Source organism: Burkholderia sp. AcTa6-5 (assembly GCF_017815075.1).
Lineage (GTDB): Bacteria > Pseudomonadota > Gammaproteobacteria > Burkholderiales > Burkholderiaceae > Burkholderia > Burkholderia sola.
Window position 1 is genome coordinate 57,672 of record NZ_JAGIQE010000020.1, and the last position, 85,729, is coordinate 143,400.

Annotated in this window: 70 protein-coding genes and 1 pseudogene (1 of these 71 running past the window's edge); 30 read left to right on the forward strand and 41 right to left on the reverse strand. The window is 67.1% G+C overall.

The features are described from left to right. From J8I33_RS24440 to betC, 3 genes are all read right to left on the reverse strand, one after another. Nucleotides 1–214, reverse strand: the 5' end (the start) of a protein-coding gene (locus tag J8I33_RS24440) for a porin (protein WP_050012308.1). Its footprint begins 926 nt before the window's first position; 214 of the gene's 1,140 nt are visible here — the first part of the coding sequence; the start codon lies at nucleotides 212–214; its stop codon lies beyond the left edge, outside the window. Between the two features lie 259 nt (nucleotides 215–473). Next, the gene (gene choX, locus J8I33_RS24445; RefSeq protein ID WP_089489633.1) at nucleotides 474–1,442 is read right to left on the reverse strand and encodes a choline ABC transporter substrate-binding protein; all 969 of its coding nucleotides are present in this window, start codon (nucleotides 1,440–1,442) and stop codon (nucleotides 474–476) included. 43 nt (nucleotides 1,443–1,485) lie between these two features. After that, the gene (betC, locus tag J8I33_RS24450; RefSeq protein ID WP_209926988.1) at nucleotides 1,486–3,021 is read right to left on the reverse strand and encodes a choline-sulfatase; all 1,536 of its coding nucleotides are present in this window, start codon (nucleotides 3,019–3,021) and stop codon (nucleotides 1,486–1,488) included. Nucleotides 3,022–3,261: 240 nt separating this feature from the next. On the opposite strand from betC, the gene J8I33_RS24455 reads away from it, so the two are divergent. Further along, nucleotides 3,262–4,167, forward strand: a complete 906-nt coding sequence (locus J8I33_RS24455) for a LysR family transcriptional regulator (protein WP_124555535.1) — start codon at nucleotides 3,262–3,264, stop codon at nucleotides 4,165–4,167. 203 nt (nucleotides 4,168–4,370) lie between these two features. Further along, the gene (purU, locus tag J8I33_RS24460; protein WP_050012304.1) at nucleotides 4,371–5,255 is read left to right on the forward strand and encodes a formyltetrahydrofolate deformylase; all 885 of its coding nucleotides are present in this window, start codon (nucleotides 4,371–4,373) and stop codon (nucleotides 5,253–5,255) included. A gap of 163 nt (nucleotides 5,256–5,418) precedes the next feature. On the opposite strand, the gene J8I33_RS24465 is transcribed toward purU, so the two are convergent. From J8I33_RS24465 to J8I33_RS24515, 11 genes are all read right to left on the reverse strand, one after another. Further along, complete coding sequence (locus J8I33_RS24465) at nucleotides 5,419–7,074, reverse strand: APC family permease (protein WP_209939317.1); 1,656 nt, start codon at nucleotides 7,072–7,074, stop codon at nucleotides 5,419–5,421. A gap of 225 nt (nucleotides 7,075–7,299) precedes the next feature. Then, on the reverse strand, nucleotides 7,300–8,163 hold the full coding sequence (locus tag J8I33_RS24470) for a glycine betaine ABC transporter substrate-binding protein (protein WP_050012302.1): 864 nt from the start codon (nucleotides 8,161–8,163) through the stop codon (nucleotides 7,300–7,302). A 134-nt stretch (nucleotides 8,164–8,297) separates the two neighbouring features. Beyond that, entirely contained in the window at nucleotides 8,298–9,446 is a 1,149-nt protein-coding gene (locus J8I33_RS24475) for a hybrid-cluster NAD(P)-dependent oxidoreductase (RefSeq protein WP_050012301.1), read from the reverse strand. A gap of 29 nt (nucleotides 9,447–9,475) precedes the next feature. After that, on the reverse strand, nucleotides 9,476–10,717 hold the full coding sequence (locus tag J8I33_RS24480) for an aromatic ring-hydroxylating dioxygenase subunit alpha (protein ID WP_050012300.1): 1,242 nt from the start codon (nucleotides 10,715–10,717) through the stop codon (nucleotides 9,476–9,478). 53 nt (nucleotides 10,718–10,770) lie between these two features. Next, nucleotides 10,771–11,556 carry a drug:proton antiporter gene (locus J8I33_RS24485; protein WP_089489634.1) on the reverse strand — a complete coding sequence of 262 codons (786 nt, stop codon included), beginning with the start codon at nucleotides 11,554–11,556 and terminating at the stop codon, nucleotides 10,771–10,773. Beyond that, on the reverse strand, nucleotides 11,553–12,722 hold the full coding sequence (locus J8I33_RS24490; protein ID WP_089489635.1) for an electron transfer flavoprotein subunit alpha/FixB family protein: 1,170 nt from the start codon (nucleotides 12,720–12,722) through the stop codon (nucleotides 11,553–11,555). The genes J8I33_RS24485 and J8I33_RS24490 overlap by 4 nt, the downstream gene beginning before the upstream one ends. Nucleotides 12,723–12,726: 4 nt before the next feature. Beyond that, complete coding sequence (locus J8I33_RS24495; protein WP_050012297.1) at nucleotides 12,727–14,652, reverse strand: (Fe-S)-binding protein; 1,926 nt, start codon at nucleotides 14,650–14,652, stop codon at nucleotides 12,727–12,729. 3 nt (nucleotides 14,653–14,655) lie between these two features. After that, nucleotides 14,656–16,719, reverse strand: a complete 2,064-nt coding sequence (locus tag J8I33_RS24500; protein ID WP_209939318.1) for an NADH:flavin oxidoreductase — start codon at nucleotides 16,717–16,719, stop codon at nucleotides 14,656–14,658. A gap of 76 nt (nucleotides 16,720–16,795) precedes the next feature. Continuing rightward, the gene (locus J8I33_RS24505; protein ID WP_050012296.1) at nucleotides 16,796–17,329 is read right to left on the reverse strand and encodes a DUF5943 domain-containing protein; all 534 of its coding nucleotides are present in this window, start codon (nucleotides 17,327–17,329) and stop codon (nucleotides 16,796–16,798) included. A 138-nt stretch (nucleotides 17,330–17,467) separates the two neighbouring features. Next, nucleotides 17,468–18,439, reverse strand: a complete 972-nt coding sequence (locus tag J8I33_RS24510; protein WP_050012295.1) for a dipeptidase — start codon at nucleotides 18,437–18,439, stop codon at nucleotides 17,468–17,470. Nucleotides 18,440–18,481: 42 nt separating this feature from the next. Beyond that, complete coding sequence (locus tag J8I33_RS24515; protein ID WP_050012294.1) at nucleotides 18,482–19,756, reverse strand: serine hydroxymethyltransferase; 1,275 nt, start codon at nucleotides 19,754–19,756, stop codon at nucleotides 18,482–18,484. Between the two features lie 355 nt (nucleotides 19,757–20,111). Between J8I33_RS24515 and J8I33_RS24520 the strand changes: the two genes are divergently transcribed. Next, nucleotides 20,112–21,239 (forward strand): GlxA family transcriptional regulator, encoded by a 1,128-nt coding sequence (locus J8I33_RS24520; protein ID WP_209939319.1) that lies wholly within the window; start codon nucleotides 20,112–20,114, stop codon nucleotides 21,237–21,239. Between the two features lie 45 nt (nucleotides 21,240–21,284). Here J8I33_RS24520 and J8I33_RS24525 read toward each other — a convergent pair whose 3' ends face one another. Then, nucleotides 21,285–23,390 (reverse strand): M60 family metallopeptidase, encoded by a 2,106-nt coding sequence (locus tag J8I33_RS24525; RefSeq protein WP_209939320.1) that lies wholly within the window; start codon nucleotides 23,388–23,390, stop codon nucleotides 21,285–21,287. A 670-nt stretch (nucleotides 23,391–24,060) separates the two neighbouring features. Here J8I33_RS24525 and J8I33_RS24530 point away from each other — a divergent pair. The 9 genes from J8I33_RS24530 (at nucleotide 24,061) to J8I33_RS24570 (ending at nucleotide 35,982) form a co-directional block, all read left to right on the forward strand. Then, nucleotides 24,061–24,951, forward strand: a complete 891-nt coding sequence (locus J8I33_RS24530) for an AraC family transcriptional regulator (RefSeq protein WP_209939321.1) — start codon at nucleotides 24,061–24,063, stop codon at nucleotides 24,949–24,951. A 271-nt stretch (nucleotides 24,952–25,222) separates the two neighbouring features. Beyond that, a complete protein-coding gene (locus tag J8I33_RS24535) occupies nucleotides 25,223–26,254 on the forward strand; it encodes a sugar transferase (RefSeq protein ID WP_209939337.1) in 1,032 nt (343 codons plus the stop codon). 95 nt (nucleotides 26,255–26,349) lie between these two features. Beyond that, nucleotides 26,350–27,435, forward strand: a complete 1,086-nt coding sequence (locus J8I33_RS24540; protein WP_209939338.1) for a polysaccharide biosynthesis/export family protein — start codon at nucleotides 26,350–26,352, stop codon at nucleotides 27,433–27,435. Nucleotides 27,436–27,496: 61 nt separating this feature from the next. Continuing rightward, nucleotides 27,497–29,728, forward strand: coding sequence for a GNVR domain-containing protein (locus tag J8I33_RS24545; RefSeq protein ID WP_209939322.1), 2,232 nt, complete (start codon nucleotides 27,497–27,499; stop codon nucleotides 29,726–29,728). Between the two features lie 1,117 nt (nucleotides 29,729–30,845). Next, complete coding sequence (locus J8I33_RS24550; RefSeq protein ID WP_348636024.1) at nucleotides 30,846–32,195, forward strand: capsular biosynthesis protein; 1,350 nt, start codon at nucleotides 30,846–30,848, stop codon at nucleotides 32,193–32,195. Between the two features lie 4 nt (nucleotides 32,196–32,199). Further along, nucleotides 32,200–32,730, forward strand: a complete 531-nt coding sequence (locus J8I33_RS24555) for a DapH/DapD/GlmU-related protein (RefSeq protein WP_209939323.1) — start codon at nucleotides 32,200–32,202, stop codon at nucleotides 32,728–32,730. Further along, nucleotides 32,727–33,668: a glycosyltransferase family 1 protein gene (locus tag J8I33_RS24560; RefSeq protein WP_209939324.1), complete on the forward strand. Its 942-nt coding sequence runs from the start codon at nucleotides 32,727–32,729 to the stop codon at nucleotides 33,666–33,668. Before J8I33_RS24555 ends, J8I33_RS24560 begins: the two co-directional genes overlap by 4 nt. Beyond that, nucleotides 33,665–34,888 (forward strand): EpsG family protein, encoded by a 1,224-nt coding sequence (locus tag J8I33_RS24565; protein WP_209939325.1) that lies wholly within the window; start codon nucleotides 33,665–33,667, stop codon nucleotides 34,886–34,888. The genes J8I33_RS24560 and J8I33_RS24565 overlap by 4 nt, the downstream gene beginning before the upstream one ends. Continuing rightward, entirely contained in the window at nucleotides 34,885–35,982 is a 1,098-nt protein-coding gene (locus J8I33_RS24570; protein ID WP_209939340.1) for a glycosyltransferase, read from the forward strand. The genes J8I33_RS24565 and J8I33_RS24570 overlap by 4 nt, the downstream gene beginning before the upstream one ends. A gap of 123 nt (nucleotides 35,983–36,105) precedes the next feature. Here the strand turns inward: J8I33_RS24570 and J8I33_RS24575 are convergent, their stop codons facing one another. Continuing rightward, the gene (locus J8I33_RS24575; RefSeq protein WP_209939326.1) at nucleotides 36,106–37,515 is read right to left on the reverse strand and encodes a discoidin domain-containing protein; all 1,410 of its coding nucleotides are present in this window, start codon (nucleotides 37,513–37,515) and stop codon (nucleotides 36,106–36,108) included. Between the two features lie 266 nt (nucleotides 37,516–37,781). Here J8I33_RS24575 and J8I33_RS24580 point away from each other — a divergent pair, with 266 nt between their 5' ends. Continuing rightward, nucleotides 37,782–39,218 carry a PLP-dependent aminotransferase family protein gene (locus J8I33_RS24580; RefSeq protein WP_124594752.1) on the forward strand — a complete coding sequence of 479 codons (1,437 nt, stop codon included), beginning with the start codon at nucleotides 37,782–37,784 and terminating at the stop codon, nucleotides 39,216–39,218. A gap of 188 nt (nucleotides 39,219–39,406) precedes the next feature. Next, nucleotides 39,407–40,165 (forward strand): hypothetical protein, encoded by a 759-nt coding sequence (locus J8I33_RS24585; protein WP_124631566.1) that lies wholly within the window; start codon nucleotides 39,407–39,409, stop codon nucleotides 40,163–40,165. A 130-nt stretch (nucleotides 40,166–40,295) separates the two neighbouring features. Here J8I33_RS24585 and fdhA read toward each other — a convergent pair whose 3' ends face one another. The 8 genes from fdhA to J8I33_RS24625 all read right to left on the reverse strand — a co-directional run bounded on the left by fdhA (nucleotide 40,296) and on the right by J8I33_RS24625 (nucleotide 50,159). Beyond that, entirely contained in the window at nucleotides 40,296–41,492 is a 1,197-nt protein-coding gene (gene fdhA, locus J8I33_RS24590; protein WP_011547090.1) for a formaldehyde dehydrogenase, glutathione-independent, read from the reverse strand. 242 nt (nucleotides 41,493–41,734) lie between these two features. Further along, nucleotides 41,735–42,925, reverse strand: coding sequence for an efflux RND transporter periplasmic adaptor subunit (locus J8I33_RS24595; protein WP_124638872.1), 1,191 nt, complete (start codon nucleotides 42,923–42,925; stop codon nucleotides 41,735–41,737). Beyond that, on the reverse strand, nucleotides 42,925–44,775 hold the full coding sequence (locus J8I33_RS24600; protein WP_209939327.1) for an efflux transporter outer membrane subunit: 1,851 nt from the start codon (nucleotides 44,773–44,775) through the stop codon (nucleotides 42,925–42,927). The genes J8I33_RS24595 and J8I33_RS24600 overlap by 1 nt, the downstream gene beginning before the upstream one ends. Nucleotides 44,776–44,777: 2 nt before the next feature. Further along, a complete protein-coding gene (locus tag J8I33_RS24605; protein ID WP_050012287.1) occupies nucleotides 44,778–45,716 on the reverse strand; it encodes a glycosyltransferase family 2 protein in 939 nt (312 codons plus the stop codon). Between the two features lie 10 nt (nucleotides 45,717–45,726). After that, on the reverse strand, nucleotides 45,727–47,322 hold the full coding sequence (locus J8I33_RS24610) for a DHA2 family efflux MFS transporter permease subunit (RefSeq protein ID WP_050012286.1): 1,596 nt from the start codon (nucleotides 47,320–47,322) through the stop codon (nucleotides 45,727–45,729). Beyond that, nucleotides 47,319–48,602, reverse strand: coding sequence for a glycosyltransferase (locus J8I33_RS24615; protein ID WP_209939328.1), 1,284 nt, complete (start codon nucleotides 48,600–48,602; stop codon nucleotides 47,319–47,321). Before J8I33_RS24615 ends, J8I33_RS24610 begins: the two co-directional genes overlap by 4 nt. Before the next feature lie 17 nt (nucleotides 48,603–48,619). Beyond that, nucleotides 48,620–49,189: an isoprenylcysteine carboxylmethyltransferase family protein gene (locus J8I33_RS24620; RefSeq protein WP_209926974.1), complete on the reverse strand. Its 570-nt coding sequence runs from the start codon at nucleotides 49,187–49,189 to the stop codon at nucleotides 48,620–48,622. Between the two features lie 67 nt (nucleotides 49,190–49,256). After that, nucleotides 49,257–50,159: an alpha/beta hydrolase gene (locus J8I33_RS24625; RefSeq protein ID WP_050012283.1), complete on the reverse strand. Its 903-nt coding sequence runs from the start codon at nucleotides 50,157–50,159 to the stop codon at nucleotides 49,257–49,259. 719 nt (nucleotides 50,160–50,878) lie between these two features. Between J8I33_RS24625 and betI the strand changes: the two genes are divergently transcribed. From betI to betA, 3 genes are read left to right on the forward strand one after another with little or no spacing between them, the layout of a single operon-like run. Beyond that, the gene (gene betI, locus J8I33_RS24630; protein ID WP_050012282.1) at nucleotides 50,879–51,463 is read left to right on the forward strand and encodes a transcriptional regulator BetI; all 585 of its coding nucleotides are present in this window, start codon (nucleotides 50,879–50,881) and stop codon (nucleotides 51,461–51,463) included. A 32-nt stretch (nucleotides 51,464–51,495) separates the two neighbouring features. Then, nucleotides 51,496–52,965: a betaine-aldehyde dehydrogenase gene (gene betB / locus J8I33_RS24635; protein WP_209939329.1), complete on the forward strand. Its 1,470-nt coding sequence runs from the start codon at nucleotides 51,496–51,498 to the stop codon at nucleotides 52,963–52,965. Nucleotides 52,966–52,981: 16 nt separating this feature from the next. Continuing rightward, nucleotides 52,982–54,682 carry a choline dehydrogenase gene (gene betA, locus J8I33_RS24640; RefSeq protein ID WP_209939330.1) on the forward strand — a complete coding sequence of 567 codons (1,701 nt, stop codon included), beginning with the start codon at nucleotides 52,982–52,984 and terminating at the stop codon, nucleotides 54,680–54,682. Nucleotides 54,683–54,756: 74 nt separating this feature from the next. Here betA and J8I33_RS24645 read toward each other — a convergent pair whose 3' ends face one another. The 6 genes from J8I33_RS24645 to J8I33_RS24670 form a co-directional block, all read right to left on the reverse strand. Continuing rightward, on the reverse strand, nucleotides 54,757–55,860 hold the full coding sequence (locus J8I33_RS24645; protein ID WP_124555525.1) for a hypothetical protein: 1,104 nt from the start codon (nucleotides 55,858–55,860) through the stop codon (nucleotides 54,757–54,759). A 240-nt stretch (nucleotides 55,861–56,100) separates the two neighbouring features. Continuing rightward, nucleotides 56,101–56,604 carry a hypothetical protein gene (locus tag J8I33_RS24650; RefSeq protein WP_050012278.1) on the reverse strand — a complete coding sequence of 168 codons (504 nt, stop codon included), beginning with the start codon at nucleotides 56,602–56,604 and terminating at the stop codon, nucleotides 56,101–56,103. Nucleotides 56,605–56,725: 121 nt separating this feature from the next. Next, entirely contained in the window at nucleotides 56,726–57,550 is an 825-nt protein-coding gene (locus tag J8I33_RS24655; protein ID WP_050012277.1) for an OmpW family outer membrane protein, read from the reverse strand. A gap of 73 nt (nucleotides 57,551–57,623) precedes the next feature. After that, nucleotides 57,624–58,877 (reverse strand): DUF2957 domain-containing protein, encoded by a 1,254-nt coding sequence (locus J8I33_RS24660; RefSeq protein ID WP_124555524.1) that lies wholly within the window; start codon nucleotides 58,875–58,877, stop codon nucleotides 57,624–57,626. 71 nt (nucleotides 58,878–58,948) lie between these two features. Continuing rightward, nucleotides 58,949–60,553 (reverse strand): DUF2957 domain-containing protein, encoded by a 1,605-nt coding sequence (locus J8I33_RS24665; protein WP_209939331.1) that lies wholly within the window; start codon nucleotides 60,551–60,553, stop codon nucleotides 58,949–58,951. Nucleotides 60,554–61,208: 655 nt separating this feature from the next. Further along, nucleotides 61,209–61,505 carry a cupin domain-containing protein gene (locus tag J8I33_RS24670; RefSeq protein WP_050012274.1) on the reverse strand — a complete coding sequence of 99 codons (297 nt, stop codon included), beginning with the start codon at nucleotides 61,503–61,505 and terminating at the stop codon, nucleotides 61,209–61,211. 424 nt (nucleotides 61,506–61,929) lie between these two features. Between J8I33_RS24670 and J8I33_RS24675 the strand changes: the two genes are divergently transcribed. From J8I33_RS24675 to J8I33_RS24685, 3 genes are all read left to right on the forward strand, one after another. Then, on the forward strand, nucleotides 61,930–62,874 hold the full coding sequence (locus J8I33_RS24675; protein WP_050012273.1) for an ABC transporter ATP-binding protein: 945 nt from the start codon (nucleotides 61,930–61,932) through the stop codon (nucleotides 62,872–62,874). Nucleotides 62,875–62,877: 3 nt separating this feature from the next. After that, on the forward strand, nucleotides 62,878–63,639 hold the full coding sequence (locus tag J8I33_RS24680; RefSeq protein ID WP_050012272.1) for an ABC transporter permease: 762 nt from the start codon (nucleotides 62,878–62,880) through the stop codon (nucleotides 63,637–63,639). A gap of 161 nt (nucleotides 63,640–63,800) precedes the next feature. Further along, nucleotides 63,801–65,225, forward strand: a complete 1,425-nt coding sequence (locus J8I33_RS24685; protein ID WP_176016353.1) for an MFS transporter — start codon at nucleotides 63,801–63,803, stop codon at nucleotides 65,223–65,225. 191 nt (nucleotides 65,226–65,416) lie between these two features. On the opposite strand, the gene J8I33_RS24690 is transcribed toward J8I33_RS24685, so the two are convergent. Beyond that, on the reverse strand, nucleotides 65,417–65,647 hold the full coding sequence (locus J8I33_RS24690) for a hypothetical protein (RefSeq protein WP_050012270.1): 231 nt from the start codon (nucleotides 65,645–65,647) through the stop codon (nucleotides 65,417–65,419). A gap of 215 nt (nucleotides 65,648–65,862) precedes the next feature. Between J8I33_RS24690 and J8I33_RS24695 the strand changes: the two genes are divergently transcribed. From J8I33_RS24695 to J8I33_RS24705, 4 genes and pseudogenes are all read left to right on the forward strand, one after another. Continuing rightward, complete coding sequence (locus J8I33_RS24695) at nucleotides 65,863–66,294, forward strand: YciI family protein (RefSeq protein WP_124555520.1); 432 nt, start codon at nucleotides 65,863–65,865, stop codon at nucleotides 66,292–66,294. Nucleotides 66,295–66,405: 111 nt separating this feature from the next. After that, nucleotides 66,406–67,212 carry a DinB family protein gene (locus J8I33_RS24700; protein ID WP_089489646.1) on the forward strand — a complete coding sequence of 269 codons (807 nt, stop codon included), beginning with the start codon at nucleotides 66,406–66,408 and terminating at the stop codon, nucleotides 67,210–67,212. Next, nucleotides 67,209–67,319: pseudogene (locus J8I33_RS34600) on the forward strand (alpha/beta hydrolase); the annotation flags it as partial. The gene J8I33_RS24700 and the pseudogene J8I33_RS34600, both read left to right, overlap by 4 nt. A gap of 132 nt (nucleotides 67,320–67,451) precedes the next feature. Then, nucleotides 67,452–68,327: an alpha/beta hydrolase family protein gene (locus J8I33_RS24705; protein ID WP_176016393.1), complete on the forward strand. Its 876-nt coding sequence runs from the start codon at nucleotides 67,452–67,454 to the stop codon at nucleotides 68,325–68,327. Nucleotides 68,328–68,355: 28 nt separating this feature from the next. Here J8I33_RS24705 and J8I33_RS24710 read toward each other — a convergent pair whose 3' ends face one another. Beyond that, nucleotides 68,356–68,586, reverse strand: coding sequence for a hypothetical protein (locus tag J8I33_RS24710; RefSeq protein WP_050012266.1), 231 nt, complete (start codon nucleotides 68,584–68,586; stop codon nucleotides 68,356–68,358). Nucleotides 68,587–68,793: 207 nt separating this feature from the next. Next, a complete protein-coding gene (locus tag J8I33_RS24715; RefSeq protein ID WP_050012265.1) occupies nucleotides 68,794–69,693 on the reverse strand; it encodes a hypothetical protein in 900 nt (299 codons plus the stop codon). Nucleotides 69,694–69,772: 79 nt separating this feature from the next. Here J8I33_RS24715 and J8I33_RS24720 point away from each other — a divergent pair, with 79 nt between their 5' ends. Beyond that, nucleotides 69,773–70,111: a helix-turn-helix transcriptional regulator gene (locus J8I33_RS24720; RefSeq protein WP_050012264.1), complete on the forward strand. Its 339-nt coding sequence runs from the start codon at nucleotides 69,773–69,775 to the stop codon at nucleotides 70,109–70,111. 18 nt (nucleotides 70,112–70,129) lie between these two features. On the opposite strand, the gene J8I33_RS24725 is transcribed toward J8I33_RS24720, so the two are convergent. From J8I33_RS24725 to J8I33_RS24755, 7 genes are all read right to left on the reverse strand, one after another. Further along, a complete protein-coding gene (locus J8I33_RS24725; protein WP_209926963.1) occupies nucleotides 70,130–70,378 on the reverse strand; it encodes a TonB family protein in 249 nt (82 codons plus the stop codon). After that, nucleotides 70,366–71,505 carry a pyrroloquinoline quinone biosynthesis protein PqqE gene (pqqE, locus tag J8I33_RS24730; RefSeq protein WP_209939332.1) on the reverse strand — a complete coding sequence of 380 codons (1,140 nt, stop codon included), beginning with the start codon at nucleotides 71,503–71,505 and terminating at the stop codon, nucleotides 70,366–70,368. Before pqqE ends, J8I33_RS24725 begins: the two co-directional genes overlap by 13 nt. Before the next feature lies 1 nt (nucleotide 71,506). After that, a complete protein-coding gene (gene pqqD, locus J8I33_RS24735; RefSeq protein ID WP_006480620.1) occupies nucleotides 71,507–71,788 on the reverse strand; it encodes a pyrroloquinoline quinone biosynthesis peptide chaperone PqqD in 282 nt (93 codons plus the stop codon). Then, nucleotides 71,785–72,504, reverse strand: coding sequence for a pyrroloquinoline-quinone synthase PqqC (pqqC, locus tag J8I33_RS24740; RefSeq protein ID WP_050012262.1), 720 nt, complete (start codon nucleotides 72,502–72,504; stop codon nucleotides 71,785–71,787). The genes pqqD and pqqC overlap by 4 nt, the downstream gene beginning before the upstream one ends. Before the next feature lie 2 nt (nucleotides 72,505–72,506). After that, nucleotides 72,507–73,430, reverse strand: coding sequence for a pyrroloquinoline quinone biosynthesis protein PqqB (pqqB, locus tag J8I33_RS24745; RefSeq protein WP_209926961.1), 924 nt, complete (start codon nucleotides 73,428–73,430; stop codon nucleotides 72,507–72,509). A gap of 60 nt (nucleotides 73,431–73,490) precedes the next feature. Then, the gene (gene pqqA, locus J8I33_RS24750; RefSeq protein ID WP_006485436.1) at nucleotides 73,491–73,565 is read right to left on the reverse strand and encodes a pyrroloquinoline quinone precursor peptide PqqA; all 75 of its coding nucleotides are present in this window, start codon (nucleotides 73,563–73,565) and stop codon (nucleotides 73,491–73,493) included. 322 nt (nucleotides 73,566–73,887) lie between these two features. Next, complete coding sequence (locus tag J8I33_RS24755) at nucleotides 73,888–75,936, reverse strand: sigma-54-dependent Fis family transcriptional regulator (RefSeq protein ID WP_050012260.1); 2,049 nt, start codon at nucleotides 75,934–75,936, stop codon at nucleotides 73,888–73,890. 351 nt (nucleotides 75,937–76,287) lie between these two features. Here J8I33_RS24755 and J8I33_RS24760 point away from each other — a divergent pair, with 351 nt between their 5' ends. Beyond that, complete coding sequence (locus J8I33_RS24760; protein ID WP_209939333.1) at nucleotides 76,288–77,265, forward strand: alpha/beta fold hydrolase; 978 nt, start codon at nucleotides 76,288–76,290, stop codon at nucleotides 77,263–77,265. A 53-nt stretch (nucleotides 77,266–77,318) separates the two neighbouring features. On the opposite strand, the gene J8I33_RS24765 is transcribed toward J8I33_RS24760, so the two are convergent. Then, entirely contained in the window at nucleotides 77,319–79,649 is a 2,331-nt protein-coding gene (locus J8I33_RS24765; RefSeq protein ID WP_209939334.1) for a TonB-dependent receptor, read from the reverse strand. A gap of 432 nt (nucleotides 79,650–80,081) precedes the next feature. Here J8I33_RS24765 and J8I33_RS24770 point away from each other — a divergent pair, with 432 nt between their 5' ends. From J8I33_RS24770 to J8I33_RS24785, 4 genes are all read left to right on the forward strand, one after another. Beyond that, on the forward strand, nucleotides 80,082–81,803 hold the full coding sequence (locus tag J8I33_RS24770; protein WP_069617477.1) for a methanol/ethanol family PQQ-dependent dehydrogenase: 1,722 nt from the start codon (nucleotides 80,082–80,084) through the stop codon (nucleotides 81,801–81,803). A 91-nt stretch (nucleotides 81,804–81,894) separates the two neighbouring features. Continuing rightward, complete coding sequence (locus tag J8I33_RS24775) at nucleotides 81,895–83,100, forward strand: c-type cytochrome (RefSeq protein ID WP_209939335.1); 1,206 nt, start codon at nucleotides 81,895–81,897, stop codon at nucleotides 83,098–83,100. Nucleotides 83,101–83,203: 103 nt separating this feature from the next. Beyond that, nucleotides 83,204–83,518, forward strand: a complete 315-nt coding sequence (locus J8I33_RS24780) for a high-potential iron-sulfur protein (RefSeq protein ID WP_124594732.1) — start codon at nucleotides 83,204–83,206, stop codon at nucleotides 83,516–83,518. Beyond that, nucleotides 83,502–85,394 (forward strand): sigma-70 family RNA polymerase sigma factor, encoded by a 1,893-nt coding sequence (locus tag J8I33_RS24785; RefSeq protein ID WP_209939336.1) that lies wholly within the window; start codon nucleotides 83,502–83,504, stop codon nucleotides 85,392–85,394. The genes J8I33_RS24780 and J8I33_RS24785 overlap by 17 nt, the downstream gene beginning before the upstream one ends. Nucleotides 85,395–85,729 lie beyond the last annotated feature (335 nt).

Genomic DNA, 85,729 nt, shown 5'->3' on the forward strand with positions numbered 1-85,729 from the left:
CGCCCAGGTCTTCGGTGCCCTTGAGGCCGAAGCGGTTTCCGTAGGCGATGCCGTCGTCGAACTTGACCACGTGCGAGCCGCCCGTGTTGTTCACGTACGTGATGCCCGCGTCGAGAATCCCGTACAGCGTCACGCTGCTCTGCGCATGCCCGATGGCGGGAATACAGGCCGCGCATGCAAGCGCGGCGGCTACGGCGACTTTCTTTTGCTTCATTGTCGACCACCCTCCCTGAACCGTTCGATGGAAAGAACCGTGGCCTGGCGCGTGCCGCAATACGCCGGCTGATTCGAATTCGGTACGTCTGCTGGCTCCGCTATTTCGTTTTCCGCAATAACGCAGCCATTGGCGAAAAATACAAACCCATATTTCCGGTCACCCGTCTGAAGGCGACACTAAATGGTCACGATGCGACGGGTCGGGAAAACACGTAGACGGGCGGCACGGCAAAAACCGGCCGCCAGGAGGAAGGCAATCAGCGGCCGTCGAGGGCCGCGCGCACGGCCGGCAGGCCCGGTGCGCCGGTCGCCGTCGTCACGCCGTCGAGCCAGCCGGCGAGCAGCGCGGGCTCGGCCTTCAGCGCATGCTGCGCCGCGAGCGCGGGCGACGTCTTGTGGTCGAGCATGTCGGCGATCATCCGGTTCTCGACGTCGACGGAGAACGTCATCTGCCGGAACAGCCGCGCGAGGTTCGTGCACTGGCCGGCGAACCCGGCACGCGTGACCGTGTTGACCGTCGCACCGCCGTAGTTCGGTCCAAAGTACGCATCGCCGCCCGACAGATACGTCAGATGAAACTTCGTGTTCATCAGATGCGGTTCCCACGCGAGAAACACGATCCAGCGCTTGTCGCGCACCGCGCGCTCGACCTGCGTGAGCATGCCCGTCTCGCTCGATTCGACGAGCGACCAGTTCGCGGACCCCAGCGCGTGGTCGGACAGCATCCGCTTGATGTTCTGGTTCGCGGGCGCGCCGGGCTCGATCCCGTAGATCTTGCCGCCGAAGCGGTCCGCGTAGCGCGCGAGATCGGCGAACGTGTGCACGCCGGCCGCGGCCACATAGTCGGGCACCGCGAGCGTGAACTTCGCGCCGCTCAGGTTCGCGTGCAGCACGTCGATCGATTTCTCGTCGACGAACGGCTTCACGAGCGGCGCCTGCGCGGGCATCCAGTTGCCGAGGAACACGTCGACCTGCCCTTTCTTCAACCCCTGGTACGTGATCGGCACCGACAGGTTCGCGACGTCCTGCCGGTAGCCGAGCGCCTTCAGCACGACGCCCGCCATCGCGTTCGTCGCGTCGATGTCGGTCCAGCCGGGCGCCGCCATCTTCACGTCGCCGCAGGTCTGCGGATCGGCGGCGGACGCAGGCTGCGTCGCCGCCACGCACGCGGCGGCGGCGAACGCCGCGCCGATCCTTCGGAATGCTGCATTGCGTTGCCGTTTCATGGTTCGCTTCCTCCGTCGTTCTTCAATGATCGCTGCGGGACGTTCAACGCCCGACGCGCGGAAAACGCGCCATCGCTTCGAGCGTATCGAGTTCGATGTGATTGCGCATGTAGCGCTGGCTCGCGTCGGTGAACGGCTGCCAGTCCCACGCGTGGATGCGGCCCTGCGTCGTCGCCGCGTAATGGAAGCGCCGGCGTCGCTGGCTCGCGCGCACCTGCCGGTCGAGTTCGGGCAGGTTCCAGCGCTGCGCGGCCTCCGCGCGGAATGCGGCGAGCACGTCGGCGGCTTCCGGCTGCCCGGCCAGGTTCGTCAGCTCGCGCGGGTCGTCCGACAGGTGGTAGAGCTGGTCGGGATCGGCCGGGCAATGCACGTATTTCCAGTCGCCGCGCCGAATCATCACCACCGGCGCGAGCGCGCCTTCCGCGAGGTATTCGCCGAGCGCGACGTCGTGCGCGGGCGTGCCCTGCAGGTGCGGCACGAGGCTCGCGCCATCGACCGGGTCCGGCCAGCCGCCGGCTGGCGCCGCGCCGGCCAGATCGACGAGCGTCGGCAGCAGGTCGACGTGCGACACGGGCCCGCGCACGCGCGCGGCATCGAAGCGGCCCGGCGCATGCACGATCAGCGGCACGCGGCAGCCGCCCTCGAAAAACGTCATCTTGTACCAGAGCCCGCGCTCGCCGAGCATGTCGCCGTGGTCGGACGTGACGATCACGATCGTATCGTCGGCGAACCCGCATTGCTCGAGCGCGGCCAGCACGCTGCCGAACTGCGTGTCCACGTACGACGTCGCGCCGTAATACGCGCGACGCGCGGCGCGGATCTGCGCGTCGGTCGGCGGCGTGCGGTCGTTTTCGCAGACGAAGCGTAGCCGCTGCGAATGCGGATCGCTTTCGGCCGCATCGAGCCGCACGGCCGGCATGTCGATTTCTTCGTCGCCGTACAGATCCCAGTATTCGCGCGTGATCGCATACGGGTCGTGCGGATGGGTCAACGACACGACCATGCAGAACGGCCGCGCATCGTGCCCGGCCGCGCGTTCGCGCGCGACGTCGTACAGCTTCTGCTTCGCGGCGAACGTCACTTCGTCGTCGAAGTCGAGCTGATTCGTGCGCACGCAGGGGCCCGCATCAAGCACCGAGCTCATGTTGTGATACCAGCTCGGCCGCTCCGTCGGGCTGTCCCAGTTCGGCACCCAGCCGAAATCGGCCGGATAGATGTCGGTCGTGAGTCGCTCCTCGAAGCCGTGCAACTGATCGGGCCCGCAGAAATGCATCTTGCCGGACAGCATCGTCCGGTAGCCGCCCGCGCGCAGGTAATGCGCGAACGTCAGCGTTTGCGCCGGCAATTCGGCGGCGTTATCGTAGGCGCCGATGCCCGACGGCAGCTTGCCGGTCAGCAGCGAGAAGCGCGACGGCGCGCATAGCGGGCTCGCGCAGTACGCGGCGTCGAACACCACGCCTTCGGCGGCGAGCCGGTCGAGCGTCGGCGTGCGGGCGACGCGGTTGCCGTACGCGGGCAGCGCGAACGGCGTGAGCTGGTCGGCCATCAGGATCAGGATGTTGGGTGTCGGGTTCGTCATCGGCGATCGTGGGGAAAGCGGTGTTCGAATGGAACGGCGCGCCGCTTTGGCAGCGAGACGTCCGGCATGACGGAGGCGATCCGCAGAAACCGCCGCGCGCGGGGGCCGCGCTGGCTAGAATCGCGGAATGCGTGGCGCGCTGGCGCATGAAGCGCATCTGCCGCACCGTCCGCTGCACTATCGCCCGCCCGAATTCGCGCGGGTAGGCGTCCGGCCCTTATGGGGCCATTAGAGGGACTTATGTCGAAATCCGAACCGTTACCGTCGATGCAGGCGCTGCGCGCGTTCGAATCGGCCGCCCGGCTCGCGAGCTTCACGGCCGCCGCGCGCGAGCTCGGCTCGACGCAGCCGGCCGTGAGCCAGCAGGTGTTCCAGCTCGAAGCCGAACTCGGCGTGCCGCTGTTCGAACGCAGCCCGCGCGGCGTCACGCTGACGGCCGACGGCCAGTGCCTGTACGAAGCCGTGCGGCTGAGCCTCGACACGCTGCGCGGCGCGACCGCGACGCTGCGTGCGCGCCGCGAGCACGGCGCGCTCACGATCGTCACCGATTTCGGTTTCGCGACCTACTGGCTGATGCCGCGCCTGGCCGGGCTGAAGCACGTGATGCCGGACGTCGACGTGCGCGTCGTCACGTCACAGGATTACGACGCACAGCGCGACCATGGCGACATCGCGATCCTGTTCGGCGACGGCCACTGGCCGTCGTGCACGGCCGCGCGGCTGTTTCCGGAATCCGTCACGCCGGTCTGCTCGCCCGCGTTCCGCGACGCGCACCCGGACGTCGTGCGGGCCGACCATCTGCTCGCACTGCCGCTGCTGCACGTGCAGCCGACGCGCCCCGAGCGCTGGCTGTCGTGGTCGGGCTGGTTCGACGCGCACGGGCTCGAACCGCCGGCCGCCGCGCGCGGCGTGACCTTCAACAGCTATGCGCTCGTGATCCATGCGGCACTGCTCGGCGAAGGCGTCGCGCTCGGCTGGGCGCCGCTCGTCGACGAACTCGTCGCGTCCGGCCAGCTCGTGAAGCTGGTCGACGCGCCCGTCGTCACGTCGCGCGGCTACTTCCTGGTGCGCCCGCCGCAGCGGCCCGAGCCGGACGCGACCCACGTGTTCCGGCGCTGGCTGCTCGACGCGTGCGCGGCGGCCTGACGCGGCGCGCCCGCCCCGTTTCCGTTCCCCCTTCCCCGCTCCCGGGCCCGCGCCCGCTGGCGCGCCGATACCAGCCACACGGCGCGTTGGTTCTATCCGCCCCGGAATCGTCCTGATTTACTTGAGCCTCCCGCTACCCGCGCGGCGCGGCGCTGTCGTGCGCCGTCGCGCGGCCGTGCGCCCCACGCCATCCGAGGAGTCTCATGACCGCCGAGCACCGCCCCGATCAATTCGTCCTGACACTGTCGTGCCCGAGCGCGGCCGGTCAGGTCGCCGCCGTCGTCGGCTTTCTCGATCGCCATCGCTGCTACGTCGATGCGCTGAACGTGTTCGACGACGATCTCAGCAACCGCTTCTTCGTGCGCTGCGTCTTTCATCCGACGGATGAGACGTTGCAGATCGACGCGCTGCGTCAGGAATTCGGGCCGATCGCGGCCGGACTCGGCGGCCGCGACGGCGACATCCAATGGGCGATCCACGACGTCAATGCGCGGCCGAAGGTGCTGATCATGGTGTCGAAGCTCGAGCACTGCCTCGCGGATCTGCTGTTCCGCTGGCGGATGGGCGAGCTGAAGATGGACATCGTCGGCATCGTGTCGAACCACCCCGACTTCGAGCCGCTCGCCGTGCAGCACGGGCTGCCGTTCCGGCACTTCCCGATCACGGCCGACACCAAGGCGCAGCAGGAAGCGCAATGGCTCGACTTCTTCGAATCGAGCGGCGCCGAGCTCGTGATCCTCGCACGCTACATGCAGGTGCTGTCGCAGGAGACGAGCGCGAAGCTCGCGAACCGCGCGATCAACATCCATCACTCGTTCCTGCCCGGCTTCAAGGGCGCGAAGCCGTATCACCAGGCCCATGCGCGCGGCGTGAAGCTGATCGGCGCGACCGCGCACTTCGTCACCGACGATCTCGACGAAGGCCCGATCATCGAGCAGGTCGTCGAGCGCGTCGATCATGCACTGCGACCGGAGCAACTGCTCGCGGTGGGGCGCGACGTCGAAAGCCTCACGCTCGCGCGCGCGGTGAAGGCGTTCATCGAGCGGCGGGTGTTTTTGAATGGCGACCGGACGGTGGTATTTCCGTAAGCGGATCGCAGCTGCGCTCGAACGCGGTGTCAACGAACAAGGCCCGACCGGCGTGTAACCGGTCGGGCCTTTTTTGTCGTCGTGCTGCGCCGGCGCTTCGCGCGATGGCCCCGTGTGCGGTTTCCGAAGCCATCGCGTGCCCCGACACGCACGCATTACCGCGTCACTTCACCCACGCGAAGTAATACGACAACCCGATCGTCAACCCCGCGCCGATCAGCGCCGCATACGGCATCAGGCTCAGCCACAGCGCGCGCTTCGGCACTTTCAGCTCCATGTCGCGCTGCATCTGCGCGGGGAAGCGGCCGCGATCCTGCCAGTAGTGGCGATAGAGGAACACCGGCACGATCAGCAGCATCGCGATCAGCCCGTTGCGCAGCGTGCCTTCGCCTTGCAGGTTCGCACCCGCGCCGACGTAGACGAGGTTCGCGTACCCGCAAATCGCGCCGCCGACGAGCAACCAGGTCGGACAACGGAACGGCCGATCCCAGTTGCCGCGATCCATCCGGTGGATCCAGCCGGACTGAAGATTCAGGAATACGAACAGCATGTAGCAGACGTTCGAAATCGACAGCACCGTCATGTAGTCCGACATCATCAGCAACACGAGGTTGAAGCCGAGGTCGGTCCACATCGCGCGCGTGGGCGAGCCGTGCTCGTTCACGTGCGACAGGTACTTCGGCAGCCAGCCGTCGACCGATGCCTGGTACAGCGTGCGCGACGAGCCCATCATCGACGTCATCACGATCAGCAGGATCGACAGCATCAGCATCACGACGACCGCATTCGCGACCCACGCGCCACCGCCGACGATCTTCGCCATCGCGGCCGCGACGCCGGTGCCGTCGCCGATCGCCGGATCGAGCATCGCCTGCGTGCCGAGCGCGCCCTGGAACGCGAGCGGGACGAGCGTCATCACGACCAGACACAGCGCACCCGACCAGAAGATCGCCTTGGCCGTATCGCGCCGCGGATCGCGGAATTCACGCGTGTAGCAGACGGCCGTCTCGAAACCGTACGACGCCCAGCCGGCCATGAACATCGCGCCGAGCGCCATCGTCACGCCCTGCCCGTTCCACGAGCCGAACGTCGCGGCCGTGAGGTTGCCCTGCGCGTCGTGACCGAGCGGCAGCAGCGGCAGCAGGTTCGACATCGGCACGTCGCCGGTGACGAACGGCACGATGCCGACGATCAAGAGCGGCGTGAGCGACGCAATGCCGAGAATGCGCTGCGTACGTGCAGCCTTCGACGCACCGCTGTGCTGAAGCTTGAACGTGATGAGAAGCAGAATCGTCGCGATGATGAACGTCGCGTTGATTCGCAGGGAGAGACCGGGCTTGATGAACCCGAGATCCGCCACCTTGAGCTGCCAGTGCAGCACCGCCGCATTGGCGGGAAAGAGACTCGTGAGCGCATAGCTCGCCGCGAGGCCGCAGCCGAGCGCAAGCATCGGCGACCACGCGAGCCAGTTGCACCACACGGAAACCGGGGCAATCAGCTTGCTGTAACGGACCCAGCCAATCGCGCCGTACACCGACGCGCCGCCCGATTTATGGGGAAATAGCCCCGATATTTCCGCATAAGTCGCGCTTTGAATCAGCCCCATCGTGATCGCGGCGATCCAGATCGCCCACGCGGGCTGGCCGATCGTCGCGCATACGCCGCCGATCGTGAACAGCACGCCTGCCGGCACGCCGCTCGTCACCCAAAAAGCGTCTTTCCAGGTCAGGCCACGATGCAGCGTGTGGCCCGTCGAATCATGTGAGATCGTTGCCTCGACATCACTGGTGCGATTCGCACGCAGTCCTGCTTGACTCATCCAATTCCTCCTCTCGATCAGAGTTGGCGCTTCAGCGCTTACTCTGGTCCGATGCAAAGCAGATGATTCCGCACAAGGGCCGTAGTGTAACAATTTACGGGCATTTTTGCAGAATCAGCAAAATAAAACCGGGATATGGCCGCATTGCATCCTGATTATTTCGGATTCCTGCGTGCCATTCCCGGCGTGTTTTTATGATGACTCGTACGACGTATGTCGCAATGCTTACTGCGCGCCTTCCGTCCACGCATTCACGCGGTCGGCATGCGCTGCAATCCACGCATCCGCAGCGGCTTCCGGCTTCGAGCCGTTCTGGATCGCCAGCATCACGCTGTCGATTTCACCGGGCTTCCACTGGAATTTCTTCAGGAACGCGACGACCGGCTTCGCCTTGGTTTCGAGCCCCGGATTCACGACGCTGTCGACATGCTCGGCGCCGCCGAACACCTTCTTCGGATCCTCGAGGAAGCGCAGCTTCCACTTCGCGAACATCCAGTGCGGCGCCCAGCCGGTCACGATCACCGGCTTGTTCGCGCCGACCGAACGCGACAACTCGGCCGTCATCGCGCTGCCCGAGCTCGGCATCAGCGTGTAGCTCAGCCCGTAGTTCTTGATCGCTTCGTCGGTCTTGCGCATCACGCCCGCACCGGCATCGATGCCGACGATGCGGCCGCCGAAGCTGGCCTTCTCCGCATTCAGGTCGTCGATGCTCTTCGCCTTCACGTAATCCGGGACGATCAGGCCGATCTTCGCGTCGGGGAAGTTCGCGCCGACGTCGACGACCTTGCTCTTGTATTCGCTCCAGTACGAACCGTGCGTGACCGGCAGCCACGCGGACAGCGTCGCATCGAGGTCGCCGCGCGCGACGCCCTGCCACATGATCCCGGCAGCGACCGGCACGAGCTTCACCTCGTAGCCGAGCTTCTTCTCGATCACGCGGGCCGCGACGTTCGACGTCGCGACGCTGTCGTCCCAGCCTTCGACGTAGCCGATTTTCAGCGTCGGCTTCGTATCGGCGAGCGCCGATGCGCTCAATGCCACCATCGCCGACAGGGTGCCGGTCCAAAACAGTTTTCCGAACAATTTCATGGTCGATCTCCTTGGTCTGCGCACCGTGCGCGTTGTCTCTCTAGGTTCTTCAACCACAAATCCGCGGTATCGTTGTTTTCCGACAGATGCTTGTCCGGACGCGACGCGCCCGGACAGCCGATGACGCGTTTCGACTACTTGTCGATCACGAGATCCGACAGCGGCTTGCTGCAGCACAGCAGCACCATTCCCTGATCGATTTCGCGCTGGCGGATACCGCCGTTGTGTTTCATCTCGACCTGCCCCGACACGAGCTTCACCTTGCAGGTGCCGCACATGCCCTGCGTGCACGATGCGGGCAGCCGCACGCCCGACTGGCGCGCCGCGTCGAGCACGTGCTGCTCCGAGCCGCACGAAATCTCGCGGTTGCTCTTCGCGAAGCTGACCGTGTACTGCTTCGTCGCGGCGTCGCCGCCTTCCGCCGGCGGCACGAGTTCGGCGAGCACTTCATCGCTCGCGGTCTGCGCGAGCGTTTCGAACGAGAAGCTTTCCTCGTGATACTGCTTGCGATCGAAACCGGCTTCGTCGAGCAGGTCGCGCACGGCCTTCATGTACGGCGCGGGGCCGCACGTGAAGATCTCGCGTTCCATGAAATCCGGCGCAATCAGCTTCAGCAGCGGCAGCGTCAGGAAGCCCGTGACGCCCGGCCAGTTGGTGCGTGCGCCGACGCGCTCGACGACGAACGACGTGCGGAAATTCGTGTGGTTCGACGCGATCAGGTCGAGCTCGCGCGCGAAGATGATGTCGTCCGGCGTGCGTGCGCTGTGCACGAACAGGATGTCGCGATCTTCCGCGAGATCATGATGCGCGCGGCTCATCGACATCAGTGGCGTGATGCCCGAGCCGGCCGACAGGAACAGGTACTTGCGTGCCGGATGCCGCGCGCACGTGAATTCGCCGGCCGGGCCGAGCACGCGCACCGATGCGCCCGGCTGCAGGTTGTCGTGCAGCCAGTTCGACACCTTGCCGCCCGGCACGCGCTTCACCGTGATCGAGATCGTGTGCGGCCGCGCCGGCGACGACGAAATCGTGTAGCAGCGGTTGATCGTCTCGCCGTCGATGTCGAGCTCGAGCGTGATGAACTGCCCGGGCTCGAACGAGAACGTGCGGCCCTGCGGCGAACGGAAGAAGAAGCTCTTCACGTCATGGGTTTCCTGCCGCACGTGGCAGCACACCAGCGTTTCCTCGACGTCGCTCGTCCAGCGCTCGGGCAGCGCGTTCCAGAAGGCCGGGTGCGTCACCCGGCTGTCCGCCGGCTCGAAATTGGCCGCATCTCGCATCATGTCTTGCTCCGCTTATACGCTGCTGGGTGCTACGCGCCGGTTTTTTCGGCGAGCCGGCCGATGTACCAGGCCGAGAATTTTTCGACGAGCCCTTCCGTGTACGGCGAATACGGGCCCGGCTCGTACGCGCTGCTGGTCGCGCCGCGCTGCGAGAATTCGACGAGCGCGCGATCCTGGTCGTTGGTCGCGTTCCACACGGCCGTCAGGTTCTTCACGTCGTAGTCGATGCCTTCCTTCGCGTCCTTGTGCACGAGCCACTTCGTACGCACGAGCGTCTTGCCGGCCGACAGCGGGATCACCGAGAACGTCACGATGTGATCGCTCATGAAGTGGTGCCACGAGTTCGGCTGGGTCCAGAACGACAGCCCGCCGAGGTCGGCCTTGTCGAAGCCGCCGAGCAGCTTCTTCGACGCGATCTTCGCATCGAGCGTCTGCGATTCGCCGTGACGGTCGAGCGGCAGGCGCTGCGTGCGGAAACCCGTCACATCGAGCAGCTTTTCGATTTCGGCGGACGGCAGGCCCATCTCGGCCCACTCCTTGCCGCGCCGCACGCACGTTTCAGCGAATGCGTCCATGCCTTCGGCGTTCGCGTCGGAGCGCTGGTAGCCGAAGCCGTATTCGTACAGCGAGATCGTCAGCTCCGGATGGTTCGCGACGCAGTGATAGCACTCGCGGTTGTTCTCCATCGTGAGCTTCCAGTTGCCTTCCTCGATGATGTCGATCTGCGCGGCGATCTTCGTGCTCGGCAGATCGTGCGGCAGCAGGTACGGCTCCATCTCCGCGCGCATCTGCGCGAAATCGACCGGCGGCTCGTCGGCGAGGCAGATGAAGATCAGGCCCGCGAGGTTCTCGACGTGCACCGACTTCAGGCTGTGCTTGCAACGGTCGAACTTCTCGCCCATGTGCTCGGCGAACATCAGTTGGCCCGTCAGGTTGTACGTCCAGCTGTGGTACGGGCACACGATGTTGCCGACCGAGCCCTTGTCTTCGTTGCACAGGCGCGCGCCGCGGTGACGGCACACGTTGTGGAACGCGCGGATCGCCATGTCGTCGTCGCGCACGATCAGGATCGAATCGCTGCCCAGCTCCACGGTCACGTAATCGCCCGGCTCGGGAATGTCCGGTTCGATCGCCACCTGGATCCAGTGCTGGCGGAAAATCGCCTCCATGTCGAGCGCGAAGATGTCCTCGCTCGTGTAGAACGGCGCTTCGAGGCTGTGGCCTTCCTTGCGGCGTTCGATCAGTGCACGAATGTCTGCCGATACTTTCATCGTTTGCTCCGGATTCCTTGCATCCCTGGGTTGCTTGCCGACAGGCATCAAAATCAGTAGTCGATGAGCTGATGCTCGCGCAAATACGCGAGGATCACTTGTGCTTTTTCGACCGAACTCCCTTCATTTACGACGTTGCCGCCACGGCTTTCGGTCGTCGTCGCGGACAGCATCCGAGCATGCCCGGAGCGCTTCTCGGCGGCGACCAGTTTTACGGGTTTACGCTCGATCGGGCCGACCGTCCACGCGGCCGCATCGGCGTCCGCGCCGCTCGCCGCGAGCGCCGGACGGATCGCGCCCGCGCGCAGCCGCGCATACGCATAGCGCGGCTCGACACCGGCGAGCGGGTGGACGGCGACGACGGCCGGCAGCGCCGCGTCGACCCGCCGTCGCAGCCCTTTCGGCAAAAATTGCCGGACCGCCGCGCGGCCGCCTTCGACCGTCACGTCGACGGCCGAGCCGACGAGCGGATAGCCGAGCGCCGCGGCGACGCGGTACGGCAGCATCCCGGTGTCGTACGCGCCCTCGGCGCGCGTGCCGGTCAGCACGAGGTCGTAGCCTTCGACACGCGCGGCGAGCGCGTGCACGGCATCGTCGCCGTCGCGGCAGGCCAGCACCTCGACCTCCCGCGCGCCGAGCGCGAGATACTCGGCCAGCGCCGCGTTCGCGGGGTCGCCCGCGTGGATCACGTCGAGCGTCGCGCGATGCTTCTCGGCGAGTTGGCGGCCGGTTTCGAGCGCGGCGGCATCGTTGCGGCTGTAGCGCGCGATGCCGCTGACCGGATGCCGGCCGACGGACACGAGCACCGCGATGCGTTGCAATGAGCGGGGGGCGTTCATGCGGCGACTCCTTCGGGTTCACGGGTGCCGACCGCGGCCGGCGATTCGCCGCGCGCGGCCCGCGCGGCCTGGACCTGTTCGATCAGCGCGGCGATCGTCGCCTGCGCGTCGCCGACCACCGTCAGATTCGCGCGCTTCGCGATCGGCGCGCTGCCGTCGAGGTTCACCGCGATCACGTGGCGGCAGTCCTTGATCCCCTGCAAATGCTGCACCGCGCCCGAGATGCCGAACGCGATGTACACGCTCGCCTCGACCGTCTTGCCGGTCGCGCCGACCTGCTTGTCGCGCGTGAAGTGGCCGTTGTCGACCGCGACGCGGCTCGCGCCGATCGCCGCGCCGAATACGCCGGCCAGCCGCTCGAACGCGCCGATGTCGGACACGCCGTTGCCGGCCGACACGATGAAATCGGCTTCCTCGAGCGCGACCTGGGCCGCGTCGATTTCGTCGAGACCGAGATCGCGGTACGGCTGCGCGGCGTCATGCGCCGGGCGGATGAAATCGGACGCCACGCGCTCGCCCGCGCCGACGAACGGCAGCTTCGCGTCCACCGCGTTCTGCGCGAGCAGGATCACGTCGGGCAGCGCGCGGGTCGCGAACGCCCGCCCGGCCTGCGCATACGTCCCCACGTGCTTCGCGTCGATTTCGACGACGTGCGTCGCGACGCTCGCGCCGGCGGCCGCCGCGTAACGCCGGCCGAGATCGCCGTCGCCCGTCGCGTTGTCGGGCACGAACACGTGTTTCGGGGCGAGCGCGGCAACACACGCCTGCAATGCTTGCAGCTCGCTTTCGGGATCGAACGCACGGCGATCGAAGCCGGTCAGCTCCAGCAGCTTGTCGACGCCGAGTTCGGCCACGTCGTCCTTCAATTCGCCGAACGCGAGCAGCGCGACTTCCGTCTGCGCATCGGCAAGCACCGCGGCGGCGGCGATCGCCTGACGCGAATGGTCGTCGAGCGCGCCGCGTTCGCTGTGAGCGACCACCAGCATCACGTGCTTCGGGTCCTGCAGCGCACGGCGCGGCTTCGCGGTCGCAGCGCCATGGCCGTGGGCGGACCACTGCGCGGCGTTCGCATCGGCGCTGCCTTCCTCGCCGAGCGTGATGCGCTTCAGGCCGGCGGCCGTGATGATGAACGGCCGGCGCGGATCGATTCGTTTGATCGTATTCATCGATTCACTCCAGCGAGGCAGCGACGAGTTCGGCGACGTCGAGCACGTCGGGGCGCGGGCCCACGACACCTTCGAGCATGGCCGTGCAGTTCGGGCACGCAACCGCGACCACGTCCGCACCGATCGTGCGCGCGTCGGCAATGCGGATGTCCGGGATGCGCTGCTTGCCGGGGATGTCGGTCAGCGGCGCACCGCCGCCACCGCCGCAGCAGCGGCCGCGCATGCCGTTGCGCTCCATCTCGACGACCTGGATGCCGATCGTCTTCAACAGCTTGCGCGGTGCTTCGATCTCGCCGTTGTAGCGGCCGAGGTAGCACGGATCGTGATAGGTCGTGCGCTTCTCCTGCAGCGCCTCGACCGCCTTCGGCGCGATCTTGCCGCTGTCGGCCAGTTCGGCCAGATAGGTCGTGTGATGCTTGACCGTCACGCGCAGCCCCAGCGCGCGGTATTCGTTGCGCAGGCTGTGCATCACGTGCGGGTCGGCCGTCACGATCTGCTTGTACGACAGCGTGCCGAGCGTGCCGATCAGGCGCTTCGCCATCTGCTGGAACGTCGCTTCGTCGCCGAGCCGACGGGCAACGTCGCCTGTGTCGGTTTCCGTCGGGCCGAGCACCGCGTAGTCGACGCCCGCCTTGTTCAGCACCTTCACGAACGCGCGCAGCGTGCGCTGGTAGCGCATGTCGAACGCGCCTTCGCCCGCGACGAACAGCACGTCGACCGGCTTGGCCGGATGCGCGACCGGCGCGCTGAGGTCGACCGACCAGTCGTAGCGCGCGGCCGTGTCGTAGCCGCCCATCGTGCCGGTCTCGCGCAGGTTCGCGAGCACTTCCTGGCCCTTGCCCGGCACCGTGCCGTGCACGAGCGTGCGGTTGCGGCGCATGTCGACGATCGCGTCGACGTGTTCGATCAGCATCGGGCATTCCTGCACGCACGCGCGGCAGGTCGTGCACGACCACAGCGTCTGTTCCTCGATCAGGCCCGACACGATCGGGCCGTTCGGCTCGCCGCGATGCTGGCCGACCGGGATGCCCGGCGACGGGCTGCCCGCGTACGCCGCATCGGTGCCGCCGGCCATCCCGACGACGAGATCCTGGATCAGCTTCTTCGGGTTCAGCGGCTGGCCCGACGCGAACGCGGGGCACGCGGCTTCGCACTTGCCGCACTGCACGCACGCGTCGAAGCTCAGCAACTGGTTCCAGCGGAATTCGACCGGCTTCGCGACGCCGTACTCCTGATGCTCGATGTCCGGCAGCTTCAGCGCGGTCGGCGGCGTGGCCGTGCCGTTGCCGGTGAACGATTCGCGCGTGGCCGCGAAACGCTCCTGGCGCGGGTGGAACGCGAGGTGCAGCAGGCCGGCGATCGCATGCTTCATCGGGCCGCCCTTCGCGGCGCCGACCGTCATCGTGAACGCACCGACGCCGATCAGCAGCGCGCAGAGCACCGCGAACGCACCCGACATCGCGCCGGTGGGCACCAGCATGAACAGCACGAGGCCGAGCGCGAACGAACCGAGCAGCCAGGGCAGCGTATTCCACGGGCCGCGCGACAGGCGCGCCGGCACGTCCTTCGCCGCGCGTCGGCGCCACACGAACACCGCGCCGACCAGCATCGCGAGCGCCGCGAGGAAGATCAGCTTGTCGAGCCACGGCGAGTAGATCGCAAGGCCGTAGTTGACGAACACCAGCGCGAGCGCGCCGATCGCGCCGCCGGCGGTCGCGACGTGGGTTTTCGCGATGTACGGATCGCGGGCGACCACGTGGTGCAGGTCGACGAAATAACGCTTCGGAATCGCGAACAGGTTCGCGACGCCGAACGAGCCGGGCGCCGTCGCGCGGCCCAGACGCCAGTAGGACGAGCGCTTCGCGACCGCGAACGCGAGCCCCGCCACCGACAGCCACAGCAGGGCGGTAATGAGGAAGGACGGGTTCATCTTTTAGAAATCCTTCACGAGACGCAGCGAGTCGTAGATCGCGCCGTGGACGTTGTGCATCGAGATGCAGTCGCCGACACGGAACAGCAGGAAACGGCCGTTGCCGAGTTCTTCCGACAGGCACGGCTGCGGCTCGGCCGCGAACAGCGTGTGCGGATCGATCTGGCCGCGGTTCACCGATTCCGGCTTGAGCTTCCAGTACAGCTCGTCGTTCGGCGACGAGCCGTTCTCGATCACCACCTGGTCGACCGCGCGCTCTTCCAGTTCTTCCGTGTACTCGTTGCGCAGCACGGCGATCATCTTGCCGTTCTCTTCATAGACGCGATCGAGCATCGTGTTCGGCGTCGGGATCACGCCGAATGCGTACAGGCGCCGATAGAAAATCGGGAACGTGGTGCCGCCGCAGTCGTCGGCGACCTTCACGTCCGGCGTGACGACCTCGACCTTCGAGCCGCGGCTCGCCATGAAATCGGCCACGCCGGCGCCCGCATGCGTGCTCACGCCGTCGAACAGCAGCACGTTCTGCTTTGGCTCGATCTTGCCGGTCAGGATGTCCCACGAGCTGACGGCGAGGCCTTCGGCCACACCCCACGCCGGCACCTGCCACGTGAAGCTCGAACCGCCGGTGGCGAGCACGACGATGTCCGGCTTCTCGGCCATGATCATCTTCTCGTCGGCGGCCACGCCGAGACGCCGGTCGACGCCCAGGCGCTTCGTTTCCATGTCGAACCAGCGGATGATCCCCGACATCTGCTCGCGCTGCGGCGCCTTCGCGGCAATCATCACCTGGCCGCCGACTTCCGCGTTCTTCTCGAACAGCACGACGTCGTGGCCGCGCAGCTTCGCGACACGCGCCGCCTCGAGGCCAGCGGGGCCGGCGCCGACCACCACGACCTTGCGCTTCGGGCCGCGCGACTTCTCGATGATGTGCGGCATCGTCGCTTCGCGCGACGTCGCCGCGTTCTGGATGCACAGCACGTCGAGGCCGTTGTACTGGCGGTCGATGCAGTAGTTCGCGCCGACGCACTGCTTGATTTCGTCCTCGCGGCCGTCGCGGATCTTGATCACCATGTGCGGATCGGCGATCTGCGCGCGCGTCATGCCGACCAGGTCGATCATGCCGTTCGCGAGCAGGCGCTCGGCCTGGCCCGCATCGCGGATGCTCTGCGCATGCATCACCGGAATCTTCACGACCGACTTGATGCCGGCTGCGAGGTGCACGAACGGCTCCGGCGGCAACGCCATCGGCGGCATGCAGTTCGCGATCGTGTTGTGCGTATCGCCCCCCGAGCCGACCACGCTCAGGTAGTCGATCAGGCCCGTCTCCGACATCGCCTGCGCGATTTCCTTCAACGCTTCGTGATCGAGGCCGTCCTCGTGGAATTCGTCGCCGCACATGCGCAGGCCGACGCAGAAATCCTTGCCGACCGCCTCGCGCACGGCCGTCAGCACTTCGATGCCGAAGCGCAGGCGGTTTTCGAGGCTGCCGCCCCATTCGTCGGTGCGGTGGTTCGAACGCTTGCTCCAGAACTGGTCGATCAGGTGCTGGTGCGCGGCGGAGATTTCGATGCCGTCCATGCCGGCCGCCTTCACGCGCTTCGCGGCCGCCGCGAAATCGCCGATGATGCGGCGGATTTCCTCGATCTCGATGATCTTCGCGTTGCCGCGGTGCACGGGTTCGCGCACGCCCGACGGCGACATCAGGTGCGGCCAGTGCTCGCCGTGGAACGACGAGCGGCGGCCCATGTGCGTCGCCTGGATCATGATCTTCGCGCCGTGCTTGTGCATCGTGTCGGCCAGGCGCGTGAGCGGATCGATGATCTTGTCGGTCGACAGGTTCACCGATTTCCACCAGCCTTGCGGGCTGTCGATCGATACCGGGCTCGACCCGCCGCAGATGGCCAGGCCGACGCCCCCCTTCGCCTTTTCTTCGTAGTAGCGGATATAGCGGTCGCCCGGCAGGCCGCCCGGCTCGGCATACACCTCCGCGTGCGCGGTGCTGACGATCCGGTTGCGCAGCGTCAGCTGGTTCAGCTGCATGGGTTTGAACAGGTGGGGATAACGCATCGCTGGCGACCTCTGGCGTTCGAATGTCTCGTGTTGCGGGTGTTGTTCTGCTTCAGTGAATCAATGCGTCAGTGCATCAGTGCGCGATCGGCGACACTTCGAAGATGCAGTGATCGTGATGCTCGGCCGCACATTGCACTTCCTTCGAGTATGCGCGCGGCGCGCCCTTGCCTTCCGGCGTCGTGTCGTTGACCCAGTCCATCGCGCCCGCGAACCAGCCCGCGAACATGTAGCAGAGCTTGCCTTCCTTGCCCGGCTGCTGGAGCACGAACGACGAGTGGCGCAGTTCGATCTTCGCGCGGGCGCTCGCCGGGTCGGCCTCGATGATCGAGAACAGGCCCCAGCCGCGTTGCGACAGGCGCTTCAGGTAGTGCTCGAACACGGCCATGCCGGTCAGGCCGTGCAGCTTGGCTTCCTTGTCGCACCAGTGGTAGGCGGATTTGTAGCCGGCCTTGTAGAGGATCTCGGCATACGCATCGACGCCGAGCGCTTCCTCGACGGCGACGTGGTTGTTCGTGAAGAAATGGCGCGGCACGTACAGCATCGGCAGCGCGTCGGTGGTCCAGACGCCGGTATCGGGATCGACGTTGATCGGCAGTTGCGGTTGCATCGTGGTGACTCCGTGAGGAAAGTGGCCGCGCGGCTCAGTGCGCAGGCGCGACATCGTCCGCGTGCCCGCGCGGCTTGCGCTGGCACGTCCCGATTTTTTTATGTTGAAACGACGAGTGCGGTTCGGCTCGGCGGGCGCTTACGCGCCCCACACGTCCTTGAACACGCGCACCCAGTTCTCGCCCATGATCTTGCGGATCCGCGACTCCTTCCAGCCGTGGCGTTCCATCGCGGCGGTCAGGTTCGGGAATTCGCCGATCGTGCGGATGCCGTCCGGGTTGATCACCTTGCCGAAGTTCGTCAGTTGGCGATAGCGGCCCTTGTCGTGCGTCAGCATGTCGAAGAATTCCTTCGCGAAATCCTGCGTGAAGTCCGTGCCGATGCCGACCGCGTCTTCGCCGATCAGGTTCACGACGTAGTCGATCGCCTCGATGTAGTCGTCGATGTTCGCCTCGATGCCGCGCTTCAGGAACGGCGCGAACATCGTCACGCCGACGAAGCCGCCCGCATCGGCGATTTCCTTCAACTGCGCGTCGCTCTTGTTGCGCGGATGTTCCTTCAGGCCCGACGGCAGGCAGTGCGAATAGCACACCGGCTTCTTCGAGAACGCGATCGCTTCCGACGACGTGTTGCCGCCCACGTGCGACAGGTCGACCATGATGCCGACGCGGTTCATCTCGGTGATCACTTCGCGGCCGAAGTCCGACAGGCCGCCGTCGCGTTCGTAGCAGCCGGTGCCGACCAGGTTCTGCGTGTTGTAGCAAAGCTGCACGACGCGCACGCCCATGTCGGCGAACGCCTCGATGTAGCCGAGGTTGTCCTCGAACGCATGCGCGTTCTGGAAGCCGAGGATGATTCCGGTCTTGCCTTCCTGCTTCGCGCGGAAGATGTCGTCCGTCGTGCGCACGAGCGTCAGCAGCTCGCCGTTGTCGCGGATCTTCTTCTTCATCACGCCGATGTTGTCGACGGTCTTCGTGAAGTTCTCCCACACCGACACCGTGCAGTTCGCGGCCGTGATGCCGCCCTTGCGCATGTCCTCGAACACCGGCTTCTCGAACTTCGAGATGTTCAGTCCGTCGATGATGATGCTGTCCTGATGCAGCGTGCTCATATCTGCTCTCGCTCGTGTGACTGTTCTTGTGGGGTGGGTCGATCAGTAGATCGGGAAGCGCTCGCAGAGCGCGAAGATCTCGCGGCGCACGCGCTGTTCGGTTGCCGGGTCGCCTTCCGGGTTCGCACGCAGCGCGTCGAACACTTCGAGGATCAGGCGGCCGATCTCGCGGAACTCCGCGACGCCGAAGCCGCGCGTCGTGCCGGCCGGCGTGCCGAGGCGAATGCCCGACGTGACCGTCGGCTTCTCGGTGTCGAACGGAATGCCGTTCTTGTTGCAGGTGATGCCCGCGCGTTCCAGCGCCTGCTCGACCGGCGCGCCCTTCAGGCCCTTCGGGCGCAGGTCGACCAGCAGCAGGTGGTTGTCGGTGCCGCCCGTGACGAGATCGACGCCGCCGGCCTTCAGCACTTCGCCGAGCGCCTGCGCGTTCGCGAGCACGCTGTCGATGTAGGTCTTGAAGTCCGCATGCAGTACTTCGCCGAACGCGACGGCCTTGCCGGCGATCACGTGCATCAGCGGGCCGCCCTGCAGGCCGGGGAACACGGCCGAGTTGATCTTCTTTGCAATGTCCTCGTCGTTGGTCAGCACGAAGCCGCCGCGCGGGCCGCGCAGCGTCTTGTGCGTGGTCGACGTGACGACGTGCGCGTGCTCGACCGGGTTCGCGTGGCGACCCGCGGCGATCACGCCGGCGATGTGCGCCATGTCGACCATCAGCTTCGCGCCGACACTGTCGGCGATCGCGCGAAAGCGTGCGAAGTCGAGCGCGCGCGGGTACGCCGAGAAGCCGGCGATGATGAGATTCGGCTTGTGCTCGTGGGCAAGCGCCTCGACCTGGTCGTAGTCGATGCGCAGCGTGTCGCGGTTCACGCCGTACTGGACCGCGTTGAACCACTTGCCCGACAGCGCCGGCTTCGCGCCGTGCGTCAGGTGGCCGCCCGCGTCGAGCGACATGCCGAGCACCGTGTCGCCCGGCTTGGCGAGCGCGAGCATCACCGAGCCGTTCGCCTGCGCGCCCGAGTGCGGCTGCACGTTCGCATAGCCGGCGTTGAAGATCTGCTTCACGCGTTCGATCGCGAGCGCCTCGACTTCATCGGCGAATTCGCAGCCGCCGTAGTAGCGCTTGCCGGGATAGCCTTCCGCGTATTTGTTGGTCAGTACCGAGCCCTGCGCCTCGAGCACGGCGCGCGACACGATGTTTTCCGACGCGATCAGCTCGACTTGCGACTGCTGACGCTCGAGTTCCTTCAGGATGGCGCTGCGCACCGGCGCGTCGCGCTCGGCAAGGGGCTGCGAGAAGAAAGGCTGAGTGTTCGACATAGTGCGTCCGTGACGAAGAATAAAGGGCTGCAACCGAAGCTCAAGGCCCGCCATCACTGGGTTTCCCGCTCGTCCAGTGCAAGGCTGCCGACGGCTCTATTCTTGTCGTTCGGATTTTCGGCGGATTGATGAATTTAGACGCGTTCTTTGCCTTTTCCGCCATGCGCGTCCGTTTTGTACAAGTGACCGGTCGTGCTTTTCGGGACGAGCGCCCGAAACGGTATCGATGGTTCACCTATGGACACGCACACCGGCAGTGCGTTTGCCGCACGTTCGCGTGCGGCTTCTCCCGGATACGGTGCAGTGCAGCAACGGGCCGATGCCCAGACAACGCTTGGAGCTAGGGTTTAGCCGTATGGCACGCTTGTTGCACTCGCTCACACAATACCGCAGCCCGATTCGTGCCCCGGGCCAAAAGCTATTAGAGATTCAAGGAACGCTCCCCATGTCGCCCGACCGCACAGCGTCGCTGTCCCACTTCGCGTTCATGCCGTTACCGAACTTCACGATGATCGCGTTCACCAATGCGATCGAGGTGCTTCGGATGGCGAACTACCTGAGCGGCCAGCCGCTCTACCGCTGGTCGGTGATCAGCCCGGACGGCGGTCCGGTCACGGCGAGCAACGGCCTCACGGTCGACACGGGGCCGGCGGAATGCGTGGGGCAACCCGACATCGTATTCGTGTGCGGCGGCGTCGACGTGCAGCGCGCGACGACGTCCGCCCACCTGTCGACGCTGCGTCGCTTCGCACGCATGGGGCTCCCGCTCGGCAGCCTGTGCACGGGCACCTATGCACTCGCGAAGTCGGGGCTGCTCGCGGGCTACGCGTGCGCGATCCACTGGGAGAACATGTCGGCGCTGAAGGAAGAGTTTCCGGACACGCGCTTCCTGAAAGAACTGTTCGTGATCGACCGCGACCGCATCACGTGCACGGGCGGCGTCGCGCCGCTCGACATGATGCTGAACCTGATCGCCGCGCGCGTCGGCACCGCGCGCGTCACGCAGATCGCCGAGCAGTTCATCGTCGAACATGTGCGCGACACGAGCGCGCAGCAACGCATGCCGCTCGTCGCCCGCCTCGGCTCGGCGAACAAGTCGCTGTTCGAAGTGATCTCGCTGATGGAGAACAACATCGAGGAGCCGCTGTCGCGCGAGGAGCTCGCGCGGCTCGCGAACATGTCGCAGCGGCAGTTGCAGCGTCTTTTCCGCGAGCATCTCGGGATGACGCCGACGCATTACTACCTGACGCTGCGGCTGCGCCGTGCGCGCGAGCTGCTGCTGCAGACCGACATGTCGATCATGCACATCACGATGGCGTGCGGCTTCCAGTCGGCATGCCACTTCAGCAAGAGCTATCGCGACGCGTTCGGCGTCGCGCCGACGCGCGAGCGACGCAAGCAGGTGGCGCCGCTCGCGCAGGGGCAGTCGGCAAGCTCGCCGCGGCTGGCGTCGCACGCGGGCCCGCTTCACGCTCCTGCGTGAACGAGCCCGCGCAATACGAACGCATGCTGCGTCTGCCCGGCCGATCTACCGGCGATACCAGCTGCCATCGTAGCTGCCGAGATATTGCCAGTCCGCGTTGCTCGTCCAGTCGACCGGGAAGTAGCCGAAACGGGCATTCAGGAGCTTGAAGTAATCGCGGGTACTGCGATACGGATTGTCGTAGCCGTATATGTCGCCGATCACGCCGGCTCGCGAGTCGCTCCATGTGCGCATTGCCGCCTTGCGCTGCTTCGCGAGCACCGTCAGATCGAACGCACGCGACGGCGAATACGATTCTCCGTAATAGCTGCCGAGGTAGCGCCACGCTGCGTTGCTCGTCGCATCGATCGGGAAATGGCCGTATTCCGGAGCAATCAACCGAAAGTAGTCGCGCGTGACCCGGTACGGATTCGAATACACGTACAGGTCGCCTGCCGTGCCGCGCCGATTGCCGCTCCACTGCCGTAGAACGCCATTGCCGAATGCACCGATCATCATCGCGTCATACAGCGGACTGCCGTCGCCGATGATCTGGATCGAGCCGCCCAGCGTCGTCGCGGCACGGCCGTCGGTGACGGTCACGCGAATCGGCGCGAGCGCGCCGGGCAGCGCATCGACGGGCGCGGTCAGCATGACGCGCGGGCCCGCCGCCGCCGATGCGCGAAAGCCGGACGGAATATCCCACTTATATTGAAGCGGACGGCCGTTCGCGTTGGAGACTTCCGCATCGACGGTAAAACCGCGGCCGCCGATCACGGCCCGCGGCATCACGATGCGTCCCGCCGGCGCCTGTTCGGCAAGCGTGTAGGTGTGCGACACGGCATCGTCCCGGTTGTCCCAGACGGGCTTGTCGAGGAAAGCGAGCTGCAACGCCGCGACGTCCGCGCGTGTCTTCGCATCGACGCGCAAACGCCATTTGTCGAAGAACGGCAACAGGTCGCGTCCCGCCACGCGGCTCGCTTCAACGACGAACGTCCGACGCTTCTGCTGGTCGCTCACCGGCAATTCAGCCGCGGCGAACAACCGGTAACGCTGCGCCAGCCGCGCGTGAAAATCCTGCCCGAACGCAAGATCGAGTTGCCACAGCATCGCCGCGCGCACGAGCGGATCGCGCAGCGCATCGTAATCGCCCTGCGAACCGTCCAGATGCGCACGCACCTTGTCCCACACGCGTTCGACCACGAACTTCGACGGCTGGCCGAGCGCGCGCTGCACATACAGCGGCGTCAGCAGGCTCGCCGCGTCCTGCTGTCCGCTCCACGACATTGCCGGCATCCGATAATGGACGCCCAGTTGCAACCATGGTGTCCAGCCATCGCGCACCAGCTCGTCGACGTTCAACATGGCCCGTGCATCGCTCGTACGCACGCCGAGCCAGTAATCCATCGCCGACGCGTTGCCTGTCGCCGCGTCCGGCAGCGTGACGAAGTGATGACGAAACGGCGTAGCGCTTCCCGGGTACACGTTGCCGCGCACCAGACCGTATTGCTGCTCCGCGAGCGAAACGATCTGATCCCAGCGGTTGAGCAAGCGCTCCGGATCGGCGACATGATCCCGCACCAGCGCGAACGGCATCGTCACGATCATGCTCCTTCCCACGAGTTCCGCGTAGGCTTCGCCCGACGCGCGGTTCAGTATCGCCGGCCAGTCGATCACCCGATCCCGCCCGAGCACGAATCGGGCGATCGGACGCCCGCCGCCAACCAGCCGGACCGCGACGTGGCCCGCGCCGGGCCAACTGCGCGCGACGAAGTAAATCACGCCGCCGCGCTCGACGGTAACGGTATTCAGCCCGGTACGAAGCACGTACCGCTGTCTCGTGACGGCCGGGTCATCGTGGCTCGCGACCGACTCGATCCATACTTCCGGCGGCCGTTCGGGTGGCGGCCCGCAATACGTGACCTGAATCGTCAACGCGGCATCCCGCGGTGCCAAGAAACCCGTTGACTGCACCGGGCTCGTCAGAAACGCGCGCCGTTGTCCGCGCTGCAGTTCGGCGGGATCGCCGTACTGGCGGAGCGCGGGCTCGCATCCGCCCGGGAGCGGCCCGCGCGGCGCGGCGGCCGGAATGGACGAAACGAAAAACGACGTTGCCGCGACGATGGTCACGCACACGGCGCGGCGTGCCCCACGAGATGGATGCTGGTTCATGATCGTTCGACTATCCCCGTAGTGGCCCAAATTCGCGCCGCCAATCAAGCGACGCACCGACGATATTCCACGCCACATGATGATTACCGATTCGATCCATCGGACAATATGAGACAAGTTCGAAATCGATATTTGGTTTCCGCCAAAATTAAATTCATCCACTGTTAACGGCCACAAGACTGGCGCAACCGGCGCCGAACACCCGTCCACTCATCGTTCGACCCGCCCGGAGAAAAATACGTGGCGAGCGAATGCCGTGCTGCTGTCGAATCGTTCGCCGGCTCTCTCGATTACCAGATTGACGAAAATGCGAGCCGGATCATTGCCCGACGCCCGAATTTCTGGCACACGGCCCGTCGGCCAACGACGAGCAGCCGTGCACGCGACAAATTCCGCCATGCACCATTTCATCCCGCAATGACTTTATCCGGCATTTCAACGCGACCCCGCTCATGAAATGAAAATTGGCGTGCGTCAATTTCGAGATAATTCATCTATTAAGTATATGCGACGATTAAGTTATATAGGACCACAAATAAAAAAATACTACCGTTACAAAACAAAATCCGCCATCTTCGTACCCGAAACCGACAAAACGATAAGCAGCCATTGCGTTTCCATGCACGCCGAATATGATCGGCTCGAATTCTAACTAGAGAGGAATGGCGACATGATCGACGATGTCGTTGCCGGCCATCACTACGTTCCGGACGGCAGTCCAAGCGAGGCGGACATGACCGGACAGCGCGCCGGGGTTGGTGCGTTTTTGCGCGAAGGCTTTTCGCTGACACAGGTCGAGGGGTTCTGTCTGACACTGTTGCGGCTCGACGCCGAGGACCCTGCGTCGGCCGGCCGGCCGACGGAGTATGAATTCGTGATGCTCTCGACGACGGGCGGCCCGGTACGCTCATCGTCCGGCATACCGGTATGGACGCAACGGTTGTCGACTCAGGCCAAGCACCTCACGTGCATCGTCGCGTTCGAACCCGTGGACGACGCCTGCATGCCGGGCCGGCCGCGTCCGCCCGTCACCCTGCTCGGTACGCCCGACGCCGCCGACAATACATGCGACGTCGCGCCCCCAACCGGCCCGGCTTTCCATGCGGCAGGCAACGCGCTGGCCGCCCACGACGCCGACAGCGGAAAACGCGATGCATGCATCGGCACACTGCCCACGATCATGGACCGCGGCAGCGCGGCAACGCGCGATGCGAACGTCAGCCGCCGGATCCATCGGTCCGCGAGCTGGCTGCGAGAAAACCACACTAGGCGCATCTCGATCGCGGAGGCCGCGGCGGTCGCCCGGATGAGCGAGCGGAATTTCGTGCGGCGCTTCAAGCAAGAAATTGGCGTCGTGCCGTCGGAATTCGTCCGACGCGTCCGCCTCGACGAAGCCTGCCAGATGCTCACGCATAGCGACCTTCCGGCAGACAAGATCGCCCGGCGCACCGGCTTCAGCCGCGGAAACCAGATGGCAAGGATCTTTCGCCAGTACCTCGAGATGTCACCAACCGAGTATCGGCACACGACGCGCGCGCCCGTCGATTCCGCCGTCCGGTAAGCGCCGAAACGCCGATCGGTCCGGTTCCGCGTCGATCGCGATCGATCGCTGTCCGGCCGATTCGCGAATGCCCGGCGCCGTTTGCCCGGCGCCGGCCCGCGCCGTATCGATCTCCAACGCGATTGCCGCGACCCGCCATGCTCGACGTTGCTTCACGCGGCAGACAGGGTCGCGGTTACCCGGTGATCGGAGCGCACTTCCTGCAGGAGCACAACCGATGGACCCGATCCGTTCTCGCCCTTCCGTCATGCCACGCATCGTCGATCTGTCGATGATCGTTTCCGGCGCCGTCGCGCCCGTCGCCGTCGGCATCGACGCGGAAACCGACGCGTGGGTCGACGGCATGCCAGTCGCGCTCGCGGCGGCATTCTCGCTGTCGGTCTTTCCCGCGTTCGGACTTTACACGCACGATCGGCGACGGTCCGCCGCGCGACTGCTAAGCAGTACCGTCGTCGCATGGGGCGTCGTGCAAGGCTGCTGCGTCGCGCTACTGCTCGCGCTGAATCACGAACGTACGCTGCCGTCGGCGTGGTTCGCGTGCTGGACACTGGCCACCTGTATCGGCCTGCTTACCATACGTGCGCTCGCTCTCGCCGGCTTCGACACTGGTCAGCACCGCACGCCGATCACATCGTCGACGAATCGCGGCCGCGCCATCGCGACGAACGCGGCGCGCGTCCAGCGCGCGTCGCACGTGGGCGGCATCGCAAAACTCGTATTCGACCGGATCGCCGCGACCGTCCTCGTCGTACTGCTCTCGCCCGCGCTTGCCGTCATTGCGATTGCGGTCCGGCTCGATGGCGGCCCGTGCCTGTACGCTCACGTGCGGATCGGGCTCCGCGGGCGCCCCTTCCGGTGCCTGAAATTTCGCACGATGAGGCCGGATGCGGAGCGGCACCTTAAAAGGCTGCTGGAAACCGATCCCCAGGCACGCGCCGAATGGGCGCGCGAATTCAAGCTGAAACGCGACACCCGCATCACGGCGGCCGGACGCATCCTGCGACGCACGAGTCTCGACGAGCTGCCGCAACTCATCAACGTCATACGCGGCGACATGAGCCTCGTCGGCCCGCGCCCGGTCGTCAGCGCGGAGCTGTCGCGCTACGGTTCGGACATTGCGTACTACCTCGCCGTGCGGCCCGGCATGACGGGCCTGTGGCAAATCAGCGGTCGCAACGACATCGGCTACGCATCGCGCGTCGCGCTCGACGTGCGCTACGTGCGCACGTGGTCGATGGGCGGCGATCTGCACATTCTGTTCAAGACCGTAGGTGTGGTAGTTCGCGGCACGGGTGCATATTGATGGCGTCGCCCGCAAGCAAGAACCGACTGCCGTACCGCTCGATCGCGCTGTCGGTCACGAGCGCCGTGCTGGCGGGATGTATCGCCGCGCCGGGCATGCGCATGCAGTTGCCGCCGACGATCGCGGCGAACGCCGCCACCCCGGACGCTTCGGCCACATCGCGCGATCACGTGCCGGCGAACGCGCCCACGCCTGTTCCCGTTGCCGTTCATGACATCGGCGCGGAACTGATTCGCGCCACGCGGCGCGACAGCCGGCGCGCCGCGTCGGACGCCGCGCGCCTGCTGGCCGCCTCGGACGCCGGCTACCGGATCGGCGACGGCGACGTGCTGCAAATCGTCGTATGGGATCATCCGGAACTCGCGCAGGCATTCGGCCCCCACTCGTCGGCGCCGGCACGCCCCGCCGACGCTCCCGGCGGCTTCGTCGTCGATCCCGACGGCACGCTGCAGTTTCCTTATGCCGGCACACTGCACGTGGCGGGACGAACGGTCGGCGACATTCGCGCGCTGCTCGCCGGACGGCTCGCGCAATGGTTCCGCAATCCGCAAGTCACGGTGCGCGTCGCGTCGTTCCGGTCAAAGCGCATCTATGTCGAAGGCGAAGTTCGCGAGCCCGGTTCGTATGCGCTGAACGATACGCGCATGACGCTGCACGATGCGATCGGCCGCGCCGGCGGCTTTTCAGCGCAGGCCGATCAGAGCCGCATCTTCATCGTCCGCGACGGCAATGAGGTGCGGCTCGATTTGTCCGCCGCGGCGCGCCCCGAACTCGATCCGGCTCGCATCGCGATGCAGAACGGCGATCGGCTGCGCATTGCGTCGCGCGACGATGCCGCGGTATTTGTATTGGGCGAGGTCAACAAGCCGGGGCGGGCCGTGCCGTCCCGCAACGGCCGGCTCACGCTCAGCGATGCGCTCGCTCAGGCCGGCAGCATGAACCAGTCGACCGCGGATGCCGCGCAGCTGTACGTCATCCGCGGCTCGTCGCGCGCGACGCCGGACATCTATCGACTCGACGCGACGTCGCCGGTCGCACTGGTACTCGCGAATCAGTTCGAGCTCGAACCGCAGGACATCGTCTACGTCGACGGCGGCGGCCTCGTCCGGATCAATCGCGTGCTGAGCCTGTTGATGCCAGCGATCAACGCGGGATTGACGGCAGCGATCGCAACCAAATGAAGCGCTTACCTGATTCGTATCGCACGACGCGCCGGCCGGTCGCCCAACTGGGAGCGCGACGATGACCGAAACGCGCGACGGCCGTGGCGCCCGGGAGCGGTTTTCCGATGGCACGCGATTCGTCGCGACACTCGAAATGCTGTTCGACCACAGACGGACGATCGCGGCCACGCTATGCGCGTCGCTATTGGCCGGCGCGGCCTACATCGTCGTCGCACCGTCGGTCTATCAGGCGGAAATTCTCGTCCAGATCGTCGACAGCAGCGAGGCGGGGGCCGCGCGCGGCCTGCTGGGCGAAATCTACACACTGTTCGACGTCAAATCGACCGCGGCGGCCGAAACCCAGATTCTGGCCTCCCGCCTCGTCCTGTCCCGCACGGTGGATGCGCTGAACCTGTTCATCGACGCGCGGCCGGAACGCTTCCCGCTCGTCGGCGAATGGATCGCGCGACAGACTGCCGGCCTGTCCGAGCCGGGCATGTTCGGTTACGGCGGCTACACATGGGCGCAGGAACGCATCGACGTCGCCGGGTTCGACATACCGCACGCGTATCTCGACCAGCGCTTCACCCTGACGCGGCTCGGTGCGGATCGCTATCGGGTCGCCGGCCCCGGGCTGCCCGCACCCGTCCACGGGCGGATCGGGCGATCTGAACGATTTCCGGTTCAGGGCGGCGAGATCGTGCTGCACGTCGCCTCGCTCGATGCGCGCGCCGGTGCCCGCTTCATGCTGGCGCGCCATTCGCGCACCCGCACCATCGAACGGCTGCGCGCCGATTTGAACGCCTGGGAAAAGGTCAAGCAATCGGATGTCATCTTCGTGACGCTGCGCGGCACCGATCCGGTGCTCGTCACGCGAATACTGAACGAGATCGGTCGCCAGTATGTCGCGCTGAACACCGAGCAGCGGGCGCTCGAGGCGGCCCGCTCGCTGTCGTTCCTCGAGCGGCAGGAGCCGTTCCTGAAAGCACAACTGACCGAATCCGAAGCGCGCCTTACCGCGCTGCGCAACCAGCAGGGAAGCGTCGATCTCGCCGAGGAAGCGAGGATCGCGCTGATCCACGCGGCCGACGACGCGTCGCGCCTGATCGAGCTCCGGCAACGCCGCGAAACGCTGTTGTCGCGCTACGCGCCCGGTCATGCTGACGTACTCGCCATCGATCGCCAACTCTCGGTTCTCGATCGCGATCGAAGGCGGGCCGAGGAAAAAATCCGGCGCCTGCCCGATCTTCAGCAGCAGGTGCTGCGCCGCATGCTCGACGTCAATGTCAATACCAACCTCTACACCGCACTGCTGAACAATATTCAGCAGCTCCAGCTGGTGCGCGCGGGCAAAATCGGCAACGTACGCGTCGTCGATGTCGCGGACGTACCCGAGGAGCCGATCGGTCCGAGAAAGAAGCTGATCGTCATCGCATCGGCGCTGTTTGGCCTCGTCGCGGGCTGCGCGGGCACGATCGCCGGCGCGCTGCTGCGCCGCGGCGTGACCGACCCGCGGGCGATCGAGCATCGCGTCGGTGTCCGCGTGCTGGTCAGCGTGCCGTTCAGTGCGTGCGCGCCAGCGTTCGCGGGCGCCGCCGGACATGCACCGGCATGCCGTGCGATCGAGCGCGACGACGATCCGGCGATCGACAGCCTGCGCGCGTTGCGCGTAATGCTCGAGCATCTCCGCCCTGGGCCGGGGCATCGCATCGTCGCCGTGACCGACGCCGCCGAACGCGCCGGCGCGCGCTTCGTCGTCATGCGTCTCGCACGGATCTACGCGGCGGTGGCGGCCCGTGTGCTGGTGCTCGACGGCGACATACGCAGCGGCGGCCTGAGCCGCGCGTGCGGTCATGGCCGTGCGCCCGGACTGTCGGAGATCGCCGCCGATGGCCGCATGCCGACGGATATCGTGATTCGCGACGTCGTGAACGGCATCGACTTGCTGACGGCGGGCACGACCGGCGGTCATGCGGCCGACCGGTTGACGAGCCGGCCGGTCTGGCAGCGCATCGCGGCATTCGCACGCGACTACGACGCCGTGCTGATCGCATGCGGCCCGGCGCTCACCGCACCGGATGCCGCGGCACTCGCCAGCGTCGCGGACACGACGCTGCTCGTCGCGCACGCCGGGCGCACGACGCTGAATCAACTGGAAGACGCGGTCGACCGATTGACGTCGAGCGGCGCGAACATCGGCGGCATCGTCCTGAACGGCGTCCACCCGCGCATGCCGCACAAGCGGCCCGACGTCACGCCCGCCCCGCACGTTCGCGCCGCACGCGCCCGATACCGCGAACCGAAGTCATGACATCTCGCGCCCCTTCCCGCATCGGCGCCGTGGTATCGGCCGCCACCACGGCAACCGGATCGCAGTTCCGGGAATCGGCGATTTCCATCGCGGGCTCGGTCGTCGCACAGGCCGCGTTTTTCGCGTACCTCACGTACGTCGCGCGCAATTATGGCCCGGACGTCCTCGGAGCATTCAACTTCCAGCTGGCAACCGGCACGCTCGCCGGTACGTTGCTGACGCTACGCTACGATCTTGCATGCCTGAGCCACGATCCGCGGCGCTCGTTCGAAGCGCTCGTGACCCTCGTCGCATTCGCCGCCTGCGTCGCGGGCTGCTGGTTCGCGATGTCGTACGTTGCCGGATATCCCGCATCCGCGGCGCTGATCGCGTTCGCGCTGACAGTCAACCTGCAGCTCGCGGCGAACGGATATCTCGGCAGCCTGCGCGGTTATGCGTGGATAGCCGCGGCGAAGATCGCCGTCAATGCGCTGGCTGTCGTCGCGTTGTTCGCACTGCCGAAAGCTGACCTTGATACACGGCCCGATCCGTTCGACCTCTACGTGCTGACGGGCATTCTGGTCGCATTCGTCATGCTGGCGGCGATTTTCCGGCATGGCCGGCGGTGCGGTTATCCGTTTCGTATCGACACGGGATTCTTCCGCACGCATCGCCGCTTCCCCACCTATATCCTGCCCGCCACGCTGTGCGCGGCCGTGCTGACCCATGTAATGTCGATCACGGTTCCGATGTGGTTTTCGGCGGAGGAAGCCGGCCAATTCGCCGCGGCCTGGCGGTTCGGTTTCTTTCCCGTTTCATTGATCGGCGCCGCACTCGGACAGGTCTTTCGCCGCGACGCGCTTGCCGCGATCGCGTGCGCCGATGCCGGTCGCACGTTGCGCATGGCCTACGTGCGCCACGCCCGCGTGCTGTTCGCGATCGCGCTGTTCTATGCATTGGGCGCAGCCACCCTGTTCCGCCCGCTCGTCCTGCGGTGCATCGGAGAATCATGGCTGCCCGCGGCGGATCTTCAGTTCCGCCTCATTCCCCTATTCGCGCTGCAGATCGTCTACGTGCCGTTATCGCAAATATTTCTCGCCGTTCGCGCGCAGCGCGCGGATTTTCTGTTTCAGCTTTCGTGCGGCGCCGTGTTGATCTGCACGCTGCTGGTCGCCCACCGGCATGCGTTGTCGCTCGCCTCGAGCCTGAGCCTGTTCTCGCTTTCCGGCACCGCGATGATGGCGCTCGGCATCGCACTGACGCACCGATACGCAACGATTCCCGACGGAGGACAACAATGAGACTGCTCGTAGTGGATTCGATGCAGCGCTATCGCTTCATGATCCGGCTTGCCGCGGCGGCGCGCGACGAATTCCCGATCGCGTTCGCCACCAGCGAACCGCTCGCGCATTTTCTGATTCTGCGAGCCGGTTTCCGTTCCGTTTACCTGCGTTCGGATCGCCGGACCGTCGCCCTCGCCGACGACTCGGACTGGCGCTGCGACGATGCGATCGAAGTACTCAACGGCCGGGTTTCTTCCGAACGCGCGGGGCGCGAATCGGCCGGCATCGTCAGAACCATCGCCACGCTGCTCGCGACCGAACGTATCGCGCAATGCGTGATGTGGAATGGTCAGCAACTCGTGTGCCGGGCGATCGCCCACGTCTGTGCCGAACGCCGCGTGCCGATGAAATTCCTCGAGATCTCGAACTTGCCCGACAAGCTGTTCGCCGATACGCTCGGCGTCAACGCCCGTTCGTCGATCGCACGCTGCCCGTCAGCACTCGACCATCTCCCGCTTCCGGACGAACACCAGCATCGCGACTGGCTCGCGCGCTACGAGCGCGACAAGGCTCGCCCGCTGCCGCAAGCGGGCACCTCACTGCACGCAATCCTGCAATCCACGGTGAACTACGGCATGAAACTGGCCACGCGCGGCGTCGGGCGCAACGCCCCGGACGCGATCGCCACGCGTCCGGCAACGGTCGACGCCAGACATACCATCGCGCCGGACGCCGACGAACTCGCCGCGCGGCGCTACGTGTTCCTCCCGCTTCAGGTGTCGGACGATACGCAGCTGAAACTGCATTCGGAGGTGGACAATCTGGAGGCAATCGACATTGCGCTGCGTTACGCCGCCCATGCGGATGCGGCGCTGATCGTCAAGGTGCATCCGGCCGAACGCAATGCGGCCCTGGTCGATGCCGTGCTCGACCTGAAACGACGTCACGGTTTTTATGTCGCGACCTCGAAAACCGTCGACCTCGTGAAGTACGCCCGCCTCGTCGTCACGATCAACTCGACCGTCGGTCTCGAAGCGATGTTGTACGGCAAGCGCGTCGTGCCGCTCGGGCGCTGCTTCTACCGATCGTTCGATCGCGATCGGCTGCTGCGCTACATCCATGCATTCCTGATCGACGGCGTCGATTATTTCGGCGCCCGCGCCATTCCGGCACAGGCCGCACGCCGCATTCTTTCGCTGGATTGATGACATGTCGACCACGCTTCGCACCACCGTCGGCACCATGGTCGACGAGTACCGCCGGAATCGCTTCGTCAAGACGCGCTGCATCGTCCTGTTCTTCCGGGTCGCGCATTATCTTGCATGCCGCAACACCGCGACTCGTATCGCCGGTGCGCCGCTCATCGCGCTTTACGTCGTGCTGTGCGACTGGCTGATGGGCGTCGAGATCCCGGTCAAGACCCGCATCGGCCGCGGCCTCACGCTCTTTCACGGCACGGGGCTCGTCGTCAACGGATTCTGCGTGATCGGCGAGCGCTGTGTGCTCAGGCACGGCGTCACGATCGGCAATACGCTGCGCGCGGACGGGTCGACGAGCGGTGTGCCGATCGTCGGCGACGACGTCGAATTCGGCGCGAACAGCATTGTGCTCGGCCATGTCCGGATCGGCAGCGGCGCGAAAATCGGCGCCGGCGCGGTGGTCGTTTGTGACGTTCCGGACGGCGGCGTCGCGATCGGCGTACCCGCACGCGTGATCGTGCATCGGGAATCGGCACGATGAAAATCTACATCCTGCATCCGGGCCGTGCGCACTACCCGGAAATCGATGCGTACACCATGTACTTCACCGCACGCGGCTTCAAGGTCGCATCCGGATGTCCCGACGATCACGCGCGGCTCGCCGCGCCGGGCGACTGGATCCTCTGGTGCATCATGGGCTTCTATCCGCGCGCGCTGCGCGCCCGCCTCGTGATTCACGATTACCGATCGTTGTCGATCGGCCGGCTGGCGCTGGTGAAGGACTGGATCAAGCGCCATCGGCAGCCCACGCCTGATCTGCGCATCTTTCAGAACGAACGACTCCGCGACACGCTCGCGTTTCGCGATGGCGCGCCGGCATGTCTGTTGCCGATGGGCGTCCCGGACTGGATCTTCGCGCTCGCGCACGAACCGATTCCCGCGGGACCTGCCGGCCGCTTCTGCTATATCGGCGAGATGAGCGTCGAGCGCCGCTTCGACGACGTCCTGCGCGCGTATCAACAGTACCGTCGCTCGCCCGCGGACACGCTCGTGCTCGTCGGCGAACCGGATCCGCGCATCCGCGCCCGGTTCGCGAACGTTTCGGGCATTACGTTCGCCGGCCGCTTGCCCCAGCGCGACGCGCTTTGTGTGGTCGCGCGCTCGGACTATGCCGTGTGCTATTTCCCGACACATCGTCCGCACTGCTATCAGACGCCGACCAAACTGCTCGAGTACGCGGCGCTCGGCAAGCGCATTCTCTGCAACGGTTCGGCGACCCACGCCACGCTGTCGCGGTTGCTTGGCATCCGCTGCCATATGGCAGGCAATGCGATATTCGACGATCTGCCCGCGTCTCTCCCTTCGATTCAGCCGAACGACCCCGCGCGTCTTCGGCATATGGCCTGGCCCACGGTCATCGATGCGTCCGGCGTCGCCGAATGGCTCCAATCATCCGCCGCGCGCCGGAGCAGGCAATGAGGCACGGTACGGCGTCGACGTTCAACGCCGTCGTGCTCGCATGGACGGCCGGCGCATGTATCGCGGTGCTGTGGTTGCCGTTCTGGGCGTTCTCCGGCTACTTGCTGATTCTGACGCTCGTCGGCTGCGATCGGGACCCGGCCCGGCCGGCGGTCGCCGTACTGTGCGTCGCGGCGCTCGTCGTTCTCGGCCCGCTCGTGGCGCTGAAGCTGCCGATACCGACGCTCGGCAACGACAAGCCGCAGTATCTCGGCTTCATGGCCGACATGCGCGCATTCGGCGTCGGCCTGTTCCTCGCCAAACAGCCAGAGCTGCTGTCGTTCGCGTCGCTTCACGCCGCGGCGACGCTGTTCGGCATCAACGATCGCGCATTTCTCGCGCTGTTCGACGTTTACTTCGGGCTGCTGCTGATCGCCGTGTGGCAAGCCGGATATCGGGCGCTGCCGCTCTTCGTGCTGCTGTTCCTGTCGGCTTCGTCGTTTTTCGGCACGTACGCGAACCTGATTCGACAGGCGATGGCGCTGCCGTTCATTTTTCTGATGATATCGTCGCGTGGCCGGGTGGCGGCCGCCTGCCACGCGACGTTGGCCGGCCTCGCACATCTTCCCGCGCTGGCGGTCGCCGTGCCGTACGTGCTGCTGTGCAGCGTCGGGCGCCCGACAGCACCTGTCGGGGTGGCGGCGGGCGTGCTCGCGATAGTCGCGTCGGGCCGCGACTGGAGCGCGCTTGTCTCGCCCGACAAGGCGGATTCGTATTTGTCCGGCAAGATCGGCCTGTACACGTCGTGGGAAAGCGGCAACACGCTCAACGTGACGCTTTTCGCATGCATGCTCTACGCGCTGTGCTGGGCATTGTGGCAATGCAACCGGCCGCGGCCGGCGGCGGCGGATCGTCGAACGATCGACACCACGCAGCGTTACCTGCTCGCACTCACCGTTGCGGCGGTCGCGCTCGTCGCCACCCGGCACATGACGAAGGTCTACGAGCGCGTCTATATCTATTTCTTCGTGATCGCGCTGATGACGCTGTCGCTCATCGTGTCGCAGATCCGCCGTGGACCGTTCAAGGCGTTCGTGCTGTGCGGCGCGCTCGGCTATGGTGCATACGGCTTCGCAAAGAATCTCGACAACCAGCCGTTGCTGTTTCGGGGGGACGTCCACGCGTACCTCACATCGAACCTGTTCAATCTGTACCACGATCTCATGATGGAATTCGAATGAAAATCGTCCAGATCGTCGAGTCGAGCGCGACCGGCACGCTATCGATCGTCCGGCTGATCGCGAACCGCTTCGCCTCGCGAGGACACGACGTGCATGTCATCTACTCGCGCCGCGCGGAGACGCCCGCCGCACTGCACGCGCTGTTCGACCGGCGCGTGGCGCTGCACCGCGTGCAAATGGCGAGCATGCGCGACCTGACGTCGATCGTGACGTTGCGGCGCATGCTCATCCGACTGCAACCGGACGTCGTCCATCTGCACTCGTCCCGCGCGGGATTTCTCGGCCGTATCGCCGCACTGGGCGCGCTTGGCGAGACGCGATTGCTTTACAGCCCCCATTGCATCGCGTTCATGCGCCGCGATCTGTCGGTGGCAACGCGGCATCTTTTCGTGATGCTCGAGCGCATCGCGTCGGTCAGGCGCTGCCTGTACGTTGCGTGCTCGGCCAGCGAGCAACACGCGATCCGGTCGTGCCTCATGCAGCCGGTCGAACTGCTGGAGAACGCAAGCGGCTATCGGGCGGCACCGTTACATCGCCGCGCCGCGACCGACGCGTGCGAGATCGTGACGGTCGGCGGCATCCGCCCACAAAAAAATCCGGGCCTGTTCGCCGACATCGCGAGGCGCATGCGGGGCTCGCGCGTCCATTTCACGTGGATCGGCGACGGCGAGCCGGCCCTCAGGCTTCGGCTCGCGGCGGCCGGCGTGCGCGTCACCGGCTGGCTCGCGCACGACGCCGTCGCGACGCAGCTGGCCAGCGCCGACATTTATCTGTCGACGTCGTCGTGGGAAGGCATGCCGATCGCGGTGATCGAGGCCATGGCATGCGGTCTTCCCGTCGTCGCGACGCGCTGTGCCGGCAATGTCGACGTCGTCGATCCGGCCCGCACGGGCGAACTGTTCGATACTGCCGACGAAGCCATCTCGCTGCTCGCACGGCTTGCCGGTGATCCGCGCGCGCGCGAAGCGATCGGCGCCTCCGCTCGCCGCGCGGCCCGCGTGCGGTTCGGCGACGCGCGATTTTTCCGACAGCTCGACGCGCTTTACAACGGACGGACCGCGTCGGACGCGACCGACGAGTCGCCGCCCGGCTGATGTGTCGACGCCGTACCGTCTCGTTGGCGGCCCCGCACCTGCATGTGCTGCTCAGGCCGCCGTCCGGCTCGGCGAACTGGTTCGACGGCATGCGGTCCGCTTTCTCTTTCGCTTCGCCAGTGCTTACGATCCCCACACCTGCATTTCATCGAGCGAATACCCCCATTGCGTCGCCCGCTTCGTGCCAACCATCCGTACGTAACGGCCGTGCCCGTTCAGGTTCGGCAGCGTGACGTGACCATACGACACGCCATTGCTCGTCGAATAGATCGTCGTCCAGTTCGCATTGTCGTTCGACGTCTGGATCTGGTAGACGAGTGCGCCCGCATCCCAATACAGATCGATGCTGCTGATGGTCTTCGTCGCGCCGAGATCGACGGAGATCCATTGCGGATCGACGCCAGTGCCTTCCGGCGAATCCCAGCGCGTGCTCGTCGTGTTGCCGTCGAATGCCTTGTCCGGCGTGAGCGATGCGTTGTAGCTTGCCGACGCCGCGGCCGGCCGCCCCTGCGACAGCAGCGTGCGTGCCGCGGCCGCGCCGCCGTAGTAGTTCGCGCCGAGCTTCGCCTTCGTCGCATCGGCATTCACGCCGAACTGCGACAGGCTCCAGCGCTGGCCGGTCGTCACGTCGCCGACGTAGAGCTGATAACCACCGGCCGTCGTCGACGAGAAGAACAGATAGTTCGTATCACTGACGGGCGCCGGGTCCGAGTTGTTGCTCATGCAGTCGTTGAGCGCCAGCGCGCTCGGCGTCGAGGCCGGGTCCGCCGTCTTCGCATAGATCTGGTCGGCCCCGCCGCTGTCCTTCCAGCGCGCGTAGTACACCATGCCGTCCGCGCGCACGGTCGGGTAGTACGTCTGCAGCCCGGCCGGACGATCGAACACGGCGGTCGCGCCGGTCGCGATCGTGCGCTTCATCAGCCCCATGTTCGAGCCGGTGCCGGTCGCGTAGTACACGGCGCTCGCGTCCGGCGCGAGGAACGGCATCGAGTATTCGGCGCCGGCCGGCGCGTTCGTCAGGCTCACGACCGACGTGAACACCGGGCCCGCGCTCGTGTACGACAGCGTCGCCTGCTTGATGTCGCCGTTCTGCTTGAACACGAGCGTCTTGCCGTCCGTGCTGAACTTCGGGTCTTCGTTGCGCGTGGCGCCCGTGCTGTTCGTCATGTTGACGGGCGGCGTGCCGGCGCCGAGCTGCAGCATGAACACGTTCCATGCGCCGTTGCGGATGCCCATGAACGCGAGCCACTTGCCGTCGGGGCTGAACACGCCGTTCATCGGATCGGTGATGCCCCACGCGCTCTTGCTGAGTTGCGTCAGCGTACGGGCCGAGAAATCGTAGAGGAACAACTGGCTCGTGCCGTCGCCGTACTTGACGTAGCTGTGATAGACGAGTTTGCCGGTCAGCGCGGCGGGGAACGTCGCGTTCGGCTGGGCGGCGGGATTGTTGACGCAGGCTGCGGCGGCCACGCCGCTGAACAGATTGAGGGCAATGCCGGCCGCGAGGCCCGCGACGAGGGTCTTCAATGTCACGCTGGATACTTCCGGGTAAGGTAAGGACGCCGCAGAAAATGACTCGCGCGACACGCGCGGGCGTCACGGATTCGCGGTCGGGCAGCGTGAATTCCGTATCGGTCGGACAGCGGGAACAAAGCTTGCGAGAGGATGCCCGTTTGTCAGACGAAAGAACAGGATCAGAGCGCCGATAAAACATACGGATCAGCGATGTGGGGCGCGCTTGCACGTGACGGCTGCCGTACTACTCTTTGTCATCGAGGTCGATGGCCGGGAGAACGCGCATGAAGCGCTATGCGGTGCTGGCACAGACGATCGCCGACGCGATCCGGCGCGGCGATCTGGCGCCCGGCGCGCGCATCCCCACCGTGCGGGCCGCATGCCGCGCGCATCGCGTGAGTCCTTCCACGGTGTTTCGTGCGTACTACGCGCTCGAAAGCGAGGGCCTGATCGTCGCGCGGGCGCGCTCCGGCTATTTCGTTGCGAACGTCGCGGACAAGCACGTGCGGTTCGCGCGCGATCCGCCGCGCAAGCCGGGCGCCGCGCAAAACGACGCCGCGCAACCCGGCGACGACGATGCGCTGTTCCGTCTGCTCGACTCGCTCAAATGCGACGACATCGTGCCGCTCGGCTCGGCATTCGCGAGCTATTCGCTGTTCCCGATGAGCAGCCTGTGGCGCCAGGTCGCGTCGGCCGCGCGCCACATGGACCGCACGAAACTGCTCGAAGGCTTGCCGCCCGGCAACGAAGCGCTGCGCCGTCAGATCGCGTTGCGCTACCTGAACGCGGGCGCGTCGCTGCCGCTCGAGGAAATCGTCATCACGACAGGCGCGACCGAAGCGCTGACGCTCAGCCTGCAGGCGCTGACGCGCCCGGGCGACATCGTCGCGATCGAACGGCCGGCCTTCCACGCGGTGCTGCAGGCCGTTCAGAGCCTGCATCTGAAAGCGGTCGAGATTCCGGTCGACCCGCGCACGGGCCTCGACCTCGACGCGCTCGCCGAGGCGCTCGACACGCATCCGGTGCGCGCGTGCTGGTTCATGACGTCGTTCCACAACCCGACCGGCGCGACGCTGACCGACGAGCGCAAGCGCGCGCTGATCGACCTGCTCGCGTCCCGCGGCGTGCCGCTGATCGAGGACGACGTGTATGGCGAATTGCAGTTCGGCACGGCGCCCACGCGCCCCGCGAAACTGTATGACGACAGCGGGCTCGTCCTGCATTGCGGATCGTTCTCGAAATGTCTCGCGCCCGGATTCCGGATCGGCTGGGTCGCGGCAGGCCGCTTCGTCCGGCAGATCCGCAAGGCCAAAGGCGCGAGCGCGCCGGCCGCCGACGTACCCGCGCAGATGGCGATTTCGAGCTACCTGCGCGACGGCGCATACGACCGCTTCCTGCGCAAGCTGCGCCGCAATCTCGCCGCGCACCAGGCGCAGATGCTGTCGGCCGTACGCGCGTACTTTCCGGCTGACACCGAAGTGTTCGCGCCACGCGGCGGATATTTTCTATGGATTGAACTGCCGCCGCACATGGATGCGATGCACCTGTTCGACGATGCGATGGAGAACGGCGTGAGCATTGCACCCGGACCGATCTTCTCCACGACCGGCGGCTTCCGCCGCTATTTGCGACTCAATTACGGGCGGCCGTGGACACCGGCGGTCGAGCGCGCGCTGGAGACGCTCGGCACGCTCGCGGCCCGACAGCGGCACGGCGGCTAAGACGAAACGCACGGAGCGGAATGCGCGACATGCGCCTTGCGTTTCGTGCGCGAACGACCAAGAATGAAGCAGCAGGCAGACGTGGACGAACGGGTTCCACCCGTCCGATGTTATGGAGAATCCCATGAGCACCGCATGCGAACGACCGCCGATCTCTAGCCCGACGATCGCGCCCGTCGGTCGCTGACATGCGTGTCCTGCCTAGCCGCAGCGTCCGCGCGCGCGATGCCTGGCGTGCCGTGCTGAATGCGCGCGCCGAATCGCGGCACGCAACGTGCTGCCGCTGCCGCGAATGCGGCTTCGTGGCGTTCCGCGCGCTCGAGCACTGCCCCGTCTGCGGTCAATGGAACGGGCCGTTCGAACCGATCCGACACACGTCGGCCGATGCGCACGCCGCCCATGCGCCGCGATCGTTTCACACGTGGTCGTCACGCATCGCCCGCTCGATGCGCAACGCGGCTTTCCAGCGGCCGCGCGCGTCGAGCGCGCCGATCCTGAGCATCCTTACGCTCGTGCTGCTGGTCGGCGGCTACGTGGCGGTCGACCAGACCTGCAAGGCCGATCCCGTTTGTCGCGGATCCGGTGCGCCGGCCGCCGTCGCGACCGAAACCATGCTGCCCGCGTCGAACGATCCGTTGCTGCCGGTCGTGCCGGCACCCGTCTACCCGTTTCATTCGCCCGATGAAACGCAAGTGGCGGCCAGTCTGCCACCAGGCGCCCCACTCGCAGCCCAACCTGCTCGCAAGATGGCCATTGCACAAGCCGCGCCATCGTTGCGCCCGCCTGACCGGACGCGCGCCGGCGCGGTCCGCGTGGCCGACTGGAAAGGCAGCCGCGACACCGCCCATCGCACGCGTGCGATCCGCCGCGTCAGCGTGCACACCGGGCGCACACGTCGCGCCGCGGCCAGCAACGCCGAACTCGCGAAGCTCTATCGCGGCCACTGAGCGTGACCCGGGCTCGGGCTCAGCGGTCGTCGCGTTGCACTGCCGTCATCGTCGCTCCCGCAACGAAAAAAACGGGCGGCCCGTTTCCGGAACCGCCCGCTTCGTGTGGTGCGCGTCGAACGCTAGCGCATCACGCCGCCAGCAACCCGTGCGGGTCGATGACGAATTTGCGCGGCGCGCCGCCGTCGAACTTCTTGTAGCCTTCCGGCGCCTGGTCGAGCGAGATCACTTCGACGTTGACGATCTTCGCGATCGGCAGCCGGTCGAACAGGATCGCCTGCATCAGGTTGCGGTTGTACTTCAGCACCGGCGTCTGGCCCGTGAAGAACGAATGCGACTTCGCCCAGCCGAGGCCGAAGCGGATGCTCAGGCTGCCGTGCTGCGCGGCCTTGTCCTTCGCGCCCGGATCGTCCGTCACGTACAGGCCCGGGATGCCGATCGCGCCGGCCGGGCGCGTGATTTCCATCAGCGAGTTCAGTACCGTCGCGGGCGCTTCCTCCGAATGGCCCGACGAGCCGTGGCCGTGCGCCTCGAAGCCGACGCAGTCGACCGCGCAATCGATCTCGGGCACGCCGAGAATCTGCTCGATCTGCTCGCCGAGCGACGCGTCCTTCGACAGGTCGACCGTCTCGAAGCCCATCGCCCGCGCATGCGCGAGGCGTTCCGCGTTCATGTCGCCGACGATCGTCACGGCCGCGCCGAGCAGGCGCGCCGAGGCGGCCGCCGCCATCCCGACCGGGCCCGCGCCCGCGATGTAGACCGTCGAGCCGGGCTTCACGCCCGCGCTCACCGCACCGTGATAACCGGTCGGCAGAATGTCGGACAGGCAGGTCAGGTCGCGGATCTTCGCCATCGCCTGGTCGCGATCCGGGAATTTCAGCAGGTTGAAATCGGCATACGGCACGAGCACGTATTCGGCCTGGCCGCCGATCCAGCCGCCCATGTCGACATAGCCGTACGCGCCGCCCGCACGCGACGGATTCACGTTCAGGCACACGCCCGTATGCGTGTCCTTGCACATCGCGCAGCGGCCGCACGCAACGTTGAACGGCACCGACACGAGATCGCCGAGCTTCAGCGTCTCGACGTCGCGGCCCACTTCGACCACTTCGCCGGTGATCTCGTGACCGAGCACGAGGCCGACCGGCGCGGTCGTCCGGCCGCGCACCATGTGCTGGTCGGAGCCGCAGATGTTCGTGCTGACCACTTTCAGGATTACGCCGTGGCCGATCGCGCGGCCGCTCGGGTCGACCATCTTCGGATAATCGATTTTCTGGACTTCGACCTGGCCCGGCCCAAGATAGACGACACCTCGATTGCTGCTCATCGTATTGTCTCCATGTCTCGTTGGATGGCGCCGCGGCGCGCCGGCGCCATGCGGCGCACGCGCAACGTGCTGTTCGAGAGTAGTCCGGGAGGCAGGGGCGCCGATGTCTCAAACGCGACATGCGTTTGATCGGCGCCGACATCGATGGCGGAAATACGAAAGTCGGGCGGGAATCTACCGGGCGCGAGACACACAGGGGCCGGACCGGCCGTTGCTGCCGGCCGCGCCCCGACCGGCAGCCGCTACCCGCCCTGATTCTCGCGGATGATCGCGGCGGCGGCCGCTTCCGCGTCGCCCGCGACGCCGTCGTGCACGCGCGTGCTGACGGCGGGCGTCGGCGGCTCGCTGTCGAGCGCGTGGCCGTTGCGGTCGTGCGTGTCGACCGTCGCGCGCATCGACAGCCCGACGCGCAGCGGATGCGCGGCGAGATCGCGCGGATCGAGCGCGATCACGACCGGCACGCGCTGCACGACCTTGATCCAGTTGCCGGCCGCGTTCTGCGACGGCAGCATCGAGAACGCGCTGCCCGTGCCGGCCGAGAAGCCCTGCACGCGGCCGCGATAGGCGATGCGCGAGCCGTAGAGATCCGACACGACCTCGACCGGCTGACCGACGCGCATGTGGCGGATCTGCCCTTCCTTGAAATTCGCGTCGATCCACAGCCGGTTGAGCTGCACGATCGACATCAGCGGCACGCCGGGCCCGACCTGCTGGCCGACCTGCACCGAGCGCTGCCCGATCGTGCCGTCGACGGGCGCGACGATCGTCGTGCGTTTCAGGTTCCGGTACGCAAGCTTGAACTGCGCGGCCGCCTGCATGACGGCCGGGCTTTCGTCGACAGGCAGCTTGCTGCCGAGCGCGCGCGCCGCATCGAGCTGCGCCTGCGCGGCCGCGAGGTTCGCCTGCGCGCCGGCCACCGCCGCGCGTGCCCGCGCCAGTTCTTCCGGCGCGACGATCTCGACCGATGCGCCCGAACGCGCGGCGAGCGCGCGCTGCGCGAGCGACAGGTCGGCTCGCCGCGCATTCACGGCCTCGACGTACATCGTGTTCGAAATCCTCGCGTTCGCGACCTGGCGCACGGCCTGCGCGAGCTGCGCCTTCGCCTGCGCGAATGCGACGGACGCCTCGGTGTCGTCGAGCTTCACGAGCGTCTGCCCCGCGCGCACGGCCTGCGTGTCGGCAACCACCACGTCGGTCACCGCGCCCGGGATCTGCGCGGCGACCTGAACGATGCTGCCCGCGACGTATGCGTCGTCGGTGTCTTCGTAGTACCGGTCGCTCAACAGCCAGTACGCGATCCACGCAATCGCGGCCAGCAGCACGATCGCGAAGAACACGGTGAAGCGCTTGCGGCGCGTCGCGCGGCGCGCGTCGAGGGCCGGATCGTTCAGCGCGGCCGGCGGCGCGGCGGAATGAAGGTTGTCGTGGTGCATCAGTCGCTTTGCGTAACGATCAGACGATCGTGCTGGAAGACGGGAATCGCGGGCGTCGACGCCGAGCCCGGCATCGGGCTCGCCGAGGCCGTGCGCGCGAGAACGGGCGTGCTGCGCGGCATCGCGTCGGGGCGGGAGGCACCGACCGTGGACGGGCGCGCGGGGTCGTCGCGTCGGACGGATTCGGGCGCGGACGCGGCCCGCGTCGTGGCAGCGGCCGGCGACATTGCCGTGCGCCCCGCTTGCGAGTCGTTCGACGGGCCCGCCACCGCAGCCCGGTTCGCGGCCATGGCAACGGCCGCCCCGCGCCTGGCCGCCCCACTATGCGCCCGCTGCACGGCCGGCGTCTGCGCCTGCGCGACCGTTGCGCCCGCATCGAACCCGCCGCCCAGCGCGCCGATCAACCCGACGCGCAATGTCCGCTGCTTGCCGAGCAGCGCGATCATCTGCGCGCGCTCGTCGATCAGCGTGAGATCCGCGACATCGACGTCCTTCTGCATCAGCACGCCGCGTCGATGCCGATCGGTCGCGATCTGCACGATCTTCTGCGCGGCCGCGACCGCGTCCTGCTGCTGCGCGACGAGCGTCTGCGACGTCTGCAGCGACGTGACGAGCTGCGCGACCTGCCCGAGCGCGTCGTCGACGGTCTTGTTGTACAGCCCGATCGCGACGTCGGCCTGCGCGACGTCCGCGCCGAGCTTCGCCTTCAGCCGGCCGCGGTCGAAGATCGGCAGCGAGATCGCGGGGCCGACGGAGCCCGCGAGCGAATCGCGCGAGAACAGCGACGCGGGCGTCAACGCGAACACGCCGCCGAGCGCGACGAGGTTCACGTCCGGATAGAACTGCGCACGCGTCGAGTCGGCATTCGCGAACGCGGCCTCGACCCGCAGCCGCGCGGCGACGATGTCGGGCCGGCGGCCGAGCAGGTCGGCCGGCAGCCGGGCGGGCACCGCGCCGCCCGCGAACGCGCCGACGCGCGGCCGCTGCAGCGCGAGCCCGCGCTCCGGGCCACGGCCCGACAGCACGCCGAGTTGCAGTTGCGCGAGCTTGATCTGCTCGTCGTTCAACGCGATCTGCTCGAGCAGTCGACTGCGCTTGATCGACGCGTCGCTCGCATCGTACGCGTTGTCGAGGCCGCGCGCGGTACGCTCGCGCAGCACCGCCGTCACGCGCTGGCTGATCTTCAGCTTCTGCTGCAACAGGTCGCGCACCGCGTACGCCTGGTCGAGCTGGCAATACACGGTGACGATCGCGACGGCGAGCGTGAGCCGTACCTGTTCGGCCTCGACGCCGGCCGCGTCGCGCAGCGACATCAGGCTCTTCGTCGCCGCGCGGTTCTTGCCCCACAGGTCGAGCTGATAGTTCAGCCCGACGAAGATCGACGACGGCGATACGTTCGGATCGCCGAAAATCTGCACCGGCACGCGATAGCCGCCGGCCGTGACGTCGGCGATGTCGTCGGGCTTCGGCATCCGTGCCCGGCTGATCGTCGCGCCGGCCGTGCCGGTCAAACCGGTCAGCGAATCGAACTGCTGAAGCTGCGCCTGCGCGATCCGCAGCCGCGCCTGTGCGACCTGCAGATCGGGGCTGTGCTGCGACGCCTCCGCGATCAGGTCGTCGAGCTGCGGGTCCTGCAACTGCTTCACCCAGTCGGGCGCCGGCCACGCGCCGTTCGCGCCGGGGCCGGCCGTCCGTGCGAGCGCATCGTCGGCCGGCGCGCGCAGCGACAGCGACGGCAGGAAGCCCGACGGCACGCATCCGCCCAACGCGAACAGCATGGCCGCCGCCGCGACCATCGAGCCGCCCTTCGCGCCACGCGCCGAACCTGCCGCTTTCGTCGAACGCCGCATCGTCACCCCTGCCGAACGCGCTGCGCCCGCGCAGCCAGACGCGGCCGCGTGCGCTCGAGCGGGCCGAGCCGGCCGAACAGGCCGTCCGCGACGCCGAACAGGATGCCGGCCAGCTTCGCGCGCTTGTCGCGCTCGACCAGCGCGATCTGCACGACCTGCCACAGGGTCAGCAGGTTCGGCACGAGCGCCACCGGAAAACGCAGCCCGTACTGCATCCCGAGCTGCACCGCATTGCGCGCGCTGTAGTAGCGCCGTTGCCACGAGTGATTCATCGACGTCATTTCAAAAGGGCCGATCGCGTGCCGCTGCTTTGCGCCGATCCGATGCGTCAGCACCAGCGACGGCACGACATAGAGCGGCACGTTGCGCGACAGCGCGCGGAAGCTGTATTCGGTATCGACGTGATCGATGAACAGCGTTTCGTCGAAACGGCCGAGCACGTCGAACGCGTCGCGCGACACGACGCAGCCCGACGAAATCAGGAACGCGCAGCGCTGCATCGGCGTGCCCGGGTCGATGTGCAGGCGGCGCACGCCGATGCCGTTCGTCGCGAGTTCGGGCAGGAAGCTGCGTGCGTTCTCGTCGAAGATGCGCGGGCCGGCCAGGAACGCACGCCCGGCGAGCCCCGCGCAGACGTCGCGCATCGTCGGAAAATAGGCAGCCGGCACCGACGAATCCTGGTCGAACAGCGCGACCGCGTCGATGCGGTCGCGAAACAGCGCCGCGAGCCCCGCGTTGTACGCGCCCGCGATGCCGCCGCGATTGCCGTGATGCAGCAGCGCGATGCCTTCGCGTGTGCACAGTTCACGGGCCCGCGCATCGGGCTGCGGCGTGTTGTCGACGACGAGCAGCGCGTCGCACGCGTGCCGCCATCCGCGCAACGCGTCGAGTTGCGCGTCGCTCGGGTGATACAGGATCACGAGTGCGCCGAGTGTCGTCATGATCTGCTCCTCAATGTCCGAACGATGCGGCCGCGCCGCGTTTCGGCCGCGTCAGCCACATCATCGCGGCGAGTGCGACACACGTCATGCTCGCCATCCAGAACATGTCGTTGGTCGCCATCATGTAGGCCTGCTGCATCACGACGTGATGCAGCGTCGTCAGCTCGCGCACGCCGTCCACGCCCATCGCGTTCAGCGCATGCACGAAGCGTTGCGTGTTCGCCGATGCATGCGTGACCGATTGCGACACGACGTCGTAGTGATAGGTCGCGCGGTTGTCCCATAGCGTCACGCTCATCGCGGTGCCGAACGCGGCCGACAGCGTGCGCAGGAAATTCGACAGACTCGACGCGGCGGCGAGCCGGTCGTCCGGAATGCGCGACAGCGTCGCGGCGGTCAGCGGAATGAAGAAGCACGGCAGCCCGATCCCCTGGATCAGCCCGGGTGCGGCGATCTGCGCGAACGTCATCTTCAGCGTGAAATGGGCGTCCCAGGCGAGCACGGCCGCGAACACGAGGAAGCCGAACGTCGCGAGCACGCGCGCGTCGAAGCGGTGCGCATGCAGCCCGACGAGGATCGAGAATACGAGCGCGAGCACGCCGAGCGACGCGGTCGCGAGCCCCGCATGAAACGCGTTGTAGCCCATCACGGCCTGCATCCACAGCGGGAACACCACGCCGACCACGGAGAAGCTCATCATCCCGAGCGAGATGATCAGCACGCAGAACGAGAACGTGCGGTCGCGAAACAGGCTCAGATCGACCACCGGATGCGCTTCGCCTGCTTCCCAGATCAGCAGCGACACGATCGCGAGCGCCGCGACCACCGCGAGCGTGACGATCAGCGGCGAATCGAACCAGCCGCGGTCGTGGCCGAGATCGAGCATCGCCTGCAGCGAGCCGACGCCGATCACGAGCAGCACGATGCCCGGCACGTCGATCGGACCGGCCGCGCCGCGCTGCGCGTCGGGGCGCAGCATCGCGGTGCACACCGCGAACGAGAACAGCCCGATCGGCAAATTGATCAGGAAGATCCACGGCCACGAGAAGTTGTCGACGATCCACCCGCCGACCACCGGCCCGAAGATCGGCGCGAGCAGCACCGTCATCGCCCACAGCGCGAGCGCGATCGTGCGTTGGGTCGGAGGAAAGGTGCGCAGCAGGATCGTCTGCGACAGCGGCACCATCGGCCCCGAGCACAACCCCTGCAGCGCGCGGCAGATCACGAGCACGTGCAGGTCGCGCGCGAGCCCGCACAGCAGCGACGTCAGCGTAAACAGCAGCACCGCGCCGACGAACAGCCGCAACTCGCCGACGCGGCGCGCAAGCCAGCCGGTGAGCGGCACCGCGATCGCGGCCGCGACCGAATACGAGCTGATCACCCACGTGCCCTGGCTGTTCGACACGCCGAGACTGCCGGAGATCGCCGGCACCGCGACGTTGGTCACGGTCGAGTCGAGCACTTCGATGAAGGTCGCGAGCGACAGCGCGAACGTCAGCAGCGCGAGCCGGATGCCGCGCACCGGCTGCGCGGCGGGCACCGGCGCCGACACGTCGAGCGCGGACGGCGCGACGGGCCCGTCGTGCAGCGGCGATGCGGTGCTCATGTGCCGGCCACCGCGGCATCGGCCCGCGCGGCCGCCCGCCCGCGCTTCGGCACGAAGCGTTCGATGAAATCGGCGGCCGCGCCGCAGCCGTCCGGCACGGCCGCGAGCAGCGCACGCGTACGCGCCGCATGCACCGCGAACGCGGGTTCGTCGAGCACGCGCGCGAGCGCCGCGCCGAGCCGCGCGCCGTCGAGCGGCCCGTCGACCCGCACGCCGCAACCGTTCGCGACGACGCGTTGCGCGTTGTCGAACTGATCGTGCGCGAACGGCGTGACGACCTGCACGATCCCGGCTTCGCACGCGAGCGCCGCCGTGCCGATCCCGCCGTGATGCACGAGCGCGCGGCAACGCGGCAGCAGCGTGCGCATCGGCACGAAGCGGCGCACGAGCAGCCGGTCGCCATCCTGCGCCGCATCGTGCGGCGTCAGCAGGATGCCGCGCGCGCCGGTCGCGCGCAGCGCGTCCGCCACCGCACGCGCATACGCCGCGTGATCGACGAGCGTCGAACCGGCCGTGAACACGACCGGGGCTTCGCCTGCCGCGAGAAACGCATCGAGTGCCCCATCATCGTCGGAGGTCGAAATATCGTTGAACAGCGGAAAACCGCTTTGCAGATGGTTCGACGGCCAGTCCGGCTGCGGCGGCGCGAACCACTGGGGAAACAGGCACAGCACGCCGTCGGTCGAATGCAGCCAGCGGCCGAGCACGCGCCGCGCGGGCACGAGCCCGAGTTCGCGGCGCACCGCGTCGAGCGCCGGGCCGCACACGCGGTCAAGCACCTGCCGCTCGATCAGCGTCATCAGCGCCGACTTCACCGGCAACGGCCAGCGCGCCGGAATCGTCAGGCGCGGATGAGTCGGCGGCGCATGCGCGGACAGCAGCGTCGACGGCGATACCTGCACCGACACGTACGGCGTGCCGTGCAATTCCTGCATGAAGCGCGCGGAGAACGCCCATAGCGTGCCGACCAGCACCGTGTCGGCATCGGTCAGCGCGCGCAGCGCGTCGTAATGCGGGCGCAGCGTCGGCGCGATCACCTGCCACAGCGTGCGGAACGACGTACGCGGATCCCACAGCGCGGGGTTCGCCATCGCCGCGTCGTAGTCGGCCGCGGTGCCGACCGGCACGAACGCGAACCCGCAGCGGCGCACGGCCGCCTCGAACGGCGCGTGCGTGCAGAACACGACGTCGTGACCGCGCGCGGCGAGCGTGCGCGCGACGCCGAGCAACGGATGCACGTCGCCCGCCGAACCGATCGCGGTCACGATCATCTTCGCCATCGCGCGCCTCGCGGGGGTCAGTAGAAGCCGGGGATCAGCGCCGCGACCTCGCGGCGGTACTGCGCATAGGCCGGCCCGAAATACCCGGTCAGCCAGCTCTCCTCGACGCGCACCTTGTACGCGAGCGACGCGAACACGAGCAGCACGCCGAGCGCGCCGCGCCATTCGCCGCCGATCAGCGCGGCGCCGACCAGCGCGATCAGGCAGCCGGTGTAGATCGGGTGACGTACGAACGCATACGGCCCCGTGCGCACGAGTTCGTGGTCTTCCTTCAGCGTGACCGACACGCTCCAGTTCGTGCCGAGATGCAGCCGCGCCCATACCGAGAACAGCAGGCCGGCCAGCAGCACCGCGAGCCCGCACTGCGCCTGCAGGCCGAAGCGCTGCCAGTCGGGCGCGAGCGCCTGCCACGACGGATCGGGCAGGATGATCAGCGCGCCGCCGACGATCAGCGGAATCGACTGGAGCGTGCGCGAGCGCGATGCCTCCTTGCGTACGGTCGTCTTGACGCGCTGCGACGTGGCGATCCAGTAAGCGAGCCACGCGGCCCACGGAACGACGATGGCGATGGTCTGAACGATATTCACGGCTGGCCTGCCTCGTTGGGATGGGAATTCGGATGCGCGGGACGTGCCCGCTGCTCGACGGACGGCGTCACGACGACAGCGCGTGCATCGGCGCGGGCACGCATGCGTGCGCGGCGGCACGTGCAATGCCGGCCGCGGCGGGCGCTTCGCCGCAGAAGAAATCGAGCAGCGCGGTACGGGTGGCTTCGCGCTGCGCGCGGCCTTCGATGTCGAGGAAATGGCCTGCGTCGGGCACCGTCGCGAACCGTGCGCGCGCCACATGCGCGCCAAGCTGCCGCACGTCGGCCGGCGTCGTGTATTCGTCGCGCTCGCCGTTCAGGAACAGCAGTTCGCAGCCGATGTTCGAGAACTCGCTGAAGTAGCGCTCGGGCTGCAGCGACAGGATCTGGTCGACGTGGAACGCGACCTGGTCCTGCTCGTCGCGCGGCAGGCGCGTGAGATAGCGGTAGTTGTACAGCTTCATGATGCGCGGCAGATAGCGGCCGACCGTGTCGTTCAGCAGCTGCGCGGCCTTCAGGTTCTCGCCGGCCGCGATGTGGTCGCGGGCCCGCGTCACGTAGTCGATCATCGCGTCGTTCAGGAACGGCGAGAACGAACAGATCGCCGCGCGCCGCACGCTCGGGCAGCCGCGCGCGAGCGCGAACAGCGACGCGACGCCGCCCCACGACACCGACACGAGGAACGCCGGCGCGAAGTGTTCGACCAGGTACTGGAGGATCGCGGCTTCGTCGTCCTTGGTCAGGATCGAGCAGCCGGGGTTGTGCTGGCGCGACTGCCCCGCATACGGCAGGTCGAAGCAGATCGTGTTGATCCGCTCGCCGAGATACTGGACGGTCTGGCCGAACGACGCGGTCGTCGCGAGCGCGCCGTTGACGAGCATCGCCGTGTCGAAGGCCGGATCGAACACGTTCCGTTCGACATAAACCTTCAGACCATTCGGCAGCGGGACCACGTGTTTTTCGGTCGGCATCGTCGTTCTCCGGTGAATGCGGCGTCTCGACGTCGCGGCATGCTGCAGCTGCGCAATGGCTGACGTCGGGCCCGTGCGCGATCGATGGACGCGCCGATTGCCGACGCACCGCGGCAATTGCCGGCGGCGCCATTCATTCCTCGTGGTGCGGCGCCATACTAATACGGTCGATATTGCTCACTCAAGTCATTCCAAAAATCCCTCTACTCGGCCCGGAAATCCGCCAGATTCAAATTTATTTGTCGATTTCTATGGTATGCAGAATCTCAAAAAAGACGATGGCAATCGTTTGCGAGCAATCCTCCTCAGCGTTAAAAAAACCATACTTATTCATTAATATCAATGAGTTATGAAGTTTAAATCGGCGGATTCAAACGGTTTCCGCAAAACCACCCACCTTCACCATCCGATTTTACGATTTCATATCGTGAATGATTTTTCAGATTTCGACATTCTTTCCATTTGTAATGAAATCGAGCATGGAAACGGTCCTCCGCATTGCATCATGTTTTCACGAATCGTTTTAAACAGATTCAAACTTAATTAATCTTCTTTCAACTCGTTTTTCCGCACCTGCACATGGCTCCGGCGGCGACGATCCTTCCCGTTTGGAACGCCGCCCGCCGTTCGGCCCCGATTTTTTGTTGATTGAACGATCAATAAAAAACCGCTAAGCTCTCGACTTCCATGGACGGCCCGCCCGGGCGAAGGGAGTCGCGATGCCGAAAGTCGGAATGCGGGAGATACGCCGCGCGCAGTTGATCGACGCCACGCTGCGCTCGATCGACGAAGCGGGCCTGCCCGGCACGACGCTCGCGTCGGTCGCGCAACGCGCGAACATCTCGACGGGCATCGTCAGCCATTACTTCGGCGACAAGGACGGCCTGCTCGAAGCGACGATGCGGCACGTGCTGCGCGACCTGTGGTCGGCCACCACGCGCCGCCGCGTCGCCGCACGAAAAGACCCGCGTTCGCGGTTGCGCGCGGTCGTCGCCGCGAACTTCGACGTCACGCAGGTCAGCGCGCCGGTGATGAAGACGTGGCTCGCGTTCTGGTCGCAGAGCATGCACGACCCGATGCTCAAGCGCCTGCAGCACGTGAACACGCGGCGCCTGCATTCGAACCTGTGCGCCGAATTCGCGAAGGCGTTGCCGCTCGCGAAGGCGCGCGAAGCCGCCAGCGGCCTCGCCGCGCTGATCGACGGCCTGTGGCTGCGCGGCGCACTCGCCGGCGGCCCGATCGACACCCGAGCTGCTTTGAAGCTCGCCCACGATTACATCGACCTGCTGCTCGCGTCCGACTGACGCGCGACGCAGTCGCCCTCAAGGAGATCCTCATGTCCGTATACGGTTTGCAGCGCCTCTACATCGGCGGCGGTTACGTCGATGCCACCAGCGGCAAGACTTTCGACACCTTCGATCCCGCCACCGGCGAACTGCTTGCGCAGGTGCAGCAGGCGAGCGCGGCCGACGTCGACCGCGCCGTTGCGTCCGCGCAGGAAGGCCAGCGCGAATGGGCCGCGATGACCGCGATGCAGCGCTCGCGCATCCTGCGTCGCGCGGTCGACCTGCTGCGCGAGCGCAACGACGAACTCGCAGCGATCGAAACGCGCGACACCGGCAAGCCGATCGGCGAGACGCTCGCGGTCGACATCGTCACCGGCGCGGACGTGATCGAGTACTACGCGGGCCTCGCGACTGCGATCGAAGGGCTGCAGGTGCCGCTGCGTGCCGAGTCGTTCGTCTACACGCGCCGCGAGCCGCTCGGCGTGTGCGCGGGCATCGGCGCGTGGAACTACCCGATCCAGATCGCGTGCTGGAAGACCGCGCCCGCGCTCGCGGCCGGCAACGCGATGGTGTTCAAGCCGAGCGAAGTCACGCCGCTGACCGCGCTCAAGCTCGCGGAAATCTATACGGAAGCCGGCGTGCCGGCCGGCGTGTTCAACGTCGTGCAGGGCGACGGCTCGGTCGGCGCGCTGCTCACCGGCCATCCGGACATCGCGAAGGTGTCGTTCACCGGCGGCGTCGAAACCGGCAAGAAGGTGATGTCGCTCGCCGGCGCGTCGTCGCTGAAGGAAGTGACGATGGAACTCGGCGGCAAGTCGCCGCTGATCGTGTTCGACGATGCGGATCTCGATCGCGCGGCCGACATCGCGGTCACCGCCAACTTCTTCAGCTCGGGCCAGGTCTGCACGAACGGTACGCGCGTGTTCGTGCACCGCTCGGTCAAGGACGCGTTCACGCAGAAGGTGCTCGAACGCGTGAAGCGCATCCGCGTCGGCAAGCCGACCGATGCCGACACCAACTTCGGCCCGCTCGTCTCCGCCGCGCAACTCGACAAGGTGCTCGGCTTCATCGAGAGCGGCAAGGCCGAAGGCGCGAAGCTGCTCGCGGGCGGCACGCGCCTGACCGACGGCCACTTCGCGAACGGTCAGTACGTCGCGCCGACCGTGTTCGGCGACTGCCGCGACGACATGAAGATCGTGCGCGAGGAAATCTTCGGGCCGGTGATGAGCATCCTCGATTTCGAATCGGAGGACGAAGTGATCGCGCGTGCGAACGACACGCACTACGGGCTCGCGGCCGGCGTCGTGACCGAGAACCTGTCGCGCGCGCACCGCACGATCCATCGCCTCGAAGCCGGCATCTGCTGGATCAACACGTGGGGCGAATCGCCGGCCGAAATGCCGGTTGGCGGATACAAGCAATCCGGTGTCGGGCGCGAGAACGGCATCACGACGCTCGAGCACTACACTCGAATCAAGTCGGTGCAGGTCGAGCTCGGCCGCTACAACCCGGTGTTCTAAGACAAGGAGATCCGTCATGACGACACGCGAATACGATTACATCATCTGCGGCGCGGGTTCCGCGGGCAACGTGCTCGCAACGCGCCTGACGGAAGATCCGGACGTCACGGTGCTGCTGCTCGAAGCGGGCGGTCCCGACTACCGCTTCGACTTCCGCACGCAGATGCCGGCCGCCCTCGCCTATCCGCTGCAGGGCCGCCGCTACAACTGGGCGTACGAGACCGACCCCGAGCCGCACATGGACAACCGCCGGATGGAGTGCGGGCGCGGCAAGGGGCTCGGCGGCTCGTCGCTGATCAACGGGATGTGCTACATCCGCGGCAACGCGCTCGACTACGACAACTGGTCGACGCACAAGGGCCTCGAGAACTGGACGTATCTCGACTGCCTGCCGTACTTCAAGAAAGCCGAGACGCGCGACGTCGGCCCGAACGACTATCACGGCGGCAGCGGCCCCGTGTCGGTCACGACCAGCAAGCCGGGCGCGAACCCGCTGTTCGAGGCGATGGTCGACGCGGGCGTGCAGGCCGGCTATCCGCGCACCGACGACCTGAACGGCTATCAGCAGGAAGGCTTCGGCCCGATGGATCGCACCGTCACGCCGAAGGGCCGCCGTGCGAGCACCGCGCGCGGCTATCTGGATCAGGCGAAGGTGCGGCCGAACCTCGAGATCGTCACGCACGCGCTCGCCGATCGCATCCTGTTCGACGGCAAGCGCGCGTCGGGCGTCACGTACCTGCGCGGCAGCGAGCGCGCGACCGCGCATGCGCGCCGCGAGGTGCTCGTGTGCAGCGGCGCGATCGCGTCGCCGCAACTGCTGCAGCGCTCGGGCGTCGGCCCCGGCGCATGGCTGAAGGCACTCGACATTCCGGTCGTGCTAGACCTGCCCGGCGTCGGCCAGAACCTGCAGGACCACCTGGAGATGTATATCCAGTACGAGTGCAAGGAGCCGGTGTCGCTGTACCCGGCGCTCAAGTGGTGGAACCAGCCGAAGATCGGCCTCGAATGGATGCTGAACGGCACGGGCCTCGGCGCGAGCAACCACTTCGAAGCGGGCGGCTTCATCCGCACGCGCGACGACGACCTGTGGCCGAACATCCAGTATCACTTCCTGCCGGTGGCGATCAACTACAACGGCTCGAACGCGATCGAGATGCACGGCTTCCAGGCGCACGTCGGCTCGATGCGCTCACCGAGCCGCGGCCGCGTGAAGCTGCGCTCGCGCGACCCGAACGACCATCCGAGCATCCTGTTCAACTACATGGCCGAAGCGCTCGACTGGCGCGAGTTCCGCGATGCGATCCGCGCGACGCGCGAGATCATGCGGCAGCCGGCGCTCGACCGCTATCGCGGCCGCGAGCTGAATCCGGGCGCCGATTGCAAGAGCGACAAGGAACTCGACGCGTTCGTGCGCGCCCGCGCGGAAACCGCGTTCCATCCGTCGTGCTCGTGCAAGATGGGTTACGACGACATGGCGGTGGTCGACGAGGAAGGCCGCGTGCACGGGCTCGACGGGCTGCGTGTCGTCGATGCGTCGATCATGCCGATCATCACGACCGGCAACCTCAATGCGCCGACGATCATGATCGCCGAGAAGATCGCGGACAGGATTCGCGGGCGCAAGGCGCTTGCGCGTGTGGATGTGCCTTACTTTGTCGCGAACGGCGCACCGGCGCGCAACGTCGCGAAGGCCGTGCGGCAGCCCGAGACGGTCTGACGAAGGCGGCCGCCCGCACCGGGCGCCGCGATACCACTCCTGCGGCTCGCGGCGTTCTCGCCGCGAGCCGCGTTTCATTGGGCCGGCTCGTTTGCGCTGCGCGGCCGCGCAGCCGACACGCTCCGCGTCCGCATCCGCTTGGCGCGGACGATCGGGTTCCAGCGCGACGTCAGGCTCATCGCGTCGCGCAGGCGCTCGAACGCGGCATCCTCCGTCGGCCCGAAGCGGCTGACCGCCGGCCACGCGAGCACGTGGTCGACACACGTCTGCCAGATGTCGCCATGAAACCTGCGGCCGATTTCCCGCACCGTATCCGGTGCGGCGATCGCGATGCCCGCCAACAGGTAATAGGCCCAGAAGCTGCCCGCACCGACGAGCCGATCGAGCCGGCACACGGCGAGCGCGGCAAGCAGCCCGTCCGTCGATGCGAGATCGGCGCGATGCGCGCGGATCGCGCGCGCGACGAGATTGTGCTGACCGCCGTACGCCTGAACGGAAACGCCGTGGCCAGCCGCAAGCTCCGCGGAGAACGTCGCGAGCGCAGCCATCTCGTCGATACGCGCGGCGTCGTCGCGCGGGCCACAGGCGCGCAGCACGATCGCGTCGATCACGGCGCCGGGACGGGCCGGCGTTTCCGTGCCCGTTGTCGCGACCGCCGTCGGATTTTCTCTCAGGTTCTTCGCAGGTGGCGTCTCGCGCGGCCCGTCGTGTTCGTTCGCGATGCATGCGCCCGCGTCGTCGCCGCTGCGTTCGACGCCGCCGGCAATCCGTTCGAGCGCGGCCCAGCCGAGTTCGGGATCGTCGAATGCGCACGCATCGATCACGCCGTGCGCGGTGTCGAATACGGCACGCGAGCCCGGACAGCAACGTTCGGCTTGCGCGAGTTGCTGCGCGGAAGGCACGTGCGAGCATGCGCCGGGCGAATCGGCCGGATCGCACGCGCAGCCGCTGCCGTCCGTCGCGATCCACGGGACCAGCCGGTGAAGCACGGCCCTCGCTTCGCGGGACAGGCTCGCGCCAGCGCCCACATGTATCGCGTGCGATGGGACGACAACCGGGTCGCCGGCGCAAGCCGCCCCGTCGAGATGTTCGATCAGGTACTGCAGCCACGCGGCCGTGCGCAGCCGGTCGGGCGTCGCGCCGCGGGCGTCGCCATACTTTGCTGGATCGGTAAGCATGGGTCGTCCGGGATGGTTCTGGCTAATTGACCTGGTTTTGTTTCAATCGAATCGGGCGGCGCAGTACGCGACGCCGCCCTGCCACTCCGCCCGTGCCGGATCGCGACACGGGCGGTCAACCGGCCGCCGCGCCGATACGCGCGACGGCTCGACCCCGTCGAAGCATCGAAGCCGCGAAAACCCGCCGCGCTTGCCGCACGGCCCTCGCGCGCGGCGGGTTCCGCTTCGATCGCGCGACGCTTACTGCACGTGGAACTTCGGCGACGTCAGCACCGTGCCGCCCACCGTGCAGTCCGGCGTCAGCGTCGCGTTGTTGAACGTCAGCGACGAGTTCGCATCGCTCCACGCCGTCACGACCTTGCTTGGCCCGCACGCGCCAAGCAGCGTAACGTTCACCTTCACGTTGTTGATCGACAGCTGCGTCGTGCTGTCGGCCTGCCCGGTCCACGGCGACGTGCTGCTCGCGCTGCCGCTGATCAGCGAGCACGTCGCGCCGCCCGTGAACGTCGTCGACGTGATGTTGACGATGCCGGTCGACGTGATCGTGCCGTTGAAGGTCGCGGTACAGGCCGCCGTGATCGACCCCTTGCTCAGGTTCGTGAGACCCGATGCGGAGAACGGCTCGCCGTTCGGGTTCATCGGCTGACCGTCCGCGCGCGAAACGGTGACCGCGAAAGCAGGCGCGGCCGAAACCGCGGTGAAAGCCACTGCAGCAACAAGCGATACGATTTTGCGAATGCTCATTTGAACTGCCCCCTCTCTTCACAAATGGCGGCACGCCGCCAGGAACGCGATCTTCCGGCCGGAACCCTCCGGCCAGCCGGTCGCAGGAAGCCGCCGGCACGCGTCATGCGCGCCGGTCGGCTCAGAACTTGTAGGAAATCCCGACGAACGTGATCAACGGGTCGGCCTTCAGTCGCGTGCGCGTGGTCGCGAGCGTCGAACCGTCGGCCGCCTTGATCACCAGCGACGAGTAGGTCTTCAGCGGCATGTACGTCAGCGTCGCCGTGAGCCCCCAGTGCTTGTCGATCGCATAGCTCGCGCCGACGTTGTAGACCGGCGTGAACGACGACGACGCCTTGCCCTCGACCGACGTCGCGCCCGGCTTGCCGGCGCCCGCCGCGAGCACGCTGCCGAGGTTCTCGTTGATGTCCTTCGCGAAGTTGCCGTTCAGCTCGATGTTGCTGAACCAGCTGTAGGCCACGCCGATCCCGACGAACGGACGGAACTTCGCCGTCGGCGAATTGAAGTAGTACTGCAGAATGACCGTCGGGCTCCACTGCCGCGCGTTCTTCACGGCCGGCTGGTTCGCCGACTTGTCCATGTCGACGTTGCCGAGCGCGCCGGCCGGGCCGGGCGGCCTGATCACGCCGTGTCCGGTCAGCGTGAATTCCGGCGGCACGCCGAGCACCGACGTCACCGCGATGTGATCGGTGAAGAAGTGCGTGAGCGTGAGGCCGACCGTGTCGGCGTTGTTGACCGTCAGGCTCGTGCCCGGCGACGTGAACGAGCCGGGCAGGCGCAGCGGCCCGTTGATCGGCATGCTTGCAAGATTCGTCGTCAGCCCGTTGGTCGAATCCTGCGGCATGATGTGCAGCCAGCCCAGCGTCGCGACGTTGTCGCCCGCCTGCTGGGCCGATGCGAGCGTCGACACGCCTGCGACGACACCCGCGACAATCAGCTTCTTCATGAAGTCTCCCCCTCATTCTGTCGGGGCGCTGCGCATTCGCGCGCGGCGCCGCCGTGTCTCCATCCACACGCGGTCACTGCACGAACGCGCCGACCGTGAAGTACGGATTGCTCGTATCGGCCATGTCGAGGAACCCGAACACGCCGCCGGTGAACACGAACTTGCCGGTCGCCGGCCCCGACGCCGCGTCCGCGTGCACGGTCGTCACGACGCCCGGCACTGTCTGCGTGTAGTCGAGGTTCAGCGCGCGCGTGAGCGCGGCCTGCGACGCATTGAACGGATCGAGCAGCGTGGCCTGCGCGCCGACGAGCGCGGTCGCGCGGTAGTTGAACGCGCTGTCGACGCCCGTGTACTCGCCGTTCTGCGAGCCCTGGGAGACCGCCGTCTGCGGGCTCAGGAACGAGATGCCCGATTCGTCGTCCGCGCTCGGCGCCCCTTGTGTGAGGTCCGCATTCGCGGCGCCGGTGCGGATGAAGATCGGCACGAGCTGGTTGCGCAGCTTGCCGACGATCAGGATCCCCTTGCCGGCCTTCGCCGGATCGAGCGCCGCGAGCGTCGGCGGAATCTGCGGCTGGTAATTGAGCGACTGGAATGCCGGCGCATCCGGGCGCAGCGTGAACGGCTGGTTCACGGTCGCGCTCGACGCCAGCGGCTGCCCGCCGTTCTTCTTGCCGAAGTTGTCGGTTTCCGTATAGCTGCCGTCCGCGTTGATCGTCACCTTCTGGTCGAGCGCCACCGGCTGGAAGTTCTGCGACGGCACCTGGTGATAGCCGAGCTGGTTGTACGTGCCGGCGATCTTCGTCAGGTCGGTTTCGAGCGACGAGAAGCTGATGAACGGGTAGTACGGGAACGTCGTCTTCGGGATCTTGCCGACGCCGATCACGCCGTCGAACTGGATCGTCGCGCCGGGGATCGCGCCGCCCAGCACGCCTTCGCCGAGAAACAGCCGCGCGGGCCTGCTCGGGTCGAGGCTCGCGTTCTGCATCCGGAACGTGCACTGGTTCAGCTTCACCGTGGGCAGCCCCGTTTCGTCGGCCAGCGTGCCGTCGACCACGTTCGCGGGCGCGGTGTCGCGCGTCGGCTGCACGGTGCCCGCGGTGGTCGGCACCGGCGACGCGAGGTAGGTCATCCGGTACGTCATCTTCGTCGTGTCGAGCTGCACCTTCACGAGCTCGCCCGACCCGGAGCCTCCGACGAACACCGTGTTGTAGTCGATCGTCTGCGGGCACAGCCGGACCACCGGCGCCGGCGGCGGGTCGCCGTCGCCGCCGCATGCGGCCAGCACGGGTGCGACCGATGCCGCGGCCATCCAATGCTTAAAATTCATAGGAATCCTCTTGAAATTCGATTCACCGGCGGCAGCGCATGCGCCGCCGGTGTGACGTGTTCGATGCCGGGTTACTGGACGAACGCGCCGACCGTGAAGAACGGGTTGACCTGGCTGTTGTTGACGACCATCGCGTAGACATTCCCGGCCGTCACGATCCACCCCGTATCGCCCTTCTGGAAGATCGCCACGTTGCCGGCCGCGCCCTTCGCGTTGAAGTCGCTGTTGGCCGTGACCTTGACCTTGCCGGGCGATGCCTGCGTGTAGTCGAGCCCGAACTGCGCGGTCGGCGACGACGTTTGCGGATCGATGAACGCCGCGGTATTGCCCTGGAACAGCGTCGACGTGTAGTTCGCCGCGATGGTCGACACGGCGGTGCCGTCGCTGCAGTTGCCGGCAGACGGCGTGAAGTAATTGAAAGTCGTGTTGAACGTGCCGGGCAGGTCCGGATGCGGAACGAACGGATTGAAGCTCGGCCCCTGGCCTGCCGCGCTGCCCGACGGCCCGTTGTTGGTCACCACGCCGCATGCGGATGCGCTCGTCGCCCCGATGAACCCGCCCTTCAGCACGTTGGGCGCGACGGCTTTGGCGGGCGCGAGCATCGAGATGCCGACCTCCGCATCGGCCACCGAGCCCAGCGGATTGCCCGGTGCGGCATACGCATACCCGACGCGGATCACGACCGGCACCAGCGCACCGTTCAGCTTGCCGACGATCATCACGCCGTGCGCCTGGCTCGGCACGAGGATCACGAGCGGCTGCCCCTGGCCTGCCGACGGATAGGCCTGCCCCGACTGCGCGTTGCTGACGAATACGTTGTCGGGCGTACCGTCCGCATTCTTGCGCAAGGTCCACGGCGAACCGGTCGTCTGACACGAGTAGTCGCTGCCTGGCGTGATCGTGCAGGAGCCGTCCGCATTGAGCGTCTGGTTCCAGTTCACGACGTCCGGCTGCCAGCCTTGCGGCGTGGTGGTCTGATAGGTGGTGCCGGTCGGCGACAGATGAATGCCGACTTCGTTGTACACGCCGGCCACCTTCGTGAAGTCCGTTTCGGTATCGGTAAAGCCGATGAACGGATAGAAGTCGAACGTGCGCGACGGCACCGAGCCGAGGAAGAAGCCCGGCGCGAGTTCGATGCCCTGGAATGCGATCGTCGCGCCCGGAATGCCGCCGCCGACCACGCCGTTGCCGACGAACAGCATCGGCGGATCGGCGCGATTGATCGTCACCGAATATGCACCGTCGCTCGTCGCGCCGCTGTCGAGCACGAACGCGCAACGATTCTGCTCGGCCGTCGGGAGGTTGGTCGGATGATGGAACGCGCCGCTGATCGTCAGGCCCGCGCGCGTGTCGTTGATCTGCCCTGCCGAGGTCGGCACCGACGAGTCGATGAATTGCATCTGGTAAGTCAGCTTCGTCGTGTCGAACTTCACCTTCACGTATTCGCCGCTGCCGGCGCCGCCCGTATACGTCGTCGTGTAATCGAGCGCGTCCGGACACAGCTTCGTCACGACGGGCGGCGTCGTTTCGGCGCCGCTCGGCCCGCATGCGCTGCCCGAGCACTGCGGCACGGTGATCGGCCCCGGATCGTCGCCGCCGCCGCAACCGGCGACGAACGGCAGCACCAGCACCGCGCACGACAGGATCGCCTTCCGCCATTCAGGAATGCAAATCATCAACCCCTCCTTTTCAGGTACGACAAGTCTCGTCCGGCCGGGCTGCATGGCCTGCCGGTTGGTATCGCGCCGCCGCACGAATGCGCGGCGCATGACGCTGCACGCGGGACCGCCGCGAACCGGTCGGGCATAGGCGGCACACGCGGCGGCGGCGGACAAACGCGCTCCCGCGGCGCCGTCATGCGGCACGGCGCCGTCGGAACGATCGAAACGGAAAGTGGCTTGCCGCTACGGCTTGCCGCTACGGCTCGCCGCTACGGCCTGCCGCTACACGGCGAGGTGACGGCGCAGGCATGCGACCTGCGTCGCGCCTGCATTCAGCGAAAAATCGGGAAGCGGCAGTCCCGCCGGCCCGGCGGATAGGCGTCTCATGATGTTGGTCTCCATACGTACGCTTGATTCGTTTTCGTGATGCGTCGTGTGTCGAGACTATGATCGGACCATTCCCGCAAGTAAATGGATGCAGAGTTCCAAACGACGGACGCCGCGCGATCCTAGCGTTTATACGGTATTTAACAGATTTTCAAACGGCCTTCATTTTATTTGCTCAGACAAATAAACGCCGCGTGGAACACGCGTTTGAACGGCCCTGCGAATCCGCGCCGGGCCAAGCCGGCCGGCCTTCCGCGGCCAGCACGCATGCTGCGGCGCACCCTCACACGTCGATGATCGCGAGCGTGCCGTGGCTGCCGGGCAGCACCGCGTGGCGCGTGCCGGCGCGCGCGAGATACATCTGCCCGGCGCCGACCACGACCGTTTCCGCTTCGACCTCGAGCATCAACGTGCCGTCGAGCACCAGCAGCCCCTCGTTGTAGTCGTGCACTTCCGCTTCGTAAGGCTGGGCATCCATGCGCAGCACCTTGATCCGGGCCGGACCCACTTCGCCGACGATCGTGGATTGCCATGCGCAGGCCTGCGCGTTTGCCACGGATTTCAAATCGATCAAAGACATGCGCGCCGCTCCGTATCGCCGGGAAAGGAACGCATTATCGCGAGCGCCACGCGTGTCGTCCCGGTACGGCGCGAGGGCCGGCGGGCGGCACAGTCGGCCAGCCGGCCGGGTGGCCACGCGAGCGCGGGCCGATTGACGGAAAACGACCGGAATTGTTCGCGCCACTCAAATAAAACACCGAATCATTGAGCAATATCACCGCAATCCACCCAAATTCGGCACCGGCACGACCCGGCCTTTCCATCAGAATGCATTTCGATCTGCCGATTGCTAATATGGCGGTCCCGCGATCCCGCACCACCCTGCCGTTCGACATGACGCCCGTTCGCCATGCCGTCCCCGGTCCCGGCCGCTTCGCAGCGGCGGCGGCGCCGGGCACGCGCGGCGCCGGCCGTCGCGCCGGCCGGCCGTGCCATCCGTGAGCATGCAACCGATCCTTTCCGTCTCCGACCTCTCCAAGACTTACGCGTCCGGCTTCCAGGCGCTGAAGCACGTGACCCTCGACATCCGCCCCGGCGAGATCTTCGCGCTGCTCGGGCCGAACGGCGCCGGCAAGACGACGCTGATCGGCTCGATCTGCGGCATCGTCACGCCGACCGAAGGCCGCGTGACGGTCGGCGGCCACGACATCCGCGATCAATACCGCGCGGCCCGCGAAATGATCGGCCTCGTGCCGCAGGAGCTGACCACCGACGCGTTCGAATCCGTCTGGGCCACCGTATCGTTCAGCCGCGGCCTGTTCGGCAAGGCGCCCGATCCCGCGTACATCGAGAAGACGCTGAAGGCGCTGTCGCTGTGGGACAAGCGCGACAACAAGCTGATGACGCTGTCGGGTGGCATGAAGCGCCGCGTGATGATCGCGAAGGCGCTGTCGCACGAGCCGCGCATCCTGTTCCTCGACGAACCGACGGCCGGCGTCGACGTCGAGCTGCGCCGCGACATGTGGAAGCTCGTCGATTCGCTGCGCGAAAGCGGCGTGACGATCCTGCTGACCACGCACTACATCGAGGAAGCGGAGGAAATGGCCGACCGGATCGGCATCATCCTCGGCGGCGAGCTCGTGCTCGTCGAGGAAAAGCGCGAACTGATGCGCAAGCTCGGCAAGAAACAGCTCACCGTGCAGCTCGAGCAGCCGCTCGCGGACGTGCCGCCCGCGCTCGCGCCGTTCGGGCTCGAACGCGCGGAAGACGGCGCCGCGCTCGTCTATACGTACGACTCGCAGCGCGACGACGCGAGCATCGCGAAGCTGATCAACGCACTCGGCTCGGCCGGCATCGGCTTTCGCGACCTGCACACGACGCAGAGCTCGCTCGAGGACATTTTCGTCAGCCTGATCGACAACCGCCGCAACGGCGTGCAAGGAGCCTGACGTATGAACTGGCATGGAATCCGCGCGATCTACCGCGCAGAAATGGCTCGCACGCGCCGCACGCTGATGCAGAGCATCATCGCGCCGGTGATCTCGACGTCGCTGTATTTCGTCGTGTTCGGCTCCGCGATCGGCTCACGCATCAGCGACGTGAACGGCATCGGCTACGGGTCGTTCATCGTGCCGGGCCTCGTGATGCTGTCGCTGCTGTCGCAGAGCATCTCGAATGCGTCGTTCGGCATCTACTTCCCGCGCTTCACCGGCACGATCTACGAGATCCTGTCCGCGCCCGTGTCGTATTGGGAGATCGTGATCGCGTACGTCGGCGCGGCCGCGTCGAAGTCGATCCTGCTCGGCGTGATCATCCTCGCCACGGCCGGCCTGTTCGTGCCGCTGCACATCCTGCATCCGGTCTGGATGGTGCTGTTCCTGGTGCTGACGGCTGTCACGTTCAGCCTGTTCGGCTTCGTGATCGGCATCTGGGCCGACAGCTTCGAGAAGCTGCAGCTCGTGCCGCTGCTGATCATCACGCCGCTCACGTTCCTCGGCGGCAGCTTCTACTCGGTCGACATGCTGCCGCCCGCATGGCGCGTCGTCACACTGTTCAATCCGATCGTCTACCTGATCAGCGGCTTTCGCTGGTCGTTCTACGGGATCGCCGACGTGCACGTGTGGATCAGCCTCGCCGCGACCGCGCTGTTCCTCGTGATCCTGCTCGCGATCGTCGCGTGGATGTTCCGCACCGGCTACAAACTGAAGAATTGACGCCGGCGAGCGTCGCGCGCGCCGCCCGACGATGACGCATTTGGGCAAGCAGGCGGCGCTTTTCCTCCGATACGGCAGTTTGTGGTCGCGTCTACTGAATACGAAGCATCGGGGCCGTCGAGCATGCGCTGCGCGGCCCCTTTTTCATTTCAGAGGACGCCATGCCCACCGCCACCGCTCCCGCCTCCGCCGCCGCCCGGCTCGAACGCCTGCCGTTCTCCGGCTATCACAAGCGCATCTTCTTCATCATCGCGATCGCGTTCTTCTTCGACTCGGTCGATCTCGGCACGATGACGTTCGTGCTCGGCTCGATCCGCAAGGAGTTCGGGCTGTCGACGGCCGCCGCCGGCCTCGTCGCGAGCGCGAGCTTCTTCGGGATGGTGCTCGGCGCGGCCGTGGCCGGCCTGCTCGCCGACCGCTTCGGCCGCCGGCCCGTGTTCCAGTGGAGCATGGTGTTGTGGGGCGCCGCGTCGTACCTGTGCTCGACCGCGCAGAGCGTCGACGCGCTGATCGTCTACCGCGTGCTGCTCGGCATCGGGATGGGGATGGAGTTTCCGGTCGCGCAGACGCTGCTGTCCGAATTCGTGCCGACCGAGAAGCGCGGCCGCCTGATCGCGCTGATGGACGGCTTCTGGCCGCTCGGCTTCATCACGGCCGGCATCGTCGCGTATTTCGTGCTGCCGCAATTCGGCTGGCGGACCGTGTTCGCGCTGCTCGCGATTCCGGCCGTGTTCGTGCTGGTCGTGCGCCGCATCGTGCCGGAATCGCCGCGCTGGCTCGAACATGCGGGCCGGCACGCGCAAGCCGACACGGTGATGCAGACGATCGAGGCGAAGGTGATGCGCTCTGCCGGCGTCACGACGCTGCCGCCGCCGTCGCGGCTCGCCGAGCCGGCCGCCGCGCGCGGCCACGGCGCGTTGCGCGAGATCTGGAGCGGCGTGTACCGCCGCCGCACGGTGATGGTGTGGCTGCTGTGGTTCTTCGCGCTGCTCGGCTTCTACGGCCTCACGTCGTGGCTCGGCGCGCTGCTGCAGCAGGCCGGCTTCGAAGTCACGAAATCGGTGTTCTACACGGTGCTGATCTCGCTCGGCGGCGTGCCGGGCTTCCTGTGCGCCGCGTGGCTCGTCGAGCGTTGGGGCCGCAAGCCGACCTGCATCGCGTCGTTGATCGGCGGCGGCGCGATGGCGTACGCGTACGGCCAGAGCGCGCTGTACGGCGGCAGCACGACGCTGCTGATCGTCACGGGCCTCGCGATGCAGTTCTTCCTGTTCGGGATGTGGGCGGCACTGTACACGTACACGCCCGAGCTGTACGGCACCGGCGCCCGCGCGACGGGTTCGGGCTTCGCGTCGGCGATCGGCCGGATCGGCTCGCTGATCGGGCCTTACGTGGTCGGCGTGGTGTTGCCGGTGTTCGGCCAGGGCGGCGTGTTCACGCTTGGCGCGCTGTCGTTCATCGCGGCGGCCATCGCCGTGTGGACGCTCGGGATCGAGACGAAGGGGCTCGCGCTGGAGCAACTGGCGGCAGGCGACGACGCGGGCGGCAGCGGCCGGTATCCGGCGGCGGCAGCGGACGAGGCGTCCTGATCGCCGGGTGGGTTGTCAGGCCGTTTCGAGCCGAATCCAGGTGCTCCTCGATCTCGACCTCATCCTGCCGATGCACGGCGCGGCGATCGCGCATGACATTCCGCGCGTGCTCGCCGCGCGATCGTCCAGTGCGAGGCCGCCGCCGCGTAAGCCGCGGCGGCGGTCATCCGGCACGGGTACAGCGGCGCCCGTCAGGCGTCGGCGACGACGAACTCTTCGGCCGCCTTGCGCTGGACCGCGGCCATCACGGCCAACTCGCGCTTGCTGCGCGTATCGCCGGACACGACGCCCGTCGCGTGCTTCGCCTTCGCGCCCAGCGGGAAAAAGACGAACGACGCGCCGGCCGGGGCCGCCGGCTCCGCGCGCAGGCGTTTGTTCAGGATTTTCAGATACTTCTTCTTCGAGACTTCCTTAGCAGCCATGGCGCCCTCCGCGTACACGTGATGCGGACCAGCATACCAGTTTTGCCGATGCGCTCCGTGACAGCGGCCGCGCGGCGCACCGACTCCATCGCGCGTGAAAATTTCTCGCCCGCGATGTCGATTAGCGTCGCCGTCGCGCGTCGTGTTGTCGTAACCGATCGTTTTGCCGTCGCACCGTCGGCAAGCGCCCTGTTCCCTTTCAAGGAGAGACGACAATGCGCGTCATGGTCATCGTCAAAGCCACCGCCGATTCCGAATCCGGTCGGCTGCCCGACACCGACATGCTGGCCGCGATGGGCCAGTTCAACGAGGCACTCGTGAAAGCCGGCATCCTGCTCGCCGCCGACGGGTTGCACCCGAGCAGCCGCGGCAAGCGCGTGCACTTTTCCGGCAAGAACCGCACGGTCGTCGACGGCCCGTTCGCCGAAACGAAGGAGCTCGTCGCCGGCTACTGGCTGTGGCAGGTGAAATCGATGGAGGAAGCCGTCGAATGGGTGAAGCGCTGCCCGAACCCGATGCCCGGCGACTCCGACATCGAGATCCGCCCGCTGTACGAACTCGAGGAATTCGGCGACGCGTTTACGCCCGAGCTTCAGGAGCAGGAAGCGCGCATCGTCGCGGAAATGGACGCGCGGCAGAAGCGCTGAGCGGGGCAAGCGGGCGGTGTGGGCGCAGCCCGCCTGTACCCAAATGAGCCGGTTGACGAAGCCCTGGTCAGTAACGTATCGTTTTGACACGTTACTGACCAGGGCTTCGTCATGCATTCCCGTTTCGACCGTTTCCGCTTGACCGCGCTCGGCGCCCAGCTTGAAGCGCTGATCGAGCAGCCCGAGCGCTATCTCGAGTTCGCGGCGCTGTCGCGCGTCGGCGTCGCCGCGATCGGCGCGATCCAGGACGAGATCGCGCACAAATTCCCCGAAATCGAAGCCGACACGACGGCCCGCCAATTCTGCGGCGCGATGGTCGCCGACGTCATGCGCCGCCACGGCCACGAGGTCGTGCAGGCGCGAGGGCGGCTCGGCGGTGCGCTGTTCAGCTATGGCGCGGTATTCAGCGCATCCCCGCACCGGCTGCCGTTCGCCGACATCGTCGCCGCGCTGGCGCGCATGCCGGCCCGGCTCGCCGCTTACGCCGCGCACGTACCGGCCGCGCTGGCCACGCGCCGCCCGGCCGGCACCGGCTTCTCGCTGGTCGAACATGCGTGCCACCTGCGCGATCTCGATGCGGTGTTCGCCGCGCGCATCGACGCCGTGCGCACGGCCGAGCTTCCCGCGATCGAATCCGTCGACGGCACCGCGCTCGCCGCGCAACGCGACTATCTCGCGCAGCCGCTCGATCTCGCCGTCGCGGCATTCGGCAGTGGCCGCGCCGCGCTGTGCGCCACCGCGGCCGCGCTGGAGCCAGCGCAACTCCAACGGTGCGGGCTGCGCGACGGCATCCGCCGCATGTCGCTCGACGAACTCGTGCGCGAACTGCTCGATCACGACCGCACGCACGTGCTCGAACTCGACGAACTCCTCGCGGAACTCGAATTGCCGCCCCTGCCTGCAGCGGCGGCCGCATGATCGCGCCCGCGCCCGTCGTCTCCATTCACGGTTTCATCGGCACGTTCGACGTGCACGGCTGGCACGGCCCGCATCTTTGCCCCAACCTGCTCGGCTACGGCGCGCATCCTATGCAAACCGTCCGCCTGACAACCCGTAGGGTTCGCCGAAATATGGTTGAAAGGCGCGATTGCTAAAGTCGTCGCAACAGGGTTTTCCCGGCCTCCCGCCCCGGACTGGAACGACACATGCAAGGATCGATGAACCTGGCACGTACTTTCTGGCTGCTACTGCTGCTCGCCGTCACGAGCCCTGCGTTCGCCTTTCATGCGCGGGTCGTCGCGATTCCGAGCGCCGCGATGAGCGAAACGCTGAAGGCCACCATCGTGCTGCCCGACGATTACGCACGCGACAACCACGGCGAGCGCTACCCCGTCGTCTATCTGCTGCACGGCTCGGGCGGCGACCATACCGACTGGACGTCGAACACGCACATCGCCGCGCTGGCCGACCGCTATCGCGTGATCCTCGTGATGCCCGACGGCGGACATGAAAGCTGGTACATCGACAGCCCGTTCGATTCGGGCAGCCGCTACGAGACCTTCGTCGGCGATGAAGTCGTGTCCTATGTCGACCTGCATTTCCGCACGATCGCCGCCCAGCACGCGCGCGCGATCACCGGGCTCAGCATGGGCGGCTTCGGCGCCCTGCGCATCGCGCTCGACCGGCCCGACACGTTCGGCGCGGTGGGCAGCATCAGCGGCGCGGTCGATCCGCGCTGCTGCACGGACGAGCCGGGGATCGCACACGTGTTCGGTGATCCCGATCGCCATCCGTCGTTCTGGAACCGAAACGTGATCGTCGAAAACGCGCGGGCATTCGTGCGCGCTCATCTCGACCTGACGATCGATTGCGGCCGCGACGACGCATTCGTCGACTCGAACCGCACGCTGCACGAACGGCTCGTCGCGCTCGGCGTGCCGCACGACTATGCGGAGCGGCCGGGCGGCCATACGTGGGACTACTGGGCGAATGCGATCCGCTACCAGATGCGGTTCTTCGCGACGTCGTTCCAGCATCGCGGCTACGCGTACCGTGCCGCGCCGCCTGCACCGGGTATGACGCGCGCGGGCTGACGCACGAAAAAGAGAAACGACGAAGCCGTCAGTTGCCGTGCGTGGTGTCCGCGCCGACGACGCGATCGAAGAATTCCTGCGCACGCGCCAGCTCGTCGAGCGCGCGATCGAGACGCGACATCGCGCGTGCGTATTCGGCCGACGAGCCGTCGTCGTCGCTTTCGCCGCGCACCGCGCGAAACGCCTGATCGACGTTGCGCGTCGCTTCGACGAAGCGTTGTGCGGCCCGGGCTTCCGGCGAACAGATGTGGGTCGACATCGACACTCCTCCGTCAGGATTGCAGTGTGAAGCACGCCGACGCCCAGTGTGCGTGGTACGCATGTCGGCGACGTGAACCACGACCCGTCGCGTGTCGACGCATCGGCCGCCGCACCGCGCGCTTCGTGCCGATTGTCGCTCCGCGCTCGTCGATCCGCTACGGCGAGATTGCAACAAATTCTTGCGCGAACGGCGTCGCGCCCGGCGTCACGCGCGCCCGATGCGCGGATGCGCGAGCCCGGCGAACGCGGCCGCCTCGCCCGGCGACAGGTCGAACAGATCGCCGGTGAGATCGCGCGGATGCTCGGCCGCCGGCCGGTTGCGCAGGCGCGCGACATGCGTGGGCGCCACGTACGCGGCCGCCGTTTCGAGCGGCGGCACGTCGAACAGATCGCGCGTGACGCCGCGCACGGCGTCGGTCGGCGAACGGCCGCGCAAGCGCGCGACCAGCTCGACGAAGCGATCGAAATCGCCCGCGCGCGTGGCCTTGTTCACTTCCGCGAGATCGCGCGCCTTCAGCACGCATGGCTGCGCGAGCCGCACGAAATACGGTGCCTCGAGCTCGACCGACAGCGCGAGCGGATAGCTCTTGCCCGTCTGCTCCTTCGCACGCCCGATGCAGTCAACCACGGCCGCGCCCTGCGCGGCGCCCAGCGGCCTGCCCGTGCTCACGCTGCGCAGATGGTCGGGAAACACGCGCAACTGCGTACCGACCGTCAGCGCGGTGGACGACGCGCACACGAGCGCGTAATGCTGCTCGCGACGCCGGCCCGACGGCAACGTCGAGCGGCTGGCGATGAACGTGTGCGGCGGCAACGGCCGCACCTGACCGCTTGCGTCGACCCACGCATTCCACAGCAGCGCGTCCTTGCGCTCGCCCGCGCGCGGACGCGACGCGACCGGCGAAAACAATGCGAGCAGCGAACCCGTGCGATGCGCGGCGACTTGCGCGCTGCTGCCGAGCGGCTGGTTGATGCCCCACAGAAAACGCCCGCCGCCGAGCCGGCGCTCCCATTCCTTGCGGAGCACGACGGTCGGCAATTCCTCGCCGGACTCGGCGCCGATCTTGGTCCAGCAGAACGTGGGTGGGAGGTGTTTCAGTGTCATCAACTTTCTCGGGGATACAGCCTCGCTGCTGACAGCAAGCCCATTCAACAGCCGTAACTGTATAGGTATAATGCATCGCATGGAAGCCCCGGACCAAGATTTTCCCGTTCAAGACCTGTTGCGCCGCTTGATGGCAGACACACGCTCGTCCAGCGAAATTGCGCGACTTTCCGGGGTCAGCCAGCCAACCGTGTCGCGCCTTCGGCTGTCGAACGGGCGCCGGCTGCGCCGCAGCGCGCCATTCAACAAGCTATGCAGTTTCTATGGCGTCGATACCGAGCCGTCGCGGCGCCGGTACAACGACCTGCTGCGCGACGCGATCGTCGACGCGTGGGACGGGTCGGACGAGCACGGGCGCGCGCTGCTGGTCGTGATTCAGGGGCTGAAGGGTTTGCAGGCGAAGGCGGACGACGGGTGATGTCGCCAACGTGCCCGGTCATTCATCGGGATTGAACGGGATCGGCGCGCGCGCCCGCATCGGCGACGGCGCGCCGTTTTCTACGTGTGTGGCGCAGCGGCTCGCCGGCGCCGCATCGCGCGCGGCAGCATCGAGGCGCGGATAGCCGCTGCCGGTCACGACACGCGCGGCGACCACCCGGCCGGCCGCATCGGTTTCCAGTTCGACGAGCGCGGTGCCGTGTTCGCCCGTGCCGTCGTCCTGGCGGCGCCCCGTCAGCCGTCGCACGCCGCGCTGCATTGCGCGAGCGAATTCTCCTTGCTGCGAAAAACCAGCGGCTGCTCGTCGCGCGGCGCGCGACGTCGCGCGAACTGCGCGGCCTGTTCGATCTGACCGTGATGAGCCGACTTCGCACACACCGGATCGGCTTCCTTCGGATCGCCGGCCAGCAGGTACGCCTGACACCGGCAACCGCCGTGATCCGCATGCCGCTCGTCGCACGTACGACACGGCTCGCGCATCCAGTCGTCGCCGCGAAATGCATTGAACGCATCGCTGTCGTACCAGATGTCCCGCAGCGAGCGATCGCGCACGTTCGGCAGCGCAAGCCCCGGCAGCGACCGCGCGGCATGGCACGGCAGCGCGGTGCCGTCCGGCGCGACGCCGAGGAACACCGAGCCCCAGCCGTTCATGCACGCCTTCGGGCGGCGCTCGAAATAGTCGGGCACGACGAACAGGATCTTGCAGCGCTCGCCGATCAGCTTCCGATAGCGGTTGACCGTGTCCTCGGCCTCGCGCACCTGCTCGACGGTCGGCATCAACTGGTCGCGATTGAGCATCGCCCAGCCGTAGTACTGCGTGTTCGCGAGTTCCAGGTAATCCGCGCCGAGATCGAGCGCCATCTCGATGATCTGCCCCACGTGCGGCAGGTTGTAGCGATGCAGCACGCAGTTGAGCACCATCGGGTAGCCATGCGCCTTGATCAGCCGTGCGACATCGCGCTTCAGTCCGAACGTGCGCGTGCTGGTCAGGAAATCGTTCAGCTCGCGCGTCGAATCCTGCAGCGACAACTGGATGTGGTCGAGCCCGGCGGCCTTGAGCCGCTCGATGCGCGCGACGTTCAGCCCGATGCCCGACGTGATCAGGTTCGTATAGAAGCCGAGCCCGCGCGCATGCGCGACGAGCGTCTCGAGGTCGCCGCGCTGCAGCGGCTCGCCGCCCGAGAAGCCGATTTGCGCGGCGCCGAGCGCGCGCGCATCGCTGATGACCGTGCGCCACGCGTCGGTGTCGAGTTCCGCGCCGTGCGTCGCGAAGTCGACCGGGTTGTAGCAGAACGCGCAGTGCAGCGGGCAGCGGTACGTGAGTTCCGCGAGCAGCCACAGCGGCGCGGACGGATGGGGCGTGTCGGGTGTCATGTCAGTCCAGCCAGCCGCGCAGTCGCGCATGATCGAGGAAACGGTAGACGTCGGTCGCGAGATCCGATTGCATGAACAGGCGCTCGAGCTCGCCGATGATGTCGTCCAGTTCGCGCGTGCCGTCGCAGCGCGCGAGAATCTCGCCGGCGCTCGGGTTGAGCTTGACCATGCCCTCCGGATAGAGCAACACGTACGCATCCTGGGCCGCCTCCCATTGCAGGCGGTACATGCCCCTGAGGCAGGGGCGCAGCGGCACGCCGCTGGCGGCTTCGATCGCGTTCATAGGGGGTAGGCCTTTTCGACGGCGTCGAGCATCGACCACAGGATGTCGAGCTTGAATTGCAGAATGCCGAGCGCGCGCTGCTGCGCGTCCGGTGTCGTGAAATGCTGCAGCGTGACCGCGAGCCCATGCTCGACGTCGCGCTGCGCGAGCGGCACGCGGCTGCGAAAGTAATGCAGCCCGGCCGGCTCGATCCACGGGTAATGCGACGGCCAGCCCGCGAGCCGGTCGAGATGGATCTGCGGCGCGAACATCTCGGTCAGCGACGAGCACACCGCTTCCTGCCACGGCGCGCGCCGCGCGAAGTTCACGTACGCGTCCACCGCGAAACGCACGCCGGGCAGCACGTGTTCGAGCGACCACAGCTCGTCACGCGTCAGACCGCATGCCTCGCCGAGCCGCACCCACGCCTCGATGCCGCCTTCGTTGTCGCCCTGCCCGTCGTGGTCGATCAGCCGCTGGATCCAGCGGCGTCGCGTTTCGCGGTCGGGGCAGTTCGACAGGATCGCCGCATCCTTGAGCGGGATGCAGATCTGGTAATAGAAGCGGTTCGCGACCCAGCCGCGGATCTGCGTGGGCGAACAGGCGCCGCTGTTGAGCCGCCGGTTGAACGGATGATGGATGTGATAGCGCGATTCGAGCGCACGCAGGCGCGCCTCGAATTCGGTCGCGGTCCAGGGCGTCGCGTGCAACGCCGTAGCGGGGATCGGTGCGTTCATCGTCAGACCTGGAATTGCATGCCGTCGTGCGCGACGTCGATGCCGTGCGCGCGCAGGTGCGCGTGCTCGACGGAATGCGGATCGAGAATCGGGTTCGTGTTGTTGATGTGCGTGAGCACCTTGCGCGTGCGCGCGGGCAGCGTATCGAGCCAGTCGATCATGCCGGGCCGCCCGGGTTCCGCGCACTGCGCGAGATGTCCCATGTCGGCCGCGTGCTTGCCCGACAGGCCGAGATCGATCATCTCGGTGCCGGTCCAGAACGTGCCGTCCACCAGCACGAGATCGACGCCGTCCATGGCCGCACGTACCTCGTCGGTGACCGACGCGAGCCCCGGCGCATAGAACGCGCGCCGCCCGCTCGCGACGTCTTCGATCGACAGCGCGATGTTGTCGCCGGGCACGGCCGACGCGCGTCGCGGCGAATAAGGCGGCGGCTTGCTGTCGACGGCGAGCGCGGTGAAACGGATCCCGCTCGCGGCCGGCACCGCGAACGGCTCGCCGGGCACGATCGTGTGCGCGGCCACGCCGCAGTAATGGCCGAGCAGCGGCACGAGCGGCAAGCCGGTCGACAGGTCGTCGAGCACCGGCGCGCTCGCGTAGAGCGGCAGCGGCGTCGAACGCTCGCGCAGCATCAGCAGGCCCGTCACGTGATCGATCTGCGCGTCGCACAGCACGACGGCGGCGATGCCGCTGTCGCGAATCGCGCGCGCCGGTTGCAGGTCCGGATCCGCGCGCAACTGGGAAAGGATGTCGGGCGACGCGTTGACGAGGACCCAGTCGACGCCGTCGTCGCTGACCGCGATCGACGACTGCGTGCGCGGCAGCACATGGCCGCTTCCGCTGCGCGCACGGCGGCAGTTCGCGCAATTGCAGTTCCATTGCGGCAGCCCGCCGCCGGCTCCCGAGCCGAGTATCTTGATCTTCATGGCGTCAGCTCCCGAGGCCGCCCGCGCCGATCACGGCGAAACGGGCGGCACGCACGGCGATCAGCGGTTGGCGATGTACATCGTGATTTCGAAGCCGAAACGCAGGTCGGTGTAAGACGGTGTCGTCCACTGCATGGTGTGTCTCCTGTCTGAATTGATGAGTCGATGAGTCGATGCGTTGCTGGATGAATCGAACGACCGCGGCAATCGAGCGGTCGGTTTCTATTCAGCAAGGAGCGTGCCGAAGCCGCTTTTCGGCGGCCCGGCGGCGGTAGACGGCCATCATCCGGGCATCGCGGCGGAATCCTTACGAATAGCCGACACGATTCGCGCGAATGCGTTCCGCCACCCCGGCGGAACGCTGTCCGCGCGTGGTCACAGGTGTTGAATCGTTGAACACCGGTGTTGCAACTTGACACACCGGCTGTGACAGGTCGCGCGCAGCGCGACGAGCGCGTCAGCTTTCGTCGGACGGCTGGCGCCCTGCGTCGGCGGCCGGCATCTTCCGGTAGATCGTGTTGCGCGAGACGCCGAGCGCGCGCGCCGCGGCGGACACGTTGCCGCCGTGACGGGCCAGCGCGGCGGCGATCGCGGACGCGGCGACGTCCTGCAGGCGCGCATCGACGGAAGGCAACGCGTCCGCGGCGCCCGGCCCGGCCGCGGTGCTCGCCGCGGCGGGCGAATCGGGCGTGGCCGGCACGGCCTGCCCGGTCTGCACGGCATCGCCGCGCCGCAGGTCATCGAAGAAGTCGTCCGGCAGATGCTCGCGCCGGATTTCGCCATCGTCGTCGACCATGGCCGCCGCCGTGCGCAGCAGGTTGCCGAGCTGGCGGAAGTTACCCGGCCACGTGCAGCGCACGAACAACTCCATGACGTCCGGCGCGACGGACAGCGGCGGCCCGCCCGGCCCCGCGAACGCCTCGCGTTGCAGCATCTTCTGCACGACGACCGCGAGATCCGTGCGGTCGCGCAACGGCGGCAGGCGCACCACGAGGCCGTTCAGCCGGTAGTAGAGATCCTCGCGGAAACGGTTCTGCGCGATCATCTCGCGCAAGTCGCGGTGCGTCGCGCAGATGATCGCGATGTCCACGGCAATCGTCTTCGTCGACCCGAGCGGGTTCACGAGGCGCTCCTGCAGCACGCGCAGCAGCCGCACCTGCAGCGGATACGGCATGTCGCCGATCTCGTCGAGGAACAGCGTGCCGCCGTTCGCCTGCAGCAGCTTGCCGATCGCCCCCTTGCGGCGCGCGCCGGTAAATGCGCCCTCCTCGTAGCCGAACAGCTCGGACTCGATCAGCGTCTCCGGAATCGACGCGCAGTTGACCGCGACGAACGGCGCGTCGCGCCGCGGCGAGTCGTTGTGGATCGCCTGCGCGAGCAGTTCCTTGCCGGTGCCGGTCTCGCCGGTGATCAGGATCGGGATGTCCTTGCCGATCACCTTGCGCACCTTCGCGATCACGCACGCGACCTGCGCATCGCCAGTGTCGAGATAGTTGAGCCGCGACAGGCCGGCCGACGTGCCGGCCGCCGGCGCGGGCGCCGCGTTCGCGCGTGCGGCCGGCGCGCCCGCGTCGTGGACGTCCGTCGGCCGGCTGCCTTCGGCGAGCGTCGCGCGGCGGAAGTGCACGCGCGCGCAGACCACCGCGCCGTTGCCGAGATTGAGCATCAGGTGCCGGTCGGTGCTCGCGCGCATGCGGTCGATCAGCTGCGCACTGGTGACGTCGAACAGCGACGACAGCGTGTGCGCGCGCAGCGCCGAGAGCGGCATGCCGAGCTGGAACTGCGCGCTGCGATTGGCCGACAGGAAGCGCCCGTCGGCGGTGAACGCGACGATCCCCTCCATCAGCGTGCCGAGGAACTCGGGGCGGCCATGAAACGACACCTGCAGCGTTTCCTGAAAGGTCGTCGTAAACAGGTGATTCTCGATCATCTGCACCGACATCTTCGCGAGCGCCATCGTGTGCTGGTGATAGCTGCGGTGGTCGCCCGTCACGTCGAGCACGCCGATCGCGTCGCCGTACGGATCGAGGATCGGCACGCTCGAACAGGTCAGGAAGCGGTTCGCGGCCAGGAAGTGCTGGTCGCCGTGGACGACCATCGGGCACAGCTCTGCCAGCGCCGTGCCGATCGCGTTGGTGCCCTGCCGGCTCTCCGCCCAGTTCGCGCCCGGGCGCAGCGCGACCTTCTCCGCGCGGCGCAGGAAATCGTCGTCGCCGATCGAATGGAGAATCAGCCCTTCCGCATCGGTCAGCACGATCATGCTCTGCGTGTTGACGATCTGCTCGTGCAGCGTCTCCATCACCGGCATCGCGTGCACGCACAGCACCCGGCTCTGCTCGCGCTTGAGCACCAGCGCCGCGTTCGACAGCACGTCGTAGTCGGGTCGTGCCGATACCTGGAGGCCGAACGTCTCCGAGCGCTCGTGGGCCTTCTGGATCGACGGCGCGGGCCAGCCAGCGGGATGCGCGGCCCGTGACCCGGCCGCCTGCTCTACGTCATCGCGCATTGTCTCCTCCGGGGGATCCTTCCGGTCAACTGCCGGACTCTTTGCCGTCATTGCAAGCAAGCATCGGGCCACGCGGGCGCCGCGCGATAAATTGAAAGGACGATGTAATGAATCATCCGGGCGCGGCCGGGCGTGTCGTGTCGCGTCGCGCGACGAGCAGGCCTTCGTGATACCGCGAATTCCCGACGCGTGACTACCCGTGCGAATCCGGATCCTCGCGGCTGGCGCGTTTCTGGCTTTATCGCAGAACCCGTCCGGCCGCTGCCCGGCCGCGTGACGGTTGCCTTCCGATTCCGCCCGAACCCTATCGACATGACGCGTCGCCCGATTCGATCCACGCCGTCGCCTGCCATGCGGGCCTTGCCCGACGCATCGACGTCACCGCCCACGCCCGTTCGCCGACACCTGCACCGGGACGCGCAATCGATCGCGTTCGCCGTGGCCGGCGCCGCGCAAGGCCATCCGGTCGTCGTACTGCACGGCGGACCCGGCAGCGGCAGCCAGGCCGGCATCCTGCGGCTGTTCGACCTTGCCCGCGTGCGCGTCGTGCTCGTCGACCAGCGCGGCGCGGGCGCGTCGACACCGCGCGGCGGCACGCGTCACAACGACACCGCGCGGCTGATCGCGGATCTCGAAGCGGTGCGCGAACAGCTCGGCATCGCACGCTGGGGCGTCGTCGGCGGATCGTGGGGCGCCGCGCTCGCGCTTGCGTATGCGGGCACGCATCCGGGACGGGTAACGGGCGTCGTGCTGCGCGGCCTGTTCCTGACGTCGCCACGCGAAGTCCGTGGACTCTTCGTGACGTCCCGCACGCGCGCGCCGCGCGAATGGCGGCGCCTGCATGCCGCGGCCGGCGGCGGCCGGCCGGAGCGCCTGCTGTCGCGCTGCGCTGCGGGGCTGCGCCGCGGCGCGAGCACAACCCGGCAGCGCATAGTCGCGCTCGCGTGGCACGCATACGAAAACGCGATCCTCGCATCAGTACGCACACGCCGCTCGCCCGTGCGCCCGATTCGGTCCCAGAAGACCGTCGGCCGGCTGATCGACAAATACCGGATCCAGGCGCACTACCTGCAACACGATTGCTGGCTCGGCGAGCGCCGCGTACTCGCGCTCGCGCGACGGGCCGCACTGGCCCACGTGCCGCTGTTCGCCGCGCACGGGATGGACGATCCCGTTTGCCCGGTCGGCAACGTCGAGCGCCTCGCGCGCGCCGTGCCCGACGCGACAATCGAACGCGTGAAGGCCGGGCATCTGCCAAGCGATCCCGCATTGGCGCGCAGCGTCGCCCGCGCCGTGAATGCGATGTTCGCGATGGTGCCGTTCCCGTGACGGCCCGCGCCCGGTCGTGTCGCGACGGGACCGCACACGCAGCCGCATCACGCTCAATCCCACGCATAGCGCATGCCGACCCACGCGCCGCGCGGCGCGCCCGGCCCGACGAACTGCTCGTTCACCGGATTGGCGCCGTCGAACGTATGGTTCGCCCCGTTGAAGAAATTCTGGCCGAGTGCGCCGAAGCTCGCGTAGCGCTTGTCGAACAGGTTCGTCACGCTCGCGAACACCTCGAACCGCTTCGTGACCCGGTAACGCATGTCGAGATCGACCAGCACGTAGCCGGCGATCCGGCCGTTCACATCGCCGTTGTTCTCGTCGCCGCGCGCGTACACGCCGCTACGCCACACGACGTTCGCGCCGATGTCCCACGCGGACGTCGCCGCATAGTCGAGCCGCAGTTTCACCGTATGCGCGGGAATGCCGGGGATGCGGTCGCCCGGCTTGACCGTCACGTTGCCGTTCGCGTCGGCCGCCGAATTCGCGGGGCTGTGTTCGGTCCACGACGATCGGTAGGTCGCATCGACATGGCTGTACGACAGCCCGACACCGAGCGGGCCGAACCGCGTGCGGCCGGCGAGCTCGATCCCCTGCCGCCGCGTATCGCCGACGTTGCGGAAGTAGCCCTGCGCGCTGGCCGGGCTGCTGATGAACTGGATGTCGTCGGTCAGCGTCGTGCGGTAGGCCGCAGCGCTCCAGGTCGTCGCCGCGCCGATGCGGCCGCGCACGCCGGCTTCGAACGTCTTCGAGATCACCGGCTTGAGCGCCGGGTCGGCGATGAAGTCGTTCGGCAGCGAACACGGCGCGGCCGGGTCCGCGCACGCGAGTTCGATCGCGGTCGGCGAACGCATGCCTTCGTTGTAGGCCGCATACGCGGTGAAGCCCGCGACCGGGTTCCAGTTGAGCCCGACCGCCGGGTTGAAGCGCGAGAACACATGGGCGCCGTCGAGTAGCGGCTGCACGCCGCTCTCGTCGCCGATCTGCGCTTTCGACCAGTCGTAGCGGCCCGACAGCGTCAGCGTCCAGTGCGGCGTCAGCGACAGCGCGTCGCTCAAGTACACGCCGACATTCACGTTGCGCGTCTTCGCGCTGGTCTGCGGGACGAAATCGCCGATGCCGATCGCCGCGCGCGCGTCGGTGAAAGACGCGTCCTGCGATGAGGCAACGTAGCTCGAGTTCGCGACATCGGCCGAGACGCCCGCGACCAGCCGGTTCGCCATCCCGCCGAGCTTGCCGAGCAGCGTGAGCTGCACGCTGCCGCCATAGCTGTCGGTGACGATCGTCGATTGCGCGTTGCTGCCCTGCATCGTGTCGACCGTGCCATCGTCGTCCACCGATCCGTAATCCGTATTGTTGTTGCTGCTCGTGTTGACGTTGCGCAGGTGCCGGTAGTACGCATTGCCGCTCAGCTCGACGTCTTCGCCGAAAAAGCGGTCGCCCGACAGCGTCAGGTAGCCCGCGCTGTTGCGGTTCCGGTCCGGATACGTATATGCCTGCTTCCGGTTGTCGAGGAACGAGCGCGGGATCGTCTGGGTGCCGGACAGCGTGTTGTCCGCGCCGCCTGCGGCGATCGACAGCGTCGTGTCCGCATCGGTGTAGCGCAGCTTGCCGAACGCCTGCCGCACGCGGCTCGCGTTATGGTCGGCCCAGCCGCCGTCGTTCGCGACGTTCGCGGTCGCGTAATAGTCGAGGTTCGGGCCGATCGTGCCGCCCTGCTCGATGCTCGCGGCCTTGCGGCCCCACGCACCGCCCGACACCTCCGCTTCGCCGCCCGGGCTCGACCTGCCGTTCTTCGTCGTGATCGCGAGCGCACCGCCGAGCGTGTTGAGCCCGTACACCGGGTTGGAGCCCGGAATCAGCTGCACGCGGTCGATCGCCTGCGTGGGCAGGATGTCCCAGTTCACGACGTCGCCGAACGGCTCGTTCACGCGCACGCCGTCGACGAACACCGACAGCCCCTGCGGCGTGCCGAGCAGCGGCGACGCGGTGAAGCCGCGATAGTTGACGTCCGTCTGGTACGGGTTGCCCTGCGCATCCGAGATCGTCACGCTCTGCAGGTTCGCCGCGAAGAAATCGGCGAGCGTCGCGCGGTGCTGCGCGTCGAGTTCCGCCGCACGCACCGTCTGCACGTTCGCCGGCACCTCCGACAACGGCGTGCCGATCCCGAGCAGCGGCGTCGTGCCGACGACGACCACCGCGGGCAGCACGATGGCCGGCTCGGGCGGCGCGATCGCGCTGCCGTCGGCCTGCTGCTGCGCGCGCACGCTGCCGGGCGGCAGGCCGAACAGCGCCAGCGCGCCGACGGTCGTGCCGATGCATCGCGCACGCCGGCCGCGCCGCGTCGCGCCGGCGCGCACGGCGCCATTTGGTCTCCTGATCATTCCATTGTCTCCGCACTTGTTTTCCGCCGGGCCGCGCGATGCACCGCGCGGCGCCGGGTTGTCGCGAAGCCCGCGTGCGAGAACCGTGCCAGCGCCGCGAGCGCAAGCGGTGCGCGCCGCGTCGCCCCTCGCTTTGCGAAACGCATGCGTTCGGCCGATGTCCCGCTGTTCTACGGACTGCGCCACCTGTCATGTTTGGCAACACTTCCCGCGCGACGGTGTACCTGAATGCAACACCTGCGCCGACGCCACGGCGCGGGTCGTCGATCGGCCCATCGCAAGCGATATGCCGGTGTGCCGCGCCACACCGGCTTCCTGCCGCGATGGCATGCGATTTGCGTGACGGGCAGTGCACTCGGCCCGGAAACCCCAACCGTGCCGGCGCGACGAATCGTTCGCGGCGGTGCGACCACAATGACCCAGGAGACAACCATGAAGAAACTCTCGGCTTCAGCGAGCCGGCTGGCGACGATCGGCATCGCGGTGGCAGCCGCCGTCGCGCTGAACCCCGGCCTCGTCGAAGCGGCCGCGGACTACCCGGCCGTGACCTACCAGCGCCTGACCGATGCACACGGCGATCCGGGCTGGCTGACCTACTACCGCACCTACGACGGCCGCTCGCATTCGCCGCTCAAGCAGATCGACACGTCGAACGCGAAGGATCTCAAGCAGGTGTGGGCGTACAAGTTCCCCGCCGACCTGAAGCAGGGCTTCGAGGCCACGCCGATCGTCAACGGCAACTACCTGTTCGTGACGACGCCGAAAGACAACGTCTACGCATTCGATGCGAAGACCGGCAAGCAGCTGTGGAAATACGAGCCGAAACTCGGCGCGGCCTCGTTCAAGACCGCGTGCTGCGACGTCGTCAACCGCGGCGTCGCGCTGTACGGCAAGAACGTCTACATCGCGATGCTGAACGGCGAAATCGCGGCGCTCGACGCGCAGACCGGCAATCTCGTGTGGAAGAAGCAGATGTTCGAGCCGGGCCTCGGCTACGCGTTCTCGCTCGCGCCGCTCGCGATCGACGGCGCGATCGTCGTCGGCACGTCCGGCGGCGAATACGGGATTCGCGGCTACATCGCCGCGCTGAATCCGGAAGACGGCTCGCAGGTCTGGAAACGCTACACGATCCCCGCCGCCGGCGAAAAGGGCGCGGAAACCTGGCCCGACGGCATGCAGAGCCACGGCGGCGGCGCCGCGTGGCTGACCGGCACGTACGACGCCGCGTCGCGCACGCTGTACTGGGGCGTCGGCAACCCCGGCCCGTGGCTCGCGGCGCTGCGCCCCGGCGACAACCTGTATTCCGACTCGCTGCTCGCGCTCGATGCGAAGAGCGGCAACCTGAAGTGGCACTACCAGTACACGAACAACGACACGTGGGACTACGACGGCGTGAACGCGGCCGTCCTCGCGGACATCAAGTACAAGGGCAAGGACTACGACGCGATCATTCACGCGGATCGCAACGGCTTCTTCCATGCGATCGACCGCACGACCGGCAAGCTGATCTACGCGACGCCGTTCGTGAAAGCGTTGTCGGTCACCGGCTACACGGAAGACGGCAAGCCGATCCAGGACGCATCGAAGTTCCCGAAGGCCGGCACGACGATCGAGACGTGCCCGAGCTTCCTCGGCGGCAAGAACTGGTGGTCGATCTCGTACGACCAGGAACGCAACATCGCGGTCGTGCCCGCGCTGCATGCGTGCATGAGCCTGACCGGCAAGTCGGTCAGCTACATGGAAGGGCTGCCGTATCTCGGCGAAGGCTTCGAGATCAAGCCCGAACCGGGCAGCGAAGGCTACGGCGAACTGACGGCCATCGACGTGAACACCGGCAAGAAGCTGTGGAGCCACTGGTCGAAGAAGCCGTGGAACGGCGGCGTCGCGACCACGGCGAGCGGCCTCGCGTTCAGCGGCTCGCTCGACGGTCACCTGTACGCGTTCGATACGGCGACCGGCAAGGTGCTGTGGGAAAGCCCGCAACTGGCGAGCGGCATCATTTCGCAGCCGTCGGTGTACGAGGTCGACGGCAAGGAATATGTCGCCGTGCTCGCCGGCTATGGCGGCGCGAACCCGATCTGGGGTGGCCCGATGGCGGACATCGCGAAGGACGTTCCGCGCGGCGGCACGCTCTACGTGTTCGCGCTGAACTGACCCGGCGCTACGGCCGAATCGCGCCCGAGTCGCGCCCGCATGCGCCCGATGCGGGCGCGACGCCCCACCCGCTTCAACCGGACACACCACCATGAATACTCGCCTCACTTCCGTTACCGTCGCCAGTCTGCTCGCCGTGGGCGTGGCGCTGACACCGGCAGCCGCGTCGGCCGGCGTGCGCGTCTGCACGCTGCCCGGTAGCCCGACCACTGCGCTCGACCGCTCCGTTGCGCGCGAAGTGTTCCGCGCCGCGGGCATCGCCGCGACCTTCAACGCACGCGGCGTCGACGACAACGGCGACGACGACGGCATCTCCGCCAGCGAGCTGACGAAATCGCTCGAACGCGACTGCGACGTGATCGCCGGTTTCCCGCGTTCGGCGATCGCCGATGCGTCGGGATCGAAAATGACGTTCTCGCAGGGCTATCTGCGCTCAGGCTACGTCAGCGTGTCGCTGCCCGATGCGCCAGCGCCGTCCGGCGCCAAGGAAACGATCGCGGCCACGTACGGCAGCCCGTCGCAACTGATCGCCGCGCAGCAGGCGAACGCACGCTTCGACCTCGAGAACACGAGCGAGAAAACGATCGGCGCGCTCGCCGCGGGCCGCGCGCAGCGCGCGATCGTCTGGTACCCGAGCGTCGTCGCGTACGAGCGTGCCCATCCGAAACAGCGGTTCAAGGTGGCGGCGACGTCGTCGCCGTACTCGGACTGGCAACTGTCGTTCGCATTCGGGCCGGGCAAGGACGCGCTGCAAAAGCGTATCGACGCCACGCTGGCGCAGATGAGCGGCAACGGCCGTCTCGCATCGCTCACGCGCGGCTGGACGCTCCCCGCCGACATCGCGCAAGCCGCCGCCACGCACGTGCCCGGCCGGTTTCTCGACGGCGCGATCGCGTCCGCGCAGCGGCCGGCGAAGAGCGGTTTCATCAAGGTGTCGACGAGCGAAGGCAGCGGCGTCCCGTCGTTCGACCAGGCGCAGGTGCAGCACGGCAAGAAGCTCTACGGCGACGCGTGCGCGAAATGCCACGGCGACCAGCTCGAGGGCAATACCGCGCCCGCGCTGAGCGGGGAATCGTTCGCGCCCGAGGGCAAGTCGCACATCACGGTCGGCGGCATCTTCCTGTACATGTCGAGCAACATGCCGGCCGATCGCCCCGGCAAGATGAGCGCACAGGAATACGAGGACCTGATGGCGTTCCTGCTCTACTCGAACGGCTACGACGCGTCGCAGAGCAAGCTGACCGCCGATATCGCCAACGCGTCGAAGGCGCCGCTCATCGCCGGGCCGCGCAAGTAACTTTCCCGCCCGCTTTCGTTTCGGTCGACCGCCGCGCCGGGCAGCCTGCCCGGCGCGCGGGTCCGGCTTTTTCTTTTCATTTCATTTCGTTCAGGACGACATCATGATCTCCCGCCATCGCAGAACCTTCATCGTGCAGGCCGCCGGCCTGTGCGCCGCGCTCGCGGCCGGCACGCGCGCCTTCGCGGCCGCCCCGCCCGTCGACGAAAACGACGCGACAGCGAAGACGCTCGGCTACCGCGCAAAGGCGACGACCGTCGACTCAGGCAAGTTCCCGAAGTATCAGGCGGGTCAGACGTGTTCGAACTGCCGCTTCTACAAGGCTGCCGCGGGCGAATCCGTCGGCACGTGCCCGATGTTCGCGGGCAAGACGGTTGCCGCCGAAGGCTGGTGCAACGTCTATGCGAAGCTCGCTTGATGCCGGGCCCGCCCGCGAGCGCGACGACGCGTCGCGTCGCGGCGCGGACGCCGAACGCGCGGTGCATCTGCATGCGCTGATCGCGCTGGGCATCGACCGCGGATACGTGACGCACGGCGAAATCGCCGATGCGTTGCCCGATGCGTTGCCGGATAACGCGGCCGAACGCGCGGATGTCGACGCAGCCGCGTCGATGCTGCGCGAGTTCGGCATCGACGTATGCGAGCATGCCGGCGAGCACACTGGGTGGACGCTCGACCGTCATTTTGCGCAGGTGTCGGAAGTCGCGTCGCCGCTCGCCGACGCATCGACGCCGCTCGCGGCCGACGACCTGCTCGCGGGCCGGACCAACGATCCGGTCCGGCTCTATCTGCGGGAAATGAGCGCGACGCCGCTGCTCGAACGCGACGAGGAGATCGCGCTCGCGCTCCGTCTGGAAAGCGGACGCGCCGCCTGCATCGACGCATTGAGCCGCGATCCGGCGGCGCTCGCGGCCGTCGCGGCGATCGCGGACGACATCCGTGCCGGCAAGGCGGCGGCGTCGGTTTACGTGACGGGGCTTACCGGTGAGATCGAATCGCCTGCAAGTACGCCGTCGATGTTGCCCGACGATCCGGCCATGGCGTCGCCGGCGCCGGACGATGCGGCCGGCCCTTCCGTCGACAGCGACGCGTGGCGCGATACGGTCGTCGAAGCGCTCGAGCGCGCCGGTGCGCTGGCGCCGGCCATGCAGCATGCATTGCACACGGACGGTTTCGCGTCGGCCGCCAGCCGAGCGCTGCTGCGCGAAGCGGCCGCGTTGACCGGCGCCATCCGCTTCACGTCACGCGCGATCGAACGCATCGGGCAAGCGAACCGCGAGCGCGCGACCCGAGCGCGCACGTTCGAAAAGCGGCTCGTCGACACGCTGGCCGCTGCGGGCATACATGCCGAATCCGCGCGCCACGACCTCTTCGCGCCGTGCGACGACGTATACGCATGGCTGCACGCATGCGGCACCGCGCATCCCGACTGCGCCGGCGCCCTCGCCCGCCATACGCCGGCGCTAATCGACGCGCGCGGCGCGCTCGCGCGCGTCGCCGCTCAGTCGCCGTTGCCGCTCGACATCGCGATTGCGCTCGACGCGCGGTGCTCGCGTATCGAGCGGGCGATGCAACCCGCGAGAACGAAGCTGTTCCAGAGCAACCTGCGGCTCGTCGTGTCGGTCGCCAAACGCTATGCCGATCGCGGCCTGCCGTTCTCCGACCTGATCCAGGAAGGCAATATCGGGCTGATGAAGGCCGTCGATCGCTACGATCACCGGCGCGGCTTCAAATTCTCGACCTATGCGACCTGGTGGATCCGGCAGGCGATCACCCATGCGCTCGCCGATCTGGGCCGCACGATACGCGTGCCCGCGCATACGGTCGATACGCTCAACAAGCTGTCGCGGCTCGCACGCATCCATCGGCAACGAACCGGCGACGTCGCCGACGCGCGCGCGCTTTCCGCGCAGATGCGGCTGCCGGTCGACAAGGTGCGCGAGCTGATGGGCATCGTGCGCGAACCGATCTCGGCCGACCTGCCGGTTTCGCCCGATCACGACCTCACGCTGTGCGACGTCACGATCGACCCCGACGCGCCGACGCCGGAAGAAGCCGCGAGCGCCGGCCAGTTGCGCACGGCAGTCGCGGCGCTGATCGATTGCCTCCCCGCGCGCGAAGCATGGATTCTTCGCCTGCGCTACGGGATCGACGTCGACAACGAGTATTCGCTGCGCGAGATCGGCCGGCAACTGAACCTGTCGGCCGAACGCGTTCGTCAGCTCGAGGTGGCGGCGCTCGAACGCATCCGGCAATTCCGGCACGCACCAGCGCTGCGCTCGCTGCTCGCCTGACGCGCCCGTGCCGGGCGAGCACGCGACGGCTCGCACACCGAACTGCTCAGGACTGCAACACGCCTGCTGCATTTGTGAACGCCGCACCGCATCGCGCTGCCGTCCGCAAACCCGACGGTTTGGCTGGATCGGGTGTCACGCGCCCGGCTGTCGCGGCTTTCGCCGCAGCCGCGCACCGGTCGCGCAACTGGCACGCATGTTGCGTTTTCCCGGGCACCGTCAGGAATTACACGAACGCAGGGAGACTCGCTTGTCCAAGATTGAATCGGTTCTTCACGAAACCCGTCAGTTCGCGCCGCCCGCGGCGCTCGAGCAGACGGCGACCATTTCCGGCA

Bases quoted from the DNA above. Each gene is read 5' to 3' on its own strand.
- J8I33_RS24680 (WP_050012272.1), top strand. From the start codon at position 62,878: ATGAACTGGCATGGAATCCGCGCGATCTACCGCGCAGAAATGGCTCGC.
- J8I33_RS24545 (WP_209939322.1), top strand. From the start codon at position 27,497: ATGACCGAAACGCGCGACGGCCGTGGCGCCCGGGAGCGGTTTTCCGAT.
- betC (WP_209926988.1), bottom strand. From the start codon at position 3,021: ATGACGAACCCGACACCCAACATCCTGATCCTGATGGCCGACCAGCTC.
- J8I33_RS24765 (WP_209939334.1), bottom strand. From the start codon at position 79,649: ATGATCAGGAGACCAAATGGCGCCGTGCGCGCCGGCGCGACGCGGCGC.
- J8I33_RS24785 (WP_209939336.1), top strand. From the start codon at position 83,502: ATGCGAAGCTCGCTTGATGCCGGGCCCGCCCGCGAGCGCGACGACGCG.
- betB (WP_209939329.1), top strand. From the start codon at position 51,496: ATGTCCGTATACGGTTTGCAGCGCCTCTACATCGGCGGCGGTTACGTC.
- J8I33_RS24645 (WP_124555525.1), bottom strand. From the start codon at position 55,860: ATGCTTACCGATCCAGCAAAGTATGGCGACGCCCGCGGCGCGACGCCC.
- J8I33_RS24650 (WP_050012278.1), bottom strand. From the start codon at position 56,604: ATGAGCATTCGCAAAATCGTATCGCTTGTTGCTGCAGTGGCTTTCACC.
- J8I33_RS24775 (WP_209939335.1), top strand. From the start codon at position 81,895: ATGAATACTCGCCTCACTTCCGTTACCGTCGCCAGTCTGCTCGCCGTG.
- choX (WP_089489633.1), bottom strand. From the start codon at position 1,442: ATGAAACGGCAACGCAATGCAGCATTCCGAAGGATCGGCGCGGCGTTC.
- J8I33_RS24515 (WP_050012294.1), bottom strand. From the start codon at position 19,756: ATGTCGAACACTCAGCCTTTCTTCTCGCAGCCCCTTGCCGAGCGCGAC.
- J8I33_RS24555 (WP_209939323.1), top strand. From the start codon at position 32,200: ATGTCGACCACGCTTCGCACCACCGTCGGCACCATGGTCGACGAGTAC.
- J8I33_RS24455 (WP_124555535.1), top strand. From the start codon at position 3,262: ATGTCGAAATCCGAACCGTTACCGTCGATGCAGGCGCTGCGCGCGTTC.
- J8I33_RS24500 (WP_209939318.1), bottom strand. From the start codon at position 16,719: ATGCGTTATCCCCACCTGTTCAAACCCATGCAGCTGAACCAGCTGACG.
- J8I33_RS24495 (WP_050012297.1), bottom strand. From the start codon at position 14,652: ATGAACCCGTCCTTCCTCATTACCGCCCTGCTGTGGCTGTCGGTGGCG.
- J8I33_RS24610 (WP_050012286.1), bottom strand. From the start codon at position 47,322: ATGAGCACCGCATCGCCGCTGCACGACGGGCCCGTCGCGCCGTCCGCG.
- betI (WP_050012282.1), top strand. From the start codon at position 50,879: ATGCCGAAAGTCGGAATGCGGGAGATACGCCGCGCGCAGTTGATCGAC.
- J8I33_RS24585 (WP_124631566.1), top strand. From the start codon at position 39,407: ATGCGTGTCCTGCCTAGCCGCAGCGTCCGCGCGCGCGATGCCTGGCGT.
- betA (WP_209939330.1), top strand. From the start codon at position 52,982: ATGACGACACGCGAATACGATTACATCATCTGCGGCGCGGGTTCCGCG.
- J8I33_RS24580 (WP_124594752.1), top strand. From the start codon at position 37,782: ATGAAGCGCTATGCGGTGCTGGCACAGACGATCGCCGACGCGATCCGG.
- J8I33_RS24525 (WP_209939320.1), bottom strand. From the start codon at position 23,390: ATGAACCAGCATCCATCTCGTGGGGCACGCCGCGCCGTGTGCGTGACC.
- J8I33_RS24770 (WP_069617477.1), top strand. From the start codon at position 80,082: ATGAAGAAACTCTCGGCTTCAGCGAGCCGGCTGGCGACGATCGGCATC.
- J8I33_RS24475 (WP_050012301.1), bottom strand. From the start codon at position 9,446: ATGATGCGAGATGCGGCCAATTTCGAGCCGGCGGACAGCCGGGTGACG.
- J8I33_RS24780 (WP_124594732.1), top strand. From the start codon at position 83,204: ATGATCTCCCGCCATCGCAGAACCTTCATCGTGCAGGCCGCCGGCCTG.
- J8I33_RS24720 (WP_050012264.1), top strand. From the start codon at position 69,773: ATGGAAGCCCCGGACCAAGATTTTCCCGTTCAAGACCTGTTGCGCCGC.
- J8I33_RS24480 (WP_050012300.1), bottom strand. From the start codon at position 10,717: ATGAAAGTATCGGCAGACATTCGTGCACTGATCGAACGCCGCAAGGAA.
- pqqB (WP_209926961.1), bottom strand. From the start codon at position 73,430: ATGAAGATCAAGATACTCGGCTCGGGAGCCGGCGGCGGGCTGCCGCAA.
- J8I33_RS24560 (WP_209939324.1), top strand. From the start codon at position 32,727: ATGAAAATCTACATCCTGCATCCGGGCCGTGCGCACTACCCGGAAATC.
- J8I33_RS24705 (WP_176016393.1), top strand. From the start codon at position 67,452: ATGAACCTGGCACGTACTTTCTGGCTGCTACTGCTGCTCGCCGTCACG.
- J8I33_RS24690 (WP_050012270.1), bottom strand. From the start codon at position 65,647: ATGGCTGCTAAGGAAGTCTCGAAGAAGAAGTATCTGAAAATCCTGAAC.
- J8I33_RS24470 (WP_050012302.1), bottom strand. From the start codon at position 8,163: ATGAAATTGTTCGGAAAACTGTTTTGGACCGGCACCCTGTCGGCGATG.
- J8I33_RS24710 (WP_050012266.1), bottom strand. From the start codon at position 68,586: ATGTCGACCCACATCTGTTCGCCGGAAGCCCGGGCCGCACAACGCTTC.
- purU (WP_050012304.1), top strand. From the start codon at position 4,371: ATGACCGCCGAGCACCGCCCCGATCAATTCGTCCTGACACTGTCGTGC.
- J8I33_RS24595 (WP_124638872.1), bottom strand. From the start codon at position 42,925: ATGCACCACGACAACCTTCATTCCGCCGCGCCGCCGGCCGCGCTGAAC.
- J8I33_RS24570 (WP_209939340.1), top strand. From the start codon at position 34,885: ATGAAAATCGTCCAGATCGTCGAGTCGAGCGCGACCGGCACGCTATCG.
- pqqD (WP_006480620.1), bottom strand. From the start codon at position 71,788: ATGAACGCGATCGAAGCCGCCAGCGGCGTGCCGCTGCGCCCCTGCCTC.
- J8I33_RS24600 (WP_209939327.1), bottom strand. From the start codon at position 44,775: ATGCGGCGTTCGACGAAAGCGGCAGGTTCGGCGCGTGGCGCGAAGGGC.
- pqqE (WP_209939332.1), bottom strand. From the start codon at position 71,505: ATGACACCCGACACGCCCCATCCGTCCGCGCCGCTGTGGCTGCTCGCG.
- J8I33_RS24695 (WP_124555520.1), top strand. From the start codon at position 65,863: ATGCGCGTCATGGTCATCGTCAAAGCCACCGCCGATTCCGAATCCGGT.
- J8I33_RS24605 (WP_050012287.1), bottom strand. From the start codon at position 45,716: ATGACGACACTCGGCGCACTCGTGATCCTGTATCACCCGAGCGACGCG.
- J8I33_RS24715 (WP_050012265.1), bottom strand. From the start codon at position 69,693: ATGACACTGAAACACCTCCCACCCACGTTCTGCTGGACCAAGATCGGC.
- pqqC (WP_050012262.1), bottom strand. From the start codon at position 72,504: ATGAACGCACCGATCCCCGCTACGGCGTTGCACGCGACGCCCTGGACC.
- J8I33_RS24665 (WP_209939331.1), bottom strand. From the start codon at position 60,553: ATGATTTGCATTCCTGAATGGCGGAAGGCGATCCTGTCGTGCGCGGTG.
- J8I33_RS24760 (WP_209939333.1), top strand. From the start codon at position 76,288: ATGCGGGCCTTGCCCGACGCATCGACGTCACCGCCCACGCCCGTTCGC.
- J8I33_RS24615 (WP_209939328.1), bottom strand. From the start codon at position 48,602: ATGGCGAAGATGATCGTGACCGCGATCGGTTCGGCGGGCGACGTGCAT.
- J8I33_RS24625 (WP_050012283.1), bottom strand. From the start codon at position 50,159: ATGCCGACCGAAAAACACGTGGTCCCGCTGCCGAATGGTCTGAAGGTT.
- J8I33_RS24535 (WP_209939337.1), top strand. From the start codon at position 25,223: ATGATCGTTTCCGGCGCCGTCGCGCCCGTCGCCGTCGGCATCGACGCG.
- J8I33_RS24670 (WP_050012274.1), bottom strand. From the start codon at position 61,505: ATGTCTTTGATCGATTTGAAATCCGTGGCAAACGCGCAGGCCTGCGCA.
- J8I33_RS24465 (WP_209939317.1), bottom strand. From the start codon at position 7,074: ATGAGTCAAGCAGGACTGCGTGCGAATCGCACCAGTGATGTCGAGGCA.
- J8I33_RS24505 (WP_050012296.1), bottom strand. From the start codon at position 17,329: ATGCAACCGCAACTGCCGATCAACGTCGATCCCGATACCGGCGTCTGG.
- J8I33_RS24490 (WP_089489635.1), bottom strand. From the start codon at position 12,722: ATGAATACGATCAAACGAATCGATCCGCGCCGGCCGTTCATCATCACG.
- J8I33_RS24700 (WP_089489646.1), top strand. From the start codon at position 66,406: ATGCATTCCCGTTTCGACCGTTTCCGCTTGACCGCGCTCGGCGCCCAG.
- fdhA (WP_011547090.1), bottom strand. From the start codon at position 41,492: ATGAGCAGCAATCGAGGTGTCGTCTATCTTGGGCCGGGCCAGGTCGAA.
- J8I33_RS24510 (WP_050012295.1), bottom strand. From the start codon at position 18,439: ATGAGCACGCTGCATCAGGACAGCATCATCATCGACGGACTGAACATC.
- J8I33_RS24520 (WP_209939319.1), top strand. From the start codon at position 20,112: ATGGCACGCTTGTTGCACTCGCTCACACAATACCGCAGCCCGATTCGT.
- J8I33_RS24540 (WP_209939338.1), top strand. From the start codon at position 26,350: ATGCGCATGCAGTTGCCGCCGACGATCGCGGCGAACGCCGCCACCCCG.
- J8I33_RS24660 (WP_124555524.1), bottom strand. From the start codon at position 58,877: ATGAATTTTAAGCATTGGATGGCCGCGGCATCGGTCGCACCCGTGCTG.
- J8I33_RS24655 (WP_050012277.1), bottom strand. From the start codon at position 57,550: ATGAAGAAGCTGATTGTCGCGGGTGTCGTCGCAGGCGTGTCGACGCTC.
- J8I33_RS24565 (WP_209939325.1), top strand. From the start codon at position 33,665: ATGAGGCACGGTACGGCGTCGACGTTCAACGCCGTCGTGCTCGCATGG.
- J8I33_RS24675 (WP_050012273.1), top strand. From the start codon at position 61,930: ATGCAACCGATCCTTTCCGTCTCCGACCTCTCCAAGACTTACGCGTCC.
- J8I33_RS24485 (WP_089489634.1), bottom strand. From the start codon at position 11,556: ATGAACGCCCCCCGCTCATTGCAACGCATCGCGGTGCTCGTGTCCGTC.
- J8I33_RS24530 (WP_209939321.1), top strand. From the start codon at position 24,061: ATGATCGACGATGTCGTTGCCGGCCATCACTACGTTCCGGACGGCAGT.
- J8I33_RS24685 (WP_176016353.1), top strand. From the start codon at position 63,801: ATGCCCACCGCCACCGCTCCCGCCTCCGCCGCCGCCCGGCTCGAACGC.
- J8I33_RS24755 (WP_050012260.1), bottom strand. From the start codon at position 75,936: ATGCGCGATGACGTAGAGCAGGCGGCCGGGTCACGGGCCGCGCATCCC.